The sequence below is a fragment of the Nocardia iowensis genome (genome assembly GCF_019222765.1).
Taxonomy (GTDB): domain Bacteria; phylum Actinomycetota; class Actinomycetes; order Mycobacteriales; family Mycobacteriaceae; genus Nocardia; species Nocardia iowensis.
The window spans coordinates 3,151,487-3,266,829 of sequence record NZ_CP078145.1 but is presented as its reverse complement, the minus strand read 5'-3'; the positions used below and the strand labels follow the sequence as shown (position 1 = coordinate 3,266,829).

The window sequence follows — 115,343 nt, the reverse complement described above, 5'->3', positions numbered from 1 at the left end:
CGACACCGATTCCGACATCGAACGCGCGGTCGAAGCGGGCGCCATCGGCTATCTGCTCAAAGACACCACCCGCGAGCAACTCGTCGAAGCCATTCAGGCCGCGGCCCTCGGCCGCACCGTCTTGGCTCCCCGAATCGCCGAGCGCCTGGTCGCCCGCATCCGCCGTCCCGAACCGATCGCACTGACCGCCAGGGAAATCGACGTACTGCACGCGGTAGCCGACGGCCTCTCGAATCCCGACATCGGCAAGCGCCTCACCATCGCCGAGGCCACGGTGAAAACCCACCTCCTGCGCATCTTCGCCAAACTCGATGTCAGCGACCGCACTCATGCCGTCGTCGTCGCCATGAACCGCGGCCTGCTGTTCCGTTCCACCGACGGGTAGTGCCCGGCCGACGGCGAGATCATGGTTTGCGAGCGACGGCTCCGTACGCGTACACCGAGGGTCCGGCTTCGGTGTCGGGCTTATCGGGGCGCCACTCGGTGATTTCCACGAAACCGGGCTCCACCATCTCCAGGCCGTCGAATGCGGCTTTGATCTGTTCGGTTGGACGCGGGTTGTACGGCAGGGCACCGGTTTTCGCGTATTCGTCGCAGAGGTGCACGAACTCTTTGTTCTCGTCGGAGGTGTCCCACAGGGTGAGGTAGCTGCCGGCGGGCACCGCGGCCATCACCGTCCGCACGATGCGATGCATTTCGTCGTGCGATTCGATGTGGCCGAGCACGCCCATGAACATGACGCTGATGGGCACTTCGAAGTTCAGGATGTTCTGCGCGTCGGCGATGATGATCTCGGGTTTGCGGAAATCGGCATCGATATAGGTCGTGACGCCTTCGCTGGTGGTGTTGGTCAGCATGGCGCGGGCGTGGGTGAGCACCAGCGGGTCGTGGTCGACGTAGACGACCTTGGACTCCGGCGCGATGCTCTGGGCGACCTGATGGGTATTTTGCATCGTGGGCAATCCGGTACCGATGTCGAGGAATTGGCGGATGCCCGCCTCGCGCGCGGCCCAGCTCACGGCCCGGATGAGGAACTGCCGGGACTGCACCGCCATCGTGCGAATGTCGGGATAGATCTGTGCGCTCTGGTCGCCGATGACCCGGTCGATCTCGAAATTGTCCGTGCCTCCCATCCAGTAGTTCCAGATGCGCGCCGAGGCGGGGATATCGGTGCGAATCTCTGGGTTGTGCTTCTCGGACATGATGGGGACTCCTCCGACAGTGATCGGTTCCATGACAACGTCCGCAGCACACACCAACAACGCCGCACTGCGTCCAGCCATGTGTCTATGCCCTGACGGTACAAGGTTCAACTCTTGCAGTAGGGCGGGATTTCGAGGAATTAACCCGACCGCGTTTAGTTCCTCCCCGCCTCGGTGAGTCGGGTCGAATCCGCCACCGGGACCTCCTGCGGGCGAACCCGGTGCAGACCGGAACCCGCAGGACTCAGGTCGATGTCTCACGATTCCGAGTCGGCAACCGGTTCCGGTCTGGCGGCCAACAGATCCGCGAAGGAGGTCGGCTCGATCGAACCGAGGAGCGTCGAAGGAACGTTGCGGCTGCTGCGCCAGAACATCTCGACAAGCTCGTCACGCTGAGACACCGATCGGTAGCCCAAACACTCGGTGACCGTGCAGTGCAGCGACCACAATGCCTGCATCGAGTCCCCGCCTTCCGATTTTTCGTCCAGGCCACCACGCATGAAACGTTTGAGTGCTTCCAGGGTTTCGCCTTCTATCAACGCGCTCAACCGAAACGCCGCCGTGTAGAACTGCGCTGCGCTGGTACGTAGGAGCTCGAGATCGGCAGGCTCGATCTGGGCTCTGCGATTGAGCGCCCAACCGCCGAGAAGGTCGAAAAATGCCGAAGCGATCAGCTCCGCGCGATGACTTTCCCGTGCCTGCTTGCGATTGCTTCGAACTTGGTAAGCGACCGTAATGAGTGAAACTACGATCGCGGCAGCCGCGAGAACCACTGACACCACTACAGTATGCCCCTAGGCCTACCCCGTCGTCGGCAATTAGCGACCGAGATGGGCTGCACCACAATGTATTACATAGCGTTCCCACTAGATCGGCTCGCGTGCCGCCGCCAGTATGGTGGCCCCCGATTCGTCGACTCGCGCGATTAGACCGGTCGGGGCCGCCGGGGTGCGTCGGAGGCGGGTCATGACGATAACGGCGGCGGCTCCGGCCAAGGCGATGCTCGCGGCAGTGGAGTAAACCGCGTCCAATCCGGCGGCGAAACCTGGGTGCGTGGGGGTGTCTGTGGAGGTGGCGTGGAATACCGCGCCCAGCACCGCCACGGTGAGGGCGTAGCCGAGTTGGCGTAACGCGTTGACCGTTCCCGAGGCCATTCCGCCGCGTTCGGCGGGGACCGCCGCCAGCGCGGCGCCGGTTACGGCGGGCATGGCCAACCCGGCACCGATCCCGGTGATCACCAATCCCGGCAGCAGGACGGTCCAATGCGAGTCGGCGTCGAGGGCTGTTTGCGCCAGGCCGCCAATACCGATCAGCGCCAGGCCGATTCCGATCGCCCATCGCGCGGGCACTCGGTGCAGCAGCCGTCCGCCCAGTAGCGACGTGATGAACACGGCCGCGGGCAGCGGCAGGATCACCAGTCCGGCCGCCATCGCGGACAGGTCGAGAACGGTCTGCAACCACAGGGAGGTGAGCAGCAGGGAAGCGAACGCCGCGCCGGATAGCGTGAGTGATGCGATGAGCACACCGACAAACGCTCGCTGCCGGAGTAGTTCGACATCCAACAGCGGGTGGGCACTGCGGAGCTGAACGACCGCGAAAGCGGCAAGTGCCGCAACAGCCGCCGCGAAAGCGCCCATCGTCACGGCGTCTGTCCAGCCGTCCTCGGCACCCCGGGTCAGACCGTAGGTCAGCGCGGCTGCGGCGACAGCGAACAGCGCCACTCCCGGGAGGTCTACCGGACGTGCCGAAGTGTCGCGCGAATCGTGCACCGAGCGCAGTGTCATCGCTATCGCGACCGCACTGACGGGCAGGTTGACCAGAAAGATCCACCGCCATCCGGCCTGCTCGGTGATCAACCCGCCCAGAATCGGTCCGATCCCGGACGCGGCGCCACTGACCGCAGCCCACACACCTAACGCCACGCTGCGATCCCGGCCCTGATAGGAGGAGTTCACCAGCGCCACCGTGGTGGCGAACATCGCCGCCGCGCCACTCCCCTGCACGGCGCGCGCGATAATAAGCAGCTCCGGATTTCCGGCAAGCGCGCAAGCTAGCGACGCCAGCGCGAAGACCGCCGTGCCGATGAGGTAAAGCCGACGCCGACCGATTCGATCGGCGACCGCTCCGGCACCCATCAGCAGCGACGCCAGTGCCAGGGCATAGACGTTCATCACCCACTGCAATCCGCCGAACGACACGTCGAGATCGCGCGCCATATCCGGCAGCGCGACCGTCACGATGTTCACGTCCACGAGCAGCATGAATGTGCCCAGGCAGACCGCTGTGAGCGGTCGCCATCGTCCCATCATCGCGATTCCTTCCGACATCAGTGATCAGTTCTCGATGACCTTCCGGCTGATCGAGGCGGTCTGGCACTTCAGCGAGCGATCTGTGACGCTGATTCGACATGGACTAGGTTTCTCTGAGTGGAAATCGACGTCGCCGATCAGCTCGACCAGCAGCTGATACAGGCGCTGCAACTCGACGGCCGTGCCTCGTTCAGCCGGCTCGCCGAGGTACTCGGCGTCTCGGACCAGACCGTGGCGCGTCGATACCGAAGACTCCGTTCGGCCGACCGGGTACGCGTCGTCGGCGTGCCGCCCGCCAACCATTACGGTCATGGCCGTTGGGTGCTGCGGCTGCGCTGTGCCCCCGGTGCCGCACCTACCGTCGCCACCGCACTCGCGCGCCGCCCGGACACCGCCTGGGTGCAGATCGTCTCCAATGGCACCGAGGTGCAATGCATTACCCGCGCACGCGCGGCCGAGGAAAGCACCGAACTACTCCTGGATCGCCTGCCACGCACCGGCCGGGTACTCGACGTCGCCGCCTACTCCCTACTGCACACCTTCTACGGTTCGCCCGGGCGGATCCGCCTACTCGACGCTCTGCCGCGGGCCAACGCACAACTACTCGGCTCGGACCCCAACATCACCGGCGCCGACCTCCCGCACTGCGACCCCGACGACCAGCGCCTGCTCGACGTACTCGCGACCGACGGCCGAATCGGCCTCGCCGACCTGGCCACCGCCACCGGGTGGTCGGTGTCCACGGTCCGCCGCCGGATCGACCAGCTGCGCGCCACCGGCGCCCTGCACTTCTACACCGAGTTCGACCTCGCCTACCTCGGCTACACAGCCGAAACCCGACTGTGGGCCGCAGTCTCGCCCGCCCAACTCGAGGCGACAGGAACAGCACTGGCCGCCCACCCCGGCATCGTCTTCGTCGCCGCCACCTCCGGCACCACCAACCTGACAGCGACCTTGGTCTGCAAGGACTCCCACGAGATCTACCGCTACCTCACCAACCAGGTCGCCGCCCTACCCGCCATCACCCACCTGGAAACGACACCCGTCCTACGCACGTTCAAACGCCTAGGCCACCTCCTGCGCTGACCCAGGGAAGCAATCGCTCTGCGCCGTCCGCACGTCTGCAATATCTGTCGAATCCTGGTTGCATCGAACATGTCTCCTTACCTGTCAGGTAATCGACTTCATGATCGTGCATCTTCGATGATGGTCAGGCACAGGATGATTGGAGAGATCAGATGCCATACTTCAGCTCGCACGACGGCACCACGCTGCACTATCAGGATTGGGGTAGCGGGAAGCCGGTGCTGTTCCTGGCCGGCGGGTGGCTGAGCAGTACCTCGTGGGAACTGCAGATGCTCCCGCTGACCCGCGCCGGACTGCGCTGCTTATCCTACGACCGGCGCGGGCACGGCAAATCGGACTGGGTAGGGCACGGCTACGACTACGATTCGCTGGCCGACGACTTGGCCGCGTTCCTGACCCATCTCGACTTGCGCGGGGTCACCGTGGTCGCGCACTCGATGGCCGGTGGCGAACTCATTCGCTATCTGACTCGCCACGGCAATGATCGGATCGCGCGCATTGCGCTGGTTTCGGCGACCGCGCCGTATCTCGCCCACGCCGAGGACAATCCGAATGGCATTCCGCAGCCGGTCTTCGAGGCCGTGAATGTGGCGAGGGCAGCCGATCGACCATTGTGGATGGAACAGAACGCACAGGCATTCTTCGCCACTCACCTCGGTAACCAGGTGTCCTCGGCGCGCATCGCGTGGATGGTCCAGAAATGCATGGACTGTTCGCTGTTGGCGGCCGACGAGATCATGAACACCGTCTACACCGCCGATCTGCGCGATGAGCTATGCGCGATCACGTTGCCGACACTGGTGATTCACGGCGATGCCGACGCCTCGGCGCCCATCGAGCTCTGCGGACGCGTCACCAAAGATCTGCTCGCGGACTGCGTCTACAAGGAGTATCCGGCCACCGGGCACGGCATCATGATCACGCACGCGGCCCAGTTGAACGCCGACCTGCTCGAGTTCATCAAGGCCTGAACGTCGTTGAGCGAGCCACACGGCGCAATCGCGCTGTGTGGCTCGCTGTATTCAGTTGCGGGAACCCTTCTCAGCAGGTGCCGGTGCCGGTGCCGCCGCTGCCGGGAGCGCCTGCGACCAGGCCCGGTCCGCCGATGCCGCCGGGGCCGCAAGCACCGATAACGCCGTTACCGGTCTTGGCACCGCCGTTGCCGCCGTTGCCGCCCGCGCCGCCGGTCCCGACGGATCCGCTGCCGCCGTTGCCGCCGCGTGCGCCCGCGCCACCGTTGTTGTGAGCGCCGGAGGCGTTGCCGCCGTTGCCCGCACGCCCGCCCGCACCGCCGGTATCGACGGCGATAGCGTTACCGCCGAGTCCGCCCGCCCCGCCGGGAGCGCCCGCAGTGCCTGAGCCGTTGGTAGCGCCGTTGCCGCCGTTACCGCCCGCGCCACCGGCTCCGCCTGAGCCACCGACCGGTCCGCCGACCCCGCCGGTGCCACCGGCGCCGCCTGCGCCCGAGACGCCGAGCCCGCCGGCGCCGCCGTTACCGCCCGCGCCACCGGCTCCGCCGCCGTAGCCGGCGCCGCCGTTACCACCGTTGCCGCCGGGACAGTTCTTGGCGCCGGGGCTCCCGTTGCCGCCTGCGCCGCCTGCCGGGACGGTTGGGGTACCCGGGGCGCCGTTGGAGCCGTGGACAGTGACGCAGGCGGCCGCGAATGCCGGTGGCGTCATGGCGACCATCGTGCCGGTGGTCAAGACCAGGCCGCCCAGGAGGGCCGCGATGCGTGTGCGTGTAGTGAGAGTTGTATTCATGGTCGTACTCCATTTTTGGCTGAAGCGCTGATGCGCTGAGGCCGATGTATCGGCACCGGCCGAGACGGCGCGCGATGTTATGCCTCCGATTCGACACAGAGGAATGTGAGTACGCCTCGCGCCACGGCGTATTCACCGGCTCGTCGATTAATCGACAAGTCAATTACTTCGCCGTTTTCGTCAGCGATGGGGAATGAGATTCAGGGGTGGGTGTTATCACCGGTGACGTCTGGGCTATCTACGAAATCCGTTGCTGCCGAAGCACTTACGGAGTTCCTACAGCGGCGATCGTCTGCGGTTCGTGAATAGTCACCCTTGCTTTGACTCATCTGCCAGCAATGGAAACACTGATGATGTTGCCTAGACTGAGCAGTGAACTCAGCATACCCCCTTTTAGCGCTGATTACTATGCAACCAATAACCGACCAACGAATTCGATATGCTTGTAACATTTATCTACCGGGCCGCGATACCGGGCCGCCAGGACGGCATCACCGAGGTCAGCGCGGGCGGATGTCCGCAGCCGGGTGATGCTGACGCGCATATTCTTTTGCGCCCAGGCTTCGAAACTGGTGATCCCCAGTCCTTGCGCGCGTTGCGTTCTCGCCAGCTGGCCGACCACGTTCAGCCCGTCAGGCGGTGAGCGCAGCACCGGCAGCCCGGCGGCTTCGAGTCCAGCCGATCAGCTGAAAAGATCAGCTCGTTGGGGGATATCCCTGATCCCTCGCTGCCCCCTACCGTCGGAGACAGGCGATTACCGGACGGGACGGCCACCCCTGCCTCGGGTTGGATCGGTTGATCGCCGAATAGGTCCGCCGGTCTCGGTTCTTGCCCGCCAGGCTGCAACTCCCCTCCCCTGGTCTCGAGGTCGGCGGGCCAACTCGGTTGCCACACAGCCGATCCCGGCGATGCGGAACCACCGTCTATCGGCCTTCAGCCGAACCGGGCAGGCCCGCAGGCGCTCTGAACGACGCACTCACTGACCGGAAGGACCGACATGGCGTTGCCACATTTCGATCGATTGTTGGCCGCGGTGGTAAGCGGAGCATTGATAACCATCATGGCGGCGTCTTGTAGTTCCACAGGAACCGATCGGACCGAGCCGAGCGCCGCCGAAGCCGGACGCGCGAAAGTCACTGAGGCCCTTAGCCAGTTGATCTCAGAGCACCAATTGCCCGGCGCGCAAGTCGTTGTCACCGATCACGGCCGGGTCTGGACCGCATCCGCGGGAGTAGGCGACCTCGAACGCGGCACTCCCTTCCCGGACGACGCCCGAGTCCGGATTGCCAGCAACACCAAGACCTTTGTGGCGACGGTCATGCTGCAGTTGACGGCCGAGGGCAAGGTCGAATTGGATGCACCGGTGGAACGGTATCTGCCGGGCGTAGTTCGTGGGCCGAGCATCGACGGAAACCGGATCACTATCCGAAATCTGTTGCAGCACACCAGCGGACTGCCGGACTACGCGGCAGAGCTCGGGGCGCCACCCCAAGCGGGTCAAATCGACTACACGAGCGAACCTGCGCGGTGGCAGACCGTGAATATGACCGAAGTAGTGCGCAATGCCATGACCGCACCCGCCGATTTCGAACCCGGAACCCAGTGGGCATATTCCAACACCAACTACGCCCTCGCGGGAATGGTGATCGAAAATATCACCGCAAGCTCGGTCGGCGCGGAGATCACCCGCCGCATCATCGAACCGCTCGGCTTACGCGACACCTACTATCCCGGCCCCGACGAAACCGACATCCGCGGTCCACATCCCCTCGGCTACAGCGAGATCGGCGGCAAACGGGTCGACTACACCAGCCAGAACGTGTCCTCGGCTGGTGCGGCGGGAGCGATGGTCGGTACCGGCGCGGACCTCAACCGCTTCTTCATCGCGCTCCTGGACGGAAAGCTGCTGCCGCCCGCGCAGCTGACGGAGATGAAACGTACTGTCCCCACAGCGGATCCGGGACCGCCGGTCGGCTACGGGCTCGGGCTGATCCACCGCCGACTGCCGTGCGGCAAAGACAGTTGGGGCCACGGTGGCGACATCGACGGTTTCCAGACCCGCGGCGACGTCACCAGCGACGGCCGCTCGGTCACGGTGAGCGTCAATCAGGTCCCCAAGACCGACAGGGCCGCAGACGATGTCATGAAAGTCGTCGACGTCGCCCTCTGCTCAACGACCTGAACATCGGTTAGTCCGATCAGAAGATCGCCACCGGGTTGACCGGAACTCCAGTCATGCCATGAATGCGGGGTGGCGCGGCCACGAACAAGAAGCTGTAGCGACCGAGCTCCGCGCAGGCGGCGGCGAGTTCGTCGGCGTCCACGGCGTCGATCAGCGGCATGCCCAGCCGCGGCAGACCCACCCCGTGCATAGCCGGAGGACCGCCCGGCTGCGGCGGATGGGCATCCGCGAGATCACCGGCGTACACCGATACGCCGCGATCGTGCATCCAGCGCAGCGCGTCAATGCTCATGCCCGGCATCGGGTTACCGCGATAACGCGTCGCCACCCAGCCGAACCGCGCGACCAGTGCGTCGCCGGACTCGACCCGGACGCCGTGGCGTTTCTCCGCGGCGTCGAGATCCTGCGACGTGACCGCGTGATCCACGGGCACCGGGCCGTCGACCGCGAGATCGAGCAACACACCCCTGGTCACGATCCCGGCAGCGAAAGCCGTGGTCGAACCGTGCTGGACTCCGCCCATGGTGACGCTCTCGTTCGCCGGGCGCCCCGGATACACCCGCCCGTCAACGGTGATGTGCGCCAACGCGTCCAGGTGCGTCGACATGGTGTGGTGATTGGTGACCAGCATGACGTCCGCGTTCGCGAGCGGCGGGTTTCCGGTGTACGCCATGATCTGCTGAACCGGCGACACCTCAGCAGTCTGCGGCGCGAAGGGGCCGCTGAACACCGGCGCCGGGTGGACAGGTACGGCCAACGACACCGAACGACCGGTGCGTACCTCGCGCGCGGCCCGCTCGCGTACCTCGTCCGTGATCAGGTTCAAAGTGCCCAATTCGTCGTCGTTGCCCCACCTTCCCCAGTTGCTCGGCAGCTCATCGTCCTGCCTTTCGGCGGCGGACTGACGGTCGGGGTGGATGGCGGACACTGTTGTCTCCTTCGGTAGTGATCGGCCGGACACCAGCGTCGCGGTGGGGCGGATGGGTCGCATCGGTAGTTTTCGCCTATCCGATGACCAGACCCGTGGTCACCACGGCGGTCGTGGGGGGCGGCAGGGGACGTGCGGGGCGGCGCGGTGGCGGTTATGTCGGCGCGGCGGCCGTCATGTCGGCGCGGCGGCCGTCATGTCGGCGCGCGGCCGCCATGTCGGCGCGGCGGAGGTTGTGGTGGCGGGGCGGCACGAATCTCGCTGTGGTCGTTGACTATCCACGGGCTTGCGAAGCTCGGGAACGCAAGCGCACGACCTGGTAGCCGATGGCGACGGCGACGATGAGCGCGGCGAGGAGCGGGTGCATGTCCTTCGAGAGACTGGGAGCGCGCTCGGGTCCGATTGCCCAGAGGATGAGTGGAATGGCGTAGGCCGCGGCAAGGGCGACGGCCCACCAGCGCAGTGCGCGCCGGCGAGTGCCGCGCAGGGTGCCGATCAGCGTGATGACCACCGGAACGATGGCCACCATGGCGGACTGCCCGATGATGAGCACGGGCATAGCCCAAGCCGAGACGGTGACGGGCAGCGAAATGGTTCGGGCGCTGCGGTGCGGCGTCGTGTCGGACACGTTTCCTCTTCCTGAGGTTGTTGTCGCAGGGCTTCAGGGGCGGGCTTCGGCGGCGGCCTTCAGGTCCTTCAGCCAGGCCTCGAGTCCCGCTCCGAGGAACGCGGTGGAGGTGGGTACGTCCGCTTCGACCTGTGCGCCGGACCAGTTCTCCTCGGTGCGCACCAGCACACCGCCGTCGACCTCGGTGAAGGTCCACACGTGGACGCCGTTGTCGATGCCGAGTCCGTCGCCGACCGCGGGCCCGCTCCAGCGAATGCAGTTGTCGGGCTGTACTTGCTGGACGGAGGAAGTGATCACCAGGGTGGTGGCGGGGGTTGTGGCAGTAGCGGGCGCCGGCGTCGTCCATTGAAACCGCGAGCCTTCCCGCAGTGGACCCTGATCCAGGCGCTTGATGCTGGTAACGGGCTGCTGCCACGCGGGCCAGCGCTCCACGCCGGTCTGCAATTCCCAGATAGCGCGCAGCGGCGCCTTGATCAACGTTTCGGTGCGGTACCGGATCTTGGCGTCGTCGATGCCGAGACCGCCGCAGGTCAGCGAAGCGGGGTGAGCCGCTGTCTGCTGACTTGGCTCTGCCCTGCCGGTGTCGCTCTCGTCGCTGCTACAGGCAGTCAATGCGAATGCGGCTGCCAGCGGGACCAGGAACAGGGCGGTGCGGACGCGAGTTTGGCGGCGGATCTGCGGGTTGGACATCTTTGCTCTCCTTCTTGGCTCGAACTAGAGCCATTCGATTTATTTAGAACCTATAACTGACTCGCTTGAGTGTCAATAGAGATTCTGAGGGCCACTAGAGATAGTGATAGGCTCTAAACATTTCCCAGAGCCTGGAAGGAGGCGATTGACGATGAGCACCGGCGGCACAGGTTCGCGGGAGCGCTATCGGGCCCAAGTACGCGCGGAGATCAAGCAGCACGCCTGGGAGCAGATCGCCACGGCGGGAGTGTCCGCGTTGTCGCTCAATAAGATCGCCAAACGCGTTGGCATGAGCGGCCCAGCGCTGTACTGGTACTTCGCCAGTCGCGACGAGCTGATCACCGAACTCATCCGCGACGCCTACCGCAGTCTCGCCGACGCCGTCCGGGCCGCGGTCGACTCCGGTGCCGACGTGACCGGCCTGGCCTACACCGTGCGGGAGTGGGCACTGCACGACCCCCAGCGATACTTCCTCATCTACGGCACACCCGTCCCCGGCTACCAAGCACCCGACGACACCACTGAGATCTCATCGGAAATCATGACGGTGCTGATCGAGGCGTTCTCCGCGCTGCCCGTGAACCAGCCGCCGACGCCGTTCGACACGCACCTGGAAGAACACCGCAACTGGGCTCAGGGCCACACAGTGCCCGCCGCGACCCTGCACCGCGCCGTGTCCTTCTGGACCCGAGTCCACGGCGTCCTCTCCCTCGAACTCGCCGGCCACTTCACCGGAATGAAGTTCGATCCTGCCCTGCTGTTCGCCGACGAAGTGAACACCCTGCTGACGCACTGACGGCGCTGATCATGTGTGTGCGCGACAAGCTCTGGTGACGAGATCGACCCACACGTCCGGATCGGTTGACCACAGGTTGTGGGCAACGCCGGGCAGCTCCTCGAACGTGCCGTGCGGGACCAAGGCGGCGAGTTGCCGCAGTGGCCAGGACGGGCGGATGTCGTCTTGCGGCGCAATGAATCTCATTACGACAGTGGAGTCGGCCAGTCGGCGGAGCACGTCGGGTTCGTGAATCCACTGGACGAACGACGCGCCCAGTGCGGCGTGCACGTCCGGTTCCCAGCGGATCTCGATGTCGGCTTCCAGATGCCGCAAGGACTCATACGTCTGAGACCACGTGCAGTCCTTGTGCAGTCCGTGCCCGGCGACACCGACCACGGATCCGACACGGTCGGGATGATCGAGCGCGTAACGCACCGCGAGGTCGGAGCCCCAGGAATGGCCGAGCACTACCCAGCTGTCGATACCTCCGGCTCGCCGCACCGATTCGAGATCGGCGACTGCCTGACCGAGGTCGTGTGGCCCGCCCGCCGAGCGTCCGACACCCCTGGGCTCCGGGTACCACGCCCGCATCCCGCGAGGCGCCAGCCCGTCATCCTCGAGGTAATGGACACAGCCGGGTCCACCGGACAGAACGACGACGTCCGGGCCATGGCCGGTGACACCGACATGCAGCAAGGTTCCGTCATCGGCCCGCACCATTATCGATCGCATTCCACCTCCTCCTGCTGCTGGCGAAATCGAGCGCGCCTGACAGGGCCAACGCCTCGGGGCCCTCGCTGACCAACAGCGACCGGCCACCAACTGGCTTCGCCGACAATAGCGTTCACGCGCATGGAAGGATCAGCCCGTGTGGTCACCGTTGCCGTTCGGGGAAAAACTCAGGGCTGAACTGGGTACGCCACGACGGGTTCGCGGACTGGGCAGCAGTCCGCGATCACGAGTATGGCGGGCCGAGCTGTCCGGTACGCCTGTGGTGGTCAAGCAGCTCGTCGGCGGCCCGGAAGACAGCGATGGGTATGCCCCGAGGTGGCTGCCCTGCAGCTCGCGTCCAGGGTCGATCCGCCCGTGGCGCCGATGCTTCTCGATACCGATCCTGGCTCGCGCGTGCTGGTGCTACAGCACTGCCGTCCGGCGTGCGAAACGAGCTGAACAGCCTGGTGGACCGTCTGATTCGAACTCCGAGCAACGCTCTGCTGCACGGCGATCCCTAGAATCCCCTGCACCGCAACGCTTCTCGCTCGGGGTTCAGCCGCAGGCCGTGACAGGTGGCTTGCCACTGAAGCAGAACCGTCCGCGGTAGCGCTCGACGGTCGCGCATCTCACCGCTAGCGCCGCGGCGACATCGACGGGCTTTGGGAGACAGCGCAATTCGGAAATTTCGCAGGAGGGCGGATGACCGGCTCTCCCCTCCAGTGAGCCGGTCACCCACCTCCCATACGACAGGCGGCGGTCTTTCCTGTTAACGGCAGCGGCAATGCAGGATGTTGGACTGCTGGGAGGCAAGGTGCTCCAACTCCCGCTCGGCGAACTTCCCCCACGACACTGTGATTTCGACCTGGGACGTTCGCACTTCGCTCTACCTTGGCCTGCCAAGGTAGATTACGGAGAGTGACCTTGGTGTGTCAAGGTAGGATACCGATGATGACCACCCCGAGAGTGCGAAGGCCGCCGGACGAGGCACGCCGGTTGATCCTCGACGCTGCCGCTTCGCTGCTTGCCGAGGGCGGTGTCGCCGCGGTGCAGGTCCGCGCGGTGGCCGCGCGGGTCGGCATGACCGACGCCGGCGTCACGCACCATTTCGGCAATCGCGAGAAGCTGCTCGCGGAACTCCTTCGACACGGCGGACGCCAGCTCCGAACCGCGCTGCAAGACGTCCTCGCAGCGTGGCTGGACCACGGCGCCGACCTCCTCGAGCTCGTCGAGTCTCTAGAGGCCTTGTACCGGCGCGGCTACGGAGAACTAGCAGTGGCATTGCGAGCCGCGGGTTGGCACGACCCGGGCAGCGGCATGCTCGATCCCGTCGTCGACGCCCTCCACCGCCTTCGGCCACCAGGTAGCTCCATCGACGAAACGCGACACGCGGTCGCCGCCCTCCACCAAGCGATGGCAACAGAAGCCCTCTACGGCAGCGACTTCCGGCGCAGCGCCGGCCTCACCGGCACCGCGGCAAACGACTCGACCACGCACGTGCACTGGTGGGCCCGCCAGCTCCACCTCGCGCTCGGAACCGAACCGGCACAACAGAACCCCCGTCAACCGAAATCGAAGAGCCGTCGTTGAGGCGGGCTGCTCCATACGGATAGCCGTGGGTGACGCCGATAGCACCAACGTCCAACAACGTGTTGTTCCGGACCATTGCTTTGCCGTCTGACAGATGGCTGGCATCCACGTGCATCAGGGGCACTTGCGGATTTGTCTGGTTCCAGATCCGTTCCGCACCAGGCGAAGTGCGCGTCCGAGTCAGTGCGGGAGTAGTGCGAGGGCGTCGCCGAGGAGATCTAGTTGGCAGAAGTAGTCGCGGCTGTTGAAGCCGAGCGCGATCTGGTCCGCGCCCGCTTGTGCGTATTCGGTGAGGCGGGCGGCGGCTTGCTCGGGGGTGCCTGTGATGGTGACGGCTTCGACGTGTTTCTCGGGCATGCCGAAGAATTCGCCGACCACGCGGTTCATTTCGGTGCGATCCTCGTCGTCTTCCGGCTGAGTACCGAGGACGGAGTGCAGGCCGACGTGGATACGCGGCGCTGGGCGTCCGGCCTCGGCGGCGAGTTCACGCAGTCGAGTCACCACGGTTCGGAGCTCGTCCGGGGTAAGGGCCGACGCCAGCCAGCCGTCCGCGCGGGTGGCGATGCGTCGCAGCAGCGGCTCGCCAGTGCCGCAGCCGACCAGAAGGGGCGGCACCGCCACGGCGGGGGCGAAGGTGAGGGCGGCCGCGTCGGGTAATGCTGTGGGTTTGCCTGCGAGCAGCGACGGCAGCAGGTCCAACGCGGTGTCGAGGAGCCGTCCGCGACCGCGCTCGGGTGCGTCCAGCGCCTGCCAGAACGGCGAGCCGGGGAAACCGCCGATGCCGAGGCCGAGTCGAATCCTGTTGCCGGACAGGTACTGCAATGTGTGCACCTGCGCGGCGAGCATCGCCAACGGCCGGGTCGGCACCGAGAGCACGCCGAAGTCGAGTGCCACCCGTTCGGTAACCGCCGCGGCGGTGGCCAGTACGACGACGGGTTCGAGGGAAACGGAGCCGTCGCCGAGAAGGACATCCGCCACGCCTAGGGCGTCGACTCCGATTGCTTCGGCGTACCGCGCGGCTCGTGCGACGCCGGTCGGGCCCAACGGGGTGATGTCGTCCATGGTGGGCAGCGCGACACCGATTTTCGGTTGTGTCATGACCATTCCTTCCGCTGTCGCCTCATTGTCGAAGCTCAACGGCACTCGAGGTCAAGTCTGGTCGGCCCGCGCCTATTCGCCGGTTCGGCCGTCGATGCTCTCACGAAGCAGATCCGCGTGTCCGTTGTGGCGGGCGTACTCCTCGACCATGTGCGTGAGGATCCACCGAAGGGTGTAGGTCTCGCCACTCGGGTGCCGGACGCCGACGCTGTCGAGCGACTTGCCAGCATCCACGATCTTCCTGGAGTGCGCACATTCGTTGCGCCACAACCGCATCGACTCGTCGGGGTCGGCATTCCCGACAATGAAGTCGGTGTCTTCAGCGGGGTCCTCCCGCCAGTACAGTGCCGGCGCTTCCACACCTTCGAAGACACGGGTGAACCAGGTGCGTTCTACATCGGTCAGATGGCGGACCAACCCGAGGAGCGAGAGCTTCGAAGGCGGCACGGCCTGCCGCCGCAGCTGTTCCGCGGTGAGCCCGAACACTTCCAGGCCAACGTGTCTCGCTGGAATTGGAGAAAGCCGGTGAGCGTCTCGCGCTCGCCGGCCACTTGGGGTGGTTCGCTTCGCTGGCTGGACTCCATGCGGCAATCATGCCGGGCCGGTACGGCTCACGCTTGGCCGAGGATCTGCCTCGTCTGTCGAACATTCGGTCGATCGGTTCCCAGGCAGCAGCATGCCGGACCGCGTAACGTGTTGGCCGCCAGCGCGATTCAGCCTATGAGGGGTGACGGCGGGACTGCGCGATGGGCGAACAGCGACTCACTCATACGTATCAGGTGAGTGAGTCAGGCAGAAGGGGTGCCCTGAAGGGTCGATGAGCACCCGCCAGCGATCGGGGGACGGCTGAAATTCGGCCTTGGTCGCGCCGCACTCGATCGCCGCTCGCTCGGCGATATCCAGATCGGTGACGAAGAGATCGAGATGCATCTGCTTGGGCACCTCGTTGCCGGGCCAATCCGGGGGCCTGTGGTCGACCACTCGCTCGACCGTCAGCATCACCCCCGAGCCCTGAAGCATAACCAGTTCCTCGGATTCGTACCGAACCTCGAAATCCAGCAACGCACGGTAGAACTGGCTGAGGTGGTGCGGATCCTTGCTGTCGAGCGAAATCGCACCGAACTTGGCTATCGCTGTCATAGCTCCCCCGAACTCATGGCCCGCCCATCGAGGGCCGCTTCCTGCCATCATTACCACAGCCCACTGATTCTGGCATCACCGGACACACTCGATCACACGGCCACACGAGATCGGGGGAGCGGGTCGACTTCCGCTGTGTGCATCGGGCCGACCTTGGTCCGAAGTGGGTCCCTCGCGCGTGCGCCATCCGACCAAACGTCCGAAACGTATTGCGTTAGAGCGACTTTCGGGTCGTCTACGATGGACATAAGGGTTGGCGTCGCGGCCTCCCCCATGACACGAATGGAGACCGGTCTCATGTCGGACATGAACAAGCGCAATCTCGTCTACTTCGAAAATCCCTCCATGCGCGGGTTGTACGACTGCATGGAAGAGTGGCAGCAGGCCACTGATCGGCGCCTGCTGTCCATCAGTGTTCAGCAAGATCGTGACAACTACTGTTGCATTGCCCTTACCAATCCCTCCGAGGTCGTGATCACCAGCGCCGACGGGCACAACCACGCGAATGTCACTCGGTTCGGGACACTCGCCGTGGATGCGCAATAACCCCGGCTATTCGGATGCCTGCATGTCGGCCACGATCTTCGCGACTCGATCGCTGGCGTGGGTCGCCCAGTGCGGATGGGTGGTGACGTAGAGCCGGTCCGCCTCGACCGCGGACAGAATGATCTCCGCGGCACGGTCGGCTGGCATGGCCTCGTCCGCCAACTGGGTGATCGCGCCGAGCGCGGGGGCGAACCGCTCCCATTGTTCGGCGGTGAGCGAGCCGAACCAGCCCTCGTCGGGCTGCGGCGGAACGGAATCGGCTTCGCCGAGTACTGATCCGATGCCATCGATAGCGCCGCGCAGCATCGGCGTATCGACCGGCCCCGGACACACCACGGTGACGCCGATCCCGGGCGCCAATACGCTCAGTTCGCCGTGGAGCGCCTCCGTCAACGAGACCACCGCGTGCTTACTCGCGGTGTACGGCCCGTTGAACATGCCGGTGGTGACGCCCGCTAGGGATGAAGTGTTGACGACGTGGCCCCGCCCTGCCGCGATAAGGTGCGGGACGAAGGCGCGCATCCCGTTGACCACACCCTGCACATTGACCGACCAGACCCGTTGCCAGTCTTCAGGTTCCACCAGCCAGATCGGCCCACCCACGCCCATTCCGGCGTTGTTGAACACCAGATCGACCCGGCCGAAGTGCTCCAGAGTGGCCTCGGCCAGCCGCTGCACCTGGGCCGGATCGGCGACATCCGTTGGTACCGCGATGGTGTCGGGCCCGATCTCGGCGGCGACTTTCGCTACCGCGTCGCCGTCGATGTCGGCGAGAACTACTCGTATCCCGCGCGTGCATAGTGCCTGCGCCACCGCTCGGCCGATCCCACTGGCGGCACCGGTCACCACTGCGACCTGTCCGGAGTGCAGTTCCATATCCATTCCTTCGGTTGACGATATTCGGATCGTTATCGAATGAGTGAGTGTTTCAATCACTTTCGGCAGCGGTCGCGCGGTCGAACAGCGTTGCCAGTTGGACCGCATAGAAATCCACATCGATCGCCGGATCTTCGGCGTATCGGATCGCGATGGTGTCGATGGCGGCACGCAGCGCCACTGCCATCACGTGCGGCTCGAAATCCCTGAACTCACCGGCGCTCTGACCGTCACGCAGGGCTTCCTCGAGCGGGGGCAGCGGCGAGTCGAGGCCCGTATCGTCGAGGAATGGTTCCCCGATGGCGGCCCGCGCGTTGCTGTTGAGCTCGATCAGGGCGCGCAGGACAGCGGTCCGCTCCCGCATGAAGTCCATGTTAGCGGCGATATACGCCGCCAGCCATGCCCGACGACCGGGCGCGGCCAGAACGCGCGGCCGAATGAACTCCACCGCAGCGTCTTTCGCCGCCACCACGACAGCCCGCATCAACTCTTCCTTGCCGCTGAAGTGATAGGAGATCAGCCTCGTACTGCTGAGGCCCGCGTGCTTCGCGATCTTCGCGAATGATGTTTGTGCGTAACCGGACTCGGCCAATACCTCGATCGTCGCGGCAACGATCTGCCTGCGCCGCTCCTCGGCCGCCGGAGACAGCGGCGCGGGTTCCGTTGTTACTCGCACAAGTAACAAATTACTCATCCAAGTAACGCTGCGCAAGCGCGCTGGCGAGACGACTGGTTGCACCACGAGATCAGTCTGGGTAAGGTGCCAAACTGATTGCATAGTGCAACCAGAAGGAGTCTCGATGACACAGTTGGTCCGCGTTCAGAACTTCAGTGTGTCCAGCGATGGATACGGTGCCGGGGAGGGGCAAAGCCCCGAGCGCCCGTTCGGCCATGCCGATCCGGGTGCGCTCTTCTTCTGGGCGGGCGCTACTGCCCACTGGCCCAACCGGACCGACCCCGGCGGAACCTACGGCCTCGACGACTACTGCACTCGCGACTTCACCAACAACATCGGCGCTGAAATCATGGGGCGCAACAAATTCGGCCCGCAGCGGGGTCCATGGCAGAACTATGACTGGCAAGGATGGTGGGGCGACGAACCTCCGTTCCACACACCGGTCTTCGTCCTCACACATCATGAACGGCCCTCGATTACCTTGGGAGACACGACGTTTCATTTCCTCGACGCGTCGCCGAAGGACGCGCTGGCGCGGGCATTCGACGCCGCCGACGGCAAGGACGTGCGCATCGGCGGCGGGGTCGCCACGGTCCGGGAGTTCCTCGAGGCCGACCTGATCGACACGATGCACATCGCCGTCGCGCCGGTCGAGCTCGGTCGCGGCGAAAGATTGTGGACGAGTCCCGACGAACTTGTCGACCGCTTCCATTTGGAGCAGATCCCGAGCCCGAGCGGCGTGGTACACCACTTCTTCTGGCGGCGGTGACATTCGGCGGCGGATCGCCGCCGGTGGCGTGGTGCGCCCGCGGTCAGCCGAAGAACCGTTCGGGGGCGGATAAGCACTTTTCAGGCTGCTCGATGTGGGCTATGTGGCCGGGCGTTGCGGGCCACGCCCAGTCTGCTGAAAACCGAATTGCTCGAAGGCGATTCAGGTAATCGGGCAATTCCTCAGGCCGCCAAATACGGGAGGGCGCACCGGCGAAGGCCGCCCCACGGGTGCGGTCAGGCCCGAAAATGGTTGCTCGAGATGGACAGTAGCGCGTTGCCCGCGGGGAAGCTCTGGCGACGAGGCTCTTGGCTGAGGCTGGCGGCGCCTGTTTCGCATTCCGTCACCGCGGCGCCGCGCCGGGGCGCACGTGCGAGCGCACCCCTTGCAGGCCGAACAGGATGAGAAGTTCGACCGCGCCGCCGTCGGCGCTGCCCAGCCAATGCGGCAGGGACGTATCGAATTCGGCTGCTTCACCGGCTGGCAAGGTCAGGTCACGCTCGCCGACCACCAGCCGCAGGCGACCGTTGAGCACGTACAACCATTCGAAGCCTTCGTGCGTCTGCGGAGTCGGTTCCAGCGGTTCCGGCCGAGCGGGGATGATCATTTTGAATGCCTGCACCCCACCCGGTCGCCGGGACAGCGGAACGAAGATCATGCCGAACCGCCGGATCGGCTTGAGATGGATCCGGGGGTCGCCGGTGCGCGGGGCACCGACGAGGTCGTCCAAGGGGACGTCGTAGGTGCGGGCCAGCGGCAGCAGCAACTCGAGGGTCGCCCGGCGCTGACCGCTCTCCAGCCGGGACAGCGTGCTCTCCGATACCCCGGTCGTCGCCGCGAGGTCGGCGAGGGTGATGCCGCGGTCGCGACGCAGCGCACGCAGCCGCGGCCCCACCACGTCGAGCACGTCTTCCGTTTCGCGATCCACGCGACCAGCTTGCCAGAACCGCAAGTTTCCGTGCCAAATCGTGGCGAGCCTGGCGAGACTGAACATGTCTCGACAGAAGGAGCCTCGATGAGTACCACCGACGCGGTCGCGTTCTGGGACGACGTCTACGCGACCCGCCCAGCCGCCACCGACCCGCAGCCGAACGACCGTCTCACCGAGACGGTCACGGACCTGCCGCCCGGCAGAGTGTTGGATCTTGGATGCGGCGATGGTGGCGACGCCCTGTGGCTCGCCCGCCGGGGGTGGCACGTCACCGCCGTCGACATCTCGGTCGTGGCGGTCGAGCGACTCGCAGACCTGGCCCGCTCCGGCGGCGTGCCCGACCGGGTCGTCGCCGAGCGGCATGACCTGCGCACGTCCTTCCCGCGGGGCCAATTCGACCTGATCTGCGCCCATTACCTGCACACCTCGTTCGACCTGGACCGAGCAACCGTCCTGCGTACGGCCGCGCACGCACTGCGCTCGGGCGGACTACTGCTGGTCGTCGACCACGGCTCCACCGCACCGTGGTCGTGGGACCAAGATCCGAACGTCCGGTACCCCACCCCGCACGAAGTCGCCGCCGGTATCGACCTGGACCCGGCGATATGGCAGGTCGAGCGAGCTGACGCGCCCCGCCGGATCGCGACCGGCCCAGGCGGACAGACCGCCGAGGTCACCGATCACGTCCTGCTCATCCGCCGCACCGCCTGACCCGCTCCCGACGAAGGAGACTCCATGCCCACCGCCCGCCGCCGCGACATCCCACCGCCTCGACTCGGAAGCAGCGAGACCGAAATCCTGCGCGGATTCCTCGACTACCTCCGGAATTCGATCGTCGCGAAGGTCGACGATGCTCCCGAACCACAAGTCCGAACGGCCGGAGTGCCGTCGGGCACGAACCTGCTCGGCCTGCTCAACCACCTGACCTTCGTCGAGCGCTCGACATTCCTCGGGGACAGAGTCACCAACTGGCAGGCGACGTTCCAGGCCGCACCGGCGGACAGCGTGGCCGACGTCGTCGCCCGCTACCGCACGACGGTCGAGCGCGCGAACCACATCCTCGATGGGTGCACCGACCTCGGCGCACCGGTCCCCCGCCCGCGTCCGGACCGCCCGGCTCCCAGCGTTCGCTGGGCGCTCACCCACATGATCGAAGAGACCGGCCGCCACGCCGGTCACGCAGACATCCTCCGCGAACTGATCGATGGCGCGACCGGGCGCTGACTCCAACACCTCCCAGGACAGGAACGAATGATCACCGCACCACGGCCGCTGTCGCGCCGCTCCCGCCGATCCGCGCGGACGCTGGCAACCGCCGCGCTCACCGTCCTACTCACCATCGGCACCGCGGCTTGCGCCACCCCGGCCGCCGACGACGTTCTCCCGTACGCGGCCGCTACCCAGGGCGACCCGCAGTTCGAGAACACCTTCCGGCACGAGTTCGCCGACGTCGACGGCGTCCGGATGCACTATGTGACCGGCGGCAGTGGCCCGCCGGTCGTGCTGATACACGGCTGGCCGCAGACCTGGTTCGGCTGGTGGCCGATCATGCCGGAGCTCGTGCGGAACCACACCGTCTACGCCATCGATCTTCCCGGCCTCGGCGACAGCACCGGTTCGCCGACCGGCTACGACAAAGCCACGCTGGCGCGGTATGTGCACACCCTGATCGCCGATCGGCTCGGGGTGCGCGACGCCCGCGTCATCGGGCACGACTTCGGCGCCGCGGTGGCCTTCCAGTACGCCAGCCAATTCCCCGCCGACACCGCCCGCCTCGGCTACCTCGACCTGCCGCTACCAGGGCCCGCGATCGACGCGTCCACCTACCGCTCGATGAGCTGGCACATCGCTTTCCACTCCCAACGCCGAGTCCCGGAGACCGTGGTCAGCGACGACGTCCGCGAGTACCTGGCGCTGTTCTATCCCCAAGTCTCGTTCGGCGGGACCGCTTTTGGTGGCACCTCGGATCGATCTCCGTTCACCGACGCCGAGATCGACGAGTACGCACGGACCTACCGACGGCCAGAGGTCCTGTCGGGCGGCTTCGAGCTCTACCGCGCCCTCGACAAGGACGTCGGCGACACCGTCGCAGCAGCACCGACATCTGTTCCAACCTTGCTCATGACCGCCCAGGGCCAGCTCGACCCGGTGCGGGCCACCGCCGCCCCGCGCATGACCAACATCGTGCGCGCGGTGGACGTGCCGAATGCGGGCCACTGGCTCGTCGAGGAGAACCCCGAGTTCGTCACTGCGGAGCTGCTGCACTTCCTCGATGGATGACCCCGCTCCCAGGGACGCGGCCCAGACGGTGGATAACGAACCATAAGTGAAAGGAGAGCACTTTACTCCTCTCCACTCTCAACTTATAGCGCACCGGGGGGCTTGCGGCAAGACCCGGGCCGTGCCGCAGAATTGCCCGGCTGAAGCTAGAACCTGTGGAAATGGGAGTACCGAATTGCGAGTAACTGACACCGACGTGATCATCGTGGGCGCAGGCCCGTCCGGTCTGATGCTGGCCGGTGAGCTGCGCCTGGCGGGGGTGCAGACGCTGGTACTCGAGCGCCAGCCGCAGCCCCGAGACACCCCGAAGGCCAGCGGCCTCGGCGGGCGGATCCTGGACTTGCTGCGCTACCGAGGCCTGCTGGACCGATTCGAGGCGGCCAGCAGCGACCCCCACCTGGCTCCTCGATTCCCGTTCGGCAATATTTATTTGGACTTCACACACCTGGAAGATCCGCCGATGCGGGCGTTGCCGCTCCCGCAGCTGGAAATCGAGCGACTGCTCGGCGAACACGCGCGCGAACTCGACGCCGACATCCGCCGCGGACACGAGGTGACCGGGGTGAGCCAGGACGATGCCACGGTGACCGCGGACGTGCGCGGCCCGGACGGCTCGTACCGGGTGACCGCCCGATACCTGGTCGGCTGCGACGGCGGGCGCAGCCGAATTCGTGACCTGGCCGGAATCGCGTTCTCCGGCACCACATATCCGGAGGTCAACAGGCTTGCGCAAGTCACCGTGCATGATTCGGTGACCGTGCTCGACAACGGGGATATCGACGTCCCCGGCCTGGGAACGATCCATTCCGGTTTCACGCGAACAGAGCGCGGTGTGTTCGCGTTCGCGGTCAACTCCGGGGTGATGTTCCTGCAAACCACCGAAGACGAGTCCACCGAATACGACGACGACGAGCCGCTGACCCTGACCGAGCTCGCGGACAGTGCTCGCCGCGTCCTCGGCGCGAATCTTCCCTTGGGAGAACCTACTCGGCTGACGCGCTACACCTTCAAGGATCGGCAGGCCGAACGCTACCGTGACGGGCGGATCATGCTGGCCGGTGACGCGGCCCACCTGTTCCCCGCCACCGGCACCGCGCTCAACGTCGGCATGACCGACACGGTCAACCTAGCCTGGAAACTCGGCGCCGACATCCACGGCTGGGCACCGGAGGGTTTGCTCGACACCTATCACGAGGAACGCCACTTCGCCGGCGCACGCGCACGGCTACAGACCCGAGCCCAGGTGGCACTGCGGCGCGGACAGGACCCCGCCGCCGAAGCACTTCGGGAAGTCTTCCAGGAACTGCTCGGCGACGAGCCGGCCTTGCGTCGCATGGGAGCCCTGGTCGGTGCCACCGACATCCGTTACCCGATGCCCGGCTCCGACCACCATCCCTTGGCGGGCACCTTCGTACCCGACCCCACCCTGCACACCGACCAGGGCATCACCAGCGTCGCGGAACTCATGCACACCGCACGGCCCATCCTCCTCGACCTCGCCGACCGCCCAGACCTGCGCGAGATCGCCCGAGACTGGCAGCCTCGCATCGAGATCCACACGGCCAAAACCGATCATCGACCAGCCGACCTCCTCCTGATCCGCCCGGACGCCCACATCGCCTGGGCCGCAACCATCGACCAACCCATCGACACCGCCGCACCCGCCCTGCGCGAAGCACTCTCCCGCTGGTTCGGCGCCCCGCTGGAAACGACAGTGCCGCCAGTAGATTGACCAGCCTGTTCCGAGCGAACGTGGTCCTGCCGCTGCCGCGATCGACACGCTCACGTTCAGCTCACTGCGCTAGTCCTTGATAGATGAGCCCCAGAGTCGCGCGGGGTGCTGCACAGCACCCCGCGCGACTCTGAATCGGCCTGCACCTGGTGATCGAGTTCACCTCCGCCGCAGCGTTTACGTTGCCAGTCCGCCGGACCGGAGTTTCGAGTCGAATCCGTCGACACCGATGATCCGGCAGACGCGCCAAGCCGCGGCGGCTGCGATCAGACAAAACTCGGAGCAGGTGGAAAACCGCGTGCGCACCCCCGCTCGGCTCGTAGTCGCGCGCAACAGGTTCCGCGCATGTGGTCGGCCCGGTGGAATCACCGGACGCACGCGGGGGCCGACGGGATAATCGGTGGGGTGCCCGATGCGGGCATGCCGGTCGAAAGGAGACCACGGTGTCGGACTCGCGCGATTCGCGGTCGTTCGCAGTGGGCACGCTCACCGGGGTCAATCCGCCGCTGGGCGCTGCGCGCTTCGTGGTGCGGATGGCTCGGCTGGGCCGGCTGGATTCGGTACTGGCGCCGGATCATTTGATCAGTGTGTTTCCGCGGGCCATGTGGGACACCGATTTCACCCCGCAGGCGAAAACGGTTCGCAGTCCGGACGAGCAGTTCGATTATGCGCCGCTGCTGGCACATCTGGCCGCCGGGGCGGGGCGTGTGCAGTTGGGGGTCGGGGTGACCGATCCGCATCGCAGACATCCGGTGCTGTTGGCGCAGACGTTCCTCACGCTGGCACATATGACGAAGGTGCCGCCCATCCTGGGGATCGGGTCCGGCGAACGCGAGAACCTCGATCCGTACGGATTCACCTGGAATCGGCCGGTTGATCGGCTCGAGGAGGCACTACAGGTGATTCGCGCGTCACTGTCCGCGGCGGAATACCTCGACTACTCCGGACGATATTACCGAATCGACCGGGCACCAATGGATTTGGCGGCACCGGCGGACCGGATGCCGCAGCTTTGGATCGGTGCGCACGGACCCCGGATGCTCGAACTGACGGGGCGATACGCCGACGGCTGGTATCCGTGGGAGACGATGTCGCCGCAGGAGTACGAGCGACGACTGAAGCTGGTCCACGCATCCGCCCGCACCGCCGGACGCGACCCCGAGGCGATCGTCCCCGCCCAGATGATCCAAATGCTCACCGCGCGCACGCATGCCGGGCTCCGACGACTGCTGCGCGCCCCAGCCGTGCGCTACCTGGGTTTGCTCGCACCGGACGCGGTATGGGTGCGCTACGGTGCGAAACATCCCTTCGGAGAGGGCTTCCGCGGCCTGATCGATCTGATGCCGCACCAGCTCACCAAGACCGAGGTGCAGGAGGCAATCGCGGAAGTCCCGGACGAGGTGCTCCACCACTGGCTCGTAATCGGCACTCCCCCAGAGATTTTGGCCCGCATTCGCACTCTCGCCGACGCAGGATTGCGGCACGCCATCGTCTTCCCCACCGCCGCCCTCGTATCCACCGCCGACGCGGCCTTCGGTTACGGCGTCGTGCTGTGGCTCGCGGCACGATTGCGGCGCCGAACCACGGTGTCCGACAGCTGAGCTGCTGGCCGCCTTGTTCAGCAGGGCTGAGTGGAAGTCCACGGTGGGATGGGGAGCGGTTGGTCCAGTAGGAATGAGCGGATGGTGTCGAAGTACGGTGTCGGCTGGTCGAGATAGATGACGTGACCCGAATTCGGCAGGCACACCAGAGTCGAATTGGACAAGGTGGTCCGATATTGGCGGGTCACCTCCCATGGAACGTAATTGCATGGGCCGGTGAGGATCAGCGACGGTGTCGGGTCGTGGGTGAGGGCCTCGCGGACTTGGGCCTGTTCGCCGGATCGGGCGTCGCGGACGGTGAAAACGTTGTCGTAGAAGCCGTACCCGGTCGTGGAGTCGGTCGGCACGTTCGCCGGGTCGCAGACCATGGCGGGAGCAACTAGGTGCAGATAGGTGGAGAAGTAGCTGTCGGCCTCTCGGTCCGAGATGAGATTGTATGCGGCCCGTGGGTTGATGCCGCCGAGGAGATACCAGAGGATGAACCGCGGCGAACCGGGCAGCAGGGCGTCGGCTTCCTGTCGCCGTTGCGGTGGTAGCCGTGACGACGGCGACCCGGTATCGACATCGCGCCACTGCGCATAGTCGATCGGGGCTGGCGAGGTGAAGATCGCACGATCGACCCGAGCTGGATGGCGTGCCATATAGCTCGCCACCAGGCTGCCGCCCCACGACGAACCCAGCAGGATCATGCGGTCGGTGGCAATGCGTTGCCGAAGTTCCTCGAGGTCGGCGACATGTCGGGCGACGGTGTATTCCGCTGGGTTGCTCAATCGTTCGGACAAGCCGCTGCCGACTTGATCGTAGAAATAGACGTCGTAGCCGAGCGCCGCGAACCGCTCGAAGAATCCGGTGAGGGACCGGTCCGCGACATTCCCCTCCCCCGGACCGCCCCCGACGACGACGATCGGGACCGAGCGCGGCGGGCCACCGGTCGGAATCTCGAGCACCGCAACCGTCGACCCCGTTGCCAGCGTCCAGTATTGGGTCTGAGCCGGCGGCTCCATCGACCGTCGCGCCTCCGGCGTACTTGGCAGCGGACGAAGAACGGTGAACGACGCGACAAGCAGCAACGCCGCAGTACCAACGGCAGCAGCGCCCGTGGCCACCCACCGTGCGCGGGGAAAGCGCATGAACCCCGCGATCAGCCGGACCATCACCCAAAAGACGACAAAGCAGCCGAACACCGCCGCCCCCAAAAGAACCGGTATCGCGGCACTCACAAAGCCTGCCCCGAAGAATGCGGCCACCGCAGCACCCCAGCCGAGAAGTATCGCCACGACCGCTGCCAGCATGCTCAGCGCATACCGACCCAGCCTTTTCCGTCCCGGCGATTTGTGGTTCATGGCAACCCCCAGGTGTAGCCCGCCTTCCATACTGCCGCGCACCGGCAAGCAATAACACTCAGCCGCAAACATTTTCACCCCAGTCGGTCGTCCGCGGCTGCGGCACGGGATGTCGGTCACCCCAGCGACAACAGTCTTCATTCAGGCGTCAGGTGAGGCGCGCCACATCTGCTTGGCGCATACCCCTAGGGGGTATATGTTTCTGAGCGTAGAAAGAACATGATCGGAAAGGCCGCGACAATGACCACGCAGACCCACACCAATCACCACGACCACACCGCACACGCGGCTCCCACTGCCCATGCCGGGCACGGCGGTGGACTGCCGGGCGGGCTCCTGATCACCCAGGACGGCTACACCTTGCAGCTCACGGAGCCGATCACCGAGCCAGGTGAGATCGACTTCCGGTTCCGGATCCTCGGGCCGGACGACAAGCCGGTCACCGACTACACCGCCATCCACGATCGCGAGCTACATCTGATCGTGGTGCAGCGCGAACTGACCGGCTTCTGGCACGTGCACCCGCAGCTCGACGCGGACGGCACCTGGGTCGTGCGCTTGAATCTCCCTGTCGCGGGCGCGTATCGCGTCTTCACCGATATCGCCCCTCGCGCCCTCGGCAAGACCATTACCCTCGGCGCGGATCTCGCCGTAGCAGGCCGATACGAGCCGCGCCCCACCCCGCACGCCGCGCGCATCGCGCTCGTGGACGGATACGAAGTGACCTTCGACGGCGAACTGGTCCCGGGCGAGGGTCGATTGCTCACGCTCACCGTTGGCAAGGACGGCGCACCGGTCACCGACCTGCAGCCGTACCTGGCGGCCTACGGCCACTTGGTGATCCTCCGTGCGGGCGATCTGGCCTACGTCCACGTCCACCCGAACGGCGAACCCGGCGACGGGGTGACCGCGCCCGGTCCTGACGTCACCTTCCATACGGCCGTGCCCGGGCCCGGAACCTACCGGCTGTTCTTGGATTTCAAGCACGGTGACGTCGTCCGCACCGTCGCCTTCACCCTGCCCACCGTCAACGCCTGATCAGCGAAACCTGTTGAGCGGGCGCATGCTCGCCACCTTTCGGAGAGGAGTCCCTATGTGCGCATGCCACTGTCCCAGCACCCGTGACCCGCCACCACCCGTACCGAGGAAGTGTTTCCGATGCGTTCCATCCCCATGTTCGCCACCCTGTTCAACCACCGTGACTACCTTCGACTGTTCATCGCCCAGGTGTCGGCTCTGTTCGGCACCGGACTGACCACCGTCGCGCTGGGGCTGCTCGCCTACGAACTCGCCGGGAGCGCCGCGGCCGCGGTCCTCGGCACCGCGCTGACCATCAAAATGCTAGTCTACGTGACGGTCGCGCCGATCGTGGGGGCCTATGCCGACCGACTTCCCCGTAGGCCATTCCTGGTACTGCTCAACGTGATTCGCGCCGCCGTGGTGCTGGCGCTACCCCTCATCGACCAGGTGTGGCAGATCTACCTGCTGATCGCGGTGCTGCAAACCGCCTCGGCCGCTTTCACTCCCACCTACCAGGCGATCATCCCCGACATCCTGCCCGATGAGCGCGAGTACACCCGAGCACTTTCGGCGGCGCAATTGGCCGCTACGATGGAAACTCTGCTGAGCCCGATGCTCGCCGCGGCAGCGCTTGCGGTGATCAGCTTCCATTGGCTTTTCGTCGGCACCGCAATCGGATTCGCCGTCTCGGCCGCCTTGGTTATCATCACCCGCATCCCGAACGCGGGTGCCGCTACTCAGGGATCCTTCCGGGAACGGATCTCGGTGGGCATGCGGATCTTCGCCGCGACACCGCGACTGCGCGGCCTGCTCGGATTGAATCTCGTGGTCGCCGCCGCCGGATCGGTGATCATGGTCAATACGGTCAACTACGTGCGCGATACCCTCGGCGGCACCCAGTCCGGCGTGGCAATGCTGCTGGCCGCCAACGGGTTCGGCACCATGATCGTCGCGCTTGCCCTGCCCCGGGTCCTCGATCGCGTCGGTGCCCGGCCGGTGATGGTCGCGGGCGCGACCACACTGATCGTCGGACTCGGCTCGGGCATCGCGCTCTCGGTTGCCGATGGCGGCGACTGGCGCTGGGGCGCCGCGATCGCGGTGTGGGCCATCATCGGTTCGGGCACCGCGGCGGTGCTGACGCCGACCGGTCAGGTGTTGCGCCGCTCCTCGCAACCCGCCGACCGTCCCGCACTCTTCGCCGCGCAGTTCTCGCTGTCACACCTGGCTTGGTTGATCACCTATCCGATCGCCGGATGGCTGACCACCGCCGCCGGTCTCACCACCACCTGGATAACGCTGGCGGCGTTCGCGGGGGCGGGAATCACTGTGGCACTGCGGATGTGGCCTCGCCACGACCCGGAGCAGCTGACTCACCTGCATGTCGTCGACACCCTCGACCCGGCCCGCCTGTCCGACGCCGACCGCGTGGATGAGCGCCACTACCGGCACACCCACGTCTATGTCATCGACGCCGAACACCGCCGATGGCCGACCCCGGCGGAACGGGAAACCGCTGCGGCGGCCTAACGATCCGATGCCGCACTGCCACAACCCGTACTGCCGACCGCTACCGCCCGGTCGGCAGTACCCGGCGCAGGAATTCCACCCCGGCGTCGAACCCGGGACCCATGATCCCCTGGTGATCGGTGTCGAAGGCGCGGTACTCGTATTCCGTTCCGGCGAGGTCGAATTCGAATGCCAACGCCTGTGTCAGCATCGGCGGCACCGCGGTGTCGCGGGTGCCCTGAGCGAGAAAGATCGGCTGGCGATATCCATCGGCCGGTATCGCGACGTATCTGCCGATCGCCTGCCTGGCGGCTTCGTCGAACAGCGGACGCGCCAGCAACTCGCCGAGCCCGCGCCCACCGATAACCGTCGGCCACCGGTCCTGGCATGCGGTTCTCAGCTCACTCAGCACCTGACGGCCCACCGGTGTCAAATACGGGGTCAGGTCGAAACTCGGATCGGTGGCCCACATTCCGGCCAGGAAGGCACTGACGAGAACCGCCGCGCCCGCTATCGAATTGTCCAGCAGCGGTGAACGCGGGATGTGCGGTCCGGCAAGCGGAAACAAGTACTCGAGCTGAGAACCTGGCGCCAATGCCGCCGCGCCGCGGTAGTCGAGTTCGGGCGCGTACGTCGATGCCAGACGGGCGGTCGCCAGCGCGGCATGGCCGCCCTGCGACACCCCGAACACCGCCCAGCTGTTCGACACCGTGTCGGTGAATTGCCTTGCGGCGCGGACGATATCAATGGTGGCGGTGGCCTCGGTACGCGAGTTCAGATACGGGTGCACCTGATCGGTGACCGGGCTCATCCCGAGGTAGTCGGTGGAAACGACCGCGTAGCCGAAGTCATTGAGTCTGCGGAAGTACGGCACGTCCACCGGCAGGGTGGCCGAGGACGATGCACCACAGGTCGGACCGAGCCCCCCGGCCCCGTGATCGAAGGAGATCATCGGCCAGCCACCCGCGGGCGCAGGCCCTTCCGGCAGCATCAGCAGTCCACGGGCGAGCGTCGGCGCACCGTCAGAGCCTTCGGTGCGGTAGGTGATGATGTAGCCATCGCCCCACCCGACCGGAAAGCGTTGCGTGTCAACAAGTTCACCCGGCACCGCGGTCGCCACCGGCCATGCTACCGACAGCAGGCACGAGGCGATACCGACTACGAGCAATAGCCGGACCAGGGTACGAATCATCGAGGTCCCTGCCCATATACCCGTTTGAAGTGCTTCATAAAGCCATCCCAACAAATCCGAAAATCATGATTTTCGACTTTGCCAGCGGGAGTGGCTGTCGCAAAGCCCCAAGACCTGGGGCCATTACATTCGGCGGGATCGCTCGAGCGCGAAAAGTGGCGACTGGCCCCAGGTTCGAGTCCCTTCCAACGGCTTGGCGCTGACCGCGGAGGCCGACAGTTGACCCTGACGCAGGGTCAACCCTTCAGCATGTGGGCATGACTACGAAAGCCGAGCAATTCACGGTCCGCCACGATGGTGTCACGATCCCCATTTCTCGCGGCGGCGAAGGGCGACCGTTGGTCCTGTGCCCCGGTCTGACTTCCACTCGAACCGAACTGCACGAACTCATCGAGCTGTTACGGCGCGACTTCGACGTGGTGACCTTCGACCTGCGCGGCCACGGCCTTTCCTCGGCTGCCGACCGGTACTCCTTCGATGCCTTCCTCGGCGATCTCGTCGCCGTGATGGCGGAGCTGGCCCGCCGCGGCCTGCCCACGGCACCGATACTCGCCGGCCACTCGTACGGCGCGGACCTGATCGTGCACTATGCCGCCGAGTATCCCCACACCGTTGGCGAGCTCATTGTGATCGACGGGGCGGTCCCGGTGCCCGCACCGTTCATCACCGAGGCTGACCTACCGGAGTTCCGTGCAATGTGGGAGAACCTGGCGACATGGCAGGAGACCGTTCGGGGCACCCCGCGTCAGGTGCTGCTCACACCACAGCAAATCCTCGACCTCAATCTCGAGCTGGATGTGATCCGGTCCGGAATCGATCTCGAGATCGATGTGGTCGGGTCCGGAATCATCGACCGGTACCGCAAGATCGACTGTCCCATCCGCCTGATCGTGGCGACCACGATGGCCGGGGACAGCGTCGAAGGGCGTGCACCGCGGCACAATCGGCTCTGGCGGGCCGGCATCGAACGGCTCGTCCGCGAGCGGCCACACATCGCCACCTCCTGGCTCGATGCCACGCACGCGCTGGTCGTCACCCACGCCCCGGCAATCGCCCAGCTCGTCCGCGATGTGCAAACTCCGGCGGGCCAGCCGAGTTCTCGAGCCGCTCCCAGGTCCGGGAGACTGGACCGATGCTGACCATCGGCGAGCTGGCGTCGTACGCCGGAGTAACCGTGCGCGCGGTGCGGCACTACCACGCCACAGGGCTATTGCCGGAGCCGGAACGGGACCACTCCGGCTATCGCAGATACGACGCCGGTGCCGTGGTCGAGTTGATAAAGATCCGGACCCTCGCCCAGGCCGGAGTCCCGCTAGCGCGCGTACGCGAACTACTCCGAGCCGACACCGAGGAGTTCGCCGCGGCGGTCGCCGAAATCGATAAGCGGCTACGGGCGGAAATCCGCCAGCGGCAGCGGCACCGCCAGCAGATCGCCCGCCTCGCCGCAGGCGACAATCTGGCGCTGCCACCGGAGGTAGTCGAGTTCCTCGACCAATTACGGGCACTCGGCGTCGACGAACGAATCGTCCAGGTCGAACGCGACGGCTGGATCCCACTGGCCGCATACACCCCCGAACGAGTCCCGGAGTTGATCACCCGCAAGCGGCACCAAATCACCCACCCCCAACTCATCGACTTCTACCTCACCCTCAGCCGGGCCCTCGACCAGACCGACAACGACTCAATGCTCACCGAGCTGGTCGACAAGCTAGCCACCTACCTCACCCAGCTCGCCGACGACCAGGGCGAGGACTACGTCAGCGGCAACATCGAACCAACATTGATCGCACTACTCGACACGCTGGCTCTCGACACCGCCCCACCAACCCGCCGCCTGATCGAACTCCTGACCCAGCGAGGCTGGCACGGCTGGACCAACCTCGAGCGCGTGCACCCGCCAGGTATTGCGACCGAAACCCGAAGACCAGGGCAGTAGGGCTAGGGATGGTGCGGCAACGGCAGCGGAGGTTGCTGTGCGTTGCTTACGAACTGGCGACGCCTGTTCCGGAGGGCAGCGCGGCGGTTGTCGAGAAGTTCGGCCCCAGAAGGCGTCTCGATGCCGAGATCATCGCGAAGCGCGCGGCGTAGCAGCCGGACCGCATAACCCAGTGTCTCTGCCAAATAATGATCAACCGCAGTGACTTGCGCTGGTTCGGATGGATCGACATCGAGGACCGCTTGGCGGCCTACATCCATGCACCGGCTGACCTCGGACGCGACGGCAAGAGCCGGATCGGACAAGACCATTTGGGCACGCGAGTAGCTGTCGCGAAGCTTCTCCCAGGCAGCTTCGAACCTTTCCCGATCTGACTCAGTGCCCCTTCTTTCCGCGAGATACCGCCGAGCAGCGGTCCGGAAGTAGTGGGCTGCCGAGTTCAGATCGGCATACGCAGAGCGCTTCTCATCTGTAGCCTCTTTGCGGGCAAGCTCCCGAAGCTCGTCGGTACGCAGCGCACGCTGCAGCCGTGCGTCGATCCGCTTACCGCGGATTGCGAAGATCTGTGTCACGACCGCGCCGCCAAGTGTCCCCGCAACAGTCATCGCGGCAACCGCGACATTCGACCAGTCCTGGCTCATAGCACGCGATTGTCCCGGATCGTGTATCCCCGCGTCCGGCAAGAGAACAAGATGCGGTCGCCAGCGCGAGCTATCGCTTGTTGGGGGCGGGAACGGGTAGGGGTCGCCGGGGTACCGGTTCGGACACGACGATCGAGGTGGTGGTTTGGCCGAACATGAGGAATCCGTCGAGCACCTCCTCGAGCTGAGCGATCGACGGACCGTGCACCTTGAGTAGGAAGCAGTCCTCGCCGGTGATGCGGTAGCACTCGACCACCTGTGGTGTGTCCTGTGCCGCTGCAACGATTTTGGGGAGTTGGCCAGGGCCGGGGCGGATGCGGACCAGCGCGGTCACGGGCATGCCGAAGGCGGCCGGGTCGACCTCCATCCGAAAGCCGGTGATCACACCGCTCTGCTCCAGTCGCTGCACCCGCTCGGTGACCGCCGGTGCCGACATGCCGACTCGGCGAGCGAGTTCGGACATGGACAGCCGCGGATTCTCGTGCAGCTCGTTGAGCAGCCGCACATTCACCTCGTCCAGCAGCCGCGATCGGTCGGTGAAGGAATCTTGGCCATTTGACCTTAATTTTCCAGACAACTCACGCCATCTTCCTGGATAGTGCCATTCCGGCTGCGCGTATTTCTTTGGAAGATACTCCGCATGACTACACCGTCCGGGATCGCTCCACGGCGAACGGCGCCGCGGGTGCCCGCACCGGCGTACTTCGGCATCAGCGCGATCTTCCACTACTTGGGTCCGGCCTTCGCCGTGTTGCTGTTCGCCCGCGTGGACGTGCTCGGCGTGGCATGGCTGCGGATCGCCTGTGCCGCAATAATATTCGCGGCGTGGCGCGGCCCGTGGCGACTGTTCCGAGGCCGCACACCAGAGCAGCGGTGGGTGCTGCTCGGGCTCGGTGTGGTGCTCGCTGCCATGAACGCGACGTTCTACCTGGCCATCGCGCGGCTCCCGCTGGCCACCGTCGGGGCGATCGAATTCCTCGGCACGATCGTGCTCGCCGCGATCGGTGTGCGGAACCGCCGCAACGTGATCGCCCTCGTGCTCGCCGTGGGCGGGGTGGTCGCGTTGGTCGATATCCGACTGGCCGGTGAGCCGCTCGGGTTCGTCTTCGCGTTCGTCAACTGCGCACTGTTCATGCTCTATGTGGTCCTCGGCCACCGGATCGCCAACACCGGCGGCGGGCTCTCCGGAATCGACCAACTCGGTGCCGCGATGCTGATCGCCGCGGTGGTCGCGACACCGTTCTGCCTCGGCGCCGCGGTCCCGGCCTTTACCAGCCCGGCGACGCTGCTGGCCGGAGTGGGCGTGGCCATCTGCTCGTCGGTCATCCCCTACGTGACCGACCAACTCGCCATGGCCCGGTTACGCCGGGACACCTTCGCACTGATGCTGAGCATCCTGCCCGCGGTCGCGACGGTGATCGGGATCGTGGTGCTCACCCAGGTCCCCACCGTTCAGGAACTGCTCGGCATCGCGTTGATCGCCGGGGGCGTCTTGGTCCACCAGGAAATACAGGAAAGCAAGGAGAACTGATGGAATACATCCGGTTGGGCATGTCCGGTCTCACCGTATCCCGGATCTGCCTCGGCATGATGAGCTATGGCAGTCCAGACTCGCGGGAGTGGATGCTCGGCGAGGAGGCCGCGGAGCCGATTGTCCGGCAGGCCGTCGAGTCGGGGGTGACATTCTTCGACACCGCGGACATGTACTCCGACGGGATCAGCGAGTTGATCACCGGGCGGTTGCTCGCCAAGCTGTTTCCCCGCCGTGACGACTACGTGCTGGCCACCAAGGTCTACTTCCCGACCGGGTCCGGCCCGAACGACAAGGGCTTGTCCCGCAAGCACATCATGGCCGCCATCGACGCCTCGCTCGACCGGCTGGGTGTCGACCACGTCGACCTGTACCAAATCCACCGCTGGGACTACGAGACTCCGATCGAGGAGACGATGAACGCGCTCAACGACGTGGTCTCGGCCGGAAAGGCCAGATACATCGGCGCGTCGAGCATGTTCGCCTGGCAGTTCGCCAAGGCACAGCACGTCGCCGAGACACACGGCTGGACCAAGTTCGTCTCCATGCAGAACCATTACAACCTCGCCTACCGCGAGGAGGAACGGGAGATGATCCCACTCTGCCTCGACCAGGGTGTCGGCATCATTCCGTGGAGCCCGCTGGGACGCGGACTGCTGACCGGCTCCCGCGAACGTGGTGGAGAACAGACCACCGTGCGTTCCGGTTCCGACCCCATCGCGGACGCCATGTACACCGACGACGACTTCGACGTTGTCGACGCGGTGCGCACAGTCGCCGCCGAGCGTGATCTGCCGCCGGCCCAGATCGCGCTGGCTTGGCTACTCGGCCAGCCCGGGGTAACCGCGCCGATCATCGGAGCGACCAAGACCAAACACCTGGAGGACGCGGTCGCCGCAGTGCGAATACGACTGAGCGAGGACGAGGTGGCCACGCTGCAGGCGCCGTACCGGCCGCATGCCGTGCTCGGGCACCAGTAAAAAGTCCCGGCGCAGAACACCCGCGTAGGAGATTCGGTCCACCCAATCCTTCAGTCGCACCGCGCCTTCGGTGCTCGGGTTTGACGCTACGTCGTGCAGAAATCGATGAGGGCGCGAGCGACCTGGCCGGGGGCGTTCTCGGTGGGGATGTGCGCTGCTTGCGGGATACGGTGCAGCCTGGCTCGCGGGATCTCGGTGACGAACTTCTCGGCGTACTCCACCTTTTCGAAGGCGTCGTCCGCACCCCAGACCAGCAACTTGGGTGCCGTGGACCGCCGCAGCGCGGGAACGAGATCAAGGGTGTAGCGACTGTCGGCCGCCCGCACCATGGCCAGCCAGGAGCGGCGGACCCTCGGGTCGGTCCACGGATCCAGATAGTCAGCGATTCGCTGTTCGGTAGCGGCACCGGCCAGATCCGTTGTCACGGCCTGCCGCCGGGCGGCGAGTAGGTCGTCGGGGGTGGTCGCCGCGATGAGGTCCGGGTCTCGGAACCGCGCCACGTGGGGCGACGGCCAGGAGTCGTAGGCGACGGAGTTGACCAGGGCCAGCCGGGACACATCCAGCCGATCGTGGGCCAGCAGATGCTGGGCGACGGCGCCGCCGATGTCATGACCTGCCACGGCGATCGGCCCAGAGATCCGCAACGCGGAAGCGAATCGCCGTACCCACTCCGCGAGAGCCGGGACCGTGGCCGTCTCCGGAGTGAGCTCGCCGCCCGAGCGCCCCAGCCCGGGGAAATCGACCGCTATAGGGCGAAGACCCGCCGCTGCGAGGTGGTCGAGCACGGGAAGCCATACCCGGCTCCAATAGGTGCCGTGCAGCAGCAAAACGGTGGGGCCATCCTGTTCTACGGTCAGGTAACTGGCCATCTCACCGTCGACCTGAACCGAAGTCCTCAGCGCTTCAGTGGTTTCACTCATCCGACCACTGTGCCGGGAGCCGATCTCATTGCCGAGAGTCCAGAAAGACATCCTTGGGTACATTCCTGCCATCGCATCGGTAACGCCGCTCGAGTTCAGTCCGATAGACCGGCCATGAGTCTGAAAAGTGGTTCCGTACAACAGTTCCCGGTTCGGGCCGGTGCGATCGCCACGACGATCGCGGCTGCGGTGGTCGGGTTCGCCGGACCCGCCAGCGCCATCCCCTCCGATCCGGTCGTTCAGTTCACCCCCACCCTGTCGCGGGTCCCGGGTGGTAACTGCGCGGCGATCATCAACGGCGAGACCGTGCCCCAGCCGCAGTCCGGTTCATTCGGTGTTCGAGTGAAGATCACCCAGACCGGGCAGTCGTGCGAGCCTTATCGAGTCGCGGTGCGCTTCCGGAACCTGGATTCCGGATACAGCGACGGACAGATGCACCGCGTCGACGGGAACGGCGTCATCGACGCGCCGGACGGCGTGATCACCGGCTTCGGCACGGCGCCGGGCGCAGGCCGGGTGGAAGCTTGGATCGTGACGCTCGACATGAGCCACCCGCAGCCCCTGGAGTTGGAGCACATGGCGGGCCGCGCGACGTTCACGCTCGGCTGAGAACAGCGTCAATGGTGTTGCGCCTGGCCTGATCTGGGTTGGTCAGGTAGTGGTCGGGTAGTTGGCTTGGAAGGCGAGCCGCCGGTCGGCAGCCGCGGCGATGCGGGTGAGCTCGTCGTCCAGGACCATGAATGCCTGCCACGGCTCGCTGCCGTCGGCGGCGGCGAGACGTTGCACGATCAGCTGCTCGAGTTCGGGAACTCGCTTACCCTTCCAGATCTTGTCAGCAAGGCTGACCAGCAGATCGTCCACGCCGACGCCGACCTCGGACCAGGACGCGTGGGTTCGCGCGAACCTGGCGAGTTCCGCGCCGACACCATGCTCGAGCAGAAGGCGGTATCCGTCCTGCTCATGTGCTGACCCCGGCGCGGACAACTCTTCTGGATGGATGACCTTGCCGATATCGTGTGTCGCCGCCCCGAACAGCACCGCGTCCGGGTTGACCGCCACCGCCGCATAGTTGGTTCGGACCCAGGCGACCAACTCGCAGGCCACATCGTGCACAACCCGCAAATGCGCCCCAAGCCTGGGCGGAGCATCCACACTTCGAAGCAGGAGCTCCACCCGTCCCGGCAGCCGCCGAAGATCAGGATCAGCTCGATCAGTCAGAGCTCGCTGCAGCACTAACGAGGACACGGCAGCCACAGTAGCCTGCTACGGGGTCGGGCACCGTGCGCCGCTGACGGGCTCGAATGTGGACTCGCCAGCCCCCGAACACCGCGCGCAGATCGTCGGCATCATCGAAATCGACTACGGCGGTGAACAGATCACCCTCGATCGACGCCGCGTAACACGGCGCACCTTTGCCGATCGCACCATCCCCTCTGCAGCAACAGCTTTCGGCACAGCGCGACGAGCGCACCTCGAGGGCATGGTGGATGTGTGGGTTCTGCTGAAGGTCGGCGTGATGAGTGGCGAGCGCGATGTGGTCGATCAGGTGTCGAGGTCAACTGCGTCCGGTGGCGGTGAAACGTCGCTTGGCTGTGCCGAATTGGGAGCCGGTAGCAGGCGGGTATCGGGGTGTCGGGCTTGGAACCGGGCAAGGGCCGCAGCGGTGACGTTGGTGTCCTCGAGGGTGATGTGCTTGAACCGGTGGCGCTCGAGGTGCGACAGGACGGCATCGGTGACGGGCGTGTTTCGCAGGGACAGCGAGCTGATCTGGGGGTTTCCCTCGAGTAGCGTCACGATGTCTCGGTCGGTGCCCTCAGCGAGGCTGACGATCAGATAATCGGCGCTGCCGGATAGCCGGACCGAGCCGACGAGCCTGGTTGCGGTGAGGGTCACGAACCAGAACGACTGCGGGAAGCATCCGTCCAACCACAACGCATTGTCGGCTTGGAGATCCAGCCACATGAGATGGGGAACACTGGCGGGCAAGGCCGGCTGCGCCCACTGGCGATCGGGCAGATTGCGAATCCAGAGATGTTCGAGCGCATCGAGGCGGACCTCGGCGCCGACGTGGAAAGCGCTGGAGTCTGCCAGGTGCAGTTGCAATGTCCGTAGTTTCGGAAAGCGGGTGAAAGCAGCCAGGCCAGTAGTACACGCGTGGTGTTTGATGAGCTCCACATTCGGCAGGTCGGGGATCGCCGACAATGATCGGCGGTCGAACTCGTCGGTCATGATCTCCAGAGAGCGCACTCGCTCCGGTGCCGCGGTCAGCATGGCGAGATCGTCGCGGTCCCAGCATTCGACTTCGGTGTGAATGCTGACTCGGGGGCCGTCGAAGGCCATGGGCAGCCCTATCCCGGGCGGGGAAAGCCCGGGCGCATGGAACGGTGCGATACCGTCGCCGTCATAAAGCCTGTTCTCTTCGGCGGTGAAGCGGCCACAGCATACGAGCTTGACGATCGTCGACCCGCCGAATACGGCGGCGACCGATACGTTCACCCACTCGGGTACGCGACCATCACGCCACAATGCGCTGACCGCGGTCTCGAAGTCGCATCGGCGCAACGCCGTAGCGCGGTGGTAGGAGCTGTCCTCGGGAAATCTGACCTCGCCCGGTTGCGCCGGATTCCCATCGTAAGACTGATTCAGCCGGACTCGGAACAGCAGCGATGCCGGTAGCTCCTCGATCGCCCTGTTCCGGGCGAATTCCAAGGCGGCCGCAGCCGCGGCCGCGAGCCGTTCGGCGAAAAGGTCGCGATCCACTCACCGAGGCTATGCGCCGGACGGCATGCACGCCAGCCGCCAGGAATAGGGTCTGCAACCGAACACCGTGGGCGGCAACGCAATTGCGCGACGACCCAGGGAGGAACTAGCGCGGGACGCTCAGGCAGGCGACCCTGGCGCCTGCCATGCCGGCGTTACCGTCTGTGGTGTCGGTCTTCTTCTCGTGCAGGACGATCGAGCCGGGTTGGCCCTTGCGGAAGATCCACTCGACGGTGGAGACCTGGGTGGCCCTGCCGCGCTCGTCGGTGGTGAAGTCGAGCCAGAGCTCGTTTTGCGGGTTGGCATATCTCGCGTCCATGGACATCTTGTCCTTGGCGTTGGGGTCTTCCACGTTCTGGTAGTGGAAGCCGGAGTCGGCTGGTTTCGGGCCACAGGCCTTCAGGTGCGCGTGTGAGCCGTAGACGCGGTTCGGGAGGAGTCCGGCGACGGTCAGGACGGCCGTGGTCTTCTTGTCGTCATTGACGGCGACGATCATGGCACGGCTGCCAGCGGGGGCGAGCGTCTCGTCGTACGTGACGGCGACGGCACCGTCCCGCCAGGGCGCGAAGGTCCCTGCGGAAACGATGGGTCCACCAGCGCTCGCTGGTGCTGCGGGAAACAGGAGAACGGCGGCAATGGCGCCGAGGAAAAATGGCTTGCAATTCATGCGACCAGGCTCCGCCGAGGTCACAAACCACGTCAATGCGTCATGTGGGGAATTCAACGCCGGAGACCTGCAGCCCCTGCTGGAGCGGGCCCCTGCGATAGGCGTTGCGCGAGTGGGGATTTGGTCGCGAACCCGCTCTCGGCTGGTACCCTGGCCTGCGCGCGTGTCCTTGGCCCAACGCCGACGGGACGATGTAGGCAGGCCACCAACACCGTCCCGCCACCAACACCGTCCCGCCGCCGACGCGAGGTCCCCGCGGACCAGCAACTAACACGGAACCTGGCACGCACGACCGCGACGAATTGCCTCCTCGTGGCCACGCTGGAGTTGCTCAGCAATCGCTCTGCTGATTTTGAGCCCGGTCATATCTTCGATCCACAGGTACTGGCCGTTGGGATTTATTTCCAGAAATACATAGCGTCCATCTTTGCATTTGATCATATCGATGGCGCCGAACTCCAGATCTAGCTCCTCGACCAGGCTCACACATTTTTGGCGCACCTCGATGGGAAGTTCGTGCACGCGATGTTCTATGGCGAGCACATCTCCACGTCTCCAGTCGACGGATGCGTCCTGGTGTGATTGCGAATCCAATTCAGCCGCGAAGACCGATCGGCCTACAACAGTTACGCGAAGCTCGACGTCTTTCTCGATGTACTCTTGAAACAGTGCCGGGCACGCCGAGAACCGGGAAATACCTGCTTCGATGGTCGACTGATCGAGCAGTGACGCATATATCTCGCCGACGACTGTCCCTGGATCCCACCTGCCCGCCCGCTCGAACAGCGCCCCATCACCCACCGGCTTATAGATGACACCTCCCGCAATATTCGATATGAACGCACGCGCGGTTGTCGGATCATTTGTGTAAACAGTCCTGGGAACGTTGAAGCCCAAGCGAGCGGCCGTGCGCAACTGACGTAGCTTGTTCGACGCCTTGTTGATATTGTCCAGCGGACTGATCCAATACGCGTGCCGAAGTGCATCATAGAGCCCGCGCAGACCCTCGCGAGATTCACCGAAAGCAAACTCTCGTTCGTGCGGTCCAGTCTCAGGATGGAGGCGGGGCAGGCCCGGCTTGCGGTACCAGACCGCGTGCACCTCGGAACTTTTCGCAACCGAGCCGTCTTCGAGGGAGAAGGTGCAAAGATCTGCACCTTCTCCAATCGACTGCGACATGGTCATACTTGTTGGAAAGTCCGCGCCGTTGAGAAACCCGTATTCGATGCCCAGTTTCTCCAGTTCAACGACGACGAAATATGCGTGGATGTCCCTTCGATCACTGATGATCAGAATCATCTCAGCGCCTTCCCGCGGCAATTATGAATCAGTCACAGTCGGCGCCCCATGGATCCAAGGTCGTGCCGGTCCAAACGTAGGTCTGGTAGTAGGTGGCGCAGGCCATGAGTTTCCGGTCCGGCTCACCTCTATTTTCGGTCGGCGTCGCGACCCACTCTCGAACTGTTTGCAGCAGCTCTTCGAACGGCGCTGGCTCCAGTGCGGAGAGGTCAATGGCTGGATGCTTCGGCGGAGTCGCCACAAGCGAGCCAAAGGTTGCCCCTGTTGGTCGGGCCGCCACGCCGAGACCCGCTTGCTTTCGCTCAGCTCCATACACCTCCGCTGTCAGCGGAGCCTGCTCCCTCGCTACCGTCGCAACCGAGTTCCCACGAGTAGATTGCATGCTGTCCTCCTGTTCGGCTTCACAGCCTTGAAACTCTGATGAACAAAGTGTCGTAGCTGCCAACGCCCTCGACCAGACAGCGTTCCGCTCAACGAACCCGAAACATGCGGCCCGGCGGTCGACCGTGAGGCACGGCGAGAGGCCTTGCGTGCTGGCGCTTTTGGTTACCGACTGCTGCGGCCGAGTCAGTTCCGCTTCAAGCTGCCGACGCTGAGCGATCCGGTCGTGGCGGTTCCCAGCTTCTTTTCTGCCGTGCGGACGTAGTCGACGGGGTCCTTGTCTACGGGCTCTACGCCGGCGTAGTTTCGCGCCTCGTAGGCGGCGAAGGCGACGGCCAGCTGGTGACGTTGCGAGAGCCCGGCCAGGCGGCGGAAGTCGGTTAGGCCCTCGCGTTCTTCCTCGGCCATGTGGTCGCTGTTGGCCAAGTTTGCCGCTGCGACAGCGGCGTACCAGTCATCGGTGCCGACCTTATGGCGCGCCACCTCGGCGATCGCGTCCCTGATCTCGTTGTGGTCGTGGATGGCGTCGAGGGTCTCGTCCTCCACCCGGGCCGCGCGGCGGGCCTCGATACCCGCCTGCAGCAGGACGGGGTAGAAGATCTCCTCCTCCGCCAGCGCGTGTAGCTCGAGGAAGGCCGCCAGCCTGTCCCAGATCGCGGAAAGCACGGCGGTATCCGCGCGATCGATCTGCTCCAGGATCGCGAACAGCCGCCGCTGCTCACGGTGGTCGTCGAGGATCAGCTCGGTAATGTCCACAATTCCTCCCTGATGCCGCACTTCAGGTCAGTACTGGACGCCAAGACAGACTGCCCGTTGGGGCAACTGGCATGTCCCTTGGATCGACGATAACGCACCGCCCTTGCTGGCCGCGTCCGCTGCACCGTCCATGGGTGTCAATTTGTCGGGAATCCTGGGTTGCGGTCCGACCGATCGGCAGCGGGATTGCTGGTGCGTTGATGGTCGAGTGGTGTCAGTGGCGGGTCAGGTGTGTGTCAGCACGGTGTCAGCCAGCCCGGCGAAAGTGTGTACATCGAACACAGCGACCGGCACCCACAACGGTTCCCGTCACTGCCACAACCGATTCCGAGGAGTACACGACATGTCGATCACCATCACCCTGACCGACCAGGACAAGGCCACCCTGCGCACCGCCGCCTACGGCGCCGTCTCGCTGATGAGCGCCGCCGGCGCCCCACACAAAGCCATCACCCACGGCTCCATCGCCCTGACCTCGGCAACCGGACTGGTCGGACACGTACTGGCCGCCAAGACCAAAGACATCCACCTGCCCGGCAAATCCGTGCCCGAACTCGCCGACCACGTCCTGCCCGCCCTGACCGCGGCCATGCGTCTGCTCGGCACGCAGCATCCGGTCGAGGCCGACAACTTCCGCGCCACCGTCCTGGTCGCGATCCAAGCCGCCGCCGGAACCGCCAAGAACCAGCCCAACCCCGCCGTGACCGCAATGGCCCACAAGATCACCGCAGCCCTCGACGCCTGACAAATGCCGGACCGCAGGACAACTGGTCGCGGGGTCCTCTCCGGACCCCGCGACACAGCCACCACCCGCCGAACCGCGCCCAATACGCCGTATCACCGACAACCCGAACTGCGGTGAAGGTCGCGGTGTGCGAGTAATGCGCCGATGCGCACGGAGTCCGGTCGTATCCTGGACGCGTGGAGGAAAGCGTCCCTCCGCGGGAGGCCGGTGCGGCTGCGGCGCCTGCGGTGCCCGCGCGGACGAGCGGGGGGCGAGGTAGTCGGGCCGTGGGCTTTGTGCGGCGAGCTAAACCATTCGGGGGATGGTTGGCGGCTATCGGCGCGGGCGTCGCCGCAACAGTGATTGCCGCTTTACTGGTGCCGTCGGCTTCGGATCGCGGCGTGGATCCGGAGGCGCTGCCGTTTACGGTCGTGTCCGAATCGCGACGGCCGAGCGGGGCGGGTTGGATGACGGCCCAGCCGCTGGAAAAGGCCAGTCGCCTACCGGTTTTCGACGGCAACTGGGATAGCTGGAACGACAAGTGGCAGCAGTGGGTCAACACCGTGCAAGCCGTGCCCGCGAGTGGTTTGGCCATCGATTTCACGGTCCAGGGCACCTCGGACGCCGAAGTGACGTTGACCGGTCTGGAAGTTCGGGTTACCGCACGCCGCCCAGCCTTTTCCGGAGTGCACGTCGGTGACATGGGAGCCGGTGACACGCCGTATCGCTTCGTATCAGCCGATCTCGACGTCGCCCCGCCGAAGCTTACCGACTTCTTCGATCCGACCTTCGGGCAGCGCATGCCCCCGAACCAACTCCGGCCGATCCAATTCCCCTACCAGGTAAAGATTTCCGATGCCGAGAGCTTCGAGGTGCACGCCAGTACCAGGCTGTGTGATTGCGAGTTCGTCATCGACCTCACCTGGAGCGCCCTGGGCCGCAAGGGCACAACCACCATCGACAACAAGGGCAAACCGTTCCATATCGCCGGAACCTCGGCAGCTACCGACTACTGCGTCGCGCTGCCGTATGAAGGGCACGAAAATAGTTGTCGCCCAGTTTGATCCCTGCGGTGGGCCGCTACGTCCGCACACCGGGGACCTAGCCGCCGGGCGTTCGGTCGACAGCTTCTTGAACCCAGCCGGTGTCATCGATCGCAGCATGGGTCGTCGGGTCCGCCAGCACCGCGAACACCCTGGCGGCGGGCACGGCGACAGTCAGGGTGGCGCTCACGTTCTCCTCGGGCGCGGAGTGCACGCTCCTTGTCATCTCGGGCCTCCCGCAGGCGCGGAGGAGGCGTCCCAATGTGCAGACGACGCGGCGAGGCGGAACCGATCGGTCCAGCTGAATGTGTAGCTCTTGTGGAGCTCTTGTGTAGGCGCCCGATTCGGCGGTGCGCGCTGCTACGTTCTAACCGTCGCATCGATCTGTGACGCGACTGGGACCAACACCATTTCAGTTGGTGCACAGGACAACTGGAGTTCTTGACTATGCGTATTCGTACCGCTGTCGCAACCTTCGGCGCCACCCTCGGCCTCGCCGCACTCGGCGCCGGGGTCACCGCCGGACCAGCGGCGGCATTCGAACCGTTCCATGATCCGGAATTGGGCATCATGGGCGTGGATCTCAACCGATCCGACACCGCCGCGCTGTCCAACAGCCCGCTGCCGAAACTGCTGGATCCGTTGCTGGGCAATGCCGTATACGTCACCGTCGACATCGAGTCGGACGAAGTTGTGCCGTCGATCAGCCGCGGCCCCATCCCCGGCGGCTTCTCCGGCTTTGTCGCGGATACCGCACAGTCGCGGGGTGTCATGGGAGTCATGCTGGTGGACGGAAATACCGTCCTCGTGTACCAAGCCGTGCCCCAGTCGCGGGGCTGACGTACTTCGCGGGCAGTCGTCGCGGTCCGCCGCGATCGCGACGGCTGCTCTTCTCGGCTCAGTCCTGCGTACGCCCGACTATTCTGGCATGTGCCGATCTTGCTACGTTGTGGGTTGCGTCGAGTGTCGACGCAAACTGGGACCAACGCCATTACTGTTGGCGTGTAAGAACTTTGGAGTCTATTCATGCGTATTCGCGCTACCGTCGCGACCTTGGGGATCGCGACGGGGCTGGCCACCATAACGGCGTCGTTCGGGGCGGGCCAGGCCGCCGCGTTCACCGCGATGATCGACACGGACAACGGTTCGTACTCGGTGGCGCTCAACCACTCGGAGACCGTCGCGCTGCGCGACTCACCGCTGCCCGGCATGCTGAATCCGGTGTGGCGCGATCACGGGACGGCCTTCGTCATCCCGTTCTCGGCGTACCTCGAGGACGACGACGAAGACGTGGAGACGGACGTTCATGCTGACTTGTCCGACGTGATCGCCGAGACCGCGGCCTCGGAAGACGGAGTGGTCATGCTCTCCATCGTCAACCCGGCTGACCCGTACGGCCTGACCGACGGGCGCAGCCTACTGGCCATCGGGTTCCCGCACTAGCCGGTAGGCGCGGGATCGATCGCAGTCGACGACGGTGCGCCGACCGGAGTCGGCGTACCGAGTCTGCGGAAGGGCCGAAACACGGTGAAGCGGCTGAGGTTTCAGGCGAAGTCGAAGATCGGTGGCAGTACCACGATGACTACCGTCGCCCACGCGCCGTACACCGGCAGATACCGCGTCTGCCAGCGTTCGACATCGGCGAAGCCGCGCCGCCCACGCACGAACCCGAAGCCGAGTCGCACCGACCACACGAGATTGACCAGCAGCACCAGGTTCATACCGAGCGCCACCACCTTGTTCGGCGTGAAACCGAACTCCGCGATACGCGAGAGCATCGCCGCGAGCATCACGACATCGACTGCTAGAGCACTGATTACGAGGATCAGTTGCAACCGATCGAAGGTGTCGGGCGGGAGCCGCGGATCGCGCGCGGAGATCGCGTACAGCAGTAGCCCGAGCACCAGAACGAGGATCAGGTCCATCAGGATCAGCAGATTGCGGTCGACGTCGATGACGCTGCGGTTGGTCGCGAACGCCGCGAGCAAGGCGACCAGCATGACGACGGTGAGCGGAGTGAACACGCGGGTGAGCACGGGAGCGATGTTTTCCACGACGTTCTGTTTGGCCTCGACCAGCCAGGCCGCGACGATCACCGCACCGGCGACGCCGAACGGCAGCACCCAGTCTTCGATGACCCATTCGATGTCCACGCCCAGTGTTCCGAACGCGCCGACCGTCAGGCCGATCAGCACGCCGCCACCGAAGGCAAGCAGCGTGAGGTAGACCACCCATTCGCCGGTGAATCGGATGAAATCCATTCGGCGCCGGTCGGATCGCCACTCGCCGCCGACGTAGGCGAGGCCGACGACGAACCACAACGCGATCGGCGCGTGGATCGCGGCGATGATCTCGGTCGCTCCATCGGGATCGAACGGAAAGACGTTCAGGACGACGGCGGCCAGCCCGAACGGCACCAGCAACGCCGCCGCGACGCGCGGGGTCACCTGCCGCTTCCACGCGAAATATCCAGCGAGGAACGGCAATACGAACAGGCTGAGATTGCGGCCGAAAGCCAGATCCTCGAGTACCGTGAAGCCAAGCTTCAATGCCAACGCCGCGACGACGGCGAGGGCGAGTACGACGATCAACTCACGCTTGGACCGAATGTCCGCGCCGTCCGGGTCGGCGGGCAGCAACACCAACTGTTTCCACAGACGATCGGAATGTTCACGTGCGAACTCGCGGGAGATCGAGTCCACGTTCCCCATGCGTTTGACCGCGACCAGGAACGCCTCGTCGGAGGCTAGTCCAGCGGCCGCCAGATCCGAAACCTGGTCGCGCAGATGGTCTTCCATTTCGTCGACATCAGCAGTCGATATCGCGCGATGCCGCTGGACGTATCCGCGCCACTGCCCGATCTGCGATTCCAGCTCGGCATCGGTATCCATCACGCCCATCCCTTCGCCACGGTCGGTGGCAGTTCGACGCTGTGCCAGACCTGCCCGAGTGCGTCGGCCACGACCGCCCACTGGGTGCGTCGTTCCGCGAGTGCGGCCCGTCCCGAATCGGTGATCGCATAGTGTTTGCGCCGCCGTCCGCTGTCGGAAGACTGCCAAGTCGACGTCACCTGGCCCAGCCGTTCCAGCCGGTGCAGCAGTGGATAGAGCATCCCGTCGGTCCATTGCATACGCCCGCCGGACAGCTCGTTGACCCGCTTGAGAATCGCATACCCATACGACTCGCCGTCGGCGAGTATCCCGAGCACCAGCGGCGTTGCCGACGCCGCCACCAAGTCTTTGTCGATATGCATCGGACTCCGATACCTAGATCCGCTAGGTATCAACCGTAGCAGACGTCGGTGTGGTGGACCTCGATCAATGTCGGATCGACGGCTCAGAACTCGCAATACATGACGTGCAGACCGACCCGGCCGAGGGTGGGGTGGCGAAACGCTCCTGGCACGGTGCCCACGATCTCGAACCCCAGACGCCGGTAGAGATCAACGGCCCGGTGATTGGATTCGGCGACGGCGTTGAACTGCATGCCGACGAAGCCGCGCTCCTTCGCCCACTCCATCACGGACCGGCACAGAGCCGTACCGACGCCCTTGCCGCGTGCATCGTCGGCGACCATGAAGCTGGCGGTCGACACGTGGGCGCCCGGCCCCGGCCGATTGGCGTACGCGTTGGCCGTACCAAGCACTCGATCGTCGGCCACGGCCACGAGGGTGATCGCAGGCGGTCCCAGCACCCAGATGTTGTGCGCCTGCTCCTCGGTCATCGCCGGGTCGTAAACGAAAGCGTCACCGGCCCTTACTATTTCCCGAACAATGGGCCAGACCTGCGGCCAGTCGGCTGGACGGTATTCACGAACCTGCATGGACAAATCTCGACCGTACCTCAGCTCGACAGGGTTTGGCCCGGACGCAGTGTCGGTCCGCAACCCGACGTCCGATACTCGCCCCACAGTGGTGGGAGGACCTTCCCGGCGTACTGGCGCAGTTCTTGGAGCTGCTGTTCGTCGCGCACCACATCTTTACGGATCCAGTCCTCGTCCGGCAGGGCAGGATCTGGGGACTGGTGGATCAGGTAATAGTCGCGGGTGATCCGTGGGTCGATGGTGACCTGATTGTGCATCCAGAGTCCGTGCGAGTGCACGAAGGTGGGTTTGCGCTCCTCGAACACGTAGTCGCTGAGGTCGGTGCGATCCTTGCCCGCATAGATGTCCGCGATCCGTGCTTCGGCGAGCCCGGCCATGTCGATCAGCTGCAAACGCGATGTCAGCGAACTTCCGCCCATATCGGGAGCGAACAAGCTGCCTTGCTGTACGCCGGCGATGTCCGCGTAGCCGTTGAAGAGGCGGCCGAACCGGAGAGCGATCCAGCACAGCGGCACATCCTCGTTGCTGCGAAACGAATCGGTGGCGTTGGCGAACGCAACGCCGGACGGGACCAAGGCACCGATCAGTACCAGCACGACCAGAACCCGGCTACGTTTGTGCAGCTTCGCCAGCAACTGCCCGGCCGAGATCACGACAACGAACGCGCCGAGCGCCCACACCGGGGTGGCGAACCGGAATTGCGCCATCCAGTCCGGTTGCAGGACACAGTAGGCGACCATCGCCAATGCCAGCGGCGCCAACAACGCGACAGCGCCGTCACGCCACCTCCTCGATGACCCCAGGGCAAGCCCGACCACTCCGATGCCCGCGATCACCGCGGGTGCGCCCGCATACTGCACCAGTTCGCCTGCCCTGGTCAGGTCGTGCACGGTCGGCGTCGCCTGATGTTTGGCGACCGCGGTATTCGGCACGAGCCTGCCGAACTCGACGATCCGCCACAGCAGATAGGCCCCGAAGGGGATCGCGAACGCGAGCGCCGAATACAGCCAACACCGAAGAGCGGCGGGCAACGTGGCGCGCCGAACCAGGATCACCGAAACCACGGGATACGCGGCCAGGTAGATCAGGCCGTCGGGACGGGTCAACGCCGCGAATGCTGCTAGCGCACCGGCTATCACCGCCACCTTCGGCGTCCACAGCCGCTCGTCCAGCACCGCCAGGAACAGGTGGACCGCCAGAACGCAGACCGCGAGCGCGAACAGCGCGTTCTCCAGGCCGGAGAAGCACCAGATCACGAAGGACGGGATCGCGGCCAACAGCGCGCCTGTCACGAACGTGGCCAGTGCGGGCCAGCGCGATACCCGTCGTGCGGCGACATAGCAGGCGGCGAGTATCCCCACGCAGCAGATCAGCGCGATCGCCTTGGGATAAAGGACGTAATCGGGGATGCCGAAAAGGGAGCCTCGATCGAAGAGGCCACACCATTTGCCCACCGCCAGCACGAAAAGCCAAGTGGGGTTGGAGAACCCCTCGACCGGCGCGGCACCGGGCTGCAGCACCGGACCCAGTCCCTCGGCGCCACTGCGCGCGTAGGCGAAGGTGATGCCCGCGTCGTCGACTATCCAGTTGCCGTATTCGCTTGCCCGCCATCCCAGCAGCAACGCACTGCCCACCAGCGCCGCCAGCGGAGCAAACCACGACCGTCCGTGCCGCTGCCAGACCCCCACCAACGGCTCGACCGAAGCCCGCAGCCGCGCTGTCAACACCTCAACACCTCAACACCTTCCATCAGATCCCAGTCGCGCGCGGGGCATAGATCGACAAGAGCACCGACCTGACCCACCGCCGCGGTCCTTCTGATGCGTCGGCATCCTCATCATTACCGGTCACATTCGATCACACGGTGCGAACATCCGCTCATCGCACTGTCCGCACACCGACACACCGCGTGGTCGGCCGGTTTTCGGCCTGCCGGTGCTGACGATCGTAGGCAACCGCCACCATCCAGAGCGAATCCCTTTGTGCCCAGCGGTTTTCCGGGGACTTCGCGGCCGCAGGGGTCACCACATTCCGGCCGCCGACAAGCTGTGTTCGGACACGTTGAATGTCAACCGATTTCAGAGGGGTCGAGTGTGACCTAAAGCGCAATTCCGCGAAACCGCGCAGGTTTCAGAGGTCACCCGAGTAGTCCTGGGTGATCCAGCGGTCGGGACGGATAGTGAACAGGACGGACTTGGTGCCGTCCATGCGATCGGCGAAGGCGCGACCGTCTTCCAAGCCGAGGTAGCGGATCGCGATTGCCTCCCGCACTTCCCGCGGCGAGGGCGTGGTCGCTTCGATGACCGTGCCCTCGACGATGACGTACTGGTACGGCAGTTCTTCGCGCTGGACGGTAAGAGTTACGACGCCGGCCTCCCGGATGAGCCTGGCCTTGCGGCGCTCGGCACCGGTATTGATCCTGATGTCACCGCCGGGGGTGTAGTCGTACCAGATCGGGACGGTCGCGGGCGGTCGCCCGTCGGTCGCCGCGACCGACAGCACGGCAATGTGCTTGCCCGCGAGGAATTCTTGACGTTCGGCCTCCGTGAACGGTTTCGGCATGTGAGTTCGAACATGCTGACCGGTGGCGCTATTCCCGTACCGCGCCGACACCCGCGCGCCTCATGCCGCGGCGGCCTCCCAGGTGAATCCGTCCGGGTCGGCGAAGGGACCGAGAGCGCTACCGATGACGAGCCGGTGCGACCCGGTGCCCTCCTGGGGTACGCCGGCGTCCTTGGCGGCAGCGCGGCGCCCGTAGAGCGCCAGCTTGACCGACGACGTGGCGAACTCGACGTACTTGCCGCCGAAACTCTTCGCCACGACCAGGCCGCGGTCGATGTAGAACTGCTTGGTGGCCTTGACATTGTCGACGCCGAGGAGCACCACGAAATCGTCGATCTCCCGGGTGGCCGGGCCGGTGTCCTTCTTCGACGAGGTCGCGATCTTCCAGATCGCCCCGTCCGGCGCCTGGACGACGCCGCCGTAGCCCCAGAAGCTCTTGGTGGCCGGTTTCAGCGTCGTCGCGCCCGCGTCGAGTGCGGTGCCGACGAGACTGTCGACGGTGCTCGGCTGCGACACCACGAGCGACAGGATGAAGCCACGGAAGCCGGTGGTCGGCGCCTCGGCGGCGCGCACGCGCACCTTATCGCCGAGGCCGAACGCGGCGTCGTAGAACGCCGCGGCGGTGGTGGGGTCGGGCGCTTCGAGGATGACGGCGTCGATAATGGTCTGATCAGTGGTGATGTTCATGGCAGTAACGCTAAGCGCTGCTCGGTGACCGGCGCTTCTCGATTCCTGACCGGTCTGTTCAGCCGTTCCGCCGCGCGAGCGTCACGACGCCGGGGCGCCAGCTGTCGCCTTGTTCGCGGCGCTGCTCGAGGTCGCGTTGGCGGTCCTCTTCTAACCGGTGACGGAGACGGACGAGCCTGCCTTGCTGGGGCGGGCGCTGCCGAAGACGAAGGTCAGTTCGGTGCGGCGGGCGATCTCCAGTTTGCGGTACACGCGGGTGAGGTGTTGTTCGACGGTGCTGGTGGTGATGTCGAGGGCGGCGGCGATATCGCGGTTGCGTTTGCCGTGCGCGGCGAGTTCGGCGACCCGGCGTTCGGCGGGGCTGAGAGCGTCCAGGCCGTTGCTTGGCCTACGTAGGTGGGAGACGTGCGGTGCGGTCCGGCGCGGGCGGTCGCCGACCAGATCGTGCAGCAGCGGGTCGGCGCCGCACGAGTCGGCGAGCCGGGTTGCCTCGCGAATCAGCATGCGTGACTTGTCGTGATCTCCGACGGCGCGGTGCGCGGCGCCGAGTTCGCCCAGGGCGGTGGCCAATTCGAGATCGCAGCCGCCGGAGCGGGCGATCGCGGCGGCATCGCGGAGCAGCCGGACCCGTTGGTAGCGGTCGCCGGTTGCGGCGACCAAGCGCAGGGATACCCCGCCGGTGCGGTGCTGGGTGGCGGCGCCGAGCAGGTCGAGATGACGGGTCGCGAAGGCGCGCGCATGCCGGTGCTCCCCCAGCGCCAGGTGTGCCGCCGCGAGGTCGTTGCGCCACGGAACCAGCCATGGGAAGTCCATCTGCCAGCGACGCATCAGGTGGCCGCAGCGGCGGAACGTGCGCTGCGCCTCGTCGGCGCGGGCGACGGCGAGCTGGTGGTGCCCGCGTGCGTGCAGGTAGGGCAGCCCGAAGCGCGACTCGAACAGAGCTCGGGGAACAGGCCTTCGCAATTGCGCCTCGGCGTCGGCGTGCCTGCCCGCCATGGTGAGCGCGCGCACGAGCGCCGCGATCGGAGTCCCGATCCAGACACCGAGGTGTGCGGCGGGAACGTAGTTCAGCGCGAGCACCGCGTCATCGATCGCGGCCCGCGCATTCCCTTTGCGCAGCATGGTTTCCGCGCGCAAGCCCGCGAAAATAGACTGCCAAGTCGGTGCCTGACGCGCCTCGGCTTCGGCCAGCAGCGAGTCGCACCAGGCCGCCGCGGTATCAAGCCGATTGGTGTAGATCAGGCAATGAACCGCTGCCGCAAGGGTTTCCACGGTGCTGGCGGCGAGCCGATGACGGGTGAGCAAACGCCGGGCGAGAGTAACGGTTTCGTCGAACGGGCGCCCGGTGAACAAGCCCGTCAGCAGCTCCGCGCCGAGTAAGTGCGGTGACGGTCGCTCCGCGGGCACCGGACGTCGCCGCGCCTGCGCCGCGAGAAGCCGCCGATGGCGTTGCGCGTGCGGCGGATGCGAGGTCCGCAGCCACGCGCACAGAAAATCGATCGTCGGCGCCGCATCGTCGAGCCGACCGCAATCCAGTTGGCCCAGTGCCTGATCGGCGTGCTGCGTCTGACCGTGCCAGAGCATGAACATGACGGCGGCGGGCACCTGCGCGGTCGGCACCCGGCTCGCGCGAATGGCCGCGCGCACCCGGCTGTAGTTCCGCGTCCGATTCGACGGGCTGAACCGCCATTCGGCGCGGACCAGCCGGATCGCGATCGCCGCCCGATCCGCCGGGTCACGGGTCGCCCGATAGGCCAACTCCAGCCGATCCACTGCACGGTCGATCTGATCGTTCGCCAAGGCCTCCTCGGCGGCGGTGAGCAACACCGAGGCCGCCCACGGGTAATCGGCGGCGTTGGCCGCGACCAAATGCTCGGCCACCGTGGCCGACGGAAACCCTCTGTCGTGCAATAGCTTCGCCGCCCGGCAGTGCAGTTCCCGGCGGACCTCCGCCGGAGTGTCGCGCAGGATCCGATCACCGATGTCGAAATCGTCGAACAGCGCCCGCCCGGACGACCCGGCGGCGAGCCGCCGGACGGCCGTACGCACCTCCGCCTCGTCGGCGGCGAGCAGTTCGGCGACCAGGCCGACCGTGCTGGCGCTGCCCAGCACGGCCATGGCCTGGCCGACCCCGGATCGGGTGAGTATCGAACACTTTTCGCCCTGGAGCGAGAACTGCGGGTGCATATCCGAGCCCCCTTCGTCGATGAGGTGTGCCCGACTGTGGAAGGGCACCATCGAAGAGAGCTCGGGTGCACTGAAGATGCGGCATCGTCGCAGCAGAGGCGTATCCGGACGCCCCATTGATCCAGCCGGTGTCATTAGCGTAGGTCGCCGACAGCGACCTGTCATCGAATCCCGGCAACAAGATCGCTGTAACGACTACAGCGGCCGATATGACGGAACTCGAGTAACATCAATGCTTTTCGCTCCGCGCGGCACCGATCGCGCTCACCGTGGCAACAGCTGCCGGCTGCGGACGGTAGGCCAGACAGGCTGCCGCGGCGTCATCGGCGGCCAGGAACAGCACAGTGTCGGCCGTGCCGAGCACACCTGATTCCCGTGCGTTCACATACGCGTGGACGGGTGCCGCCGAGTATGGATCGCCGATCGCCGGGTCGACACCGACGACCGCCTCCGGTCGAAGCCCCAGTGTTTCGGCAAGGCGGGCACGGAATCCCAGTGCTGGCGCCGGGGCGAGCAGCACCGCGCGTCCCGCCGCGAAATCGTCGCCGTCGATGTCTTCGTCGGTGACACAGTCGCGCACGACCGCGGCCGCGAGCTCGATCGGATCCTCCGCGCCGTGCCGGACGCACATGGCCGAGCGGCCGTTCGCCCCGGCCTCGCCCAGTGCGACCCAAGCCGACGGGTCGGCTTTTCCGGTCGTCTCACTGGTATACAGACGGCCGAATCCGCCTGCCGCAGGCGAGCTTCCGAGCAGTAGTGCCGCCGCCCCGGTCGTGTACGGGAACCCGGCGACATAACGCTGGGTCGACGGGTGGGTATCGCCCGCCACGAGCAACGCGTACTCCACTTCGCCGGTGGCCAAGAAGCATTCGGCGGTGCTGATGGCGTGCAGCAATCCGGTGGCGCCGTGCATCAGGTCGAAGGAGAAGGCCGGTACCCGGCCCGGCTGGTATTCCAGGCCGAGGCCGATCCGTTTCTGGATGAGCGCCGACACCGCGGGCTCGGAGATGTTGTCGTCCCGGAAGACTCCGGCGTTGATCAGCATGCCGACCTCGTCGACGGAGACATCCGAGTCCGCCAGGCAGCTGCGGGCCGCGCGGGCGGCCAGCTCGAAATAGCTGCCGGTGTCGAGGTCGGTGTTGGTCGCGGCCGCGACAATCGTGGTAGCCATGACTCAGGCCTCCAGACGCGAAATGGTCGCGGCGAGATGGCCGGAGACGATCCCGGACGCCTCGGGAATCATCAGTATCTTCGACCCTTTGGGAATCTTCTGCTGCGCGAGATACTCGTGCAGCACTACGAAATGCGAGGTCGAGGCCGTATTGCCGTAGTCGTGCAGCACATTCAGGGTCTGCGGCATCGGAGTGCCGAAATGCTGCTCGGTCAGGTGCCCGATGTAATCGATGACCGGCCCGCTGAACTGGTGATGGATCCAGTAGTCGTATTTCTCGCTCTCCCAGGTTCGTCCGGTCTCCTTCAGGAAGGTGTCCATGCGGTTGATCGCCTGCATGTACCTGCCCTCGTTCTGCATGGCCCGGTTGTCGGTGTAGAGCGCGATGCCGTTGGACCGGTCGCTTGGCATGCCGAGGCAGTGCTCGGCCCCGTCGGCGGTGGTCATCAGTTCGACGTAGTGGATTTCGTCGTGGTCGTCGCCGCGATCGTCGAGCACGACGGCCACCGCCGCGTCGCCGACGGTCAGTGCCGCGAATTGCGGATCGTAGGGTTCGCTGATCTCCCGCACCGCCGTTTCCGCGGCCGGGGTGATCTGTTCGCCGCTGACCACCAGACCGTTGCGCACCACCCCTGCTTTGATCATCCGGTCCAGCACCAGCACCCCGGTCATCATGCCCGCGCACGCGTTCGAGACGTCGAAATGCCTGGCCGTCGTCGCGCCGATTTCGTTGCCCAGCATCAGCGCGAATGCCGGTGCGTAGCAGAAGATTTCCTTACCACGCGTGCGGGTGATGGAGGCCGAGATGATGATGTCGAGCTCGTCCGCGTTGTATTCGGAATGTCGCAGACAATCGTCGATGGCCTGTAACGCCAATTCGAATGACGATTCATAGTGATCCGGATGCGAGTTGTAGACCCGCCGATTCTTGATTCCGGTGACCCGCTCCAGATCCAGTGACCTCGGCACTGCCAAACTGTCGATCAATTCCTCGGTGGAACGGACGGTTTCCGGAGTGTACGAGCCGATCGACTCGAAACGCGTACGCTGCATTGCCCCTGCTTTCTGCAGATCAGTCGATGACAAACAAGTTATGTCGCTTGGACTTCCGACAACGTTGTCGTGGACTGCGTAGCCGCTGCGCCTAACCGGCGGGCCCGACCAGGGTCGCGCTCACCTCACACAGCTGCTGTCCGAGCGCGTCGTCCTGCGCACGACGCGACGGAGTCTTGATGCGGTTCTTCTGGAAGTAGGTGCCGGTGACCTCGGCGACCTCGGGATCGGTCGCGAGATAGCTCAGCGCACGACCACCCTCATCGACGGTGATCATGAACAGTCGCTTGGCCACCGCGACCAAGGGCTGCCCGAACCATGGCAGCGAATCCCAGATCCCGGTCGCCACCGCGCCGGGATGAAAAGCGTTGACCGTCACCCCGGTCCCCGCGAGGCGGCGCGCCAGCGCCCTGGCGTACAGAATATTGGCCAGCTTCGATCGACTATAAGCCTGCTCCCCCGAATACTTTCGCTGAAAGCCGATATCGTCGAAATCCAGGGTGGCGCCGAAATGTAGTACCGACGAGGTGAACAGGATGCGCGAGGGAGCGCTGTGCACCATCAGATCGGCGAGCAGTTCGGTGAGCAAATAGCCGCCGAGATAATTGACGGCGAACGTGGCCTCGATGCCGTCCGCGGTCTCGACGCGCTCCTTGTGATAGGAGCCCGCATTGTTGGCCAGCACATCCAGCCGGTCATATTGCGCCAGCACGTTTTTGGCGAGCTGACGGATCGAAGCCTGCGAGGCGAGGTCACATTCGAGGGTGTCGACGCCGCCGGCGCCCGCGGCCCGAACCACGCTCGCCGCCTCGGCCAGCTTCCGCGGATTCCGTCCGACGAGGACCAGCCGATCGCCTGCCGCGGCGCACTGCTGTGCGGCCGCGAGGCCGATACCCGATGTCGCGCCCGTGATCAGGATGGTCTTCATAGCCGACCACCATGCCATACGTTTTCGGCTGGTCCGCCGCTCCGAGCAGGTGTCACGGCAGGGCTGAAAGATGCTGCACGGGAAAACATTTGCGCAATTGCGCAGGTCGGGCCTGGTCGGCTCCGCTCGTCCGAGAGCCGTCGGCGCTGCCGTGAACGTCGTCGCTCGGCTACGGGTAGGGGGTTATAGGGGTTCGCTCTGGTACCGGCATGCTCGTCGAAGCCGCCGAGTCGAGGGCGTTGCTACCTGGAAGCCCTTCGGGCTGCCCACGCGGGCAGCCCGGGCCAGCAACACTCGACCCGGCGGTCAGGTCAGTTGTTCGTGCTCCGGGGTCGTAAGGGGGTTACGACGGAGTTTCCCGACTTGCGGCCGACGCCGCCGAGGAGGAGGCGTTCTTCGGTCAGTCGGGGCCGCAGTGCGGGGCCCATCGGCCACCAGTCGTCGAGTTCTACGAGTCCGGGTTCGATCAGTTCGAGATCGCCGAAGAAGGAGGCGATCTCGTCCCGGGTGCGGTACCAGCCGGAGCCCAAACCCAGTGTGGTGAAACGACGTTGGAGTTCTACCGCCATCTCGTGCGCTTCGGAGCCGTCGGCCGGGTCCCAGAAATGGGTGATCGCGACGAAGGAACCGGCCGGGAGCGCATCGATGTACTGGCGCATGATTCCCGCGGGATCGAGGTCGTCGTCGACATGGTGCAGGATCCCACACAGAATCAGCGCCAACGGGCGGGTGAGGTCGAGGTGCGGGGTGACCTCGGGGTGGGTAAGCAGGGTGTTCGGCTCGGTGAGGTCGGCGGGCACGAAATGGGTGTACTCGTTGCGTTCGAGCAGCACTCGCCCGTGCACGTTGCACACTGGATCGTTGTCGACGTAGACCACCTGCGCCTCGGGATTCTGCTGCTGCACGATCTCATGGGTATTGCCCACGGTCGGCAGTCCGGCGCCGACATCGAGAAACTGGTCGATGCCAACGGTTCCCGCCAGATATCGCACGGCACGGTGCAACCACCGCCGGTTCATCCGCGCCACATCGCTCTGTCGCGGCGCGACCTCGGCGACTTTGTCGACGACGTAACGATCGACCGGGTAGTTGTCTTTACCACCCAGCGTGGCGTCGTACACCCGGGCAATACTGGCGCGCGTTATGTCCACGCCGACCGGCGCGCGGACGCCGGTTTGCGGAGCGGTATCGGACATGACGACCTCTCTGGAGTTGATTGTGACCCGACTCGCTGAGCGTAGTAGCTGAGGCAGGCGCTTATGACGAGCTGATTCGTTGCAGTACTCGTCCCGGTAACAGACCGCCACCCACGTGGGTGACCCGCCACCAATCGATATCGATGACCAGCGCCTCGACGGGCGTGGCGAGAAACGGTTCGATCTGTGGTTCCTTGCGCAGCAACGCCTGGAAGGTCTCGTCTCGATCCGCCTGATCCCGCACGGTCGCCGTGCCCAATCCCTGCGCGAACGGATTGATGAAGCCCGCGGGAACGACCTTCACCCCCACGTTCGGATTCGCTCTCAGGTGGTCCAGCGTTCGACCGCCGGACTCCAGGATCAGCGTGAGACGGAAAGGGTCACTGTCCAATTCGGCGAAGAACGCGTTCGAGCACCAGTTGATGCCGTCTTTCGACGTCGCCAGGTCGATGCTGGTGTAGGTGAGAATGTCGGTGAGCTTGTCGCGAACAGATTGGTCGGCGATCTGTGAGTCTGCTGCCATGTCGAACTCCGTTGTGTTCGAGAAGTGGATTACGGTTTGCGGCCGACGCCGCCGATGATGAGATGTTCCTCGGGCCAACGGGTGCGAAGTGCGGGTCCCCCTGGCCACCAATCGTCGAGTTGCACCAGTCCCGGCGGAAGTATCTCCAGGCCGTCGAAGAACGCCTCGATTTCGCCGCGGGTGCGCCACCGTCCGGTGCCGAGACCCTCCTCGTTCAAGGCTCGCTCGGCCCGTCTGGCCAGGGTGTGCAGTTGCTCGTCCACCTCACCCGGGTCGAAGAAGTGGCTGATCATCACGTACGAGCCCGACGCCAGGCGGTCGATGTACCGGCGCATGATTCCCGCCGGGTCGCCGTCGTCGTCGATGTGATGCAGTGTGCCGCACTGCATCAGCAGCAACGGCCGATCCAGATCCAGGTATCGGTTGACGGCCGGATCGTCCAGCACCGCGTCCGGCTGGGTCAGATCGAGGTCGAGGAAATGGGTGCAGTCGTTCGCCTCCAACAGTTCCCGGCCGCGTGCCACGCACACCGGGTCGTTGTCCACGTACACCACGACGACCTCGGCACCGAGTTCCTGCGCCACCTCATGCGTATTCTTCCGGGTCGGCAAGCCACTGCCAAGATCGAGTATCTGATCGATGCCTGCGCTGCGCGTCAGGTAGCGCACCACCCGCTCTAGCCAGCGCCGATTGGCCGTGCCGACGTCGTCCTGGTGTGGAACGACGGTTTTCATGTGCTCGAACACCTGGCGATCGATCTCGAACCAGTCTTTTCCGCCGAGGGCGTAGTCGTACACGCGGGCGATGCTGGGCGTTGCCGGGTCCACAGTGCCGAGCCGCGTCCGATCGTCCGGTGACGACATGGCTGCTGGTCCCTTCTCAGTCGGCTGCCGTGTTGCGTGACTTTACGCATCGCCTATGCGACCCGCCCGGGAATGCGAACGAATGATTGCGTTGTCGGTGTGAAAGTTCCACGCTGGCAAGGGAGGCCCTCGACACCGTGGAACGGATCGCAGGCGGGCCTGGCGGATTTCCGCGGTTGGCTGAGTAAGATCAAGCAGCCGACGCGGAGGTTCGAGGCGGCAGTACATTTCCTACCGACCGGAGGCGGTCTTGACCAACGAGAACCACACCGGCGATATGGAATTGACCGTCGCGGCAGAACGTGGTCCGACAGTTCTGCGGATAGCGCTCGGCAGCCAGCTGCGTCAGCTCCGGCAGGGCTGCGGTATCACCCGAGAAGCGGCGGGCGACGCCATCCGCGGGTCACACGCCAAGATCAGTCGCCTCGAGCTCGGGCGAACGGGCTTCAAAGAGCGCGATATCCGCGACTTGCTCACCCTCTACGGAGTCAGCGATCCCGCTGAGCGCGAGAGGTATCTGGAACTGGCACGCCGGGCTGGCGACCCGGGCTGGTGGCACCGCTACAACGATCTGCTGCCCGCGTGGTTCGAAACGTATCTCGGTCTCGAACACGCCGCGACGACAATACGCACCTATGAAGCCATGTTCGTTCCTGGTCTGCTGCAAACCGCGGACTATGCGCGCACGGTCATCGCGCTCGGCAACGACAGCGAGACCGAACGCCGGGTGGCGGTCCGGATGCGCAGGCAGCAGATTCTGACGCGCGTTGCGGCACCCACGGTGTGGGCGGTGATCGACGAGAGCGCCCTGCGCAGGCAGGTAGGCGGGCCAGACGTTTTCCGAGAGCAGCTCGAGCACATCGTCGAAGTTTCCAGCCTGCCCAATGTGCGGATCCAAGTGTTGCCGCATTCGGCTTTGGCGTATTCGGCCGCGGGTAATTCATTCACCATCCTTCGTTTCCCCGAACCCGAATTGCCGGACATCGTTTATACAGAGCAACTCACCAGCTCGCTCTACCTGGACAAACGGCAGGACGTCGAACTGTACATGGCCGTCATGAACACCCTCAGCGTCGAAGCATTGTCGCCCCCGGAGAGCGTGCAATTCCTCGTCGAACTGCTGGCGGACATGCAATCCGAGGGCCAGACCGGATAGCGCGCGCCGATCCGGCCCGGAGTTGCCGGACTTAACTTCCGTGAAGAACAACTAACAATTCTAGCCGGAATTGGCTGAGCACCTTAAACTTTCACACCCAACGGAACTCGACGGAAAGTAGCCGATGGGTAAGCACCGCGCACCACGAAAGTCCGACGTCTCGTTGCGGTTGGCGGTGGTGTCGACAGCCGCGTTGATCACCGCCCTGGTCGCCACCGACCAGGACGGACCGAGCGGGCCGACGCCGAACCGGGATCACAACGCCTTGGGACAATCCACCGGCCCGTTCACCTCACCGCCGGTCAACACGCCGGAAGCGATACCCGACCCGACGGATCACGAGCCCGACATCGGAAGCGACGAATCGCCCGCCGCTCCCGACGCCGGGAGCCGCGGCGCGGATACCACGCGGCGCAGTGATCCGGCGCCGCCGGCCCGCGGTGCCGACGCCCCGGTCCACCGCGACATAGTCGGCGCCGCCGCGGCGGCGTGGATCTCGGGCACCAAGCAGGGCTTCCAGTGGCTGGCCGAGATGGAGCGGGACCTCGTTGATCACATAGTCGCCACTGGGAGCCAGCGCAGCACGTGAGCTACGAACCCGCGAGCCACCGTCGCGCGATCAGGCGGTGAGCTCGAGGATATCGATGCCTCGGTTGTTGTCGGCGACGTAGACGAGACCCCGGTGCCAGTACGGTGCCCAGGCGGCCGCGTCGGCGGGCCGGTAGTAGGCGATCTGCTTGGGATTGGTGGGGTCACTGACATCCAGGAACCTGGTGCCCTGCGCGTAGAACGACTGCACCAGGACCTTTTCCCGCACATCGAAGTAGTGCGCCGAGCAGTCACCGGACGCCGGGTCGCTGCCCTCCTGCCCGGCCACGCTCCAGGTGCCGACGGTGTTGAGCCGGTACGGTTGCTGCGGCGTGGAGCGCCAGCCCGCTCCGCCGTAAGAACCTTCCAACGACGCGATGACCAGCACGCCGTCGCCCGCGCAGCCGTCGAGGAAGCTCTCCTCGGTGGCGTAGATCAGATTCCCGTTGCCCCAGTTCCCGGTGCCGCCACCGTCCTTCGAGCGGTCGCCGACGGGGCGGAAGCTGTTGTGCATGAACTTGGACGGCGCGGCCGTCTCCTTGATCCCGCCGCCCGCGTAGGGAACCGGGTCGCTCGGCGACGCCAGCCGGTGCTTGCCGGTCACCGGGTCCTTGTGCATGCCCGCTGTCCAGTAGCCGCGCACGCCGCCGCGGCCGGACGCCCAGGCGACACCCGTCTCGTCCACCTGGACGTCGTGCACGTAGTCGGTCTTGCCGTCGTTGCGCGCCAGCTCGATCGGGTTGGGGAAGACCTTCGGCTTGCGGGGGTTCCTGATGTCGGTGACCCAGATCGGGCGACCGCCCCATTCGGCAGGCATGCTGTCCGCCTTGGCCGGGCCGCCCGTCCACAGGTATTGGCAGTCGTTGATGCAGGTGGTGGTGTGGCCTGCGGGCACCTTGACGTAGCTCATTATCGACGGCTTCTCCGGATTGGCCAGGTCCACTATGTAGATGCCGGACTCGCCGGTGCGGACATTGCCGCCGAAGGCGCGGGGGTCGCGGGCCAGGAAGACCCGCTTGCGCACCGGGTCGACCTCGGTGTCCTCGGTTTCCCACATCCCTGGCATGTTGAGCTGCCCGATCAGCTTCGGCGCCTTCGGGTTTGCGGTGAGGTCGTAGGTCTTGACCCCGAACTCGCCGGAGACCACCATGACGTCCCGGTTGCCGTACTGGAGAAATTGCAGCGCGATCGCGCCCTGGGCGTCCGGGACGTTGCCGACCGCCTTGACGTTCTTCTCCGCGCCGGGCGCCCCGGTCACTCGGGGAGCCGCGGTATGGGGACCGTCCTCCTCCCCGCAGGCGACGGCGGGCAACGTGCTGGCGGCGAGGGCGGCCGCCACGGTGACCAACAGCAGGGACGACCGAAGAAACCAGCGGCGCACAACTACCTCCCAGCGAGGCGTAATCAATGATGACCAGGGATTCCTGGTCGCCGAGATGCCTCACTGTAAGTGTCGGCGCGGGTGCTCCGCGATACCCACATCGCGATACCGCTAACTGGGGAACATCTTTCGGGTAGTGGACCGTGTGATGCCGGGTATAACTGTGTGATTCGCGCGGCGCGAGGTGAATGAGGTTGGTATGCCTGGTGTTCCACGTTCGACATGCGAATTGGCCTTGCGGTACACACTTACCGGCGCGGTGCGGCCGAATGACTGTTGAGAAGCGTTCCCTGCGGCTTATCGCCGTGTTGGCCGTGCTCCTGCTCGGTGGCACCGCCTGCTCGGAATCAGCAGAGCCGCCGGAGCCGGGCGTGCTCACGGTCGGTGTCCGCGAACCGGCCAGCCTGCTGCCCGGTGACCTGCGCGACCAGGCGGGCCGAATGCTCGTCGGCGCGCTGTGGACGCCACTGGTCGACTACGACGCGGCAACCGGGCAGAGCACTCCGCGGGCCGCGGAATCGGTTACCAGCTCGGACCAAGTGACCTGGGAAATCAAGTTGCGTGCGGATGGCCGGTTCCACGACGGGTCGCCGGTCACCGCGAAGTCCTATGTGGATACCTGGCGCACGGTCGCGGACGAGCGGTGGGCCGGGTCCGGTGCGCTCACCGAAGTGTTGCGCGCCAAGGAGATCAGCGCGCCCGACGAAGGCACCCTCCGGATCGTGCTCGATCGCCCGTTCGGCCAGGTGCCCGCGGTGTTGGCCGCGCAGGCGCTGCTCCCCTTGCCCGCATCGGTGCTGGCCTCCCGTGATTGGGTCGGCTTTGCCGCCAACCCGGTGGGCAATGGGCCGTTCCGGATGGCGGAGCGATGGCAGCCGGGTTCGGGCGGCCGGTTGGTGCGGATCGGCGACGCTACCGGTAAAGCACGCGAGATCCGGTTCAACGTGGGTGATTCGGCCGCGCAGTACGACCAAGTGCGGGCGGGTTCGCTCGACCTGGCCACCGAGGTTCCCGGCGAGCGGCACGAGGCCATGCACCACGATTTCGGCGACCGGCACGCGATGTGGCCGCTCCCGGAGGCCAGCTATCTCGCGTTTCCGTTGTCCGACAAGCGTTTCGAGGACGCAGCGGTACGTTACGCGTTCGCCATGGCAGTAGATCGCGCGGCATTGGCGGCGGGTCCACTTGCGCACCAGGTCGATCCGGCCCGCGCGATACTGCCACCCGGCGTGGCACCGGGCGAGCGCTCCGGCACCTGCCGACCGTGCACACACGACCAGGCCGCCGCGAAGTCATTGCTCGGCCAGGTCACCTTCACCGGTCCGGTCACGGTGTACTTCGGTGCCGGGCAGGAGCGATGGGCACCGCCACTCGCCGACCAGATCCGCACCGCGCTCACGGTGGAGGCGACCGCGAGACCGCGGGGTGACCAGGCCGAACATGTGGACGGCCCCCTCCTGCTGACGCGGTCGCAGAGCACGTCGAGCCCGCACGAACTGCTCACCGCGCTCGCGAAGGCCGCCGGGTACACCGACGATGGCTTCGCGCAGCTGCTGGCTGCCGCCGATTCCGCAGGCCTGTCAGCCGAAAACGGCCAGCTGTACCGGCTCGCCGAGAACCAACTGCTCCGCGATCTTCCGGTAGCACCGCTGTGGTCCGGGCACGGGCATGCGGTGTGGGCAGAGCGGGTGGGAGACGTGACGGCAATGCCGTTGCGGGGCGTGGACCTCGCCTCGATTTCGGTATGAGCAGCTATCTGTCCCCGATTCAAGACGATGACACCTAAACGATACCGACAGGTAGGTATTTTCTGTCGAATGCCGCGAGCTCGGGTTCACCGCTCGTCTCGTGTTGGTGCGACGTCACCTCTGCGACGACAGTTCGCGGACCGAGGATGAAAACCCCCGGCGCGTGAAGGCGCCGGGGGTTTGGTCGTGCCGAATTGCTTTCAGCCCTTGACCAATTCGGGGGTTGCGGTTTCGGGCTCTTCGGGGGTGGCTGCTCGGCTGGGGAGGAGAATCGCCATGACGATGACGATGAGGGCCAGGGCGGCGGATACGAGGAAGGCGAGGCGCATGCCGTCGAGGTGGGCGGTGACGAGGTCGGTGCCGTCGGCGATGAGTTCGGTGCTGCGGGCCGACATGATCGTCACCACGAGGGCGGTACCGAAGGCCGCGGCGACCTGTTGCAGGGTGCCGAGCATCGAGCTGCCGTGCGAGTACAGGTGCTGCGGGAGCGCGCCGAGGCCGAGGGTGAAGACTGGGGTGAAGGTCGCGGCCAGTGCCACCATCAGCAGGATGTGCAGGGCGAGCAGTTGCCAGTACGGCATGGTCATCGAGATCTGGGTGAAACCGGCCAGCGACGCGGCGATACCGATCGACCCGGGGATCACCAGCGAGCGTCCGCCGAACCGGTCGAACAGCCGACCGACGGTCGGTCCGAGCAGACCCATCGCCAACCCGCCCGGCATCACCAGCAGGCCGGTCTGCAAGGGGCTCAGACCACGCAGGTTCTGCAGGTACAACGGCAGCAGGATCATCGATCCGAGCATCGCCATGAACGCGACCGACATCAGCACCAGCGCCTTGGTGTAGGTGCCGGACAGCACAACCCGCAGGTCGAGCAGCGGGGTGCCGGTGCGCTGCAAACGCAGCTGACGGAACACGAACGCGGCGATGAGGGCCAAGCCCGCGGCGACGATCAGCGCCGGACCGGCGAGGTTGTCGCTCTCGAATCGGCTGAGCCCGAACACCAGACCACCGAACCCGAGCGCGGCGAGCACCACGCTGACCGCGTCGATCGCGCCTTCCTGCGGTTCACCGACATTCTCCAGCTGGCGCAGGCCGAGCCAGGTGATCACGCCCGTGATCGGCAGCACCAGCACGAAAAGCCAACGCCACGAACCGATCTGCAGCACCAGCCCGGAAATCACCGGACCCATCGCGGGCGCCACCGAAATGGCGAGGGTGACCTGGCCCATCACCCGGCCGCGGTCCTGTTCGGGCACAACGGTCATCAGCGTGGTCATCAGCAGCGGCATCATCACCGCGGTGCCGCCTGCCTGGATGATCCGCCCGAGCAGCAGCACCGCGAACGACGGCGCCACGGCCGACAGCGCGGTACCGGCCAGGAAGACGCCCATCGCCACGGAATACGCCTGCCGGGTCGAAACCCGCTGCAGAAACCAGCCGGTGGTCGGAATGACGGCCGCCATGGTGAGCATGAACGCGGTGGACACCCACTGCGCCGCTCGCTCGGTGACCTCGAGGTCGGCCATCAGCCGCGGGATCGCGTTGATCATGATGGTCTCGTTCAGGATCACCACGAAGGTCGCGAGCACCAGCACCCGGATGACGGTCGGGGTCCGCCCTCCCGAGGCGGGAGCGGAACGGTCGGCGAGCATCGGGTACCTCCGGCAGGAAAACGTTGACAGGAACAAGCGCGGCCCACAGGTTCGAGGTCCCGGCGCCACAGTGGTTGAGACGGAATCGGTTGCTCGAACTCATCGGGCGCGCCTCAGTATTCCGGTGGGCACCGACAAAGATCGCCCGATTTTCTGGCCCATCCGGCCGCCATCTCCGGCAAATTTGCTGGTCAAAGCCATTTGCATGAAGTAGCGGCACGAATCGTGAGCCTGGTCACGCACCCATGCAACGGCGTGGCCGCGCACAGCCGCACGGCGACTGTTCTATGCTGACATCCGCCGAGCGACGTGGCGGCGTTCGCACGGCGTACGGGGAAGCGACCCGCCCAGTGCCGTGTTTCGCGACACTGGGCGGGTCCACGTAACTCGGCTGCCAGCCTCCAGCAAGGACACCGAACCACGAGCTTCGCCGGTGGGCCGCGACGGCTGCCATGGGAAAAGCCCTCGACGGCAGGCTCGGTCCTGTACAGGATGCAGATGGTGGACGTGTTTCTGGAGACCGAGCGGCTGGTGCTGCGCAGATTCACCGAGTCCGATGTCGACAATCTGGTGTGGTTGGACAGCGATCCCGCGGTCATGCGTTTCCTGACCGGCGAACCCACACCGCGCGACGAGATCGAGCACGAGGTGCTGCCCGCGATCCTGCGCGCCTATGCCCTGGGACCAGCGGGCCGCTGGGCGGCCATCGAGCGATCTACCGGAAAGTTTGTGGGCTGGTTGGCTCTTCAGCCGCCGGACGACGGCAGCGTCGGCGAGGTGGAACTCGGCTATCGGCTCGCGGCATCGGTCTGGGGCCGCGGATACGCGACCGAGGGAGCGCGGGCGCTGATCCGAAAAGGGTTCACCGAACTCGGTGTCCACCGAGTCTGGGCCCAGACCATGGCCGTCAACATCGCCTCGCGGCGCGTCATGGAGAAGGCCGGGTTGACCTACGTTCGAACCTTCCACCTCCACTTCGACGACCCCCTACCGGGAACCCAACACGGTGAGGTCGAATACGAACTGCGACACGATCATTGGTCGGCCCTGGTGCACACGTAGGACCCGCCCGGAGGTCAGGGGGCCGAAAACCGCACCGTGCTCGATGCCTCCGCACGGCCTAGCCAGTTCTCGAACGTCTCCTTGCATGCGCGCCCCCGCGCGCTGTTGTCATCGGCCTTCGCGTGCTCGAAAGGACCATACGGCTCAGCCAGTTTGCCCGTTCCGGTGTCCCATCGACTCACGGCCATCACCACCTCGTTACGGCCGAATCGCCAGCCGTGAACTCCGGGGAATGATCGATAGGTACGGACCTGCAAGCCGATCCCCCGCCGCACGAGCATGGACGGGCTCCGTGCCAGATCCGCCATCTCGGCGAGCTTGCTCTCCGCCATCGCGGCCCAGACCGATTGGTATTCCTCGGGATGCTCGCGCAGGTAGTCCGGGCACAGGCAGTAGATGACGAGCTGCCACCCATCCAACATCCCGTGGTCGATCATGCCACGCAGTGTCGGCCAGCCGGTCGTCAACGTGAGGCCGAGGATCTCCAGGTGTCGGTCCAGGTTCTGTCGGTTGAATCGCTCGACGACCGCGGCCATCGTGGGAGTTACTCTGGCCAAACCGAATCCGACCATTTCCTCGTCTGACGCCACATCCGGTGAACTGACCGACCATTCATCGGTGCCGCGCGGGAACACGAGGCCGGTTGGGCTGCGAAACGCGATCACCAGTCCACCGGTGATCCTGCTGCGCAACACCGGTCGCTGCTCGGGCCTAATCTGCTGGACCAGGTCGTGGGCGTAGCGATAGAGTTCGCCGACTTCGATTCGGCCGTCTCCGTCCAGATCCGCCGCACCGGTCGCGAGGCCACGAGCCAAGGCGCGGGTGAACAACGAGCCGCGATGCGGCTCGACCGCCTCGTAGGACGGCGACAGCGCCTCGGAAGAAGCGAGGACGGCGCGGCCCGCCCCTTCCAGGAAGTGCGCCGGCTCCGGAGTTCCCTTGGCGCCCAACGGGAATGCACCCGCATAGCAACAGTCGAGCACGACGACGATGCGCCGGGAGCGAGACGCATCCATTCGCCCGTTGAGGAAGTCGGCGGCCAGGCTTGTCGAGTGCAGCAGGCCGATTTCGGTGTCGGCGGTGGCAAGGTGCAGCCTTGCGTGCTCGTCGAGTTGTCCGTGCCCGGAAAAATACAACAGCAACAGGTCGTCGCGGCGGCGGTTGCCGAGAAACTCCTCCACCGCCCGACGGGCGGGTTGCGACTCCGGACTCGTGAGAATCCGGGTGCGGAAGCCGCCGATCGTCGGATCCGCCAACACCTGGGAGAAGGCAAGTGCGTCCGCGCCCGCGCTGGAAAGTACCGGCAAACTCGGGTCCCGAACCTCACCACACGCCAGGATCAGCGCGTCCCTGGCGGGCGTCACCAGCTCTTCTGCCACGACACCCCCTTCGTCCCCGGCCGCGCTGCCTAGTCGGTCTGCACTCCGGTGTGCCGGGCGATCCATGCCTTGACCAGGCGGTCACCGGTCTTTCGACCGACGCCGTCCAGTTCGATGGCCTCTCCGTCCAGTTCGACTCGCACCCGGCAGCGGCAGCGCCCCGCCCACGCTCGCACACCCTCGATGAGGGCGGTCAGAACGCCGGTCGAGGCGAGCGTCATGAGCACACCGGTCATTGTCCCGGGGTCCCCCTTGGCTCCTTGCCGCCGATCGTCGACGCTAGTTTGGCGCACGTCGGCTACCTGATCCAAGTCCAGTAGGTAGTCGGTCAGCCGCCGGGTGAGTTGAGCCCGCTCCTCGCGGTCCCACTCGTCGTCGGCCACTGTCAGGAACAGCTCGAGTCGAGGCGGCCTCACCGGCCCAGTCTATTTCGGTTACGACCGCGCAATCTAGGTTTGGGATATCTCGGGTGGGGAGGCTTTTGGTGGGTGCTGGGCCGTGCGGGCGCGGTAGTGGCGCAGAATTCGCAGCGAGGCTTCCTGGCGGCTCTGCGGTGGCTCGTTCGTTTCGGCGAGCTCCCTGGCGAAAAGGCGCATCAGGTCGTGCATGTGGAACCGGCCGGGCGGTGATTCACGTAGCAGATGCGCATCGACGAGGGTGTCGAGCAGCATAGCCGCCTCCTGCTCGGACACCCCGGCCAGCGCCGCGGCAGCCGGTGCCGCGATGTCGGGACCCTCGAGCAGGCCGAGCAGCCGGAACAGGCGCGCGGCGGCGGCGTGGCGCGGCTCGTCGGCCAGGTCGTGGTAGCTCGCGGCGAAACTGGCGCGGACGCTGAAGGTGTCGATGCTCAGTTCGTCCAGGCGGCGATGTTCCGGGCGGAGTCGTCGGGCGAGGGTTCGGTAGGTCCAGGTGGGGTGGGACTCGAGCCTGATCGCCGCGATCCGCAAGGCAAGGGGCAGTCCCTGGCACAGCCGCACCACTTCCTCGGCGCCCTCGGCGTCGCCGAGGGGTCGAGCGAGCTTCCGGAGCAGGGACAGTCCGTCGGCCGCGCCGAGGGCGTCGACGGGGCAGGTCCAGGCATCGCCGATGGCGAGCGCACGACGGCTGGTGACCAGCACCGAGCACTGCGGTGCGCCCGGCAGGAAGGGTCGCACCTGGGCCGTGTCCTTGGCATTGTCCAGCAGGAACAACAGGCGCCGTCCGGCCACCGCCGAGCGCAATCGCCCCGCCATTTCATCGATCTCGCGCACCGACGGCGGCGGTTCCGCACCCAGCGAGCGCAGCAGCCGCGGTAGCGCTTGGCTCGCGGACACGGGCTCTTCGCCAGGGGTATGTCCATGCAGATCCAGGTAGAGCTGGCCGTCCGGAAATTCGGGGGCGAGCAGGCGCGCCGCGCGCACCGCCAGCGCCGATTTACCCACGCCGCCCCCACCGATCAGCACGGCGATCCGCGGGGCGTCCCCCTGGGGCTTCAGCATGTTGGACAGCCTGGCGACTTCCTCGTCCCGCCCGGTGAAAGCAACTGTGTCCGCGGGCAATTCGGCCGGAGTCGAGGACCGCGCGGGCACTCGCGCCGGTGCGGCCGTGGATCCGGCCGATTCCTCAGGCACCGTAACCAACAACGGATCATGCTCGAGGACGGCTTGATGCAGTGTCAGCAGTCCAGGTCCGGGCTCCAACCCGAGTTCGTCCCGCAGCAGTTCGCGCAGCTCGTGATAGCTGGCGAGCGCCTCGGTCTGACGGCCGGCGCGGTACAGCGCGCGGATGTGCACTTCGCGAAAGCGTTCGCGCAGCGGATACGCGGCGACGAGCTCACCGAGTTCATCGGCGAGCAGATGATGTTCACCGAGCTCGAGCCGCGCCTGAGCCTGGTCCTCCCAGGCGGTCAGCCGTTGCTCGGTGAGGGTGGCAATGCTGGACTGGGCGAACGCCTCGTCGGCGAAGTCGGCCAGCGCGGGTCCACGCCACAGCGCGAGCGCTTCGGTCAACAACGCCGCTCTGGCTCGGGGATTCGGCGCGGCCCTGGCCCGTTGGGTCAACGTCCGAAACCGGTGGGTGTCCAGCGCCTCCGGATCGATATCGAGGACGTACCCCTGTCCCTGATAGGCCACCAAGTTCTTGCCGCCGGGTTGCGCCGCCTCCAATGCCCGGCGCAGCTGCGAGATCTTGACCTGGAGGGTGCCGAGCCGCCGCCCGGACCGGTCGTGCCAGAGGTCTTCGATGAGCCGGTCTGTGGTCACCGTCTGACCTACATGCAGCAGCAGATCGACGAGCAGCGCACGGACTTTCAGCTCGGTTATCCGGATCGGGCGGCCATCGGCGGTCGCCACCACCAACGGCCCGAGCAGGCAAAACCGCATCTTGTCACGGTAGGCCGTCAGCACCGGCCTGGCCTGCCCCAAATTCTTGCTATCGCCGTCGAACCGTAGGTCGATCGAAAGTCGATCGTAAGTGGTGGCTTCCAGTATGGAACTACTCATGGTCATGGCAGCAGGGTGAGGAGGATCTGTATGACCGACAAGGTGCGGGTACAGCCCGGGGAGTTGCGGGGTGTCGCCGGTGATCTGACAGCGGTGTCGGGGCGGGTGCGGCAGGTGCTGTCGGGACTGCGCTCCGCCGCCGACGGGGAAGGCGCGCCGTGGGGCAATGACAAGATCGGAAGCCAGTTCGCCAACGGCAGCGGCGGCGATAGCCCGGGCTACGTGGGGGCGCGGGACAAGCTCTACGAGGTCGTGGATTCCAAAGTTAAAGTCCTGGAACAGTTCTCCACCGGTCTGCGCGATGCCGCCAAGGCCATGGAGCAGCAGGACACCCACTCCGCCCGTGGCTACAAGTGAGCCGAATTCCTGGTTGATCACGAGGGGGCAGGGGATGTCGAATGAGGCGGCGAAGGCTCGGCTGGCCGAGCTGCTCGATACCGCCGAGACGCACATGGCGAATCTCGCCGAGGCACAGCGGCAGCGCGCGGAGCTGACCGCCACGGCGTCGACCGCGCGCGGACGCGTGACCGTCACCGTCGACGCCGAGGGCAAGGTGATCGAAACGGTATTCGCCTCGGGCATCGAGGAAATGGGCCATCAGGAGATCGCGCAGGCCTTCACTGCCGCGGCGCAGCAGGCCGCCGCGACCGTGCAACGCAAAGCGACGGAGCTGATGGCACCGCTGCAGCAAGAGCTGGCCCGGTTGCCGAGCTTGTCGGAGATCGTTCCCGGCCTGCCCGACCTGGCGGAGCTGCTTCCGGAGCCACCCGAGGTGTCGACCGCCCCGCCCGCGGCACGGGCCCGAGCTGGCACCGACGACGCGCAAGGCATGCAGTTCCGCAATGTGGAGGAATACGACCACACACGGTCGGGGCCGAAGTCGGCGACCACGGATACCAGCTGGTGAGCGCCGGCGGAGCGGGGACGACGCGGAGCGCTGACCGGTGACGATCAATATTCCGTCCGGGCTCCAGTGGCTCAGCTGGGTTGCAGGTTCCGAGTGGCCGCAGGGCGACGAGGACGCGCTGTTCCGGCTCGCGCAGTACTGGCAGCGGGCGGCCACCGACTTGCAGGCCATCGTCCCCGATGTGCGCAACGCCGCGAACGCGACGCTGAAGTACTACGACGGCAATGGCGCCGAAGAAGCGGTCGCGCAGCTGAAAAAGCTGATCTCCGGCGATGATTCGATCGAGAAACTGGCCGAGCAGCTCGTCAAACTCGGCAACTACGCCGAAAACGGCGGAACCCAAATCGAATACACCAAGCTGCAGATCATCACCACGCTGGTCATCCTCGCCATCCAGATCGCGTGGGCGCTCGCGTCACTGTGGGGAGCGCTGGCGATTCCGGCGATGCAGGTGACCACCCAGATCGCCATCCGGATGATCGTCTCGAAGCTGCTTCAGGCACTGATCCAGGCGGGGGCGAAGATCGCCTCGCTGTCGTTCCTCAAAGCGCTCGGCGTGAATGTGGCGATCCAGGTGGCGCTCGGCTTCGCTCAGGAGCTGGGCATCCAGGCCTACCAGGCGGGCCAGGGTCATCGCAGGATGACCGCCGATGGTCGCATGACGAGCGACATCGATTGGAACAGAGTGGGTGTCGCGACGCTGGCGGCGGGAGCCAGCGCGGCGGTCGCCTTCCCACTCGGCCTCGGCGTCGGCAAGATGCTCGGGCCGTCCGCCACGGTGCGTGGTGCGCTGGGCAAGACCGCCGTCGCGGGCACGGTCGCCGGAATCGGCGGCGTCGCGGGCGGGTATGCGGCGGTCGGATTGGCTACCAACCATTGGGAATTCGACCCGCGCATGCTCTCCGGCGCACTGGGCGGTGCGCTTGCCGGTGGCATTCACGGTGTCCGTGGACAACAGCTGAGCATGCGCGCCGCGGCCGGAGATGTCAGCGCCGCGAAGATGCTCGGGATCCAACCCGGGGTGCACCCGGCGCAGACCGGCGAGTCGTCCAGCGTCCCAGGGGCCGACCACGGCGGAAACGGTGTCGCGCACGGTGATCCGCCGCCGCGCGGGGGCGCGGCCGATGAGTCGGCCGGTACCGGCGGAAACGGCCGGGCGGGCGCGCAGGACGGCAGCGCGGCTCCGCCACCCGGAGCGGAGGTGCAGGCCAGGCCGACACACGACGCCGCACCCGAGGCCCGTCCAGTGGCGGATGGCGGAGCGCGACAGGCACCGGCCGACAATGCCGTCCCGGTCCGTGCCGAGAGCGCGGACCAGGCACCGGTATCGCGAGCAGACGCGGCACCGCAGCGGGCAGCGGACGACGGCGGCCACGATGTCGCGCCAGCGCGGGCGGGAGACGCCGGGCACGACGCCGCACCGGTGTCACGGCCGGGCGATCCCGGCCACGATGTCGCCGCACCGCGGGCGACCGACGCCGCTCCGGTCGCGCCGCACGCCGCTGGCGATGGCAAAGCACCGGCATCGCAGGCGCATGCTGAGCCGCGTCCCGCGCAAGCCGAACCCCGTCCCGCGCAAGCGGAACCGCGACCGGCGCAAGCCGAGCCACGTCCGGTCCAGCCCGAGGCACGACCGGAAAGTCCCCGCCCAGCCGGGACGGAGGGCACCGGCGACAGGTCTACTACGGCACGGCCCGAGTCTCCGCGCCCCGGCGCCGGTGTGGAGGGCGGACGCGCGGGCGCCGGTGCCGAAGGACACCGGGGTGCGGACCGAGCAGGTGCGGCACCGCACGCCGAAGCGCGCATTCCATTGGAGGCACGAGCGGGCGAAGCGGTGCCGAAACCCATCGCCGCACAAACGGATGGCACCACAGCGAGCCCGCCGCGCAGCTCTTCCCGACCCGAGCTGATCACGGTGCTGCCCGGGCCGGACAGCCCGCGGGTGATCACGAACGACCGGCCCCTTTCACCAATCGGGGCACGCCCTGACGACCCTGCGGGCGGGCCGGAAAACGCTGGGCGGCACGGTGATTCGACACCGCTACCGCAGCTGCGGATCGGTGAGCACACGGTCGACCCGGTGGCCGTCCATTCGCTGCCCGAGCAGCGCGCCGAGCAGCTGCGGCAGCTGGGCAACAGCGTCCCCGAGCTGTACGAGCTGCGCCCCTCGGACGCGGACGTTTTCCACGAGCAGATGATGAAGCTGAAGGAGAACAACAAGTTCGCCGCGTCCGTGCACGTCTACGAGGTGGGCGAGTACCAGGGCATGCGGATGCTGGTCAGCGACGACGGCACCGCGGGCATCGCCATCAAGGGCGACGAAATCGTGTCGGTGTACTCGCATCGGGACGTGACGAACTACCCCAAGGCAGCCCACGCGCTGGTCGAGACCGCGGTGATGCTGGGCGGCCGACGACTGGACTGCTTCGACACCGTGCTGCCGAAACTGTACGCGGAGTGTGGTTTCGAGCCGGTGGCGCGGCTCGCCTGGGACGACCGCTACGCCCCCGACGGGTGGAGCTACGAGACCTTCGGCCGCTACAACGACGGACGCCCCGACGTGGTGTTCATGGCCCACAACCCGGACAAGCTCGGTTCCACCTACGAGCCGGGCGCCGGGCGCCATGTCGACACCTACGACGAAGGCGTGGACGCGGCTCGCGCCCATCTGACGCAAGACCTTCCGGCGCAGGCCGACTCGGAGCGACCACACAACAGATGCATCGTCCAGTCGATCGACGCCGCCAACGAATTCTTCGGCAGGCGGGTCGTCGGTGACGTGGACGACGCCGCCGTGGGACCGCGCGGTGTCCACATCGACGACGTGGAAGCCGCGGTCGGTGAGCGGTTCGTGCCGCACCCCGACCACGATGCGATCGCCGCTCGGCTGCTCGCCATGGACGAGCCGAAGGCCGCCGCGCTGGTCATCGACGAGTATCGCGGTGACCGTCCCGGCCAGCGGTACGGCGCGCACGCCTATCTGTTGACCAAGGAAGGCAACGACATTCGGGTGGTCGACCCTGGTGCCGAACTGTTCCACGGCCACCCGCCGCGGCTGCCGAGGGAACTGCACGGCACCTGGGCGGTCTTCTTGAACAAGGACGGTCCGGTCGCGACACACGAGGCATTCGTCGGGGATCGGCCGGAGTCACCGATCGGGCGAGACGTCGCCGACCCGGCGGTGCCGCGCGTCGGCGAGGAGGACCCGGCGCGGCAGGTGGATACGTCGGATGCGCGCCTGCGGATCCTGTTGGTTTACGGTGACTGGGGAATCGACCCGGGTGGCGTGCCAGCGGTCAACAGGTATTTGGCGGAAGGACTTGCTGAAGCAGGTCACGAGGTATTCGTACGAATCGGGGAACCGGTACCGGAAAACGAAAGTACCAATGTCACATTGATTCCTCCTCGTTCCTACGATCCGAGTGTGGAAAAACATCACCAACTGATTTCCCATCCCGAGGACCTGCCGCCGAATGTGGACGCGGTGATCGGCCACAGCCGGTTCTCCGGCTACGCGGCACGCGAGATCCGCGATGCGTTCTATCCCGACGCCAAACTCGTGCACGTTGTCCACATGGTCACCGACGCCCTCGGTCGCGTGCAGAACAGAGCCCAGTGGCCTGCACGTCTGTGGATGGAAACGGACCTGGTGTCCACCTCCGATATCGGTGTCGGTGTCGGCCCGAAGCTGGCCGAGGAGGTGCAGCGGTTGGCCGGGCGGACCGGCAGTGATCCGGTCGTTCACGAGTTGATGCCCGGCATCCCCTTCGCGGAGCAGTTGCCGCATACCGAAAGTGACGGGCCTCGCAAAGTGTTGTTCCTCGGTCGCAATGACGTGCAGAAGGGGGCGAAAGAAGCTGCGGAAATGATCCTGGAATTGAACAGGCAGGGAATAGAGACCGAGTTGATCGTGCGTGGTGTCGACCCGCGTGAAATGGCGCAGACGAAACAGATCTTGTCCGATATTGCCCAGCGTGAAGTCGAGATAAAGCCGTTCTCGACCGACCGCTCGGAACTGCTTGCGGACATCCGAAACGCGGATGTCATGATCATGAATTCGCGCGCCGAGGGATTCGGCCTCGTCGCCATCGAAGCCGCCGGAGCAGGCACGCCCGTCCTGGTATCCAGCGAGAGCGGTGCCGGTAAATTCTTCGGTGACTCCAGCCGATTCCCCGCCGAGATCGCGGAGCGCATTCTCGTCGAGCAGGGCTTCGAAGATCCGATACCGGTCGACCGCTGGGTAGAAAAGCTTCGGACCGTTCTCGCCGATCCGGCCGAGGCGCGGGCACTTGCCCGCGAACTCCAGGAACTGATGCGCAGCCAGAATCTCACATGGAAGGACGCGGCCGAACGGTTGGCGGCCATCATCCGGGAGACGCACATCTTGCCTGCGGAAAGACCGTTACCCGACTACCGCCCCCTACCCGATCAGGTCCAACCGACGCACCCCACCCGAGGGCCCGAACTCGAACCCAATTTGCCCACTGCGGTGGACTGGTTCATTCAGCGCTCGACTCAGCCACATGTGCATGAGCTCGCCGCGGCCATCTCCCGAGCAGGGTTGACGCGCGAACAGGCCCTGGAAGTGTGGTCCGCGTATGCTGAGGCCGGGCCGACCGAAGCGGATAAACAAGCCTTCGTGGCGCGATTCCTAGCAGCTCGAAAGGATCCCGGGGACAGCGATGGCCATCACTGACAGTGACCTCGAGCCGCACGCCGAACAATATGATCGACTGCGGAATGCGGCCGCGCACGTGCTGACCGTTCTCGACGACCCGGAGAGCGAGCCGGACACCGTGCGAGCAGCGCTGACAGAGCTGCATCAGGCGGTGCGCGGGCAGCGCGGTTCCGCGCAGACGGAGACTGGACTGCCCGCACAGGATCCCGCTGCGCACCTGCTCAGCCGACTCGCGTACGCGGGCAAGGTCGCGCGACCGATCACCCTCGATGAGCAAGCAGCCAACTTCGGTCAGCAACTGGCCGCCGCGCAACAGATGGACGAGCCGGGTCCCAGCGATCCCGATCGCGACGTCCGGCTGACCGAACTGCGCGCCATGATCGTCGGCGGGCTACTGCAGGAACTGGCCGCACGGCTGCGGCCGGGAGCGGCATTCGGCCCGAGCCGCGAGGGCGAACAACTTGCCGCAGCAGTCACCGAACTGGCCGCGGCCGTGCTCGATCGAACGTTTGTCGGGCGCCGATGACCGCGCCCGAGCACCAGCGCCATACCGTCGTGACCTTCAGCCGCGTCGAGCAATCCGGCGACTGCGCGCTGGCGGCGGCGCGAATCATCCAGCGGGTCAACGGCAAAGGGCTCGATGTCGACTTGATCGTGCGCGGTGCGCCGCCGGAGATCGTCGGCCGAGCGCGGCGACTGCTGTCCAGCGAAGCAGGCCGTGCGGTGGACGTCCGACCCTACGTGGTCGATCGAGCCGACATCGTGGCCGACCTGGCGCAGGCCGATGCGGTCATCATGCCGGTCCGCCCCAAGGGATTCGGGGCCGTCGGCCTGGACGCCGCACTCGAGGGTGTCCCCCTGCTGGTGCCAATAACCAGTGGCATCGGCATCTTCCTCGCCGACCCCAGCCGGTACCCGGCAGAGCTCGTCGAACACGTGCTGGTCGAGCAGGACTTCGACGAGCCGGTCCCGCTCGACCGCTGGGTCGGCAAGCTGCACGCGCTGCTCACCGACCTGCCGCGCAGCCGAGAACGCGCTCACACTTTGAAACATCATCTCCGCGAACAGAATCGAACGCGCGACGGCGCGACGGAATCGCTGGCCGCGATCGATCGCGCGGCACTGGCCGCCGCGAACAAGGAACACATTCGATACTCGGCACCGGGAGGCGACGGCGATGGCAGACGGTGACCGCACCGCACAGTACGAACTGTTGCGCGAGACGGCCATCCGGGTCCTCGACGCGATCGGCAACGCCCAAGAGGAACCGGAGGCGCTGCGAAACGCCTTGGTGGACTTGCACCTCACCGTCGCGGGCGACGCACCCATCACAACCTCGGCAGAACTGCCGCACCCGACCCTCGATCCGGAGCGTCACCTGCGCAGCAGGTTCAACTATGTGGACAGCACGGCCCATCCGGTGCCGCTCGTCGAGGAGGCGGCCGAGATTCGGCGGGAACTGGCCGAAGATCGGGGACGCGACGACCACAGTCCAGGCGATCCGGAGCGAAACGTCCACTTCACCGGGCTGGAAGCCATGATCATCGGTGGCATGCTGCAAGAACTCGCCGCCCGCCTGCAACCGGGAGATGCCTTCGGCCCGAGTAACAATGGTGCGGAGCTCGCCGCCGTGGCCACCGACCTGGCCTGGGAACTCCTCGACCAGACCTTTGTCGGCCGCAGCTGAGGACGCCGACCGAAGGAGCAGACACACCATGAGCGATACCCCCGAACTCACCAGGGAACAGCGGGAGGAATTCTGGCGCCGCCGCGGTTGGCGCCCGGACCTGCCGGAAGAGCAGCGCCTCGCGATCGAGCGGGAATGGGACGACGAGGCGATCGAACTCGCGGAGTTCCACGGCTTCTGACTCGTTCCTGGACCACCTCGCCGCGAAGATTTCGCCTGGCGTTTGCTTCTGAATAGAAGTTATCCCGGACACTCGGGTGCGCAACAGACGCACCAGAACTCGGGCTTCGGCATGCCGCGACGCGGGTTCTGCGGATCAGCGTCACCGAGGCGGCCGCGAGGCCGCACGAAGCGCCGTGGAGGGATTTCTCGATGCGAGGTAGAGCCGTGATGGTGAGCGTGTGTGCGTTTGCCGCAATGCTGTTGGCAGTTCCACCCTCGGCCAATGCGTGGGGCGTGCAGGGCCACAACACCACCGGCGCTATTGCCGACCTGCGGCTGAGCGCGGGGGCGCGAGATGAGGTCAGCCGCCTGCTGTCCGGTGAGCCCGACCCCACCCTCGCCGGTGTGTCCAACTGGGCCGACGACGTGCGCCGCAACGACCCTGAGCTCGGGAAACGTTCGGCGCCTTGGCATTACGTCAATATCGGCGAGAATGGCTGCGTGTACGATCCCGCGGTGAACGGCAACGGTGGGCAGAACGTCATCGAGGCCCTTCGGACGCAGACCGCGACGCTGGCCGACAGCACACGTTCGGATGCCGACCGGCGCCAGGCCCTGAAATTCGTCGTGCACTTCGTCGGTGACATTCATCAGCCGTTGCACGCCGGGTACGCCCGCGATCGCGGCGGAAACGAATTCCGCGTCCAGTACCTCGGTCACAGCACCAATCTGCACTCGGTGTGGGACAGCCGAATGCTCGACACCCGTCACGCCAGTGACCAAGAAGAGTTGCAGCGGCTGCTCGCGCTCCCCGCACCCGACCTGCCCGCGGCACAACCGGACACCGATCCCGTCCGCTGGGCGCAGGACAGTTGCCGGATCGTCGACACCCCCGGCTTCTACCCGGCGTCGTCCACCATCGGCGACGACTACACCCGCCAATTCCTCCCGATAGCCGAAGCCCAGCTCCGCCTCGCCGGCGAACGCCTCGGCCAACTACTCAACGCGGTGCTCGCCGCGCCGAACAGTTTGTGAGCGGCCCGCAACAGCAATTAATTGATCAGTTTCGAAGAAGCCGGTTGCGGCCTCCGCTCCATAGCATGGAGATCGTCCCAACAAGGTTGGCCGAGAGGAAACCGGCAATGAACGCTCAGCAGTCCGACAAGGACGCCGCCGCGAAGAACAAGTCCTCGGTGGGATTCACCGCCGAGGAATGAGCCGCGATGAAGGAGCACGCACAGGAGCTGAAGACGGCAGCGCGCCGCGGCCCACGGGCGGCGAAGGCGGATGGGGAACGCGACGTGCTCGCGAAGATCGCGGAGATGTCGGACTCCGATCGCACGATGGCCGAACGCCTCCATGCCATCATCAAAGCCAACGCACCAGAGCTTTCGCCGAAACTCTGGTACGGCATGCCCGCCTACGCCAAGGACGGCAAGGTCGTCTGCTTCTTCCAAAGTGCGGAGAAGTTCAAAGCGCGGTACGCGACATTCGGCTTCAACGACATAGCGAACCTCGACGACGGCACCATCTGGCCGACCGCTTTCGCGTTGACGAAACTGACCGCCGCCGACGAGGCACGAATCGGTGAGCTCGTGAAGAAAGCGGTCAGCGCCTAACCTTCGGCCAGTTGTTGGGCTTTCGCGTAGGCGAGGTGTAGGAAGTCGGCGCCGGCGAGGGCTGCCATCGAGTCCGCGACCATGCGGGTCGCCCGGGGGGCGAATATGTGGCCTACGGTGAATCCGGTGATTGCCCAGACGTCGAAACAGAACGGGCAGCTGAGTAATTCACCGAGACTGCGCTGGATACCATTGGCTGCCTTCGGTTGTTCTATCACCTCGCCGGGGCCGCCGTCGTCGTCGGTCGGTCGGGTGAACGGGGCCCGGACGGGTTCGGTGACCGCGGCCTTGGTGACGGTGCGGGAAAGTTTGTGTGCGGCGAACGCGGTGATCACGAGTTCGCGGACCGTCATGGCGCGCGGCAGTTGCCGATTGGTCAGACTGCCCAATAGGGCGACCGCGGCGACGACGATCGCGTACAGGGTCATCGTCGCCACATAGCCGCCGAGGCTGCGCTTGTTCTCGGTCATGGGCGGAAGACCGCCCGGACACAACCCTCCTGCTTGTTCTTGAAAATGTCGTAGCCGCGGACCGCGTCCTCTAGGGGCAGGTCGTGGGTGATGAGATACGACGGATCGAGATCGCCCTGCTGGATGTAATCGAACATCCGCGGCACGTATCGCTGCCCGTACTGCTGCGACGACCGGACCGTCAGACCCTTGTTGGTCACCACACCCATCGGGAACTTGTCGGTCAGACCATAAACGCCGAGTACCGAAACGACGCCGCCCTTGCGGCAGGCAAGGATCGCCTCGCGTAACGGGGTCGCGCGGTCGGTCTCCAGCCGCAGCAGTTGCTTGGCACGGTCGTAGATCTGCTGCAGTCCGGTGCCGTGCCCTTCCATACCGACCGCGTCGATACAGGCGTCCGGGCCGCGGCCACCGGTCATCTCCCGCAATGCCTCGTGCACACTGTCGACGGCCGTGTAGTCGACGGTTTCGGCACCGAACTGCTTGTGCGCCAAAGCAAGCCGTTCCTCGAACCGATCGATGACGATGACCCGGTCCGCGCCGAGCAGCCGGGCGGTGTGCCCGGCCATCAACCCGACACCGCCACTGCCCCATACCGCGATCGTGTCGCCGGGTGAGATGTCGCAGAACTCGGCGCCCATCAGGCCGGTCGGCACGGCATCGGACAGGAACAGCGCCTGTTCGTCGGTGACGCTGTCGGGAATGGTGAAACAGTTGACGTCGCCGAACGGCACCCGAACGTATTGCGCGTGCGAGCCCTGATAACCGCCGAAGGGATGGGTGTATCCGTAGATCCCACCGGTTGGGTAGCCCAGTACCGGCTGTTGCAATTCGGCGTTCGGATTCGTCGTGTCACACGACGACCACAGTTCGTGATCGCAATACCAGCATGATCCGCAGCCGATGAACGACGGAACGACTACGCGGTCACCGACTTTGCGCGCGGTGACTTCGTTACCCACTTCGACGATCTCGCCCATGAACTCGTGCCCGATCACGTCGCCTTCGCGCATGCCGGGCAGGTAGCCGTCGATGAAGTGCAGGTCGGAACCACACGTGGTGGTCAATCGAACCCGCACGACGACATCGTGCGGGTTGAGCAGCGACGGGTCGTCAACGGTCTCGACGGCGAGTTCGTTGACGCCGTTCCAGCAGAGTGCACGCATTGATCGTCTCCCGGTTCAGTGAGCGGCCGCACGCGCGCTCGGGTTGTGGGCGAGGGTGGGCACTTCACCGGTCTGCAGCAGTGCGCGCGCTCGGTAAAGCACCTTGAATGCGGCTGCGCCGGTGAGCAAGTCGGGTATGGGTGACTGCACCCGTAGCGTCACCTCGGTACCGAGATCGTGGGGTGCGTCCCGGAACGTCAGCTGGATCTCCGCTCCCTCGGTGGACGAACCATTCCCCGTAGCCCGGACGAAACGCAGGCTTCCCTCCTCCGCTACCAACGTGGTGTCCCACGTGATGGATTCGGCGTCGCCCCGATGCAGAATCCATTGGTAGCCGGTGGGTCCGGTCGACCGGACCTCGGCGATGTCGCCGAGCACCGCGGACAACTTTTCGGGGTCGCGCCAGAACTGTTCGACCTGATCGCGAGGACAACTGATGGTCACCGTCTGGGTGCCGCCACCGCTGCTGCCGGAGTCGATCACCTTGCCCACCAGATCGGTCAATTGCTCCTTCGCCTTATCGAGGTAGTTCACGAGTGCTCCTTCGAACGGTTTGCTCTGTGGCACATGTCAAGTGCGGGCGCGGCGGGTGCTCACCGTGTTCGACTCCCCGACCGCCTACCCGGCGGTCGAGCCGCCAAACAGCACCGACACGTTTCCCGGCGTGTCCATACCGACCGCTAATTTCCGCTGTCGGGCTCGGATCGCCGGTGCGGCGCGGCGAAGGGGTTCACCTCGCGCTCGGTATCGGCCGGATGCCGGTCGACGTCGAGGGTGGGCGGGCGCATGAGCAGGTAGGGGGCGCGGGCCGGGGCGATTTCGTCGAGACGTTCGTTGATGGCGTGCGCCAGAACGTCGTGCTGCAGGGTCGGCACCGCCATCAGTCCGTTGAGGTAGGCCTCGATTTCCATTCGGCCGACGTTGCCGCCGAGGGCGAGGTAGCGCAGCCACAATCCGTCCACCGTCAACTGGCTGGCTTTGTACGCCGCGACCAGTCGGTCTCGGTAGTCGTCCGCGCGCGGCGGGTGCACCGCTCAGCCGCCCTCTGCTGTCTGCGTGGTCGACGCGACGGCCTGCCGTACCGAGGTGCGACTGTGCTGAGCCAGCTCGATCAGCCGCCGGTAGGCATTGTCGGGGTCCAGGTACTCGCAAGCCATCAGCACGCCGCGGGCGAAGGAGATCGTCTCGCGCGACTGGATTGCGTCCTCGGTCATCACAGCACCTCGATCCAGCAGGACGGGCTGCACCACACCCGAGCTCTCGAGCATTGACGGGATGCCCGCGCGCGGGGGCGGCAAACGCTTCGCATCGCTGTCCTGCCGCGCCCTCCGGCCACCCGCCGCGCCGGATCCGCCGACCACGTCATTCCGGGGAAGCGGGTTCTCGGATCTCCTGAGGTACGGACCCGCCTGCTATGTCGGCGGCGATGCCTAGGTCCTCTTCGTAGCTGCTTATGGTGAGGTCATCGTCGCTGCTCCGCAGGCCGACGGGATCGGAAAGTGCCGAGTCCGGTTCCACTGGCGCGGTTTCCACCGTGACGTCGGGCTGTTCTTCGGCCAAGCGTTCATCCAAGGGTCGCGGGTGGGCTTCTTCCCACGGCGTCATGCCGTATTTGGTGACACCCGACCAGTGCTCAGGAGGATCCATCCCGCGTTCTTGGGGATCGACCCGCAACCGGTCTTCGTCGAGATCCTCTGCACTGTTGAGCGCGGCCGGGTCGGTTTCCACCGAGTCCGGCGTACCGGAGTCCTGTGGCGGATCGTAAGTGTTTTCGCCCTGTTCCGTCATTGATACCTCCTCTGCCAGTACGTGACTTCCCGCCACGGTGCTGTTCAACCGGCGACGGCCGGGGCCGCCCCTGGGTACTTCCACAACGACTCGACCGGTCAGCAACCAACGGCCGCGAAGTACCCGCGAGTCCTGCGGCGAAACAGCAGCAGTGGTGGCGCCTAGTGATGCCTCGAGCGGTGTCGGTACACATGTACCCAATGCGAGCCATACCACATAGCACAGCATCAGCAACCCCATAAGGTACAAATGTACCTAGATCAGGTCACTTCCCCGCCGCCAAAGGTGGCGAACATCGACAAGGAGAAGATCATGCCGTTCCTCCGCGTTCGGGCTGGTCGGCCAGTACGCCCACCGGGCCTGAAGGAAGGTTTCGCCATGTCAGGTAACTCCAGCTCGACACCTTCGGCGACCGTCGCCTCCTATGCCTTCTGGGCTGCCGATGGCCGGGCGCTGGCCGAGTTCTACGCGGCGGCACTGGGTTGGGAGATCGCTCAGGAATTTCCGGACGAGAACGGCGTTCCTGTCGCCTTTTTGGTTACCGACGGCACGACGACCTACGTGTTCTACACCGCCAAGCAATTCCGTGCCCCGAACTGGCCCGCCGATGAACTGCCCTTCCATCTGGATCTGAGCTTCGCCGATGTCGCCGACGCCGAGCGACGGCTGGTGGACCTCGGTGCCACCAAACCGGACTTCCAACCCGGCGGCGAACAGTGGACGGTCCTGCTCGACCCGTCCGGCCAGCCCTTCTGCATCAGCCAACGCTGACCTAGTTGTCGACGCCGTTGTTGGGCGGCAGGTTGTAGAACTCCGGCATGATCTCGTTGAAATGCGTTGCTTCCCAGGCTGTCTGGTTGAGCATGTTGGGGTCGATGGTGACGAAGGGCATCCACCCTTCTTGGTACCAGCGGGTTTCGCCGTCGTTGATTCGCCGCAGAGCGATCTCGGCGGTACAGGCGGTGAAGCCTTCTTGTAGTGCCCGGCACGAGTCGTAGATCAGGTAGTTCACGTCGAGCTGAGCCAGAATAGGGATGGACCGCCAGACTTCGCCCAGTGCGAGAGGTAGCGCGCGCAGGATCTGACCCTCGAGTCCGGGACCCGCGACCTGGCCGAGTCGGACGAAGGCGTCGAGCAGATCGGTCGCCCGTCCGTCCGTGATGGTCCATCGACTCCCCGGTAGACCGATGCCGGTGTCGGACACCTGTCGCCAGTCGATCGCGGTGGCTTGCCGCCCATCCCACGGAGACCGAGCGTCCGTGCGGACCCGCCCTTGGACGGTCTGCCCCGTGCCACCAGGGAACAGCCACGGCATCATCTTGATCAGTGGATCGAACACCCCCACCTCGGTGACGGGGGCAAAGAAGCGGTTGGTGATCGCCCCGCCCTCGTTGGTCGGTGTGTACAGATGCTTGCCCGCCCACACCATTTGGCCGAGCTCCTCGCCCAGCCGGGCCAAAACCCCTGTGCTGCAACTGAATGGGTCGGTGAGCAGCGGCGTGAGGATTCGCTTCAGCGGCTCGGTGATCAGCCCTTCGGGAAGCCGGAAGCCCCATTCGAGAATGTTGCCGATGATATCCAGACGCGAGCAGGTGGGGACCGCGAGGGTGAGGGTGTCCTCGCCGAACAGCGGCCCACCTCGACCGAGGAACTCGAAGATCTGGCGCTTGCGATCATTGCTGGAGACACGGAAGGCCATGACCGTCCGCCGCCAGTTGTCGTTGTAGTTCGAACACGCCGCGCCGAGTTCGTCCGAAGTCCGGTACATCGCCCCGGGATTGGCGTCTTTCCACTCCGTCGCGAGTCGATGCGAACTCGGATTGACCGGCACCGGAGCACCTTCGGGCCGGACGGCAGGCGATTGATCGGCGTTGGGGACGAGCACGCAGTTGTCGGCCCAGTTGACGGCGCCGTCCCGGTCGAAGTCCGCCCAGTACAACGGTTCGGTGGCCGGTGGCGGGTTCTCGATGGTCCAGCCGCCCGCAGGCACGTCCGGAAACGGCTGCGGGTCCGGGTACGCGACCGGCAAGACCGGCGCCTCGGTGGTGCATCCCCAGATGCCGCACGCCGGTGGATCGGGGTACGGCTCGGGCTGGACGCTCGGTGCGGCGGTGACCGCCGGAGCCATTCCCACCCCGGCCGCGACCGCTACGGCGGCGACAACCAGTTGCCGCTGCCTCCGGAGAACCGGCTGTTTCCAGTTTGCATTTCGACCTCTTGCCACAGTGCGCCCTTCTTCTTCCGCAAACGACATAGTTCGTTTTCCTGAGGCGAGCAGCGGAGCTTCGGCCGTTGCGTCAGGGTGGACAGAACGATACACTGTCTCAGACAGATGAAGGAAGGTTTTGACAATCAGCTTTACGCGCTAATCAATTACAAAGACCGCACACTGTGCTGCGCCGGGCAAGCAGCACAGTGCGAGCATTTATGCAGCTCAGCGTGGGGTTGGACAAAGCGGCGCACCCATGAGACAATCGAAAACTTGCCTTACCGAATAAGATCATCAGTACAGGCTCTACTCCCCCCATTCGCGCGCAGTAATTGCCCTTTCGATAGCACGACGGGTGGTATCACTTCTTTCCGTCGAGAACCTCACGCAGTGTCCGAGCAAACGCCTCGGGCTGCCCGGCGTAGCCGAATTCTTCGTCGATGAACCCACCGTGGTGGCTGGGAAACACGGTCGCCTGCTGACCGAGCCGCTCGGCGGCGGCCACCGACGTGCGTCCGCAGAACGTGCCCAGCGACTCCTCGCCCACGGCGATCACGACACGGGTCGGCGCCGCCGCGAGTGCGGCGAAGTCGGGCCGATAGCTGCTGACGGCCCAGGACCGGTCCGACAGCAGCGGGTCATCGCGGCTGCCGTCGTCCTCGCTCGGCAGCCCGAACACAGCGGGGTCCGGGGCGGGCTGGGCAAAGTACTCCTCGGTGATCTCGCCCTGCCACGACGTCATCGCGATGAAGGCCGCCATGCCCGCACCGAAACCCTTGGCCTCGTACACGTCGCGATAATCGGCGCGGGCACGCTCGACAGCCGCCGCGTCCGGAAGTACCGAAATGAGCGGCGGCTCGTGGGCCACCAGCGTGGTCACATCGCCGGGGTAGGCCGTCACGAGCGCGAGCGCGACGATCGCGCCGCCACTGCTCGCGAACATCTCGACCGGACCCGCGCCGAGCGCCTCGATCACGGCATGCACGTCGTCGGCGTGCACGGTCGGCACATTGTCGACCCGACCGTCTTTGCGGACGCTGCGGCCGAGGCCGCGCGGGTCGTAGGTGACCACGGTGCGATCGGGAAAACGCGGCGTCAGCGCGCGAAAGCCGCTGGCGTCCATCGGCAGGGCGATCAGGAACAGCGGTGGACGTCCGTCGGCGGTGGGCAACGGCCCGTGCACGTCGTAGGCGATGTCGAACTCGGGGGTCGTGAGGGTATGTGTCGTCATATCAATAAGGACGGCTTTCGCACCGAGAAATCATCGGGCCCGAATCAGCGAACCAAGCACTCGCAGCGGTGATTTGGCGATCGAAGACCAGTGGTGGGCCGCTACCTGGGGTCCGATACCTGGCGCACGCTGATCATGGCGGCGAACACCGTGATCAGGGTCTCCACCGCAGTGGGCCAGTCGATCAGGAAACCTACCGGCGCCGAAACAACGACTGCTGCCGCCAGCTCCGGCAACGGCGGGCCGGCCGGGCGTGGCGCCGACGGCTGCGGGCTGGGATCGCCCGCGGGCGGCGTCAGACTCATGCGAGCTCCGTCCTGTCTTCCGATCCGGCCATGAGCGATTCGAGGCGTGCCGCGGTTTCGCTCGGTCGCGCGGCCTCGGCGGCGAGCATGTCGCCGATTTGCAGATAGCGCTCGATGTCTTCCCTGCTCTCCAGGTAGAGCGTGCTCGTCGGTTGCGATACGCACACGACGTCCGGCAGGCGCCGTTCGTGGAACCGCAGATACAGGAAAGCGCTGCCGATGACCGCGGGCCCACAGGCCGCGTCGCCGACAATCTGCATGACGATGTTCTCCGGCCTTATCACCTGCTGGAGGCGGTGGAGCTGATCGCGCCACACCGTGGCGCCGCCGATCGGACGGCGCAGTGCGCTCTCCTCTACCACCATCCACACATACGGCGGGTCGGCGCGGTCGAGGATCTCCTGCCGCCGCAATCGCACGGTGAGCAGCCGATCGATCTCGGCGTCCGGGCGATCCGGATACCTCAATCGGAGTGCCGCCCTGGCATATTCAGCGGTTTGCAGCAGTTCAGGAACGACCGCCGGTTCGTAACAGCGAATCGTTCGGGCCGCCGATTCGAGGTTCAGCAGCTCGAATCCTTTGGGGAGCGAGTCACTGTCGCGGTGCCACCAGCCGGGCCGATTACCGAGTTGCACCAGCGACAGATACTTGTCGTGCTCATCGGTATCGGTGACGCCGTAGAACCTGAGCAGCTCGACCACGCTGCGACTATCGAGCCCGACTGTGCCGGATTCGATGCGACTGATCGTCGACGCCGTCGCCCACGTGCCCTTGGCGACGTCCTCTTGAGTCAGCCCTCGTCCCTTGCGCAGCTGTTGCAGCCGCGAGCCGAGCATCCGCCGCAGAACCGTGGGCACCTGCCCGATATTCGTGGTGCCCCGGATGCTGGTGAGCTCCGCACATCCCGAGCTTCGATCTATGTCCATGCGTCAAGTCTGGCACCGTGAGCGGCGTTTGTACTTGCAGATGTACACGCAAATGCACGCACATTTGGGTAAGTGCTGAAAAAAACCGCCACGGTCTGCAGGCGATCCGCTGTCGTCTGGAGACCGTGGCGGCGACTTCAAGATCTACTAGGGCTTACGCGCCACCGCACCGTAGGCCGAGATCGCTCGGGCGTCGCCCACCTCGGTCTCCGGGACACGCCACTGCGTGATGGGCACGAAACCGGGTTCCACCATCTCCAAACCGTCGAACACCGCACTGATCTCGGCTTGCGGCCGGGGGGTGTACGGCGCGCCACCGGTCTTGGCGTACTCCGCACACAACCTGACGTAGGCATCGCTGTCGTCGGTACCGTCCCACATCACCAGGTAGCTGCCCGATGGCACGGCGTCCAGCACCGTGCCCACGATGCGCCGCAGATCCTTGTAGGTTTCGGCGTGGCCGAGCACGCCCATGAACATGACGGCGATCGGCTCGTCGAAATTCAGCACATTGCGCGCGTCGGCGATGATCTGCTCGGGGTTGTTGAAATCGGAGTCGACGTAGGTGGTGACACCCTCGTTCGTCGTGCTGTTGAGCAGCGCCCTGGCGTGCGCGAGCACCAACGGGTCGTTGTCCACGTAGACGATCTTGGCCGACGGCACAATACTCTGGGCGACCTCGTGGGTGTTCTGCATCGTCGGCAGCCCGGTACCGACGTCGAGGAACTGCCGGATGCCGACCTCGCCGGCGAGGAAGCGGACTGCGCGGATCAGGAACTGGCGCGACTGCACCGCCATGGTGCTGATGTCGGGGTCGATCTCCTTGCCCGCGTCCCCGGCGATCTGATCGATTTCGTAATTGTCCTTACCGCCCATCCAGTAATTCCAAATGCGCGCCGAATGCGGGATATCCGTTCGGATCGTCGGCGTACTTTCCTCTGACATGGGGTTTCGACTCCTCAGCACACGTACGGCGGCACACAGAGCAGTGTCGCGGCGGGTTGTTGCATCCGACCTGCACTGCGACAGTACAAGATTGACACGTCGCATATGTGCAGGTTGGCGGAGATGTCGCCAGAGTCGAGACCGCCCGGCTCGCGAGCGGCGAGCCGGGGCGGGATGGGGGGCGAAAGAGGTCAGTGGCCGGTGACGCCGCTGAGTTCGTTGGGGGTGGCGGGCAGGGTTGCGGTGGCTGTGGTGGTGCCGGTGGGCAGGTCGATGCGGAAGACCTTCTTGCTGGTGGGGTCGGAGACGTAGGCGGTGTCGCCGCGGACGAACAGGGCGGGGCGGGGCTGCTGCCACTTCAGCGGTTCCTGCCACGGGTCGATTACCGGGATGGTGCGGGTGACGGTGGCGGTGACCGGGTCGATCACGTGGATGCGGCCGTCGGTGCCGAGCACCAGTGCCTCGCCCTGCGGGCCGCGAGCCAGTGAACGGAAGGTGTAGCTGGTGCCGATGTCGACCAAGCGCATGGTGTTCGTTGCCGTGTCGATCAGCGAGACCTGGTGCGGGCGTTCGAGTTCGGCGTCCTTGTCCTGCTTGTAGTCGCCGAGCACGATCGGGGAGGCCGCGCTGCCGGACTGGTTGCCGATTCGGCCGTACGGGGTCGGGCTGGTCACCTTGGTGATGACACCGTTGCGGTAGACCAGAACGCCGTTCTGGCAGCCGATCACGACCGCCTCGCCCTGTGCGGTCGACTCACCGTGCACGCCGGGGCAGTCCTCGCTGCGGGTGATCTCCTTGCGGTCCTTGTCCAATACCGCGATGCCGACCCGCTTTTCCTCGGTCCCGAGGGTGACGACGAGTTCGTCGTTCGCCAATTCGATCGCCACCCCGTGATGCGGTGCGGCGGCACGATAGACCTCGGTGGCCGGCTTGCCACCGTCGAGCTTGGCGGGGTCGAAGATCGTCACTTCGCCGGTGCCATCGGCGAAAAGCACTGTGCGCCCGGCATGCTGAACGACGTGACCCGGCTTCTCGCCGGGGAACTCGATACCGGTGAATTTCGCGTCGAATGCGTCGAGCACCTGGAAGCCGTCCTTGGTCGACACCATCAAGTGGCGGTCGTCGCCCGCGGGGTTGAGCCGGTTGAAGCCATCCAGTTTCAGCTCGCCGGACTGCTCCAGCGACTTTCCGTCCAGCAGGTAGATCCCGCCGTCGTAGGTGACCCCGATCGGCTCGGCGCCGGGTTCGTGTGCGTGATCGGAATCCTTTGCGCCGCAGCTACTGAGAGCGACGGCGGAGGCGATCAGCCCGGACAGGGCCACTGCTTTCGTGGCTCGTGACCGAATATGCATGTGCTGCTCCATTTTTCTCGTGCGGTGTGCGGTGTTCATGGCGCGGTGAGGCCGCGGACGATCGCCGCGGTGTTGGCGCGCATCATTTCCAGGTAGGTGCCGGCGCCCGCACCGGGTTCGGTGAGCGATTCGGTGTGCAGGCCGATGACCTGCACGCGCACACCGGCCTGTTCGACCAGGACCTTGGCGAGCCGGTCGGGCTGGGAGGAGTCGACGAAGATCGCGCCGACACCGGCGGCACGGATGGCGCCTGCGAGGGCGCTGAGATCGGACGCGCTCGGCGAGGCGAGGGTCGTTCCGCTGGGTATCACCGCGCCGACCACCTGGAAGCCGAAACGCTGGGCCAGATAACCGAATACGTGGTGATTGGTGACCAGCTTCCGGCGTTCGGCGGGGATGGTGGCGAACTGTTCGGTCATCCACTGATCGAGCTGGTCGAGCTCCGTCAGGTATCGGTCGGTATTCGCCCGGACCTTCCCGGTATCGATGCCGTCGACGTGGTCGGTAATCCCGGCACTGATCACCTCGACCGCCCGGCGTACCCGCTTCGGATCGGTCCAGAAATGCGGGTCCGGCCGACCGGCCGATTCGTCCGAGACGTAACTGATGGGATCGACGCGGTCGGCGACGGATAGCGTTGGCACACCGGCCCGCTCGGCCGCCTCGACATTGCGCGCGACGCCCTCCTCCAAGCCGAGCCCGTTGTGCACGATCAGCCCGGCGCGTTCGAGTTGCGCCGCCTGCTGGGCGGAGATCGCGAAGGCGTGCGGGTCGGCGTTCGGCGCCATCAGGACGGTCACTTCGGTGGCGTCGCCGACTATGGCACGGGTGAGATCACCGAGAATGTTGGTGGTGACGACGATTCCGGTGCCGTCGCGCCCGTCGCTCGTGCACGCGGTGAGCGCCGACAGCAGGACGGCCATGGCGGCCAGTACGCGGATCACAGTTCTCATGAGCCCGTCTCCACCAGGTAGGTCGGTGCGATATCGAGGGTGAATGTCCTTGCGACGCGCAGGTTGTCGTTGTAGTCGACCTCGTACACCCGTCGAGCCCGCGCGTCGCTGACATAGGCACGATTCGTGTCGACGACGATCACCGGCGCTGTGGCGTCGTCGGCGAGCGGGTCGGCCAGTAGCGGGATTCGCTGTTTCTCGGCACCTGTTTCGGGGTCGATACCGTGCAGCACGCCATCGCGGGTGAGGGCGAGCAGTGGCGAACCCTCGCCCGCGGTGTTCACGGCCCGCACCGGACCGATCGGCGCCAGGGTCCATGCCTTCTTCCGGACGTCGAGCGACCACAGACCCTGCTGTCCGGCCGGGGCGGTGAGGGTGGTGCTGCCCGGACGGTGGGTGAATTCGACCGCCCGATCGGACTCCGAAACCTGGTGCGGATAAGGGATCTTCGCGCCGGTGAAGACGCCGTCCTGCCGGGTCACCACCAATGCGCCATCGGCACAACCGAAGACGACGCCCCGGCGCGTCACCGCCTGACCTCGCGGACTCGGGCAGGACTCGGCGACAGTCGTCACCGGCGCACCATCGCGGGTCCTGACCGCCACCCGCTCCCCTGCCACCAGCAGATGTTCGCCGTAGGGCACGGCGATCCCCGCGCTGATCCGATCGCGTTCGGTGACTGTCCCACCGTCGAGTGCGGGCCGATCCAGCAGCACCGTGCCGCCGTCGACAGCCAGTGCGACTACGGCGGTGTCACTGTGCGCGGCCGCTGCTCGACCGCCGGCGAGCGAGCCGACCTCGCGGACCGGCGCGCGGTAGTAGTGGACGTGGTCACCGTGGTCGACGGTCCACGCGCCACCGTCCACGATCCGCACCGACCCGCCTGCGCTGGCGTAGGCGAACCTGCCGTCTGTGACGATGCCCGTCAGCCCGTCCACCCGGCCTGCCTCGGTGGTTTCCTCGGTGATCAGATCGAGCACCCGGATCGCACCGGAATCCTTGTCTCCCAGGATCAATCGTGATTGCGCGTCGGATGCTTCCTCGGCTCCGGCGACATAGCCGTGCGGCGTCGGCTCGACAGCGGGAGTGTCGGCGCCGGAACCGCAGCCGGCCAGCGGCACGGCGGCAGCGATGACTGCCAGCAGCGCAATGGGTTTGGCGGAACGCCGGATCCGATCGCGCAACGCCGCGGCCACGGCCGAGACGAAGAACAATCCCACCGCGACCAACGCGATGGTGGCCCCCGCAGCGGTACCGGCATGCCACGAAATCAGCAGGCCGACAACGGTCGACAGCGCACCGAGCAGCGCCGCGATCACCATGATCAGCGGAATCCGGTTGGCCCAGTAGGTGGCGGCCGCCGGTGGCGCGATGAGCAACCCGAAAACCAGCAGCGTCCCGACGATGTGGAATGACGCGACGATTGCCAGCGTCACCAGGCCGACCAAGGCCACGTGCGCGAGCTTCGGCCGCAGACCGAGGGTGTGCGCTTTGCGCGCGTCGAAGGTGAGCGCCACGAACGCTCGATGCCCGAACACCGCCACCACCAAGGCGACCAGCAACGCGGCGGCCAGATACCCGAGATCTCGCTCGCCAACAGCCAATACGTCACCGAAGAGGAAACCGGTCAGGTCCACCGCGAAGGATTGGGAGCGGGAAACGATGATCACCCCCAGCGCCAGCATGCCAACGAACAACAAGCCGATCCCGGTATCCGCGGCGAAGCGCCGGTTGCGGCCGAGGACCGAAACCCCGAACGCCATTGCCGCACAACTCACCGCGGCGCCGAGCAGCAGGTTGCCGCCGAGCAGGGACGCCACCGCGACACCGGGCAGCATCCCGTGTGCCATCGCGTCACCGAGAAAAGCCATGCCGCGCACCACAACCCACGTTCCGGCCAGCGCGCATACGCAGGAGACCAGCAGGCCACCCCACACCGCTCTTTGCACGAACGCCACCTCGAACGGGTCGAACAGCCACTCCATGATGGGCCACACTATGATGATAATGATTATCATTACAAGTGAGGTGACATGGGACACATCGACCACCCGGCCGCGATCCACATCAGTGGACTGTCCGCCGGCTACTCCGACCACCTCGTATTGCACGACGTGACCGCGACGATCCCGCTCGGGCAGGTCACGGCCCTGGTCGGCCCCAACGGGTCAGGGAAGTCGACACTGCTCGGGGTGCTGGCCGGAGTCGTCACACCACAGGAAGGGGTAGTGCGACACCAGACCTCGGGTCGGCCGGCGTTCGTGGTGCAGCACAGCGCCGTTCCCACGACACTGCCGCTCACCGTCCGAGAAACGGTGGCCATGGGCCGCTGGGCGCACCGCGGTCCGTGGCGGCGGCTGTCCCGCCACGACCACAGCGTCGTCGAAACCTGTATGGCGCGAATGGATATCGGCGACCTCGCGCGCCGCCGCCTCGACAGCCTCTCCGGCGGCCAGCGCCAACGCACGCTGCTCGCCCAGGCACTGGCTCAGGAATCGGAACTACTGCTTCTCGACGAGCCGGCCGCTGGACTGGATTCGGCTACGCAGCAAGAGATCTCGCGCGCGTTGACCGAGATCAGCGGCAACGGTGTCACGGTCGTACAGGCCACCCACGACCTCGCCGAGGCCATGCGCGCCGACCATTGTCTGCTGCTGCGCGATGGCCGGGTACTCGCCGAGGGCCGACCACAAACCGTCCTCGCCGAGCACAACTCCGTGGCTTACGCCGCATCAGTGGACCGGACGGGACCAGCGGCGTAAGCGCACCCCGTATCCCACGCACGCCAGCTAGGCGGCGAACAGGCCGATCAGCACGTCAGGCGGCCTTCGCCTCGAGATACCAGAAGCCGACGTCCGCTGAGAGCGGAGACGTTGTGGTGAGGACGAATCCGGCTTGCTCACACAGCTCGGCGAATTCGGCGCAGGTGCGTTCCCTGCCACCGACGTTCACCAGCATGTTGAGGTCGCTCAGGTACAGACCCGCCGGCACCGTCTCGGTAACCCGTTCCGGCAGTACAGGTTCGATGATGAGCAGGGTCCCCGTCGGCGGGCAGACCGCTCGGCACTGCCGGAGGATCCGCACGCACCGGTCGTCGTCCCAATCGTGCAGAATGCTCTTGATCACATAGAGGTCGGCGCCACCGGGAATGCCGGTGAAGAAGTCGCCCGTGACGACCGACGCCCGCTCGGTCACGCCCGCTTCGGCCAACCGTTCCGGTGCTTGCGCACTGCCTTCTTCCGTGTCGAAAATGACCCCGCGCAGCTCCGGGTTCGTCCGCAGGATGCCCGCGAGCACTGTGCCGTCGCCACCGCCGATGTCGAGCACCGTGCTGAAACGGCTGAAGTCGTACGCTTGCGGCAGCGCCTCGGCAACCACCCGCGACGCCTGACTCATGGAGGCGTTGAACAAGGCGGATATGGCCGGTTCGGTCTTCAGATGGTCGAAGAACGGCGCGCCGAAGCGTTCGTCGAAGGACGTCTTCCCCGTGCGGACGCTCGACGCGAGATCCTGCCAGGCGTTGGTCATCACCGGGTCGGTGAACATTTCCACGAAGGCGTGTAGCGACTGCGGGTGGTCGCTGCGCAGCAGCTCGCCCGCCGGAGTCGGAGCAAAGCAGTCCACCGTCGTTTCGGTGAACAGACCCAGCGCGGTGAGTGCGCGCAGCAGCCGGACCAGGGTCACCCGCGGTACGGCCAAGTCCTCGGCGACCGCGCCGACCGGTCGAGGTGCCGCGCCGAATGCGTCGAGCAGCCGGAGCTCCGCCGCCGCACGCACCACGAAGGTTGTCATGAAGCCTGTCGTCAGTCGCCGCAGCACGATGTCCGGCTGATTTTCCGGCTGTATGGTCTCGCTCAATTGGGCCACCCCATTCCCGTAGTCGATCTTAGTTAGGCTACCCTAATTTCGCCCGGTGTGGCCAGGGTGGCGTGAGAAACCTCATCCAGGTGAGGCTTGCCTAAGTTGTGACAGGTGGTTCTAATGGCCGCCATGGACACAATCCAGCTATCCCGCCGCCGCCTGCTCGCGACCACCTGCGCGGTCGGGCTCGGTGCCGCCGTCACGGCGTGCACCGGCCGGTCCCCGGTGGACGAACCGTTCACCGGGCCGGGCGGTTGGTCGTTCACCGACGATCGCAACAGTACCGTCCGGACCGCGGAGGTCCCGTCTCGGATCGTCGCGTTCGTCGGCGCCGCCGGAATGCTCGCGGACTATGGCCTACAGGATCGCATCGTCGGCATCTTCGGCGAAACACGTACGGCGGCAGGCGAACCGGCCCCGCTGATGGGCGACCTCGATCTCGGCAAGGTGACGGTGCTCGGCAACAACTGGGGCGAGTTCAATGTCGAGAAGTACGCGGCACTCGAACCCGATCTGCTCGTCACCGATATGTATGCGCCCGACGAACTCTGGTACATCCCGAACGAGAGCAGGGCCAAGATTCTGGCGATCAATCCGAACGTGGCGGCGGTGCGCGTCGCCCGCCGGACCCTGCCGGAGACCATCGCGCGATACGCCGAGCTCGCTCAGGCGCTGGGCGCAGATCTCAACGCGCCCAAGGCCCTTCAGGCCAAGGCCCGATTCGACGCCGCCGCGCAGGCGGTCCGCGACGCGGTGGCGCAGCGGCCGGGACTGCGCGTCATGGCGGCGTCGGCGACGCCGGGCATCTTTTACGTCTCCGATCCGAAAGCGTCCGCTGACCTGAGCTATTTCGCGCACTTGGGGGTGGGCATGGTCACCCCGGAGCACGTCGTCGGCGACGGCTTCTTCGAGGAACTGAGCTGGGAGAACACCGACAGGTATCCGGCCGATCTGATTTTGCTCGACCGCAGGTCCGCCGCGTTGACACCGGAAGCGCTTGCCGCCAACCCGGTCTGGCGCGGCCTGCCCGCGGTGCGCGGCAACCAGGTCACCGGCTGGCAGCCGGTGTACCGGTTCTCGCACGCCGGTACCGCACCGCTGCTCGACGACCTTGCCGCCGCCATTCGCCGCTCCGGCAAACTGACCTGACGGGAAAACACCATGCGCGCGCAGCCTTTTCGGTTCTTCGAGAATGTGCCGGTCCGGCGAACCGAACTGCTCAGCCCGTCCCAGCTCCGGATCGTTTTCGGCGGTGCGCCTTTGGCGGGCTTCGCCAGCGGCGGACGGGATCAGAGCCTGTCGCTGTTCCTGCCGCACCCGGGTCAACGCATGCCGTGGGTGCCGATCGAGGCGGGGGACAACTGGTTTGCCGAATGGCGGGCTGCCGATCCTGCGGTCCGTGCGGTGATGCGTGCCTATACCGCGCGTGCGCATCGGCCCGAGACAGCCGAACTGGATATCGATTTCGTCCCGCACGCCGATGGTGGACCGGCGGCGCGCTGGGCGGCGCGGGCGCGACCGGGAGATCGGGTCACCATCCTCGGGCCGTGCGACGGCGACAATCGCAGTGTTGCGTTCCGTCCGCCCGCGGACGCGGAATGGGTGCTGATCGCCGCGGACGAGACGGCCTTGCCCGCGGCCGCGAGCATCCTCGAAACTCTGCCCGCCGGAACCATCGCCAAGGTGTGGATCGAGGTTCCGCACCAGGCCGATCGCCGGGAGTTGCACACGAAGGCGGCGGCCGAGATCACCTGGCTGGTGCACGACGACCGCGACCGTGGTCAGCTCGTCCAGGCGATCCGTGCCGCCGTGCTCCCGCGGTCGCGGCCATACGCGTGGATCGCGGGCGAATCCGGTGTCGTCCGGGCGCTGCGCCGCCACCTCGTCACGGAACGGCACATCCCGAAAGCCGATGTGACATTTCGCGGGTACTGGCGCCTCGGTGCCTCGGAGGACGAATTCCGCGAGGCGTGACGCGGTCGGATCTGCCCTCGGCGGAGGACATTTGGGGGATCAGCCGGTGCACCACGCAGACACCGGCACCGACAACAGGGAACTGTTGACGATGCCGGTGCTCACGTGAGGTGGCTCGGCTGCCGAGGCGTCAGGCCGCGGCCGGGCCGTAGTGCAGGTGGACGACACCGTTGTCATAGGTCTCGCACTCGGTGAGCGCGAGTTTGGTCGCGTCGACGCCCTCGCTCCACAACCGCTCGCCCTTGCCGAGCGCGATCGGGTACACGAACAGGTGCAGGTCGTCGACCAGTCCGGCGGCGAGCAGCGCGCGCACCAGGGTGCCGCTGCCGCTGATGTAGATCGTGCCGTCGATCTCGTCCTTGAGCTTGCGGATGGCGTCCGGGTCGTAGGCGCCGAGGCGGGTGCTGTTGGCCCACTCGACCTCGGGCTCCCGGGCACCGACCACGTACTTCATCGTGTCGTTGAAGAACGGCGCACCCGGGTCGTCTTCCACCGTGCGGGTCGACCAGGCGGGAGCGAACATCTCGAAGGTGTTGCGGCCGAGCAGGATTGCTTTTGCCTGGGAGGTGATGGCGCCGAGGGTCTCCCCCATCTTCGGGTCGAATCCGTACTCGAAGGTCCAGGACGGATCCTCGTACACCCCGTCGAGTGCGATGAACTCGTGAACTGCGATGGTGCCCATGGCGGATTTCCTTTCGGTTTCTTTCGCGTTGTCGAGAACGACTCTGCAGGCAGCACCTTACGGTTTGTTTACGGTCGGTTGGTCACCTCCGGCAAAGCCTCGCGAAGCTCCCCCGCTCGGAGGCGCGCCGTGGTCCACGTGGCCGTTCAGATCAATCATCAACTGATCATCGATGTCATCACTGGAAGATCATCGTGTCCTTCCGTGCCAGTCGCGCAGATCCACTGAGCCATAACATCTTTCGCGAGTAGTTCGAAGCGAGGAGTTCCGGTGAGTTCTGCCACTGAGGCATTCCGACCCGAGGTGGCAGACGGGATCTGGCAGTCCATTTCGGCACAGGTGAGCCGCCGGCCCGCGGCGACGGCTTTGGTCGATAACGACGGGCAGCTGACCTACGCCGAGTTCGCCGATCGCGTCGACGATTTCGCTCAGCGCCTCACCGCGATGGGCGTCCGGGCCGGAGATCTCGTCGGCATTCAGCTGCCGCGCGGGCGGGCAGCGGTCGTCGCGATCCTGGCCACATTACGGTCGGGAGCCGGATACGTACCGCTCGATCCGGCCTATCCGGCGGCACGACTCGAGGCGATGCTCGCCGACGCACGGCCCCGGGCGCTGGTCACCGAAACCGGTGTCGTAGCCGTGGGCAGCGATGCGCAGCCGGGCGCCGCCTACGTCATCTTCACCTCGGGGACGACCGGGCGGCCGAAGGGCGTCGTCGTGTCGCACCGCGCGCTCGCGGCATTCAGTGCGGCCGCAAGCGATCGGTACGAACTCAGTGCCGACGATCGCGTATTGCAATTCGCGTCCCTGAGTTTCGATGCCAGCGTCGAGGAGATCTTCCCCACGCTGAGCTGTGGCGCGACCCTGGTGCTCCGCGACGAAGACATGATCAGCCGCCCTGACCTGTTCCTCGACCGCTGCGCGAGGTGGGGGGTGACCGTTCTCGACCTGCCAACCGCCTACTGGCATGAGCTGGTCGCCGCGCTCGATCGGGGCGAGGCTGTACTGCCGACGACGGTCCGGCTGGTCATCATCGGCGGGGAAGCGGCCCGGCCGGAGGCGGTACGCCGCTGGCAGGCGGCGGTCGGCGGCACACCGCGCCTGCTCAATACCTACGGCCCGACGGAGACCACGGTCGTGGCCACCGTCGCGGACCTCACCGAGTGGTCCGGAGACGTGGTGCCGATCGGCACGCCGCTGGCGGGTGTGACCTGCCGGATCGTCGATGTCGACGGGCGTCCTGCACAGACCGGTGAACTCCTGATCGGCGGGCCCGCCGTCGCCGAGGGCTATCTGAACCATCCGGAACTCACCGCCGCGCGATTCCGGCCGGGACCCGACGGGATGGAGTACTGGACCGGCGACCGGGCCCGCTGGTCGGACGGTCAGCTCGAATTCCTCGGCAGACTCGACAATCAAGTGAAGATTCGTGGCTTCCGAATCGAGCCCGGTGACATCGAGACGGCGCTGCGGGCGGACCCGGTCATCGACGACGCCGCCGTATCCGTCGAGCAGCGCGACGGCCATTCCCGGCTGATCGGCCATGTGGTCACGAGGCCGGACACCGACTTGGCCGGGGTCATGGCGGCGCTGCGTGCGACCCTGCCTGCCCACCTCGTTCCGGCCGGGCTGATCCGCCACGAAAGACTTCCACTCACGCCGCAGGGCAAGATCGACTACCCGGCACTGGCATCCGCCGTGCAGCCGCAGGTGAGCAGTCGGCCATGGACAGGCACGGCCGACGAGGAAACGGTTGCCGCGTTGTGGGAGTCGATCCTCGGGGTGCGGGTCGACGGGCCGAACGACGACTTCCTTGCCCTCGGTGGTGACTCGCTCAGTGCCGTGCGCCAGATCGTCGCCCTCCGCCACCGATACGGCGTCGACCTCACGCTGAGTCGGCTGTACGCGACTCCCACTGTCGCCGCGGTGGCTGCCTTGTTGAATCACGCCGCCGCCGAACGAGACAGTTCGACTCCAGACGGCATACCGGAGAGCGTGCCCCGGCAATTGAGCCCACTGCAACGCGACCTATGGGTGGCCGAACAGGTCTGTGTCGGGCTGCCCGCGCACACGCTTGGTATCCGCTACCGGTGGGACGGTCACGTCGACACGACGGCACTCACCCGCAGCCTCGCCGAACTCGCCCACCGCCACCCGCTGCTGCGGTCCCGCTTTCCGGACGACGGCGCGGAACCGAGCCTGGTGATCGATCCGGACGCGACGATCCCGCTGCTCGAATCCGCTCCGGACACCCGCGGCATCGACCCGCGGCACGGGCCGATCGCGCGAGCGTTCCTTCTCCGCGGCGATAACCAGGACGAGGTCGTGTTCGTCGTGCACCACCTCGCGTTCGACGGGTGGTCGGCGGGCATCGTCGGTGACGAACTCGCCCAGCTGTATCGCGCCGCCCGCACCGGCGCGGACAGCGGTCTCCCCGCTCCCGCGCCGCTGCCCGATCTGGCCGTCCTGCCCGCCACCGCAAGGGCCGATTCTTCGCTGACCGCCTATTGGCGGGAGCGTTTCGACGGTGCGGATCTCGACCTGGAACTGCCAAGCGACCGCCCGCGTCCGGCCGCCAGGTCGTTCGCCGCCGCCCGCGTTCACACCCGCCTCGACCCGCAGTTACTCACCGCTCTGCGGGCCTACGCGCAAACCCGGCGGGCCAGCCTGTTCATGGTGCTGTTGGCCGGACTGCAGACGGTGTTGTCCCGCTACACCGGCCGGACCGACATCACCGTGCTGGCCCCGGTTGCCGGGCGTACCGCGAACGGTCTGGATGCGGTGGTCGGACCGCTGCTGAACATTGTGCCGATGCGCGGGGACGTCTCCGGCGATCCGTCGTTCGCCGAGCTGCTCGACCGGGTGCGCGACGGGGTGTTGCGCGATCTGGATCATCAAGACCTGGCGTTGCCCGACCTGGTCGACGCGCTGGCCCTGCCGGGCAGCGGGAATCGGAACCGGATCAGTCCGGTGACGCTGACCGTGCACAATGCCCCGGCTCCGACCGGACCCACGGTGCACTACGCGGGCGAACTCGCGCCCGCCGCGACCATGGTCGACTTGGCCGTCGGCTTGGATTTTCCGGTCGACGCAGCGGTGCTGAGCATCGACTACGCGACCGAGTTGTTCGATGCCGCGCGGATCGACGGACTGCTCGGCCACCTGCTGACCTTGCTGGCCGCTGCCATCGCCGACCCGCACACTCCGGTGACCCGGCTCCCCATGCTCACCGATGCCGAACGGCATCGAATCGTCGACGAATGGAACGACAGCACTCGACCACAGATCGACGCGACCACCATCCATCAGTTGTTCGAACGTTGTGCCGCAACGACTCCCGACGCACCGGCGCTGACCTTCCGCGACGCGACGATCACCTATGCCGAGTTGAATCGCCGGGCCAACCGGCTCGCCCGGCGGCTGCGCGCGGAAGGGGTGGCGCCCCGCGAGCGCGTGGCGATTTCCCTCGACCGCGGCTTCGACCTGTTCACGGCGATGTGGGCAGTACTCAAGGCGGGTGCGGCGTACGTGCCACTCGACCCGGCGTATCCGCGGGACCGGCTCGACTACATGCTGGCCGACAGCGACGCGAAGGTCGTGATCGACGCGTCGTACCTGACCGGCGACACCCCCGAGGACAGCAGTGATCTGCCGGTGCTCAATACCGGCAACGACCCGGCCTACCTGATCTACACATCCGGCTCCACCGGCCGACCCAAAGGCGTCGTGGTGAGCCACGCCAACCTGGTGCACGCGGCCGGAATGTGGCGGCACGCTTACGGATTGCGCGCGGAGTGGACCTATCAGCAGGCGGCCAGCTTCTCCTTCGACATGTTCGTCGGCGAATCACTGCGCGCCCTGACCACCGGTGGCCGTCTGGTGATCGTGCCCCGCGAGACCCTGCTCGATCCCGCGGACTTGTCCGCCTTGATGCGCACCGAGCGCGTCCAGTGCACCGAACTCGTCCCAGCGGTATTGCGCGCCTTGCTCACCCACGTCGAGCAGACCGGCAAGCGCCTCGACTTCGTGCGGCTGCTGATCGGCGGTGGCGAGCAGTGGCACGTCCGGGAATACGAGCTGGCCCGTCGGCTGGTGGGTCCGGCCGGTCGGGTCGTCAACGCGTACGGCGTCACCGAGGTGACCGTGGACAATCTCTGGTTCGCGGGTGCGGTGGACCATCTCGCCGACAACGCACCACTGCCGATCGGCCGTCCGTTCCCGAACAACCGGGTCTACGTGCTCGACGCGTACCGCGCACCGGTGCCCGCCGGCATCGTCGGCGAGTTGTACCTCGGCGGCGCCGGCGTCGCGGCCGGATACCACCGCCGCCCCGAACTCACCGCCGACCGGTTCGTCCCCGATCCGTTCGCGCCCGAACCCGGCGCGCGGATGTACCGCACCGGCGACGCCGCCCGTTGGCGGCTCGACGGCGAGGTCGACTTCCTCGGACGCCTCGACGGTCAGGTCAAGGTCAACGGATACCGGGTCGAAATCGGCGAGGTCGAGATCGTCCTCGGCGCGGTGCCCGAGGTGGCCGGTTGCGCGGTGGCCGTGCACGCGCTGCCGTCCGGGCTCGCTCAGCTGGTCGGTTACGTCGTCACCCGCGACGGCACGGACGCCGACGAGGACACGATTCGAGAAGCACTCGCCGCCGAGTTGCCCACGCACCTGGTGCCCGCCCGGGTGCTCACCCTCGCCGCGCTGCCACTGACTCCCAACGGGAAACTCGATCGCCAACGGCTACCGGCACCGCCGGACGGCACCGCCCCAGGCGCGGGATCTATGCCGCGCACGCCCACCGAGCAGCGGATCGCGGCGGCGTGGAGCGAGGTGCTCGGCATCGCGGACATCGGCATCGACGACGCGTTCTTCGCGCTCGGCGGCGACTCGTTCGCGGCGCTGAAGGTGGTCCGGCGCATCCAACCCACGCCCGCGCTGGTCGACCTCTATCAACACCCAACGGTCCGCCGCTTGGCGGCACTCCTCGATGGGCGCGCACCCGGCCCGACCATGGAACGCCGTCTGCTGCACCGACTCACCCCCGCCGACGCCGCGGCCGGTGGAATCACGGTGGTGGCGGTGCCGTATTCCGGCGGCAGCGCCGTCGCCTACCAACCCCTCGCCGCGGCGCTGCCCGCGAACTGGGCGCTGTACGCCGCGGAACTGCCCGGGCACGACCGCTCCCGCCCTGACGAGGATCTGTTGCCTGCCACCGAGGTCGCCGAGCTGATCCTGGCCGAACTGACCGCGATCACCGGACCGATTCTGCTGTACGGCCATTGCCTGGGTGTCGCCGTCACCATCGAACTCGCTCGGCGAGCCGAGGCAGCGGGCATCGCGCTGGTCGGCGTGGCGCTCGGCGCGGGCTTCCCCACCGCGCGCCTGCCCGGCCGGTTCTTCGACTGGTTCTATCGGCTCATCCCGACCGACCGATTCACCTCCGATCGCGAATACCTGACGTATCTGCGCGGCCGCGGCGGCTTCGTCGACATCGATGACGCGGAGCAGCAGGCCTTCGTGGTGCGCAATGTCCGGCACGACGCGCGCGACGCCGAGGAGTACTTCACCGCCGCCTACACCGACCCACCGGCACCGCTGCGCACACCGGTGCTGGCTGTCGTCGGCGCGCGAGACCGGGTCACCGAGCACCACACCGAACGCCACCTCGAATGGCGGCACTTCAGCGACGGACCCCTCGAGCTTGCCGTACTGCCAAGGGCCGGGCACTTTTTCGTGAAAACCCACGCCGAGCCGCTGGCCGAGGCGCTGGTCGAGTTCACCGACCGGGACACCCGGCGCACCGTCGCACCGGTTGCGCCACCCGCCGCTGGTCCAGCACCAAGCCTGGCCCGGTTCGCGCTGGTCGCCCTCGGTCAGTTCGTGTCCATGGTTGGCAGCGGACTCAGCACGCTGGTCCTCAGCATCTGGGTGTTCCAACAGACCGGGTCGATCACCGACTTCGCCGTTGTCAACGCGATCGGTCTGTTGCCGGGCATTGTGGCCAGCCCGATCGCCGGCGCCGCCGCCGATCGCTGGGATCGGCGCCGGGTGATGCTGGCCAGTGACGCCTCCGCGGCCCTGGCGATGAGCATGCTCGCGGTACTGGTGTTCACCGGCGGGCTACAGCTGTGGCACGTCTACCTCGCGGTCGCGGTCACCTCGATCGCCGGGGCGTTCCAGCGCCCGGCGTATCTGGCCGCCGTCGCCCAGTTGGTCCCCAAGCGCTACCTCGGGCACGCCAACGGCATCAGTCAGCTCGGCGTCGGTGTCGGGCTGGTGTTCGCCCCGATGCTCGGCGCGGGCCTGATCGGTCTGGTCGGCATCGCGGGGGTGATCCTGATCGACATGCTGACCTTCGGCGTCGGCGTGCTCACCCTGCTGCTGATCCGGTTCCCGGACTTGATGTTCCGCCGCCGGGAGGAGACCTTCCGCAGCGAGATCGGCAACGGCTGGCGCTACATCACGCGCCGCCAGGGAATGCGCGCCGCACTGCGTTTCTTCGTCATCGACCACGCGTTCTACACCCTCGGCTTCGCCGTCATCACGCCGATGCTGCTACTCGAACAGTCCGCCGCGGTGCTCGGGATCGCCTTGGGCGCAGGCGGATTGGGCGGCCTGGCGGGCAGCCTGGTGATGGGACTGTGGGGCGGCACGGTACGGCGGGCCAACGGCTTGATCGTGTTCATGGGGATCGGGAGCCTCGGCATGGCCGTCGTCGGCCTAAGTAACACACCCGTCTTCGTCGTCGCCGGGATGTTTCTGCTGACCTTCGGCGAGTCCCTGGCCGAGGGTCACTGGATCGCGGTGGTGCAGAGCAAGGTCGGTTTCGAATTGCAGGGCCGCGTCCTGTCCATCTTCATCACCGTGATGATGCTGACCATGCCGCTGGGCTATCTGCTGGTCGGCCCGCTCGCGGAGCGCTACGTCCAACCGCTGCTCGAACCGGATGGTCCGCTCGCCGCCACCATCGGCCAGCTCATCGGAGTCGGTCCAGGGCGCGGCCTTGCGCTGCTTGTTGTCCTCAGCGGTCTGCTCCAACTCGCCTGGGCGATCCGCGGCTGGTTCGACACCGAGCTGCGCCTGCTCGAGGACCATCTGCCCGACGCCCTGCCACCCGCCGAGATCGACTCGCGCGACGACCTGCAACGCCACGCCGACGCTCAACTTTCCCGATGAAAGGCCGACAGTGCCCGCCTCACCACTACCCACCGCACCGATCGATGCGTACGCCACCCCGCTCATCGACGCGGGCGAGCTCGTGCCCGGAACCCAGGTCCTGATCAAGGACGAAACCCGTTACGCCTCCGGCAGTCACAAGGAACCGGCCGCTCGTGCGGTGGTTGCCCGCGCCGTCTCCGACGGATACCGGCGGGTCGTCATCGCGACCTGCGGCAACTACGGCCGGGCCATGGCGATGGCGTGCGCGGCGGCGGGCATGGCCTGCACCGTGGTGCTGCCCACCGGCTGGAGCGATGGCGGCGCCTTCATGCGGGCGGCCGGTGCGGACGTGCACCTGGTGTCGGGTAGTTACGAGGACGCCGTCGACGAATCCCGCAGACTCGCGCGCACCGACGGCTGGATCGACGGCAATGTCGACGGGCCGTATGTGGACGCGGTGTTCGATGGCCACGGCGTTGTCGTGCACGCGCTGCGTGCGGCGCTCGGGGAACCGCCTGCCGCACTGTGGATTCCGGTCGGCAATGGCACCACCATCATCGCGGTGCATCGGCAGCTGCGGGCGGTGGGTTGGTCGGTGCCGATCCACGGCGTCGGTTCGGCCGCGAACAACCCCGTCGTGACCAGTTGGCCCGGTGCGTATCGGATGCTTCCGCCGGACGGCGTCGTCACCACCGACCACAACCAGCCACTGGTCAATTGGCATGCGCTGCAAGGTCCCGAGGCCATGGCCGCGGTGGCGGACACCGCTGGCGCGGTGCACGGAGCCGACGACGAGGAGTTGTTGGCCGCCCGGGATCTGCTGGTCCGCCACGGTGCCCGGCCGACCGCGTCCGGGGCGGTCGCCCTCGCCGGACTGCTCGGTCATGCCCGCGAAACCCCGCTCACCGGAACGCACGTCGTCCTACTCAGCGGCCGCTGACCGAGCCGAGAAGATCAGATGACCCACCCTCCCGGCCTGCTGTTCACCCGTGCCCGGACCGAAGCCGCCGACGAGCGCGTCTTCCTCACCAAGCTGGCAGTGCTCGCCGCCCTCACCGGGCTCGGCGTCGTCCTGGCGTTGCGACCCGAGCCGCTCGCGCTGTTCGTCGGCGTGCTGCTGCTGGCGGCCATGTACACCCACGCCGTCGAGCTGCAACACCAAGCGCTGCACCATTCCGCGTTCCGCGCCGCGTGGCCGCACCGGCTGGTCGGCGTGCCACTCGGCCTGCCGCTGCTGGTCGTCTACAGCAACTACCGGGTACGCCACCTACAGCATCACCGATACCTCGGCACACCGCAGGACACCGAGTTCTTCGGCTTCGACATCCGCAAGCCCCTCACGGTCGGTCTGCTGTTGCGCGGCATGTTCGACTATCCGCGGCTCGTACTCGTCGTGCGCGATGTGCTGCGCTCGGCCACCGGCCGCTGGCGGTACGAATACGGCGACATCAGCACCCTGATGCGGCGGCGGACCATCACCGAACATCTGATCCTCGGCGCGCTGATCCTCGGCGCGGTAGCCATGGCGGCGACCGGATACCACGGCGTCGTTCTGCGAATTTGGTTGCTGCCGTTGTTGTTCGCGGTCCCGATGCACTTCCTGGTCGAACTGCCCGAGCACATCCTCTGCGACACCGAGAGCATTGACGTGCTGCGCAATACCCGGTCCATCCGGGGCAGTCGGTTGAGCACGTGGTTCACCAACGGCAACAACCTGCACATCGAACACCACGCGGCGATGTCCGTGCCGATCAACCGGCTGCCCGCCAGACACGACGAGACGCGCCGGCGAGCGGTGCACGTCGAACGCACCTATCCCGACTTCTATCGCACGCTGTGGCGGGCGATTCGACTCCCGCCGCCGAGGTCGCCGGTGTCACCCGCTCACGGCGGGTGACACCGGCGATTGGTCGGGGAGGCTCATTATCCGGTCTTCTCGTAGTAGATCCAGAAGCGGGCGGGACCGTATTTCCGCCACACGGCCTTGAGCATTCGCCACCCGGTCGGGACGGCGAACGCGGTGGCACCGCCGGCCAAGGTCCAGTCCATGGTGTCGTCGGGCCACCACCCACCGACGATCATCTCGGTGAACACCACGATTGTCATCACGCCGCCCGACACCAGCCGGATGTCTACTTTGGTCCTGCGCCAGATCGGCCTTGTCGGCACGGACCGCTGGTCGCCGGTCGCCGGAGCCGCCGGGGACGGCGCAACCAGCGACTGGCCAGGCGGCCGATCTGTGTGGTCGCACTCGGCCGACCCTACGGCGGCCTCACCCAGCGTGTCCGGCGAAATCGACGACGTGGCCGACTGCGGGTGCTGGGACATGTGCACGATCGACATGGTCGCGGCGGCGAGCACTTGATCCTGGGCGTCCTCCGCGCCTGCGGCCTGCTGCGCGGTGGGGTCCACGGGATCGCGGTGAGAATTCAACATCTGGGTTTCGAACTCCTCGTCGAGGAGTCCGTGTTCGAGCGTTGAACCGCCACGCCGGAACACCGGACTCACGCATTTGCAGGGAATGTAACCGACGCACACGAAGTGCATTTTTTTCTCGAATTCCTGGCGAGCCCCGATCCGCAAGGTTTCGTGCTCCCATGGCCTTCCCCACCGGGGACGACGACACGATCATAACTACATCAGGCCATTTTTCAACGTTCCTGTTGAACCGAATGCCGGAAGCGGTTCAGCCGACAGAGAAACGCTCTGGCATGGCACCGGACAGGTCCGCGCAGGTTTCCGAATTCTTCTCCCCCGCCTCGCCGTTCGCCGAGCTATTGGAATTCCAAATCCGATTCCAAATGACTCCGATCAGCAACCGCCACGCCCGGGGCGATTCCAAACGGAATCGTTTGGAATCGCCCAAAATGATTGTTTACCAGCAGATTTGGAAATTTGGACACGGAGTGGACATGGGCGAGTCAGCGTTGGGGACGAATGTCAGGGTTGTTCCAATCGCGGGTCCATGGTTCACTGTGTCCCGAGTCGGGCACCGTGACATCCTCACCCGCCCGCTCCCCCGGACTCACGCAAAGGGAATGTGACCGAGCAACGGGGTGTACCGGTGGACCCCCGTCCGCAAGCGGAGGTCCACCCTCAGCATCAGACCGCCGCTCTTAATCGCGGAATGCAGCGCTTGAGGAAAACCATCGAACAGCCGACTCGATATAAGTCATCAGCTCACAAAGGCACGAATAATTGAAAATTCATTCAGGAGCCACCTTTACTCGGCAGCCGAATTCCGCGTGACTGTCCTACCTAGGCGACACCGGGCCGATTACGCGCCGACCACCGCGCTGCAGGCACTGTCGACAATCTGCTCTTGAGCAGCTCCGTAGCGGTCGACGGGCCGCCGGTCGGCACCACCTGAACCGCACGCAGCCGAGCATCGCGCGGGTACACCGGTTCCTGCACCGGGTCCCAGGCGGTCGTCACCGACGAGAATTCGATGCCCCGCGTCAGCGCCGCCGTGAACAACTCTTGCCCCGCCAGCGGCATCTCTACCCCGCGCCGCTTCGCCTCCTCGATGACCTCGATCACCATCGCGACGACCTCCGCGGTCTCCGGGCACCGGCGGTGCCGACCGCTGCGTCGTTCCCCCGGACGATAGATCCGCGCGAGACGCCCCGCATCATCGTGCTCGACCATCGCCACCCTGCTCACCAACCCATGACCGTCCCGTGCGGGCACGGCGGTAACGCGCCACGCCGCCACATACAACGCGGGCTGCAACACGCTGGTTGCCCGCGCGCCCCCTGGGCCCAGGTAGACCAGCTCGTCGTTGCCTCCGTAGATGCCGAGCACACCGGATTCGGTGAAGACGATGTCGCCGGGCCGAAGGTCCACGTGCCGCGCCGCGACCGCCATCACCGGCAGTTCGAAACGAATCTCCGGCGGCAGCGGCAGGTCGATCGCCTTGAATGCCGCACGGACAAGCCAGGTTTGCGAGCCCTCGTACGGAAACGGGAAGGCCAGCCCGTCGATCGCCCGCAGCGCGGCCAGCCCCGGGTCGGCGGCGTGTCCACAAGCCTCGACTTGCGCGGTCACCTCGCGCATCATCCGCTCGAACTGCTCCATGACCGCCTCGGTCGAAGCGGGCTCACCTTCAGCTTCGACCAGGGGCAGCGGCGGATCCGAAGGCGCTGCGGGACCGGCGTTCTCGACACCCTGCGGGACGTCCACAGGGGCCGGGCGGCCGATTCCATCATCCCGAGGCCGGTCCGCCAGCTGCACCGACTCCCAGGAGATGCGGCGCGTGGTCTGGACTTGGTCGCGCGATACAGGGCACAGATAGGACCCCAGCGAAGGCGATGCGATCATGAGCGCCTTGCCGTTGCCCGCGTACATTCCCTCCCGGCCATCGGTCAGGATGAGAATGTCGCCGGGCTCGGCATGTTCGAACGGCACCGGTACCCCGGCGCGGGACTGCTCATCCGAACTGGCAGGCAACGTGATACCGGCAGCACGATAGGCATCGTGGACGAGACCGGCCACGGTGTAGCCCCGAGGATGCGCGGCTGCCAGCCCCTTACCGGCGACCCGCCACGCGGTCCGCCCGGGCGAGACCCGCACTCCCGAACTTCGCAACACACTGCCGACCCACCACCGGTCGGCCGTATGGGGCGGCTCCGAATCCAGCGTCGACGCGACGAGGTGGCTCGGCCGCCACACCTCGGACGCGAGCGGCTCGTACGTCGCGGCCGACAACGAGGTAATAACCCGCGGGTCGGCGAGATAGCGGTAGCCGAATGCGGTGACCTTCTTCGGCGACAGAAATCGCGCCAGACCGCGCCACGGCTTCGACCAGCCCGCTGGCTGCGACAACAGCGGACCGTCATCGCGGCCGGACAGAGCTGCGCCGTCGTTCTGCCCGCCCGCCGCAGGTGGACCCACAGGCTGTGCCGGACGGGAACTGCCGCCCTGGTGCCCAGCGGTGACGTGAGGCGACTCCTTCTGGCGCGGCGACGACTTGCCCGCCTCCGGGTAGCGGCGCCTGATCTCCGCGCACCGGGCCACCGCGAATCGCACCTGCTGCGGCGTGAAGTCGCAGCACGCCAAGTACTTTTCGAGAAGCGCGGGCTTGGGGAAACTGGTGTAGGCCGGGTCCCCGGCGTAGTTGTAGACGGTTTGCCGTCCGGGCTTACCCGCGCAGAGTTTGACGAGAGCAGCCCTGGAGCGCCCCGACGCCCGCTGCGCCTCGGCGGTCATCGCGAGGAACTCGGCGCGCAACTCGTCGTAGGAGGCCACGTCGAGGTCGAGCGTGAGCATCAGTGCGGCGCCGACCATCTCGGCCGCCGATCCCTCGGCGCTCACCGTGGTGAACAGCGGTCAGCGCCGTCCGGAACCCGACGTAGCTCGCGACCGAGCCCTGCGCCACGTCCACTCTGACGCGTGCGCTTCGGCACAGCGGCCAACACGGCAGGACCGATCACGTCGAACTCCTCAACCTGTGTAACGGAGGAGGCCACGGGCCGCGATGCTGCCTGCCGATCACACCGATCGGTACCGCTGGGTCCGGATCCACTGTGATGTGGGTACCAGCCCGGGATGAGCCTCGCGTGCCTCGCGAACTCCCAAAGCATGGTGGGTGCAGCCCAATTCGGGGGACCATCGCGGCACTGCGCGCTACAAGCTGGTTACGCTGAGCGCGGCCCCCGCTGCACGGGGGTGACAACCAGTCTTCCACCCCGTTACCGCCCACGGCCAGTCCGATCGACCAATAATCACAAACGTGTAACTACGGCGGGCGCCACTGGGCGCGCTGACCACCCGAAACCCGCCGACCAGCGATTTGGAGTGCGACGCAAGCCCCCTGAACATTTATCGGATCCCCAGATGTAGTCCAAGTGGACAAAAGCCTTTGTGCTACAAGACAAATGCCGACCGGCCGGACCGGCGTTCCCCACGGGGCGCTGCCCCTCAGACACTCACCGACGTCGCACCGCCCTGAGTGCGCGCAAAACTCCCCTCACCTGAAATGGTCGCTGCAGCACAACACCACAGCACATCTGTAGCGAACTATCGGACCGCTCGATCCGCGCCGAGCACGGCCAGCCCCGCTCGTCGATCGAAAGACCGTGGCGATCAACGATGTCCGGCGTTCACACGGTCGGGCGCCAAGGACGCCAGGCATTCCAACGTTCCTCTGCCGCAAACGGTTCCGCGGGCGGCTCGGTGTCGCGATATCGGCTGTTCGGTGCCGACCCGACCCGCCGACCTCGCCGCCCGACACCGGCAGGATCGCGCGCACGCCTGAGGTCGTCGGCGGCGCGTGGTTCGTCGGTGAGCGCGGAGTAGATCACCACTGCACCGGCTGACCGTGGCGGATCGAAATATTCGACGTCGGTACCGGGTTCGCGCCGAGGGAGCACGATCTTCTCGCGCGGCAGCACGGTCCGCGGGCGCATCGGTGTGCCGAGGGCGACCCGCGCGGCACGGGCCATCGCGGTCGCGGTCGGGAACCGTTCGGCGGGGTCCTTGGCCATACCGCGTTGGATCACCTTGTCCATCGCCGCGGGCACCTTCGGCAGGCGAAGGCTCGGGCGCGGCGGCGGATCAGCCAGATGCCCCTGGATCACCTCGGCCGTCGTGCCCGCGGGGAACGGCGGCAAACCGGTGAGTGCTTCATAGAGAACGCAGGTGAGCGCATAGATATCGGAGCTGCCGTGCACCGGGCCGAAGCCGAATCGTTCGGGCGCCAGGTAATCGCAGGAGTCGACCGGCATCCCGCCGGTAGCCACCGCGCGGTCGTTCTCCATGTGCGCGATGCCGAAGTCGGTGAGGTAGGCGATACCGGTGGTGGTGAGCACGATGTCCGCGGGTTTCACATCGCGGTGCACCAGGCCCGCGGCGTGCGCCGCGTCCAGTGCCGCGGCGATCTGCTCGATGATGGCCACCGCGTCCTCGGCATGCAGCGGACCGTGATGGCGCAACACGGTGCGCACATCGGTGCCGTCGACCAATCGGGTGTCGGTGAACAGCACGCCATTGATCACGCCCCAGTCGTGGATCGGGATGACGTGCGGCTCGGTCAGCCGTGCGGCGGCCAGCGTTTCGCGACGGAACCGCAACTGGTACACCGGATCCAGCGCGACTGCTTCGGACAGCAGCTTGACCGCCACCATCCGGTCCTTCACCGTGTCATAGGCCTCGTACACCTCGCCCATCCGCCCTTTGCCCACCAGCGACCGCAGCTCATAGGGCCCGAACCGGGTGCCGGTCCGGCGCCCGAGACCCCTCGGCCGGGAAACGAAGGGGTGCTCGGCTTCGGCCTCGGCCGCTTGCTCGCGCTCCTGCTTGATCCGTTCAATGATTTCGTAGGCGGGCACCGGATATTCGACCGGCTCGTCGCCGAACTCCACCGGATCAACCCGCCGCGCACCCAGTTTGGGTGCGGAGGTCACGCCGACGAGCAGTTCGTGCATATCGCGCGACCGCGGCTTGCGGCGCGGCAACTTCGGCAGCGGCTGCGTCGAGGTATCGATCAGATCCCGCGCGGTCCGCGGCACCACGGCGGGGTCGCCGTTCGCGGCAGTGTCACGACGCACGAGGACAGCGGAGAAGGCTTTCCGGATCGCTCGGTATGCGGACCTCGACGCGACCGCGGGACAAAACCGTCGCGGGTGCAGCCAGTCGGCACCGCATCCGTGCGCCATGTGGTGCCGCCGTCGGCGACACGTCGCTCGTGTCGGACGCGCGTCCCGGTGGGCGACGCCGTCGGACGAGTCGGCGGATATTCGCTGCGCAGGCGGCGAAGCCACCAGCGTCGGCGCGGTCAGGTCCTCGACCTCGGGCAGCTCGACAGGCGGTGCGGTGCGCGGGAATTCGGTTGCACCAACCGGCTCGGCCAGCGCGGCGGCCGCATTACCGAACAGATGCACGACCGACGCCGAGGCGAGCACACCGGCGAGCACAGCACTCGCCATCGGTAGCCCGGAGGTGCCCAAGCACAGGCCCGGTATCGCTCCCACCAGCGCACAGACCGCGGACACCACCGGCACCTCGGTGATCAGCAGCCGAACCCCGCGCATGCTCAGCGAGGCGAACCACCAGGCGGTGCAGGCCGAGCCCACCACCGCGGTGATCGGCGCGGCGACCATCGGGTCGGCTGCATAGGGGGCGACCGCGGTGACCGCAGCCGACGACATGGCGACCATCGCGATCACGGCGGGCCAATTCCGCAGCCGCGCCCACGCCATCCGCCGGTTGCGCTCTCCCGCACCGAGCCCCACCATCAGCAGCGCGCAGACCAGCGCCGCCGCATAGGCTCCGGCGCGCAACGGCTCCGGTCCGGCGGCGGTCGACAGCGTCGAGTCGGGGTGTGGTGTCGTGATCACGTCCAGCATGACGACGATGACCGCGACGGTCGCGACCGCAGTGATGATCGAGCTGAACTGCCACGCCCGCTTCGGTTGCTCCACCACCGGGACAGCCGGTTCCGCAGCGTCGTTCGACAACCTGTTGTCCACCTGCACCGGGTCCGCGACCACGGCGCGCACCCCACCCGCACCGGTGTTCGTGTGCGCGGCTTGCGCTTTCACCGCCTTCATCGATATGGACGGCGCGGCTTCGGTGCGCGCCTCGTCCAGGCGATCCCACAGCTCCAGCACCCGATGAAGCCCGCCATCGGACAACTTGCAGACCCGGAAGAACGACTCCATCTGCGCCCGATTGCGCGGCAGCGACGGGTAGCCCGGCCGGAGCCAGTTGTAGATGCTACTGCGGGAGATGTTGGTGAACTTGGCGATCTGGCCCGGTGCGAGCCCGGATGCCGCCTGCGCGGCGCGCATCACCTCGAGGAAGTCCTCGACGGTGTCGGCCTTCAGTACGAGCGCGTCGACCGTTTCCCGGACCGCCGTCGCGCTCACCGGCTGCGGTACCGATGATCTGGGGCCGCGGGGACCACGGCGCACTGCTGCCCGACCGCCACGCCGAAGCGCGGGCCATCCACTGGTAGCAGGACGTCGACAGTCACGGGTCACTCCTCTAGTGGGGCAAGGAGTTCCACGGCGGCGAGATCACCGGGGCCGGCGGCGGGCCACTGCTTGGGCTCCGATGCACCGGTCGAGCGTGGCGATCCTCGTGCTTCGCGGACTCCACGCTGTGGTTCACGGATGCGGTCGAGATCAACTCAGAAAGCTCGCCAATTCTTCCACGCCCGACCACTCCATATCCAGCCCTATTGACCCGAACACATTCCCGGGAAACCAGATTGGTGTGCAAGTCCCACGCCCAACCGTCCAAAACCCGCTCTGTACTGGCACGTTCACCTCGCAGGCCCCCGCGCCGAAATGAACAGTTGGACACCCATCTGCCCGATTGGAATGTTCCAAATGCCCAGAACAAACGACCATTTCGAATTCCAAAACGCCATTTATTGGTTAGGCTCCGCTACCTTTTCAGCAATGCAGTCACTGCATTCCAAGGGCCAAGCGGCCACGGTTGCCCGACGAGGTAAGCACGGCCCCGGCCTACCGGCGGGTGCGTTCGCGGGCCAGGGCGCGATCCCGCTGCTCTTCGAAGCGTGGGATCTTTACCTGCTCCAGATCCGTGAGATAAGCCGCGAGTCGTTCACGCACTTGCTCACCGCGGGCACTGAAGTCGTTGCGGTCGAAGATGTTCCACTGCCGCAGCACCGGTTGCAGGACTTCTTCGAGGTGCTGGCGCAGGTCGTAGACGCCGTGTTTGGCCATCAGCACGCCGTTGCGGCGGAAGTTCGGCATCCCCGCGCCTGGCATCCGGAAGTTGTGCACGATGGTGGCGACGGCCTCGATCGCTTGATCCGGTACCAGATCGAGCGCGGCGCCGCACATGGTGCGATAGAAGATCATGTGCAGGTTCTCGTCGGCCGCGATGCGCTGCAACATCTTGTCGGCGATCGGGTCGTTGCACACCCGGCCGGTGTTGCGGTGGGTAACCCGGGTCGCCAACTCCTGAAAGCTCACGTACGCCACCGAATGCAAGAAGCCGGCACCGCTGTCCACGTCGTCCGCCGTCGCACCGGAGGAGAACCCGTTGGTCATGTGGACCATCCGCGCTTGTTCCAGCGCGACCGGATCGACACCGCGGGTCACCACCAGATAGTCGCGAATCACGGTGCTGTGCCGCATTTCCTCGGCGGTCCAGCGTCCCACCCAGGTGCCCCATGCGCCGTCGCGGGAGAAGTTCTCGGCGATCTCCCGATGGTAGGAGGGCAGATTGTCTTCGGTGAGCAGGTTCGTGATCATCGCGGCCTTCGCGACCTCGCTCAGCTCCGATTGTCCCGGCTCCCAGTCCACTCCACCGAGTGCCGCGAAGTTGCGGCCCTCATCCCATGGCACGTAGTCGTGCGGATGCCAGTCCTTGGTCATCGATAGGTGTCGGTGCACCGACTCTTCGGCGATCGGCTCCAGGTCGGTGAGTATTTCGCGTTGTGTCAGGTCACGCGTCAAGGGTGGTGCCTACCTTTCTCGATGTCCTGCCCATGCCATCACCGCAACTTTTGAGCGCACAGGGTCGAAGGCCCTCCCTGGCTCGGGACTTCGGTCACCGAATCGAGGTCCAACTCGGGCGATGCGGGCCGGGTGGCTCCGTAGGCTGTTGGGCATGACGCGAGGGAGGTGCCCATGATCAAGGTG

The 115,343-nt window shown here is 66.1% G+C and carries 107 protein-coding genes and 1 pseudogene (2 of these 108 running past the window's edge); 45 read left to right on the top strand and 63 right to left on the bottom strand.

Translation table 11 applies throughout. The annotated features are described in order from the left end of the window. On the top strand, window positions 1-385 hold the 3' portion of the coding sequence (locus KV110_RS15015; RefSeq protein WP_218476727.1) for a response regulator. The gene continues 257 nt to the left of window position 1, outside the view; the window shows 385 of its 642 coding nt (coding positions 258-642); its start codon lies beyond the left edge, outside the window; its stop codon occupies window positions 383-385. A gap of 19 nt (window positions 386-404) precedes the next feature. On the opposite strand, the gene KV110_RS15010 is transcribed toward KV110_RS15015, so the two are convergent. The 3 genes from KV110_RS15010 to KV110_RS15000 form a co-directional block, all read right to left on the bottom strand. Next, the gene (locus tag KV110_RS15010) at window positions 405-1,202 is read right to left on the bottom strand and encodes an SAM-dependent methyltransferase (RefSeq protein WP_218476726.1); all 798 of its coding nucleotides are present in this window, start codon (window positions 1,200-1,202) and stop codon (window positions 405-407) included. Between the two features lie 257 nt (window positions 1,203-1,459). Further along, window positions 1,460-1,981, bottom strand: a complete 522-nt coding sequence (locus KV110_RS15005; RefSeq protein ID WP_218476725.1) for a hypothetical protein — start codon at window positions 1,979-1,981, stop codon at window positions 1,460-1,462. Between the two features lie 87 nt (window positions 1,982-2,068). Beyond that, window positions 2,069-3,511, bottom strand: a complete 1,443-nt coding sequence (locus tag KV110_RS15000) for an MFS transporter (protein ID WP_218476724.1) — start codon at window positions 3,509-3,511, stop codon at window positions 2,069-2,071. A gap of 117 nt (window positions 3,512-3,628) precedes the next feature. Between KV110_RS15000 and KV110_RS14995 the strand changes: the two genes are divergently transcribed. Then, the gene (locus tag KV110_RS14995; protein ID WP_218476723.1) at window positions 3,629-4,597 is read left to right on the top strand and encodes an Lrp/AsnC family transcriptional regulator; all 969 of its coding nucleotides are present in this window, start codon (window positions 3,629-3,631) and stop codon (window positions 4,595-4,597) included. A gap of 152 nt (window positions 4,598-4,749) precedes the next feature. Then, on the top strand, window positions 4,750-5,568 hold the full coding sequence (locus tag KV110_RS14990; RefSeq protein ID WP_218476722.1) for an alpha/beta fold hydrolase: 819 nt from the start codon (window positions 4,750-4,752) through the stop codon (window positions 5,566-5,568). 70 nt (window positions 5,569-5,638) lie between these two features. Here the strand turns inward: KV110_RS14990 and KV110_RS14985 are convergent, their stop codons facing one another. Beyond that, the gene (locus tag KV110_RS14985; protein ID WP_218476721.1) at window positions 5,639-6,358 is read right to left on the bottom strand and encodes a hypothetical protein; all 720 of its coding nucleotides are present in this window, start codon (window positions 6,356-6,358) and stop codon (window positions 5,639-5,641) included. Window positions 6,359-7,355: 997 nt separating this feature from the next. Here KV110_RS14985 and KV110_RS14980 point away from each other — a divergent pair. Beyond that, entirely contained in the window at window positions 7,356-8,540 is a 1,185-nt protein-coding gene (locus KV110_RS14980) for a serine hydrolase domain-containing protein (RefSeq protein ID WP_218476720.1), read from the top strand. Between the two features lie 16 nt (window positions 8,541-8,556). On the opposite strand, the gene KV110_RS14975 is transcribed toward KV110_RS14980, so the two are convergent. The 3 genes from KV110_RS14975 to KV110_RS14965 form a co-directional block, all read right to left on the bottom strand. Continuing rightward, a complete protein-coding gene (locus tag KV110_RS14975) occupies window positions 8,557-9,468 on the bottom strand; it encodes a cyclase family protein (RefSeq protein WP_246634549.1) in 912 nt (303 codons plus the stop codon). 274 nt (window positions 9,469-9,742) lie between these two features. Then, on the bottom strand, window positions 9,743-10,096 hold the full coding sequence (locus KV110_RS14970; protein ID WP_218476717.1) for a hypothetical protein: 354 nt from the start codon (window positions 10,094-10,096) through the stop codon (window positions 9,743-9,745). A 33-nt stretch (window positions 10,097-10,129) separates the two neighbouring features. Next, window positions 10,130-10,786: an SRPBCC family protein gene (locus KV110_RS14965; RefSeq protein WP_218476715.1), complete on the bottom strand. Its 657-nt coding sequence runs from the start codon at window positions 10,784-10,786 to the stop codon at window positions 10,130-10,132. Window positions 10,787-10,937: 151 nt separating this feature from the next. Here KV110_RS14965 and KV110_RS14960 point away from each other — a divergent pair, with 151 nt between their 5' ends. Further along, window positions 10,938-11,582: a TetR/AcrR family transcriptional regulator gene (locus tag KV110_RS14960; RefSeq protein ID WP_218476714.1), complete on the top strand. Its 645-nt coding sequence runs from the start codon at window positions 10,938-10,940 to the stop codon at window positions 11,580-11,582. A gap of 9 nt (window positions 11,583-11,591) precedes the next feature. On the opposite strand, the gene KV110_RS14955 is transcribed toward KV110_RS14960, so the two are convergent. Beyond that, on the bottom strand, window positions 11,592-12,296 hold the full coding sequence (locus tag KV110_RS14955) for an alpha/beta fold hydrolase (RefSeq protein WP_246634548.1): 705 nt from the start codon (window positions 12,294-12,296) through the stop codon (window positions 11,592-11,594). 930 nt (window positions 12,297-13,226) lie between these two features. On the opposite strand from KV110_RS14955, the gene KV110_RS14950 reads away from it, so the two are divergent. After that, the gene (locus KV110_RS14950; protein WP_218476712.1) at window positions 13,227-13,865 is read left to right on the top strand and encodes a TetR/AcrR family transcriptional regulator; all 639 of its coding nucleotides are present in this window, start codon (window positions 13,227-13,229) and stop codon (window positions 13,863-13,865) included. Between the two features lie 180 nt (window positions 13,866-14,045). Here KV110_RS14950 and KV110_RS14945 read toward each other — a convergent pair whose 3' ends face one another. The 3 genes from KV110_RS14945 to KV110_RS14935 form a co-directional block, all read right to left on the bottom strand. Then, complete coding sequence (locus tag KV110_RS14945) at window positions 14,046-14,963, bottom strand: LLM class flavin-dependent oxidoreductase (protein WP_218476711.1); 918 nt, start codon at window positions 14,961-14,963, stop codon at window positions 14,046-14,048. A gap of 72 nt (window positions 14,964-15,035) precedes the next feature. Continuing rightward, window positions 15,036-15,449 carry a DinB family protein gene (locus KV110_RS14940; protein WP_343224180.1) on the bottom strand — a complete coding sequence of 138 codons (414 nt, stop codon included), beginning with the start codon at window positions 15,447-15,449 and terminating at the stop codon, window positions 15,036-15,038. Window positions 15,450-15,725: 276 nt separating this feature from the next. After that, window positions 15,726-16,154 (bottom strand): VOC family protein, encoded by a 429-nt coding sequence (locus KV110_RS14935; RefSeq protein WP_246634547.1) that lies wholly within the window; start codon window positions 16,152-16,154, stop codon window positions 15,726-15,728. Between the two features lie 246 nt (window positions 16,155-16,400). On the opposite strand from KV110_RS14935, the gene KV110_RS14930 reads away from it, so the two are divergent. Next, window positions 16,401-16,649, top strand: coding sequence for a hypothetical protein (locus tag KV110_RS14930; RefSeq protein WP_246634546.1), 249 nt, complete (start codon window positions 16,401-16,403; stop codon window positions 16,647-16,649). A 6-nt stretch (window positions 16,650-16,655) separates the two neighbouring features. On the opposite strand, the gene KV110_RS14925 is transcribed toward KV110_RS14930, so the two are convergent. After that, window positions 16,656-17,525, bottom strand: a complete 870-nt coding sequence (locus KV110_RS14925; RefSeq protein WP_218476709.1) for an SDR family oxidoreductase — start codon at window positions 17,523-17,525, stop codon at window positions 16,656-16,658. A 52-nt stretch (window positions 17,526-17,577) separates the two neighbouring features. Beyond that, window positions 17,578-18,219: a TetR/AcrR family transcriptional regulator gene (locus KV110_RS14920; protein WP_218476708.1), complete on the bottom strand. Its 642-nt coding sequence runs from the start codon at window positions 18,217-18,219 to the stop codon at window positions 17,578-17,580. A gap of 106 nt (window positions 18,220-18,325) precedes the next feature. Here KV110_RS14920 and KV110_RS14915 point away from each other — a divergent pair, with 106 nt between their 5' ends. Continuing rightward, entirely contained in the window at window positions 18,326-18,970 is a 645-nt protein-coding gene (locus KV110_RS14915) for a dihydrofolate reductase family protein (RefSeq protein WP_218476707.1), read from the top strand. A 343-nt stretch (window positions 18,971-19,313) separates the two neighbouring features. Here the strand turns inward: KV110_RS14915 and KV110_RS14910 are convergent, their stop codons facing one another. Next, entirely contained in the window at window positions 19,314-19,898 is a 585-nt protein-coding gene (locus KV110_RS14910) for a helix-turn-helix domain-containing protein (protein WP_246634545.1), read from the bottom strand. An 87-nt stretch (window positions 19,899-19,985) separates the two neighbouring features. On the opposite strand from KV110_RS14910, the gene KV110_RS14905 reads away from it, so the two are divergent. From KV110_RS14905 to KV110_RS14885, 5 genes are all read left to right on the top strand, one after another. Further along, window positions 19,986-20,612, top strand: a complete 627-nt coding sequence (locus KV110_RS14905) for an SAM-dependent methyltransferase (protein ID WP_218476705.1) — start codon at window positions 19,986-19,988, stop codon at window positions 20,610-20,612. Between the two features lie 24 nt (window positions 20,613-20,636). Continuing rightward, entirely contained in the window at window positions 20,637-21,125 is a 489-nt protein-coding gene (locus KV110_RS14900) for a DinB family protein (protein ID WP_218476704.1), read from the top strand. Window positions 21,126-21,152: 27 nt separating this feature from the next. Next, the gene (locus KV110_RS14895; RefSeq protein WP_218476703.1) at window positions 21,153-22,181 is read left to right on the top strand and encodes an alpha/beta fold hydrolase; all 1,029 of its coding nucleotides are present in this window, start codon (window positions 21,153-21,155) and stop codon (window positions 22,179-22,181) included. 175 nt (window positions 22,182-22,356) lie between these two features. Beyond that, window positions 22,357-23,913 carry an FAD-dependent monooxygenase gene (locus tag KV110_RS14890; protein WP_246634544.1) on the top strand — a complete coding sequence of 519 codons (1,557 nt, stop codon included), beginning with the start codon at window positions 22,357-22,359 and terminating at the stop codon, window positions 23,911-23,913. 443 nt (window positions 23,914-24,356) lie between these two features. Then, a complete protein-coding gene (locus KV110_RS14885) occupies window positions 24,357-25,514 on the top strand; it encodes an LLM class flavin-dependent oxidoreductase (RefSeq protein WP_218476701.1) in 1,158 nt (385 codons plus the stop codon). A 17-nt stretch (window positions 25,515-25,531) separates the two neighbouring features. Here the strand turns inward: KV110_RS14885 and KV110_RS14880 are convergent, their stop codons facing one another. Further along, window positions 25,532-26,806: an alpha/beta fold hydrolase gene (locus tag KV110_RS14880; RefSeq protein WP_218476700.1), complete on the bottom strand. Its 1,275-nt coding sequence runs from the start codon at window positions 26,804-26,806 to the stop codon at window positions 25,532-25,534. 291 nt (window positions 26,807-27,097) lie between these two features. Here KV110_RS14880 and KV110_RS14875 point away from each other — a divergent pair, with 291 nt between their 5' ends. Further along, entirely contained in the window at window positions 27,098-27,895 is a 798-nt protein-coding gene (locus KV110_RS14875; RefSeq protein WP_218476698.1) for a hypothetical protein, read from the top strand. Between the two features lie 120 nt (window positions 27,896-28,015). Next, complete coding sequence (locus KV110_RS14870; protein ID WP_423710166.1) at window positions 28,016-29,404, top strand: MFS transporter; 1,389 nt, start codon at window positions 28,016-28,018, stop codon at window positions 29,402-29,404. Window positions 29,405-29,444: 40 nt separating this feature from the next. On the opposite strand, the gene KV110_RS14865 is transcribed toward KV110_RS14870, so the two are convergent. Continuing rightward, window positions 29,445-30,575 (bottom strand): lipase family protein, encoded by a 1,131-nt coding sequence (locus KV110_RS14865; RefSeq protein ID WP_218476696.1) that lies wholly within the window; start codon window positions 30,573-30,575, stop codon window positions 29,445-29,447. A gap of 257 nt (window positions 30,576-30,832) precedes the next feature. On the opposite strand from KV110_RS14865, the gene KV110_RS14860 reads away from it, so the two are divergent. Then, window positions 30,833-31,714 (top strand): alpha/beta fold hydrolase, encoded by an 882-nt coding sequence (locus KV110_RS14860; protein WP_218476694.1) that lies wholly within the window; start codon window positions 30,833-30,835, stop codon window positions 31,712-31,714. After that, complete coding sequence (locus KV110_RS14855) at window positions 31,708-32,511, top strand: MerR family transcriptional regulator (protein ID WP_218476692.1); 804 nt, start codon at window positions 31,708-31,710, stop codon at window positions 32,509-32,511. The genes KV110_RS14860 and KV110_RS14855 overlap by 7 nt, the downstream gene beginning before the upstream one ends. Window positions 32,512-32,513: 2 nt before the next feature. On the opposite strand, the gene KV110_RS14850 is transcribed toward KV110_RS14855, so the two are convergent. Together KV110_RS14850 and KV110_RS14845 are read right to left on the bottom strand one after the other, a co-directional pair. After that, window positions 32,514-33,152: a hypothetical protein gene (locus KV110_RS14850; RefSeq protein ID WP_218476690.1), complete on the bottom strand. Its 639-nt coding sequence runs from the start codon at window positions 33,150-33,152 to the stop codon at window positions 32,514-32,516. Between the two features lie 70 nt (window positions 33,153-33,222). Next, window positions 33,223-33,729 carry an Lrp/AsnC family transcriptional regulator gene (locus tag KV110_RS14845; protein WP_246634543.1) on the bottom strand — a complete coding sequence of 169 codons (507 nt, stop codon included), beginning with the start codon at window positions 33,727-33,729 and terminating at the stop codon, window positions 33,223-33,225. Window positions 33,730-33,792: 63 nt separating this feature from the next. Between KV110_RS14845 and KV110_RS14840 the strand changes: the two genes are divergently transcribed. Both KV110_RS14840 and KV110_RS14835 read left to right on the top strand, forming a co-directional pair. Next, the gene (locus tag KV110_RS14840; protein WP_218476688.1) at window positions 33,793-34,683 is read left to right on the top strand and encodes an EamA family transporter; all 891 of its coding nucleotides are present in this window, start codon (window positions 33,793-33,795) and stop codon (window positions 34,681-34,683) included. Continuing rightward, a complete protein-coding gene (locus KV110_RS14835) occupies window positions 34,683-35,663 on the top strand; it encodes an aldo/keto reductase (RefSeq protein ID WP_218476687.1) in 981 nt (326 codons plus the stop codon). Before KV110_RS14840 ends, KV110_RS14835 begins: the two co-directional genes overlap by 1 nt. A gap of 86 nt (window positions 35,664-35,749) precedes the next feature. On the opposite strand, the gene KV110_RS14830 is transcribed toward KV110_RS14835, so the two are convergent. Next, window positions 35,750-36,583, bottom strand: coding sequence for an alpha/beta fold hydrolase (locus tag KV110_RS14830; RefSeq protein WP_218476686.1), 834 nt, complete (start codon window positions 36,581-36,583; stop codon window positions 35,750-35,752). A 114-nt stretch (window positions 36,584-36,697) separates the two neighbouring features. On the opposite strand from KV110_RS14830, the gene KV110_RS14825 reads away from it, so the two are divergent. Beyond that, the gene (locus KV110_RS14825; protein ID WP_246634542.1) at window positions 36,698-37,192 is read left to right on the top strand and encodes a hypothetical protein; all 495 of its coding nucleotides are present in this window, start codon (window positions 36,698-36,700) and stop codon (window positions 37,190-37,192) included. Window positions 37,193-37,234: 42 nt separating this feature from the next. Here KV110_RS14825 and KV110_RS14820 read toward each other — a convergent pair whose 3' ends face one another. From KV110_RS14820 to KV110_RS14800, 5 genes are all read right to left on the bottom strand, one after another. Then, window positions 37,235-37,696, bottom strand: coding sequence for an HD domain-containing protein (locus KV110_RS14820; RefSeq protein WP_246634732.1), 462 nt, complete (start codon window positions 37,694-37,696; stop codon window positions 37,235-37,237). Window positions 37,697-38,125: 429 nt separating this feature from the next. Next, window positions 38,126-39,343 (bottom strand): hypothetical protein, encoded by a 1,218-nt coding sequence (locus KV110_RS14815; protein ID WP_218476684.1) that lies wholly within the window; start codon window positions 39,341-39,343, stop codon window positions 38,126-38,128. 106 nt (window positions 39,344-39,449) lie between these two features. After that, on the bottom strand, window positions 39,450-40,010 hold the full coding sequence (locus tag KV110_RS14810) for a superoxide dismutase family protein (RefSeq protein WP_246634541.1): 561 nt from the start codon (window positions 40,008-40,010) through the stop codon (window positions 39,450-39,452). 267 nt (window positions 40,011-40,277) lie between these two features. Continuing rightward, the gene (locus tag KV110_RS14805) at window positions 40,278-41,309 is read right to left on the bottom strand and encodes an MvdC/MvdD family ATP grasp protein (RefSeq protein WP_218476683.1); all 1,032 of its coding nucleotides are present in this window, start codon (window positions 41,307-41,309) and stop codon (window positions 40,278-40,280) included. A gap of 567 nt (window positions 41,310-41,876) precedes the next feature. Continuing rightward, window positions 41,877-42,446, bottom strand: coding sequence for a hemerythrin domain-containing protein (locus KV110_RS14800; RefSeq protein WP_246634540.1), 570 nt, complete (start codon window positions 42,444-42,446; stop codon window positions 41,877-41,879). Window positions 42,447-42,789: 343 nt separating this feature from the next. Here KV110_RS14800 and KV110_RS14795 point away from each other — a divergent pair, with 343 nt between their 5' ends. Both KV110_RS14795 and KV110_RS14790 read left to right on the top strand, forming a co-directional pair. Then, on the top strand, window positions 42,790-43,191 hold the full coding sequence (locus tag KV110_RS14795) for a hypothetical protein (RefSeq protein ID WP_218476682.1): 402 nt from the start codon (window positions 42,790-42,792) through the stop codon (window positions 43,189-43,191). 446 nt (window positions 43,192-43,637) lie between these two features. Next, window positions 43,638-44,234, top strand: a complete 597-nt coding sequence (locus tag KV110_RS14790; protein WP_218476681.1) for a hypothetical protein — start codon at window positions 43,638-43,640, stop codon at window positions 44,232-44,234. A 46-nt stretch (window positions 44,235-44,280) separates the two neighbouring features. Here the strand turns inward: KV110_RS14790 and KV110_RS14785 are convergent. Further along, window positions 44,281-44,439, bottom strand: a pseudogene (locus KV110_RS14785) (polyketide cyclase); the annotation flags it as partial. Between the two features lie 221 nt (window positions 44,440-44,660). Here KV110_RS14785 and KV110_RS14780 point away from each other — a divergent pair. Both KV110_RS14780 and KV110_RS14775 read left to right on the top strand, forming a co-directional pair. Beyond that, window positions 44,661-45,053 carry a hypothetical protein gene (locus KV110_RS14780; RefSeq protein WP_218476680.1) on the top strand — a complete coding sequence of 131 codons (393 nt, stop codon included), beginning with the start codon at window positions 44,661-44,663 and terminating at the stop codon, window positions 45,051-45,053. Between the two features lie 186 nt (window positions 45,054-45,239). Beyond that, entirely contained in the window at window positions 45,240-45,656 is a 417-nt protein-coding gene (locus tag KV110_RS14775) for a hypothetical protein (RefSeq protein ID WP_218476679.1), read from the top strand. A 101-nt stretch (window positions 45,657-45,757) separates the two neighbouring features. Here KV110_RS14775 and KV110_RS14770 read toward each other — a convergent pair whose 3' ends face one another. From KV110_RS14770 to KV110_RS14710, 13 genes are all read right to left on the bottom strand, one after another. After that, window positions 45,758-47,104 carry a permease prefix domain 1-containing protein gene (locus KV110_RS14770; protein ID WP_218476678.1) on the bottom strand — a complete coding sequence of 449 codons (1,347 nt, stop codon included), beginning with the start codon at window positions 47,102-47,104 and terminating at the stop codon, window positions 45,758-45,760. Then, on the bottom strand, window positions 47,104-47,466 hold the full coding sequence (locus KV110_RS14765) for a PadR family transcriptional regulator (protein ID WP_218476677.1): 363 nt from the start codon (window positions 47,464-47,466) through the stop codon (window positions 47,104-47,106). Before KV110_RS14765 ends, KV110_RS14770 begins: the two co-directional genes overlap by 1 nt. A gap of 83 nt (window positions 47,467-47,549) precedes the next feature. Next, on the bottom strand, window positions 47,550-48,035 hold the full coding sequence (locus KV110_RS14760) for a GNAT family N-acetyltransferase (RefSeq protein WP_246634731.1): 486 nt from the start codon (window positions 48,033-48,035) through the stop codon (window positions 47,550-47,552). A 20-nt stretch (window positions 48,036-48,055) separates the two neighbouring features. After that, window positions 48,056-49,762: a hypothetical protein gene (locus KV110_RS14755; RefSeq protein ID WP_246634539.1), complete on the bottom strand. Its 1,707-nt coding sequence runs from the start codon at window positions 49,760-49,762 to the stop codon at window positions 48,056-48,058. Window positions 49,763-50,165: 403 nt separating this feature from the next. Beyond that, window positions 50,166-50,597, bottom strand: coding sequence for a pyridoxamine 5'-phosphate oxidase family protein (locus tag KV110_RS14750; RefSeq protein WP_218476673.1), 432 nt, complete (start codon window positions 50,595-50,597; stop codon window positions 50,166-50,168). Window positions 50,598-50,657: 60 nt separating this feature from the next. Then, complete coding sequence (locus KV110_RS14745) at window positions 50,658-51,284, bottom strand: VOC family protein (RefSeq protein WP_218476672.1); 627 nt, start codon at window positions 51,282-51,284, stop codon at window positions 50,658-50,660. Window positions 51,285-51,434: 150 nt separating this feature from the next. Further along, on the bottom strand, window positions 51,435-53,471 hold the full coding sequence (locus KV110_RS14740; protein WP_218476670.1) for a helix-turn-helix domain-containing protein: 2,037 nt from the start codon (window positions 53,469-53,471) through the stop codon (window positions 51,435-51,437). Window positions 53,472-53,700: 229 nt separating this feature from the next. Next, window positions 53,701-54,642, bottom strand: a complete 942-nt coding sequence (locus tag KV110_RS14735) for a beta-ketoacyl-[acyl-carrier-protein] synthase family protein (RefSeq protein ID WP_218476668.1) — start codon at window positions 54,640-54,642, stop codon at window positions 53,701-53,703. Window positions 54,643-54,645: 3 nt separating this feature from the next. After that, window positions 54,646-55,695 (bottom strand): 3-oxoacyl-ACP synthase III family protein, encoded by a 1,050-nt coding sequence (locus KV110_RS14730; protein WP_218476666.1) that lies wholly within the window; start codon window positions 55,693-55,695, stop codon window positions 54,646-54,648. 91 nt (window positions 55,696-55,786) lie between these two features. After that, window positions 55,787-56,623: an SDR family oxidoreductase gene (locus KV110_RS14725; protein ID WP_218476664.1), complete on the bottom strand. Its 837-nt coding sequence runs from the start codon at window positions 56,621-56,623 to the stop codon at window positions 55,787-55,789. A gap of 311 nt (window positions 56,624-56,934) precedes the next feature. Further along, entirely contained in the window at window positions 56,935-57,819 is an 885-nt protein-coding gene (locus tag KV110_RS14720) for an SAM-dependent methyltransferase (RefSeq protein WP_218476662.1), read from the bottom strand. A 61-nt stretch (window positions 57,820-57,880) separates the two neighbouring features. Then, window positions 57,881-58,342: a hypothetical protein gene (locus KV110_RS14715; RefSeq protein WP_218476660.1), complete on the bottom strand. Its 462-nt coding sequence runs from the start codon at window positions 58,340-58,342 to the stop codon at window positions 57,881-57,883. Window positions 58,343-58,371: 29 nt separating this feature from the next. Continuing rightward, window positions 58,372-59,205, bottom strand: a complete 834-nt coding sequence (locus tag KV110_RS14710) for an SAM-dependent methyltransferase (protein ID WP_218476659.1) — start codon at window positions 59,203-59,205, stop codon at window positions 58,372-58,374. A 277-nt stretch (window positions 59,206-59,482) separates the two neighbouring features. Between KV110_RS14710 and KV110_RS14705 the strand changes: the two genes are divergently transcribed. Then, the gene (locus KV110_RS14705; RefSeq protein WP_218478470.1) at window positions 59,483-60,361 is read left to right on the top strand and encodes a helix-turn-helix domain-containing protein; all 879 of its coding nucleotides are present in this window, start codon (window positions 59,483-59,485) and stop codon (window positions 60,359-60,361) included. A 124-nt stretch (window positions 60,362-60,485) separates the two neighbouring features. After that, window positions 60,486-60,950 carry a hypothetical protein gene (locus KV110_RS14700; protein ID WP_218476657.1) on the top strand — a complete coding sequence of 155 codons (465 nt, stop codon included), beginning with the start codon at window positions 60,486-60,488 and terminating at the stop codon, window positions 60,948-60,950. Window positions 60,951-60,980: 30 nt separating this feature from the next. On the opposite strand, the gene KV110_RS14695 is transcribed toward KV110_RS14700, so the two are convergent. After that, the gene (locus tag KV110_RS14695) at window positions 60,981-62,330 is read right to left on the bottom strand and encodes an LVIVD repeat-containing protein (RefSeq protein WP_218476656.1); all 1,350 of its coding nucleotides are present in this window, start codon (window positions 62,328-62,330) and stop codon (window positions 60,981-60,983) included. Window positions 62,331-62,599: 269 nt separating this feature from the next. Here KV110_RS14695 and KV110_RS14690 point away from each other — a divergent pair, with 269 nt between their 5' ends. Continuing rightward, entirely contained in the window at window positions 62,600-64,078 is a 1,479-nt protein-coding gene (locus KV110_RS14690) for a peptide ABC transporter substrate-binding protein (RefSeq protein ID WP_246634538.1), read from the top strand. 200 nt (window positions 64,079-64,278) lie between these two features. Here the strand turns inward: KV110_RS14690 and KV110_RS14685 are convergent, their stop codons facing one another. Then, window positions 64,279-65,733, bottom strand: coding sequence for an MDR family MFS transporter (locus KV110_RS14685; protein ID WP_218476652.1), 1,455 nt, complete (start codon window positions 65,731-65,733; stop codon window positions 64,279-64,281). Window positions 65,734-66,231: 498 nt separating this feature from the next. Here KV110_RS14685 and KV110_RS14680 point away from each other — a divergent pair, with 498 nt between their 5' ends. Beyond that, the gene (locus KV110_RS14680) at window positions 66,232-66,795 is read left to right on the top strand and encodes a GNAT family N-acetyltransferase (protein ID WP_218476650.1); all 564 of its coding nucleotides are present in this window, start codon (window positions 66,232-66,234) and stop codon (window positions 66,793-66,795) included. 14 nt (window positions 66,796-66,809) lie between these two features. On the opposite strand, the gene KV110_RS14675 is transcribed toward KV110_RS14680, so the two are convergent. Genes KV110_RS14675 through KV110_RS14665 form a run of 3 tightly spaced genes read right to left on the bottom strand, consistent with a single transcriptional unit; the run spans window position 66,810 to window position 70,660 of the window. Then, window positions 66,810-68,174 (bottom strand): caspase family protein, encoded by a 1,365-nt coding sequence (locus tag KV110_RS14675; protein WP_218476648.1) that lies wholly within the window; start codon window positions 68,172-68,174, stop codon window positions 66,810-66,812. A gap of 29 nt (window positions 68,175-68,203) precedes the next feature. Continuing rightward, window positions 68,204-68,590, bottom strand: a complete 387-nt coding sequence (locus KV110_RS14670) for an effector-associated constant component EACC1 (RefSeq protein ID WP_218476647.1) — start codon at window positions 68,588-68,590, stop codon at window positions 68,204-68,206. A 33-nt stretch (window positions 68,591-68,623) separates the two neighbouring features. After that, window positions 68,624-70,660, bottom strand: coding sequence for an AfsR/SARP family transcriptional regulator (locus KV110_RS14665; RefSeq protein ID WP_218476645.1), 2,037 nt, complete (start codon window positions 70,658-70,660; stop codon window positions 68,624-68,626). Window positions 70,661-70,684: 24 nt separating this feature from the next. Here KV110_RS14665 and KV110_RS14660 point away from each other — a divergent pair, with 24 nt between their 5' ends. The 9 genes from KV110_RS14660 to KV110_RS14620 all read left to right on the top strand — a co-directional run bounded on the left by KV110_RS14660 (window position 70,685) and on the right by KV110_RS14620 (window position 79,707). After that, window positions 70,685-71,011, top strand: a complete 327-nt coding sequence (locus tag KV110_RS14660; protein ID WP_218476643.1) for a WXG100 family type VII secretion target — start codon at window positions 70,685-70,687, stop codon at window positions 71,009-71,011. A 34-nt stretch (window positions 71,012-71,045) separates the two neighbouring features. Next, complete coding sequence (locus tag KV110_RS14655; protein ID WP_246634537.1) at window positions 71,046-71,561, top strand: YbaB/EbfC family nucleoid-associated protein; 516 nt, start codon at window positions 71,046-71,048, stop codon at window positions 71,559-71,561. A 37-nt stretch (window positions 71,562-71,598) separates the two neighbouring features. Beyond that, entirely contained in the window at window positions 71,599-76,257 is a 4,659-nt protein-coding gene (locus KV110_RS14650; protein WP_218476641.1) for a WXG100-like domain-containing protein, read from the top strand. Continuing rightward, window positions 76,244-76,765 carry a hypothetical protein gene (locus KV110_RS14645; RefSeq protein ID WP_218476640.1) on the top strand — a complete coding sequence of 174 codons (522 nt, stop codon included), beginning with the start codon at window positions 76,244-76,246 and terminating at the stop codon, window positions 76,763-76,765. Before KV110_RS14650 ends, KV110_RS14645 begins: the two co-directional genes overlap by 14 nt. Next, window positions 76,762-77,430 (top strand): glycosyltransferase family protein, encoded by a 669-nt coding sequence (locus KV110_RS14640; protein WP_218476638.1) that lies wholly within the window; start codon window positions 76,762-76,764, stop codon window positions 77,428-77,430. The genes KV110_RS14645 and KV110_RS14640 overlap by 4 nt, the downstream gene beginning before the upstream one ends. Beyond that, entirely contained in the window at window positions 77,417-77,926 is a 510-nt protein-coding gene (locus KV110_RS14635; RefSeq protein WP_218476636.1) for a hypothetical protein, read from the top strand. The genes KV110_RS14640 and KV110_RS14635 overlap by 14 nt, the downstream gene beginning before the upstream one ends. Before the next feature lie 28 nt (window positions 77,927-77,954). Continuing rightward, complete coding sequence (locus KV110_RS14630; protein ID WP_218476635.1) at window positions 77,955-78,107, top strand: hypothetical protein; 153 nt, start codon at window positions 77,955-77,957, stop codon at window positions 78,105-78,107. A gap of 209 nt (window positions 78,108-78,316) precedes the next feature. Further along, window positions 78,317-79,123 (top strand): S1/P1 nuclease, encoded by an 807-nt coding sequence (locus KV110_RS14625; RefSeq protein ID WP_218478468.1) that lies wholly within the window; start codon window positions 78,317-78,319, stop codon window positions 79,121-79,123. Between the two features lie 188 nt (window positions 79,124-79,311). Further along, window positions 79,312-79,707 (top strand): iron chaperone, encoded by a 396-nt coding sequence (locus tag KV110_RS14620; RefSeq protein ID WP_246634536.1) that lies wholly within the window; start codon window positions 79,312-79,314, stop codon window positions 79,705-79,707. On the opposite strand, the gene KV110_RS14615 is transcribed toward KV110_RS14620, so the two are convergent. The 6 genes from KV110_RS14615 to KV110_RS14590 form a co-directional block, all read right to left on the bottom strand. Beyond that, the gene (locus tag KV110_RS14615; protein WP_218476633.1) at window positions 79,704-80,177 is read right to left on the bottom strand and encodes a DUF1360 domain-containing protein; all 474 of its coding nucleotides are present in this window, start codon (window positions 80,175-80,177) and stop codon (window positions 79,704-79,706) included. The two genes, KV110_RS14620 and KV110_RS14615, sit on opposite strands and share 4 nt — an antisense overlap. Beyond that, window positions 80,174-81,343, bottom strand: a complete 1,170-nt coding sequence (locus KV110_RS14610; RefSeq protein ID WP_218476631.1) for a zinc-dependent alcohol dehydrogenase — start codon at window positions 81,341-81,343, stop codon at window positions 80,174-80,176. Before KV110_RS14610 ends, KV110_RS14615 begins: the two co-directional genes overlap by 4 nt. 15 nt (window positions 81,344-81,358) lie before the next feature. Next, window positions 81,359-81,877 (bottom strand): SRPBCC family protein, encoded by a 519-nt coding sequence (locus tag KV110_RS14605; protein ID WP_218476629.1) that lies wholly within the window; start codon window positions 81,875-81,877, stop codon window positions 81,359-81,361. Window positions 81,878-82,023: 146 nt separating this feature from the next. Continuing rightward, on the bottom strand, window positions 82,024-82,374 hold the full coding sequence (locus KV110_RS14600) for a hypothetical protein (protein WP_218476628.1): 351 nt from the start codon (window positions 82,372-82,374) through the stop codon (window positions 82,024-82,026). A 3-nt stretch (window positions 82,375-82,377) separates the two neighbouring features. Next, window positions 82,378-82,557 carry an ANTAR domain-containing protein gene (locus tag KV110_RS14595; protein ID WP_218476626.1) on the bottom strand — a complete coding sequence of 60 codons (180 nt, stop codon included), beginning with the start codon at window positions 82,555-82,557 and terminating at the stop codon, window positions 82,378-82,380. 148 nt (window positions 82,558-82,705) lie between these two features. After that, window positions 82,706-83,131, bottom strand: coding sequence for a hypothetical protein (locus KV110_RS14590; RefSeq protein ID WP_218476625.1), 426 nt, complete (start codon window positions 83,129-83,131; stop codon window positions 82,706-82,708). Window positions 83,132-83,509: 378 nt separating this feature from the next. Between KV110_RS14590 and KV110_RS14585 the strand changes: the two genes are divergently transcribed. Beyond that, window positions 83,510-83,902 (top strand): VOC family protein, encoded by a 393-nt coding sequence (locus KV110_RS14585; protein ID WP_218476624.1) that lies wholly within the window; start codon window positions 83,510-83,512, stop codon window positions 83,900-83,902. A 1-nt stretch (window position 83,903) separates the two neighbouring features. Here the strand turns inward: KV110_RS14585 and KV110_RS14580 are convergent, their stop codons facing one another. The 8 genes from KV110_RS14580 to aztB all read right to left on the bottom strand — a co-directional run bounded on the left by KV110_RS14580 (window position 83,904) and on the right by aztB (window position 93,037). After that, complete coding sequence (locus KV110_RS14580) at window positions 83,904-85,259, bottom strand: hypothetical protein (RefSeq protein ID WP_218476623.1); 1,356 nt, start codon at window positions 85,257-85,259, stop codon at window positions 83,904-83,906. Window positions 85,260-85,701: 442 nt separating this feature from the next. Further along, the gene (locus KV110_RS14575) at window positions 85,702-86,571 is read right to left on the bottom strand and encodes an alpha/beta fold hydrolase (RefSeq protein WP_218476622.1); all 870 of its coding nucleotides are present in this window, start codon (window positions 86,569-86,571) and stop codon (window positions 85,702-85,704) included. A gap of 101 nt (window positions 86,572-86,672) precedes the next feature. Beyond that, on the bottom strand, window positions 86,673-86,876 hold the full coding sequence (locus tag KV110_RS14570) for a hypothetical protein (RefSeq protein WP_218476621.1): 204 nt from the start codon (window positions 86,874-86,876) through the stop codon (window positions 86,673-86,675). Beyond that, on the bottom strand, window positions 86,873-87,802 hold the full coding sequence (locus KV110_RS14565; protein WP_218476620.1) for a helix-turn-helix domain-containing protein: 930 nt from the start codon (window positions 87,800-87,802) through the stop codon (window positions 86,873-86,875). Before KV110_RS14565 ends, KV110_RS14570 begins: the two co-directional genes overlap by 4 nt. A 147-nt stretch (window positions 87,803-87,949) precedes the next feature. Further along, the gene (locus tag KV110_RS14560) at window positions 87,950-88,747 is read right to left on the bottom strand and encodes an SAM-dependent methyltransferase (RefSeq protein ID WP_218476619.1); all 798 of its coding nucleotides are present in this window, start codon (window positions 88,745-88,747) and stop codon (window positions 87,950-87,952) included. Between the two features lie 191 nt (window positions 88,748-88,938). Then, window positions 88,939-90,099 (bottom strand): zinc metallochaperone AztD, encoded by a 1,161-nt coding sequence (gene aztD / locus KV110_RS14555; protein ID WP_218476618.1) that lies wholly within the window; start codon window positions 90,097-90,099, stop codon window positions 88,939-88,941. Between the two features lie 35 nt (window positions 90,100-90,134). Then, the gene (gene aztC, locus KV110_RS14550; RefSeq protein ID WP_218476617.1) at window positions 90,135-91,052 is read right to left on the bottom strand and encodes a zinc ABC transporter substrate-binding protein AztC; all 918 of its coding nucleotides are present in this window, start codon (window positions 91,050-91,052) and stop codon (window positions 90,135-90,137) included. Beyond that, the gene (gene aztB / locus KV110_RS14545; RefSeq protein ID WP_218476616.1) at window positions 91,049-93,037 is read right to left on the bottom strand and encodes a zinc ABC transporter permease AztB; all 1,989 of its coding nucleotides are present in this window, start codon (window positions 93,035-93,037) and stop codon (window positions 91,049-91,051) included. The genes aztC and aztB overlap by 4 nt, the downstream gene beginning before the upstream one ends. A 48-nt stretch (window positions 93,038-93,085) precedes the next feature. Here aztB and aztA point away from each other — a divergent pair, with 48 nt between their 5' ends. Beyond that, window positions 93,086-93,814 (top strand): zinc ABC transporter ATP-binding protein AztA, encoded by a 729-nt coding sequence (gene aztA, locus KV110_RS14540; protein WP_218476615.1) that lies wholly within the window; start codon window positions 93,086-93,088, stop codon window positions 93,812-93,814. A gap of 55 nt (window positions 93,815-93,869) precedes the next feature. Here the strand turns inward: aztA and KV110_RS14535 are convergent, their stop codons facing one another. Further along, entirely contained in the window at window positions 93,870-94,910 is a 1,041-nt protein-coding gene (locus tag KV110_RS14535) for a methyltransferase (RefSeq protein WP_218476614.1), read from the bottom strand. A 132-nt stretch (window positions 94,911-95,042) separates the two neighbouring features. Between KV110_RS14535 and KV110_RS14530 the strand changes: the two genes are divergently transcribed. Continuing rightward, the gene (locus tag KV110_RS14530) at window positions 95,043-96,062 is read left to right on the top strand and encodes an ABC transporter substrate-binding protein (protein ID WP_246634535.1); all 1,020 of its coding nucleotides are present in this window, start codon (window positions 95,043-95,045) and stop codon (window positions 96,060-96,062) included. A gap of 12 nt (window positions 96,063-96,074) precedes the next feature. After that, window positions 96,075-96,887: a siderophore-interacting protein gene (locus KV110_RS14525; protein ID WP_218476611.1), complete on the top strand. Its 813-nt coding sequence runs from the start codon at window positions 96,075-96,077 to the stop codon at window positions 96,885-96,887. Window positions 96,888-97,017: 130 nt separating this feature from the next. Here the strand turns inward: KV110_RS14525 and KV110_RS14520 are convergent, their stop codons facing one another. Continuing rightward, window positions 97,018-97,569, bottom strand: a complete 552-nt coding sequence (locus KV110_RS14520; protein ID WP_218476610.1) for a dihydrofolate reductase family protein — start codon at window positions 97,567-97,569, stop codon at window positions 97,018-97,020. Window positions 97,570-97,839: 270 nt separating this feature from the next. On the opposite strand from KV110_RS14520, the gene KV110_RS14515 reads away from it, so the two are divergent. From KV110_RS14515 to KV110_RS14505, 3 genes are read left to right on the top strand one after another with little or no spacing between them, the layout of a single operon-like run. Continuing rightward, a complete protein-coding gene (locus KV110_RS14515; protein WP_218476609.1) occupies window positions 97,840-104,745 on the top strand; it encodes a non-ribosomal peptide synthetase/MFS transporter in 6,906 nt (2,301 codons plus the stop codon). Window positions 104,746-104,755: 10 nt separating this feature from the next. Continuing rightward, window positions 104,756-105,667: a pyridoxal-phosphate dependent enzyme gene (locus KV110_RS14510; protein WP_218476608.1), complete on the top strand. Its 912-nt coding sequence runs from the start codon at window positions 104,756-104,758 to the stop codon at window positions 105,665-105,667. An 18-nt stretch (window positions 105,668-105,685) separates the two neighbouring features. Continuing rightward, window positions 105,686-106,624 carry a fatty acid desaturase family protein gene (locus KV110_RS14505; RefSeq protein ID WP_218476607.1) on the top strand — a complete coding sequence of 313 codons (939 nt, stop codon included), beginning with the start codon at window positions 105,686-105,688 and terminating at the stop codon, window positions 106,622-106,624. Window positions 106,625-106,650: 26 nt separating this feature from the next. Here the strand turns inward: KV110_RS14505 and KV110_RS14500 are convergent, their stop codons facing one another. The 4 genes from KV110_RS14500 to KV110_RS14485 form a co-directional block, all read right to left on the bottom strand. Then, window positions 106,651-107,163 carry a hypothetical protein gene (locus KV110_RS14500; protein WP_218476606.1) on the bottom strand — a complete coding sequence of 171 codons (513 nt, stop codon included), beginning with the start codon at window positions 107,161-107,163 and terminating at the stop codon, window positions 106,651-106,653. A gap of 822 nt (window positions 107,164-107,985) precedes the next feature. Continuing rightward, window positions 107,986-110,040, bottom strand: coding sequence for a C40 family peptidase (locus tag KV110_RS14495; RefSeq protein ID WP_218476605.1), 2,055 nt, complete (start codon window positions 110,038-110,040; stop codon window positions 107,986-107,988). A 788-nt stretch (window positions 110,041-110,828) separates the two neighbouring features. After that, window positions 110,829-113,594: a serine/threonine-protein kinase gene (locus KV110_RS14490; RefSeq protein ID WP_218476604.1), complete on the bottom strand. Its 2,766-nt coding sequence runs from the start codon at window positions 113,592-113,594 to the stop codon at window positions 110,829-110,831. 603 nt (window positions 113,595-114,197) lie between these two features. Then, on the bottom strand, window positions 114,198-115,157 hold the full coding sequence (locus tag KV110_RS14485) for an acyl-ACP desaturase (protein ID WP_218476603.1): 960 nt from the start codon (window positions 115,155-115,157) through the stop codon (window positions 114,198-114,200). A gap of 174 nt (window positions 115,158-115,331) precedes the next feature. On the opposite strand from KV110_RS14485, the gene KV110_RS14480 reads away from it, so the two are divergent. Further along, window positions 115,332-115,343 carry the start of a response regulator gene (locus KV110_RS14480; RefSeq protein ID WP_218476602.1) on the top strand. Its footprint extends 636 nt past the window's final position, so only the first 12 of its 648 coding nucleotides appear in the window; it begins with the start codon at window positions 115,332-115,334; its stop codon lies beyond the right edge, outside the window.

Coding starts and splice junctions, on each gene's coding strand:
- KV110_RS14560 (WP_218476619.1), bottom strand. CDS start 88,747: ATGTCAGAGGAAAGTACGCCGACGATCCGAACGGATATCCCGCATTCG.
- KV110_RS14595 (WP_218476626.1), bottom strand. CDS start 82,557: ATGACCGAGGACGCAATCCAGTCGCGCGAGACGATCTCCTTCGCCCGC.
- KV110_RS14920 (WP_218476708.1), bottom strand. CDS start 18,219: ATGAGTAATTTGTTACTTGTGCGAGTAACAACGGAACCCGCGCCGCTG.
- KV110_RS14795 (WP_218476682.1), top strand. CDS start 42,790: ATGTCGATCACCATCACCCTGACCGACCAGGACAAGGCCACCCTGCGC.
- KV110_RS14860 (WP_218476694.1), top strand. CDS start 30,833: ATGACTACGAAAGCCGAGCAATTCACGGTCCGCCACGATGGTGTCACG.
- KV110_RS14825 (WP_246634542.1), top strand. CDS start 36,698: ATGAGTCTGAAAAGTGGTTCCGTACAACAGTTCCCGGTTCGGGCCGGT.
- KV110_RS14620 (WP_246634536.1), top strand. CDS start 79,312: ATGAAGGAGCACGCACAGGAGCTGAAGACGGCAGCGCGCCGCGGCCCA.
- KV110_RS14610 (WP_218476631.1), bottom strand. CDS start 81,343: ATGCGTGCACTCTGCTGGAACGGCGTCAACGAACTCGCCGTCGAGACC.
- KV110_RS14950 (WP_218476712.1), top strand. CDS start 13,227: ATGACCACCCCGAGAGTGCGAAGGCCGCCGGACGAGGCACGCCGGTTG.
- KV110_RS14805 (WP_218476683.1), bottom strand. CDS start 41,309: ATGATTCTGATCATCAGTGATCGAAGGGACATCCACGCATATTTCGTC.
- KV110_RS14875 (WP_218476698.1), top strand. CDS start 27,098: ATGACCACGCAGACCCACACCAATCACCACGACCACACCGCACACGCG.
- KV110_RS14530 (WP_246634535.1), top strand. CDS start 95,043: ATGGACACAATCCAGCTATCCCGCCGCCGCCTGCTCGCGACCACCTGC.
- KV110_RS14700 (WP_218476657.1), top strand. CDS start 60,486: ATGGGTAAGCACCGCGCACCACGAAAGTCCGACGTCTCGTTGCGGTTG.
- KV110_RS14840 (WP_218476688.1), top strand. CDS start 33,793: ATGACTACACCGTCCGGGATCGCTCCACGGCGAACGGCGCCGCGGGTG.
- KV110_RS14945 (WP_218476711.1), bottom strand. CDS start 14,963: ATGACACAACCGAAAATCGGTGTCGCGCTGCCCACCATGGACGACATC.
- KV110_RS14835 (WP_218476687.1), top strand. CDS start 34,683: ATGGAATACATCCGGTTGGGCATGTCCGGTCTCACCGTATCCCGGATC.
- KV110_RS14880 (WP_218476700.1), bottom strand. CDS start 26,806: ATGCTGGCAGCGGTCGTGGCGATACTTCTCGGCTGGGGTGCTGCGGTG.
- KV110_RS14705 (WP_218478470.1), top strand. CDS start 59,483: ATGGAATTGACCGTCGCGGCAGAACGTGGTCCGACAGTTCTGCGGATA.
- KV110_RS14865 (WP_218476696.1), bottom strand. CDS start 30,575: ATGATTCGTACCCTGGTCCGGCTATTGCTCGTAGTCGGTATCGCCTCG.
- aztB (WP_218476616.1), bottom strand. CDS start 93,037: ATGGAGTGGCTGTTCGACCCGTTCGAGGTGGCGTTCGTGCAAAGAGCG.
- KV110_RS14520 (WP_218476610.1), bottom strand. CDS start 97,569: ATGGGCACCATCGCAGTTCACGAGTTCATCGCACTCGACGGGGTGTAC.
- KV110_RS15000 (WP_218476724.1), bottom strand. CDS start 3,511: ATGATGGGACGATGGCGACCGCTCACAGCGGTCTGCCTGGGCACATTC.
- aztD (WP_218476618.1), bottom strand. CDS start 90,099: ATGCATATTCGGTCACGAGCCACGAAAGCAGTGGCCCTGTCCGGGCTG.
- KV110_RS14575 (WP_218476622.1), bottom strand. CDS start 86,571: ATGACGACACATACCCTCACGACCCCCGAGTTCGACATCGCCTACGAC.
- KV110_RS14985 (WP_218476721.1), bottom strand. CDS start 6,358: ATGAATACAACTCTCACTACACGCACACGCATCGCGGCCCTCCTGGGC.
- KV110_RS14665 (WP_218476645.1), bottom strand. CDS start 70,660: ATGACCATGAGTAGTTCCATACTGGAAGCCACCACTTACGATCGACTT.
- KV110_RS14760 (WP_246634731.1), bottom strand. CDS start 48,035: ATGCAGGTTCGTGAATACCGTCCAGCCGACTGGCCGCAGGTCTGGCCC.
- KV110_RS14725 (WP_218476664.1), bottom strand. CDS start 56,623: ATGAAGACCATCCTGATCACGGGCGCGACATCGGGTATCGGCCTCGCG.
- KV110_RS14580 (WP_218476623.1), bottom strand. CDS start 85,259: ATGGCTCCGGCGGTCACCGCCGCACCGAGCGTCCAGCCCGAGCCGTAC.
- KV110_RS15010 (WP_218476726.1), bottom strand. CDS start 1,202: ATGTCCGAGAAGCACAACCCAGAGATTCGCACCGATATCCCCGCCTCG.
- KV110_RS14730 (WP_218476666.1), bottom strand. CDS start 55,695: ATGCAGCGTACGCGTTTCGAGTCGATCGGCTCGTACACTCCGGAAACC.
- KV110_RS14570 (WP_218476621.1), bottom strand. CDS start 86,876: ATGAGTCTGACGCCGCCCGCGGGCGATCCCAGCCCGCAGCCGTCGGCG.
- KV110_RS14745 (WP_218476672.1), bottom strand. CDS start 51,284: ATGAACATCACCACTGATCAGACCATTATCGACGCCGTCATCCTCGAA.
- KV110_RS14500 (WP_218476606.1), bottom strand. CDS start 107,163: ATGTTGAATTCTCACCGCGATCCCGTGGACCCCACCGCGCAGCAGGCC.
- KV110_RS14900 (WP_218476704.1), top strand. CDS start 20,637: ATGCCCACCGCCCGCCGCCGCGACATCCCACCGCCTCGACTCGGAAGC.
- KV110_RS14915 (WP_218476707.1), top strand. CDS start 18,326: ATGACACAGTTGGTCCGCGTTCAGAACTTCAGTGTGTCCAGCGATGGA.
- KV110_RS14655 (WP_246634537.1), top strand. CDS start 71,046: ATGTCGAATGAGGCGGCGAAGGCTCGGCTGGCCGAGCTGCTCGATACC.
- KV110_RS14765 (WP_218476677.1), bottom strand. CDS start 47,466: ATGCATATCGACAAAGACTTGGTGGCGGCGTCGGCAACGCCGCTGGTG.
- KV110_RS14565 (WP_218476620.1), bottom strand. CDS start 87,802: ATGGACATAGATCGAAGCTCGGGATGTGCGGAGCTCACCAGCATCCGG.
- KV110_RS14790 (WP_218476681.1), top strand. CDS start 43,638: ATGACGGCCCAGCCGCTGGAAAAGGCCAGTCGCCTACCGGTTTTCGAC.
- KV110_RS14905 (WP_218476705.1), top strand. CDS start 19,986: ATGAGTACCACCGACGCGGTCGCGTTCTGGGACGACGTCTACGCGACC.
- KV110_RS14505 (WP_218476607.1), top strand. CDS start 105,686: ATGACCCACCCTCCCGGCCTGCTGTTCACCCGTGCCCGGACCGAAGCC.
- KV110_RS14935 (WP_246634547.1), bottom strand. CDS start 16,154: ATGATGGCAGGAAGCGGCCCTCGATGGGCGGGCCATGAGTTCGGGGGA.
- KV110_RS14685 (WP_218476652.1), bottom strand. CDS start 65,733: ATGCTCGCCGACCGTTCCGCTCCCGCCTCGGGAGGGCGGACCCCGACC.
- KV110_RS14965 (WP_218476715.1), bottom strand. CDS start 10,786: ATGTCCAACCCGCAGATCCGCCGCCAAACTCGCGTCCGCACCGCCCTG.
- KV110_RS14925 (WP_218476709.1), bottom strand. CDS start 17,525: ATGGAACTGCACTCCGGACAGGTCGCAGTGGTGACCGGTGCCGCCAGT.
- KV110_RS14850 (WP_218476690.1), bottom strand. CDS start 33,152: ATGAGCCAGGACTGGTCGAATGTCGCGGTTGCCGCGATGACTGTTGCG.
- KV110_RS14640 (WP_218476638.1), top strand. CDS start 76,762: ATGACCGCGCCCGAGCACCAGCGCCATACCGTCGTGACCTTCAGCCGC.
- aztC (WP_218476617.1), bottom strand. CDS start 91,052: ATGAGAACTGTGATCCGCGTACTGGCCGCCATGGCCGTCCTGCTGTCG.
- KV110_RS14585 (WP_218476624.1), top strand. CDS start 83,510: ATGTCAGGTAACTCCAGCTCGACACCTTCGGCGACCGTCGCCTCCTAT.
- KV110_RS14810 (WP_246634541.1), bottom strand. CDS start 40,010: ATGAATTGCAAGCCATTTTTCCTCGGCGCCATTGCCGCCGTTCTCCTG.
- KV110_RS14960 (WP_218476714.1), top strand. CDS start 10,938: ATGAGCACCGGCGGCACAGGTTCGCGGGAGCGCTATCGGGCCCAAGTA.
- KV110_RS14680 (WP_218476650.1), top strand. CDS start 66,232: ATGGTGGACGTGTTTCTGGAGACCGAGCGGCTGGTGCTGCGCAGATTC.
- KV110_RS14660 (WP_218476643.1), top strand. CDS start 70,685: ATGACCGACAAGGTGCGGGTACAGCCCGGGGAGTTGCGGGGTGTCGCC.
- KV110_RS14930 (WP_246634546.1), top strand. CDS start 16,401: ATGTCGGACATGAACAAGCGCAATCTCGTCTACTTCGAAAATCCCTCC.
- KV110_RS14980 (WP_218476720.1), top strand. CDS start 7,356: ATGGCGTTGCCACATTTCGATCGATTGTTGGCCGCGGTGGTAAGCGGA.
- KV110_RS14830 (WP_218476686.1), bottom strand. CDS start 36,583: ATGAGTGAAACCACTGAAGCGCTGAGGACTTCGGTTCAGGTCGACGGT.
- KV110_RS14770 (WP_218476678.1), bottom strand. CDS start 47,104: ATGGATACCGATGCCGAGCTGGAATCGCAGATCGGGCAGTGGCGCGGA.
- KV110_RS14740 (WP_218476670.1), bottom strand. CDS start 53,471: ATGCACCCGCAGTTCTCGCTCCAGGGCGAAAAGTGTTCGATACTCACC.
- KV110_RS14990 (WP_218476722.1), top strand. CDS start 4,750: ATGCCATACTTCAGCTCGCACGACGGCACCACGCTGCACTATCAGGAT.
- KV110_RS14855 (WP_218476692.1), top strand. CDS start 31,708: ATGCTGACCATCGGCGAGCTGGCGTCGTACGCCGGAGTAACCGTGCGC.
- KV110_RS14715 (WP_218476660.1), bottom strand. CDS start 58,342: ATGGCAGCAGACTCACAGATCGCCGACCAATCTGTTCGCGACAAGCTC.
- KV110_RS14635 (WP_218476636.1), top strand. CDS start 77,417: ATGGCAGACGGTGACCGCACCGCACAGTACGAACTGTTGCGCGAGACG.
- KV110_RS14735 (WP_218476668.1), bottom strand. CDS start 54,642: ATGGCTACCACGATTGTCGCGGCCGCGACCAACACCGACCTCGACACC.
- KV110_RS14720 (WP_218476662.1), bottom strand. CDS start 57,819: ATGTCCGATACCGCTCCGCAAACCGGCGTCCGCGCGCCGGTCGGCGTG.
- KV110_RS14870 (WP_423710166.1), top strand. CDS start 28,016: ATGCGTTCCATCCCCATGTTCGCCACCCTGTTCAACCACCGTGACTAC.
- KV110_RS14690 (WP_246634538.1), top strand. CDS start 62,600: ATGACTGTTGAGAAGCGTTCCCTGCGGCTTATCGCCGTGTTGGCCGTG.
- KV110_RS14955 (WP_246634548.1), bottom strand. CDS start 12,296: ATGCGATCGATAATGGTGCGGGCCGATGACGGAACCTTGCTGCATGTC.
- KV110_RS14590 (WP_218476625.1), bottom strand. CDS start 83,131: ATGACGGAACAGGGCGAAAACACTTACGATCCGCCACAGGACTCCGGT.
- KV110_RS14615 (WP_218476633.1), bottom strand. CDS start 80,177: ATGACCGAGAACAAGCGCAGCCTCGGCGGCTATGTGGCGACGATGACC.
- KV110_RS14645 (WP_218476640.1), top strand. CDS start 76,244: ATGGCCATCACTGACAGTGACCTCGAGCCGCACGCCGAACAATATGAT.
- KV110_RS14525 (WP_218476611.1), top strand. CDS start 96,075: ATGCGCGCGCAGCCTTTTCGGTTCTTCGAGAATGTGCCGGTCCGGCGA.
- KV110_RS14895 (WP_218476703.1), top strand. CDS start 21,153: ATGATCACCGCACCACGGCCGCTGTCGCGCCGCTCCCGCCGATCCGCG.
- KV110_RS14630 (WP_218476635.1), top strand. CDS start 77,955: ATGAGCGATACCCCCGAACTCACCAGGGAACAGCGGGAGGAATTCTGG.
- KV110_RS14780 (WP_218476680.1), top strand. CDS start 44,661: ATGCGTATTCGTACCGCTGTCGCAACCTTCGGCGCCACCCTCGGCCTC.
- KV110_RS14625 (WP_218478468.1), top strand. CDS start 78,317: ATGGTGAGCGTGTGTGCGTTTGCCGCAATGCTGTTGGCAGTTCCACCC.
- KV110_RS14710 (WP_218476659.1), bottom strand. CDS start 59,205: ATGTCGTCACCGGACGATCGGACGCGGCTCGGCACTGTGGACCCGGCA.
- KV110_RS14750 (WP_218476673.1), bottom strand. CDS start 50,597: ATGCCGAAACCGTTCACGGAGGCCGAACGTCAAGAATTCCTCGCGGGC.
- aztA (WP_218476615.1), top strand. CDS start 93,086: ATGGGACACATCGACCACCCGGCCGCGATCCACATCAGTGGACTGTCC.
- KV110_RS14775 (WP_218476679.1), top strand. CDS start 45,240: ATGCGTATTCGCGCTACCGTCGCGACCTTGGGGATCGCGACGGGGCTG.